This window comes from Proteus columbae (genome assembly GCF_009914335.1).
In the GTDB taxonomy this organism is placed as follows: domain Bacteria; phylum Pseudomonadota; class Gammaproteobacteria; order Enterobacterales; family Enterobacteriaceae; genus Proteus.
On sequence record NZ_CP043925.1, the window covers coordinates 1,384,115 to 1,496,426 of the forward strand.

Below are 112,312 nucleotides of genomic sequence, written 5' to 3' on the forward strand. Positions count from 1 at the left end.
CAATGGAATGCGCAAATACACGCAAACAATTCAATCAATTTATCTCTAATCACCTAATAGCTTCAGCATTGCAAGCATTGAGAAATAAAACTCAGTCTGCCGTGGCTAGAACGTTAGGTGTTCATGATTCAACAATCCTACGTCGAACTGAAAAATATCCTGAAATATGCGAAACGCTTGTCGCATCGGGAATTATTGATTTTGTGATGGAAGGAGAACGAAAAATCTCAGAAGAAGAGTACCGATTTTTGTGGAAACAAATGGGTGAACTTTCTCAAATGAAAATAAAAGAAAACGCCTCGATTGCGGCAACAAACGAGGCGTGTTGTTCAATGGAATTCACCATTTAACGTACAAATACACTGTATCAATATCCAGTTTTTATCACAAGGGGAAACTTCGGTTTCCCTTTTTTGATACAGCTTTGGAATGGAGAAATTATACCATGAGACAAAGAATAAATCATGAATTTAATGGCTGTGATGAGCATAAAAACATCATGAGAAATAGGCTATTACAAGAAATAACCCCACTGGGTTGTCAGCGTTTAAAGGAAGCATTGAAAGACGCAAAATTAAGGAAAGCACATCGGGATAAGTTATTAGGAGAGCGAAAATGAGTATGCTTCTAATGGCAAAAGCCATGCAATTACAGGTGGGGAGTACAGCACAAAAAATGGTGCTACTGAAACTTGCCGATAATGCCAATGATAAAGGCGAGTGCTTTCCTTCTTATGAAACTATTGCACGTCATTGCGAAATTAGCCGTCAAAGTGCGATAAACCACATTAAAAGTTTATGTAAAAAAGGGTTTGTTCGTAAAGTTACGCGAAAAACTGATAAGGGGCATACTTCCAATTTATATATTTTGGATTTGGAGGCTAAATCTCTTGATGAGGGTAGTCAAAATACAGTACCACCTAGTCAAAATTCTGTACCAGAGGTAGTCAAAGAATTTGACCACGGTAGTCAAACGGTTGGACTAGGGGGTAGTCAAAAATTTTTACCCAGAACCAGTCAGTCTTTTAACCAGTCAATTAACTCTAAAAAATTATCGTCTGACGACTCGAAACCTGCAAAGCAGATTTCAATTAATCGGCAAGCTAAAATTCCTTATCAGGAAATCATGCAAGCCTTCAACGAATCAGCAGGGGATAGATTACCCAATGCCGAATCACTGAATGACAAACGCAAACGAGCAATATCCAAATTCCTGAAAGAGCTTAAAGAGCCCACAGTCGAATCAGCTAAAAATTATTTTGATTATTTTATGGAAACGGCGAGTGCTTGGTATTTCGGCGAAAATAATCGGGGTTGGCGAGCGAATTTTGATTATTTACTCAGACCTGAAACGGTACTCAAAACAAGGGAAGGAGCACTGTGATGAACCAAGTTCCGAATAATTTAATGGCGGAACAAAATGTTATTGGAGGACTCCTGCTTGACCCGCAAAGTGATAATGCGCAATCAATTTTTTCACTGCTAAAACCTGAAGATTTTTATGCCCGACACCATCAAATTATTTATCTCACCCTGCGAGAAATGTATACCCAACGTATGCCAATAGACATCATGACGGTGACGGATTGTCTGGAGTCAAAAGGCCGAATTAATCAATCAGGTGGTTTTGCCTATCTTGCTGAGATGGCAAGAGAAACACCGAGTATTGCTAACATTATGGCTTATGCGAAAAAAATCCGAGAGTGTTCCGCACAGCGTTTTGTTATCGAAAAGACGGTTGAAATTCAAAAACTCATGATGGTGCCAAGTGAGTTAAGTTTTACGGATAAAATTGAACAAGCACAACGCTTGCTTGATGAAGCCACGTCGTTTGGAAAAATGGGGAGAAAAACAGGGCTACGCCGAATTGATGATGTGTTGGATGATGTTTTTACCGATATTTGTGACCGCCAAGATACCCCAGAGAAACATCGAGGATTAAAAACGGGATTTAAAGATTTTGACCGCCTATTAAGCCCAAAACAGATTGTCATCGGTTCTCTGTTCGTGATTGGTGCTCGTCCAAAGATGGGGAAAACAACCGTTCTCACTGAAATGGCAAAAAATGTCTCACAACAAGGTAAGCCTGTATTGTTGTTCAGCATGGAAATGACGGATAAACAGCTTGTTGAACGGACACTAGCCCAACAAACCCAGATTAATTCAGATAAATTTTACCAAAAGTTAGAGGAGTATGAATGGGATAGGCTTTGCAGTGCCATCGGTCGCCTTAAAGATGAGCCCAATATTTGGGTGGATGATACACCCGGCATGTCCTTACAACACATTCGTTCTGAAAGTCGGAGAATTAAGCGCAAAGTCGGTGATATTGGGTTTATTGGTGTCGATTACCTCACTCTGATGCAAGCGGGAAAAGCTGACCGTAATGATATTGCCTATGGTGAAATCACTAAGGGGCTAAAGATATTGGCAAAAGAGCTCAATACGGTGGTTGTGTTGCTTGTACAACTGAATCGGGGATTGGAAAACAGGGCAGATAAACGCCCCGTACCAAGTGATTCAAGAGATACAGGACAAATCGAGCAAGATTGTGATTATTGGTTAGGCATTTATCGTGATGCGGTGTACCACGATAATGCGGATGAAACACTGACCGAGATGATTTTAAGACTCAATCGACACGGTAAAACAGGTACTGTGTATGTTGACCAACAAGGATTGAGTATTACATCGGTTGATCAATATATGGCTGCTTATCGCGCTCAACCGAAACGAGAGCCTAAAAGGTATTGTGAAAAATCGTTTTAATTCGATAGAGGGATTTTAGATATGACAATAAAACAACTACAGAAAAAAATTCATCAACAAAACATTGAGGCTGGATGGTGGGATATCCCAAGGGAAAAAGGAACCTTACTTTGCTTGATCCATTCTGAAATTAGTGAAGCAATGGAGGGGGAGCGTAAAGATCTAATGGATTACCATTTACCACATAGAAAAATGGCAGAAGTTGAACTTGCTGATGCTGTTATTCGTATTTTGGATTATGCGGAAGAGTTCGGTTACGACATCGAAAGCGCTATTACAGAGAAACTCGAATACAACAAACATCGAGTAGATCATCAGCGAGAAAATAGAGTTAAAAAAGGAGGTAAACGATTTTAATTTAGCAATTTCCGAGATGAAACTAGGTGTTTGTATATTTAAAAAATAATGATGGAGAGGTTGTTTAGTGACAGATGATATCTGTCTCCATAAATCCAATCTCAACAGTATTTTCAAAGTGCTCTCCGAAATCGTGACAACAGGTAAACGCTATCGCATCAAAATCACCGAGTGGCGTGATTTAAGAACCATACCCATGAATAAAACATGGCGTATGTGGATGGAAAACACAGGCGAGTGGTTACGTGCACGTGGCGTTGTTATCGATATTAAAAATGGTGTCGGTGAAGTTGTTTTATCAAAGCCCATCACTAATGAGGAAACTCATGAATATTTCGTTGGACATTGGCTAGGACGCAATGAAAACGGTGAGCGTGAAAAAACCAGCAAGATGGATAAAGCAAGGATGCTTTACATGATGGAGAAACATGAACAATGGTGCATTGAGAAGGGAATTCCGATCATCATTCCTCGTAACTCTGAATATATGAGTTTGAAAAGAAAGCAAGAAGAATAGGAAATAGTGATGATTATTTCAGTTAATAACATGATCGTTTTTATTTTAGAGTGATAAAAAATAGTAATCAGGAGGCTCATGATGAATTTACGCAATGAGGCAAAAGGGCGTGAATGTCAGATTAGAATACCTTCAGTTTGTAATGGTAACTCTGAAACGGTTGTTTTAGCCCATTACAGAATGTCAGGTCTTTGTGGCGTCGGAATAAAATCGCATGACTTATTTGGCGCTTGGGCTTGTAGTGCATGTCACGATGAAGTTGATAGACGAACACGATTTACGGATATGGAGTATGCAAAACAATGTCACCTAGAAGGTGTTTTGAGAACGCAAGCCATATTGATCCAAGAAGGGAAGTTGAACGTGTGAAGGTCTTTAATATCGAACCAGTACCTAAACCAAGGATGACTCAGGCTGATAAATGGAAAAAACGTCCCCCAGTTTTAAAGTATTTTGCGTTTAAGGACGAAGTAAAGTTAAACAAAATCACCCTACCTGAATCACATTACCACATTACATTCATTCTACCCATGCCGAAGAGTTGGAGTAAAACTAAACGCTCCGAAATGAACGGTAAACCCCATCAACAAAAACCGGATAAAGATAATCTCGAAAAAGCATTACTTGATGCTATTTTTGACGATGATTCACGTGTATGGGATGGGCGGGTAACAAAAGTGTGGGGAAAAAGGGGGCAGATAATTATCCAAGAGGTGCGATAGTGAATATTGAGTGGATACGCGAGCGAGTAAGTACAGCGTTGATGAATGTTTGTATTATAGAAAATGGGCCGTTAAGTGCCATGGAGGAACAAGCAATACTTGTAACCGATAGGTTTAAAAGAAACCCAATACGCTATGCGGGTGAAATAAAGTCTCGATACAGACTCCCCTCACATCCACTCAAAATTAAGCAAAAACATGCCAAAGGAAAATCAAAACCATTAATTAATGAAGTTACTTATCGCACTTCATCATGGCGCAGAGGTATTCATCAATTGCCTAACGAAATGCGCTTATGGTTACTCTATTGCTATGGTGATTATCAATATTATCGTGAGCAAATACTCATTGTTCCCTATATTTGGCATGAGTTTCAGCGATTAAATAGTAAAAAAAGGATAACGAAAAAAGTTAAGCAACGACTTCAATCTCTTACCTTACTAGCCATTCAGACGGTAAAAGCAGAAATTAATCAAACAGCAAAAAAATATACGGATGTTAAGCTCGCTGAATTGTTGGGCGTCAGTGCTGATGCTTGGCGAAAGAGCTATAAACTGTATTGGATTTGTTTATTAGATTGTTGCTATCAATTAGATAGAGATTCGCTATTCAAAATTAGCGCTTTAAGCTGATTAAAAAGTTGCAAAACTCCGTTTTTTTCTATAAATTAAATGCAATATTTATATAATAGTATAAATGTAAGTATTTCAAACCTCGCTTCGGCGGGGTTTTTTGTTATCTACAATCCCATGTAGGTCAAAGATAAAAAATTTAGGATTTAGGGCTTGAAAAATGCTTGCTCGTTCATATTTATATTTTGGGCAAATAAGATACCGCCCATAATTCACTAAATACTGAAGGAGGAGTTATATGCCTAACATTAAACCTTTTTCATTATTCCCAACATTATCTGACAACCTACTTTCAAATCGTTTTGATCAGATAGATCGCCTGTTTAGTCAGTTAACAGGCAGTAAGCCCATTGCATCACCAATTCAGACCTATAACCTGAAACAGATTGATGATAACCACTATGAACTGACAGTGAGTGTGCCTGGATATCAAGAAAATGACTTATCGGTTTCATTGAAAGGAAGTCGTTTATTGATTGAGGGGAAAAAAGAAGAAAAATCAGAAGAAGACAATGATAAATGGATCCACCGAGGCATATCTCAAGGGCAATTTACGTTGCAATTTGACCTCGGTAAAAATGTTAAAATAGAAAAAGCCGATTTATCAAGTGGACTTCTGATCATTGCTATTGAGTATGAATTACCTGAAGAAGAAAAACGACAAACAATAGCGATAGAAAATAAAGATAAAAGTTAATTGAGTTAGATAACGTGAATAAGATTAAGGCTACGCATGATGTGTAGCCTTAATTGTTTTCAATACACAATAAAAAAATGCCGATACGCTAGGAGTCATATCGGCATATAAAATAAACGCAAGAAGCAATGTAAGTCATGTCGTACTAATTCGTATCAAACCTGTCAATTTGATACGAATGTAATGATAATTATTCTCACTAAGATATTCAACCCTAAATTAAATAAGGTTACTTTGTAGCCTTTCCGTCTATGCCGACCACAGAATCAATACCCACTTATACCGTTCACACAAGAGCTGTGAGTCGGCACCTTTTAATAGGGTTTCATTCTTGATAGCACACACAAGTGCTTTTATTGCAAAAATAAAGTTTGCTATCTGAATTTTTCTATGGCTTAATGACATCACTGGTTTGGAAGTACAGGCCTATTTATGTTAGTCAGTTTAAAGTTGTTCACCGTTTAGCGTTATCCTCGATACCACTTCATTGCGAATTCCTTCTAATTAATTCCCATAAGTAAAAATAAAAAACAAACCCTCATATGCCTTATGGCAAATTAAATAAATTAAAGGAAATTCTATGTCTAATACAATGACTGGTTCAGTAAAATGGTTTAACGATGATAAAGGTTTTGGTTTCATCACTCCTAAAGATGGAAGTAAAGATGTATTTGTACATTACTCTGCAATTCAGAGTGATGACTTCAAATCTCTGATGGAAGGCCAAGAAGTTTCATTTACCATTGAAAATGGTATGAAAGGTCCAGCAGCAGGCAACGTGGTGGCTCTCTAAAGGCGCTATTACTATTCGCCTCTATTTTAAATGCCCTTGTTGTAGCGGTTCACAATATAGAACATCACAATTTGATGTTACAGTGAACAATCCACACGGCGCAAAATGTATTTTTTGTAAGACTGTGATGGCTGCTCAAATGAGTTAAGCGTTAAATAGTTGAATATATAGAACCTCGCTTTGGCGGGGTTTTTTTGTTGCTTAAATTTAAATATGATCCCTTTATATTTTAAAACGTACATATTCATTAGTGTGTGGTAAACTTAGGAAAGTAAACATACCTCATTGCTATCAACAGCAAACCTTGCATTTGCAAGTTTTTATCGAAAATAGATGCGGTATCTAAAGGAATGATTTCCTAAGGAGATGCCTATGAATTGGTCTGCGCTATTACACCGAATCCCCGCTTTTTTACGGAATGTAATTATCATTGCTTTATTGCTCTTAGTTGCATTTGTGATAGTTCGTTGGTTCAGGTAAATTCATTCCGCCATTAGCTTAACTGGGAGAGTATTTAGTTTTATTTAAACTAAAAGTCGAGGTTCGATACCTTGATGGCGGTCCAATTAAATATAAAGCTTCTCATCTATTTTTTATTTTAATCTATAGAAAACTTGATATTAGGAGCATAAACTCTTAGGAGTTATTATGACAGGACTAAATCAAACAAAAGTAATTAGTCGAGTTTTACAATGGATTAGTAGTGTTGGCCTGATATTGCTTGCAATTATTTTAATAATTTTTTTAGTTAAAGAAACTATTATCCTTGCTAATTTATTATTTACAGTTAGTGATCCAGTTTCAATTTATTTATTAGTTGATGGACTTATCATTTACTTTCTTTATTTTGAATTTATTGCATTAATTATTAAATATTTTCAGTCGAATTATCACTTTCCATTGCAATATTTTATTTATATTGCAATAACTGCGGTAATTAGGTTAATTGTTGTTGAACATAAAAATCCTCAGTTACTTATTGTTTACTCAGGAACGATACTGCTACTTGTTATTGCATTATATATTTCTAGTGCTGAAAGATTGAAACCTAATTAAAATTATAAAAGTAGTAAAAAAAGCATAATCTTACTAATATGAATACAGTTATGATCTACTATAATCAGATTATATGAATGTTTCATATGAGGTAGTAAGAATGTTTAACTCTGTTACAGATATTCACAAAAATAATTTTGTTGGTAAAAAAATTATTGTAGGGATTAGCACTTGTTTATTAGGGAATAATGTTAGGTTTGATGGTGGTCATAAGCGCTTTCATCTTGCCGTAGATGAACTATCTGATTATTTTGAATATCAATCGGCTTGTCCTGAGATGGCTATTGGTTTACCTACACCAAGGCCCGCACTAAGATTAGTTAAATCAAATTCAGGAGAAATTGCATTAAAATTTAGTAACGGGAGTGAAGGTGATTTAACTGAAAAGATGAATCGGTATTCTGTTGAGTATTTAGAGAAATTTAATCAGTTTAGTGGGTATATTGTTTGTGCAAAATCACCAAGTTGTGGATTAGAGCGTGTTCGTGTATATGATCCTATTGGTAATGGTAATAGGAAGGCTGGGACGGGTATTTTTACAGAAAATCTGAAAAAAATGATGCCTTGGTTACCAATAGAGGAAGATGGACGATTGAATGATCCTCATATAAGAGAAAATTTTGTTATACGTGTATTTGCACTGGATGAGTTGAATGAATTGAGAATGAACGCATTTACTCGTCAGTCTTTAATCGATTTCCATACAAGATATAAACTGCTCTTATTGGCTCATTCACAACCTCTTTATAGAGAGTTAGGTCGCTTTGTTGCTAATAATAAAGAATGGCATTCATTGGAAGCTTTTTTTGATGAATATCGAAATAGATTTATGACATTATTACAGCACCAAGCAACACGACGTAATCATACCAATGTTCTTATGCATGTGCAGGGGTATTTTAAGCGCTATTTAACATCAAATCAGCGACAAGCATTAAGTCAATTGATTTTAGAATACCGTCAAGGAATACAGCCTTTATTAGCACCTTTAACATTAATTAATCATTATCTATCAGAGCATCCTGATAATTATTTGAGTAAACAGAGATATTTTCATCCTTATCCTCAATCCTTAAGATTACGTTATGGATTATAATAAACTTATTGATAGGAGGAAAATATGATACGTTCTTTTGTCACTTTTTTAAGTTCATTTATTCTTACTGGATGCAATGTTATTCCTCCGAGTGACATTAAGCCTGTTAATAATTTTGATCTATCACGTTATCTTGGGCAGTGGTATGAGGTAGCTAGAATAGATAATCGTTTTGAAAAAGGCTTAACGAAAGTTACCGCAAATTATTCATTACGAGATGATGGTGGTGTTAAGGTTATTAATCGAGGTTGGAGTCAAAATAAACATCGCTGGAAAGAAAGTATCGGTAAGGCTTATTTTGTTGATTTATCTAATAAAGGTGCATTAAAAGTATCATTTTTTGGTCCATTCTATGGTGGATATAATATCATCAAATTGGATAAGAATTATCAATATTCTTTGGTTGTAGGACCAGATAAAGATTATTTATGGATATTATCACGTACACCGACCATGCCATCAAATTTGTTGAATGAATATATTAATTTTGCAACATCATATGGATTTGATAGTAACAGGATCATAATATTTTAACAAAAGGTATATAGCTGAATTTAAATACTATCTAATTTGATGGTATTTAATTTAATTATAATTTGAAAACGCCTATTCATATTATCCATTATAATAACACTGGTAATGATTATTTACACCTAAGAGCATGGGGATTTATGAGTTAGTGTTATCCAGGCTAGTCGTTTTGTTTTTATTGGTGAATAAAATGTGCACTTTTCTGATTTTTTATTTATATCGTTCTCGATTTGAGTTGTTTGTTTAACTGACTGATTTTTATCATTATTAGTTATTATAATGAAAGTAATTATAAAAAATAAAGAAATAAGAAATAAAATAATATATCGCACTTGATTACTCCGTTTCATAAATATTATTTATTATTTTATGAATAAATTTATAAATATGTACAGTAATAAATAAGAATTACTATATTTTTATAAATCATCTCGAAAATCTCTTAATAATTTCTCTTTATATTAATCATTAATGGGCACTCCGTAGGGGTGTATATGTGTATGGATAAATTAACCAATGTAACCTATGGAACAGCAGGCCTAACGGCCTTTTTTGCCAGTCTCTCTTTATATGAATGGGGATTTGTTATCGGGATGGCGTTCAGCATGGTTCTAGGTTTAGCCACTTATTTTATGACTCGAAGAGAACAGCGAAAACGTACTCAATTATTTGAAGAGCTTGTTCGTCATGTTGACCCACAAAACCCGACCGAAACGTTAAAAAGACTTGCTGAATTAATGGTGAAAGCACCAAAGGATATTTAATGTCTCTCAAACAGAAAATAGCGGCGCTAACAACAGCAGGAGCCACAGCAATCGCATTAGTAGTGATAGCCCATTTTGAAGGTGTGCGTTATGAACCTTATCGTGATGTGGCAGGCGTTTTGACGGTTTGTTATGGGCATACAGGCAAAGACATTATTCAAGGTAAGACATATACACAACAAGAATGTGATGCGTTATTACAAAACGATTTTATTAAGACACAACAGAAAGTCGATGCATTAATCAAAGTACCACTCGATGACTACACCAAAGCCGCTTTATATTCCTTTGCTTTTAATGTAGGAATGACAGCATTTGCTCGCTCAACATTACTCAAGAAATTAAATGCGGATGATAGAGCGGGTGCCTGTGAAGAAATAAAACGTTGGGTATATGCGGGTGGAAAGGTTTGGCGAGGGCTTGTCAGTCGTCGAGAAGCGGAGTCAGCACTATGTCATGGAAACCTTTAATCATCATTATCAGCTTTATCCTTGCATTACTCATTACAGTCGCTGGTGGCATTTATCTCTTGATTGATAACTCATGTACTAAAGACCAAGTTAGTTTAGAAAAGCGCTGTCAGATAGCTCTCTCACATCATCGGTACTAATCATGAAATACGGGAAACTCTATGCCGTCATTGCGATGGTAGGCATCATTGTGGGTAGTTATTGGGTGATTAACTGGCAAGCTAACAGAATTAATCTATTAGTAGAAACAAACAAAGAACTAACGATTGCTCTCGAAGAACAGAGGTCTATTAATACTGATTATCAAGCACGCATAATGCGATTAAATCAGTTGGATATTCAATATATACAGGAGTTAGCGAATGCCAAGAATGAAATTAGTCGCTTGCGTGATATTAGTGAGCATCATCCTGAGCGGGTGTATATCAAAGCCGAGTGCCCAAAAAACAAAACCACTCCCGCCACCCGCTTGGCTTATGCAACCACCGCCCGACCTACTGACACCGCTATCCGAAATTATTGGTTACTCCGAGAACGAATTGCAGAGTCAGAACAGATGATTAAAGGGTTGCAGGATTACATTAGAGTGGAGTGTGTGAACTAAAAAAAGCCCAGCATGGGTGCATGGGCAAACTAACTAAACACCAATCAGTAAGAGTATAGCGAGGTTGATTTTAGTTAGTATAGCTTAAGTAAGTATATATACCAGATTGATAATTCTGATTAACTTATTTCTTACCTAAATAAAAACGCAAGATAAAAATAACCCTGTGAGTTTGGGCTCCCACAGGGCTTTCACTAGTATGTGTGAAAACAATAGATTACCAATATTCAGTAAGCCAATCTGTTAATAATCAACGTAAGTTTTTAGAAAACAATCGCCTCGCAATAGCGGGGCTTTTTAATGGAGAAATATCATGGCAGTAGAAGGTTCAGAGAATCCAGTTAAATTCCGTGAAGAATTGGATAAAAGCATTCCAAAAGAATAACCCCGACAAGGTTAGATAAATCGTTTATCCATTAAGGAGGTCGATCCCTATCTTGACTGCTAGGAATAGACTAGAAGTGACCAAAGTAACGTAGTGACACGTGATGATGGTTGCGAATGGTTACTTTTTGTCGTCTGTATATATAGGCTTGGTGCAGGTGGCTTCCATCACAGGCATCCCTGGGGATGATATGGATTCAATTATTACTTTTGTGTCATTTCCACGAAGTAATGTAAGCCTTGTATCGTGGCTCATCCAATAGAATTCTTTGTAATAAGGTACTCCGAATTGAGATGAGTATGCTCCTTTTACCTTCATAGCATAGGTCGGAGATGGCATATGACTACTCTTTTTAGCTGGCGCTATCTTGAGGATTTGTGTTGCATTTGATTTATAAACAGAAAATATCTGGCTATCCTCACTTTTTTTGGTGGTGCCGTCTTGGGAGTAATTAATCCAAGAGCACTCCATTTCAAATATCAGGGTTTCATCTGTTGCATTAGCGCACACAGTGAACGGTATAAGTAAAGCAAAAAGATACTGTCTCATGATCCCTCTATGTCAATGCAATATCGTCTTACGACAAGACTATCACAAGAAGAGCTAACTATGACTGAAAAATATCACGTAATAGCAACTAAGAAAGATGGCTCAACATACAAAGGCATAATGACCACTAAAGAGCCTCATGTGACCAATAGGATAATCGGTAGCGCAAAAATAGAAAACTAAATAAATTAGACCAAAAATAGCGTGTTTTGGGCATTCTTCAGGCCTGTGAGGATAAATAAAGGTGAGCAATTAAGCTCTATAAAAGACACCGGAGAATTCTAATGTCTAAAACAACCGATCAGCTGATCAACAATCTTAAGCATAACTTCAAGTTACTGGAAACCATTTATCAATCAGGCTTGTCAATTTACTACAATACTGACGTAATCCATGATGCTATTGATGCAATCATTGATGAGTTAAGGCGACGAGGAGTTGCTATCTAACAATAGCCCGCTCCGGCGGGTTTTTTATTGCAAATCACAAAGCTCACTACGGTGAGTTTTTTAATTTGTTATTGAGGATATGAATATGGCTAAAAGACCAGATTGGGAGGCCATCGAGTCGGTTTACCGAGCTGGCGTGATGTCACTCCGAGAAATAGCTTCACAGCATGGCATATCTGAAGGGGCTATACGCAAGAGAGCTAAGAAAGATGATTGGTCGAGAGATCTTAACGCAAAGATAAAATCTCGTGCTGATGATTTGGTACGCAAAGAAGAAGTACGCAAGCAGGTACGCACAGAAACAACATTATCTGAGCGCGTACTTATTGAGGCTACGGCTGAGGTTATTGCTAATGTTCGTATGGAACACAGGGGCGATATACGGCGAGCGCGAGAACTGGCTAACGTCTTGTTTGATGAGCTGAGTACAGAGTGCGCAGATGTGCCTGCCTTGAGTAAGTTGGGCGACCTGATGTTTAATCCTGGCGATAACGGTCGCGACAAACTCAATGAAATTTATCACTCAATTATCTCCCTGCCTGAGCGTGTTAAATCAGCAAAAGCACTTAGTGAAACACTTAAGAACTTAATTGGACTTGAGCGTCAGGCATATGGCCTTGATGACGTTCAGCCGAATAAGACGGCTAGCCAACTATCAGATTTAATGGACGACCTATCTAAGGAATAATCATGAAGCCAGAACATCTTGCATTATTAAGAGATAAGCTCTGGCGATTGAACCATCTCTACTGGATAACCAATAAAGAAGGTAAACCAGTTCGATTTAAAATGACGCCTGAGCAGCTTGAATACTTCGAAGGAATGCACACGCGAAACATTATCCTTAAAGCACGTCAGCTTGGCTTCACGACTGAGGTCTGCATTATCCAATTGGATGCAGCGCTATTTGAGGCGGCTAAATGTGCATTGATAGCCCACACGCTAAACGATGCTAAGCGACTATTCAGGGAAAAGATAAAATACGCTTACGAAAAACTACCTGATGAAATTAAGGCTGCAAATCCCGCGAGTAATGATGCGTCTGGTGAATTGGTGTTTAGCAAAGGCGGGTCACTTTATATCAGCACATCATTTCGTGGCGGCACACTCCGATATTTGCACGTTTCTGAGTTCGGCAAGATATGCGCTAAGTATCCAGAGAAAGCTCGTGAGATTGTCACTGGTGCATTTGAGGCGGTATCAAGCGATTGTTTCACGACAATTGAAAGTATAGCAGAAGGTCGAGCAGGTTATTTCTTCGATTATTGTCAGTCTGCTGAGAAAGCGCAAATTCAGAGCAAGGCTCTCTCTAACCTAGACTGGAAATTCTTTTTCTTCTCATGGTGGAAGAATCCTGAATACTCCATTGATCTTGTGGAACAATTACCGCAACGATTAGTTGACTACTTCGATGAAATATCAAGTAAACATGGCGTTCAATTAAACGAGCGTCAGAAAGCATGGTATTACGCCAAAGAGAAAACACTCGGCGACGATATGAAGCGGGAATATCCGTCAATACCGTCTGAAGCATTTCAGCAATCTGTTGAAGGCGCTTACTATGCCAAGCAATTCCGCTTCCTGTACGAAAATAAACGCATTGGCACACTTCCTGATAACTCGCATCTACCGGTTCATACGTACTGGGATATCGGTGTGGGGGACTCAACATCAATCTGGTTTATCCGTGAAGTAGGCGAAGAGTTTCATGTCATAGACCATTACTCAAATAGTGGTGAAGGCCTGCGACACTACATGAAAGTGCTGAAAGACAAAGGCTACACATATGCAAGTCACAATGGCCCTCATGATATCGATAACCGTGAGTTTGGTTCTGATGCGAAATCTCGGCGTGAATTAGCGCGTGAAGGGTACGAAATCGACGGACAAATTTACTCAATCCGATTTGACGTAGTGCCGAAACTTTCCATTGATGAGGGTATCGAGGCTGTGCGTGAAATCCTGCCACTTTGCGTGTTCGATGAGCACAAATGTAGTGAAGGTATTGCTCACCTTGAAGCGTACCGCAAAGAGTGGGATGACAAGCGAGGGTGCTGGAAAGATAAGCCACTTCATGATTACACATCTCATGATGCTGACGGATTTAGGTATTTTGCAGTGAGTCGAAGAAATACTAAACGGTTGACTAAGAAAATAGAATTTAACTGGAACTAACATGAATACAAACGTTGATTATAAGCATCCAGCTTACAATGAGTTTTTGCCTGAATGGGACATGATTGGCGATTGTGTTGATGGCGAACGAGTTGTTAAAAGTAAGAAAGAGAAATACCTCCCTCATCCGGCAGATAACAAAGATGAAGATGATAAGGGTAATGAGCGTTATAAGCGCTATTTAGCTAGAGCATCCTTTCTGAATGCCACGGGTAGGACACTTAGTGGTTTACTTGGTATTGCTTTCAGTAAGCCAGTAAAGATTAGTGTTAGCGGTGGTGTCGAGTATTTAGAAACTGACATAGACGGTCAAGGCCAGCCACTAACCCAAATGATAAGGGATGCGTTATCGCAAAACTTACAGCGTGGTCGAGCTGGTCTATTAAGTGATTTTAGCGGAGCAGGGATTCAGTCAGAAGCTAATAAGGGACGCCCTTATGTTCGATTGTTCACAGCAAAAGAAATCATCAACTGGCGTGTAACGAATGGGAAAACATCCCTCGTTGTCCTCAAATATCAAGAGCCAGTAGATACAGATGATTTTGAACTGCAAATGCAGAATAACTGGATTGAATTAAGGCTTATTAATGATGTCGCTCATTCTCGTCGTTGGTATGAAGATGGAGACATAAAGGTTACAGATTGGGTTGTATTGAGTGATGCGATTGGCAGTCCATTAAATGAGTTGCCATGGTCATGGATTGGCTCAATGAATAATGATCACACTCCTGATTCTCCACCTCTTGCTGATATAGCATACGTGAATATCAAACATTATCAGGCTGAGGCTGATATAGCAGAATCGGCACATACTGTCGGTCAACCAATGGTTGCATTAACAGGTCTTACAGATGACTGGGTTGAGAAACATATGTCTGATGGATTTACTGTTGGCTCCCGTAAAGGGGTATTGCTACCACAAGGTGGTGACATGAAGTTTGCACAGCCCGAAGATAGAAATATTCAAATCACTCTAGCTGAACGTAGAGAGAAGCAAATGGCAATGCTAGGCGCTAAGTTAGTTGAACGAGGAACGTCAGCAAGAACTGCTACACAGGCACAGGATGAGGCACAAACAGATAATTCAGTGCTGTCATTGTGTGCGGGTAATGTTGAGCAAGCATTTAACCGAGCACTTGATTTTTGTATCCAGTTTGCGGGTGGTGGCGAAGCGTCAATACAACTGAATAAAGTTTATGATATAGCTAAGCTAGATTCACCAACGATTACAGCGTTATTGGTTGCGTTGCAATCAGGATCTATGCGATTGATTGATTTTGTTAAGTACTTGCAAAGTATCAATATCATTTCTCAAGACGAGAGGGCTGAGGATGTTGTTGATGAACTGGAATTAACGAGAGGGGCAAATATGTTGGGAGTGTGACTATGCAACCGAGCATCATCCTTGACAACGCATTAATGATACAGGTCATGCTGGAAAGGTTGAAGTCATCAACAGCAGATACTCGTGATTTAGTGTTGGATATTCGTGCCACTGTGGCATCTGCGCTGTCTACCTTCTCAGGTGATATTTCCTCTATAAGTAAAGCAAAATCAATCGCGCTTGCATTAAAAAAATCACTAAAGCCAGTTCTCTCTAGTCATTCTGGAAAATTGCTTGATGAAGCCATCAGTGTTGCCATTGTTATGGCAGATGCCGAATATCGAGGTTTTAACTCACTTCTAGAAGGTATTAAACCTGCCAATTATGAGAAAGTGCGTAAAGATGTACAAAACATTCCCATGAACCTGACGGGATGGAGTGGTTCGTTATTCCTAGAAAAGTTTATTGAATCTTGGGCTGATACATCCATTCAACAGGTAGAAAATCAGGCACTGATATCACTATCATCTGGTGGTGATGTGTCTGATCTGCAATCAACGATTAACGGGACGTCAGTTGAACCTCTAATCATCGCATCGTCGGTAGTCGGTAGGATTGCTAGGGGCTTTCAGATGATATCCAGAACCTCTTTACAGCATGCGCACAGTATAGGGGCAATGGATTTTTACAAAGAGAATCCTGATCTGATTAAGTATGAAGAGTTCAGCGCAATACTGGACAATAAAACATCATCAGTATGTAGATCATTATCCGGTAATCGCTATCCATTAGGAGAAGGCCCCAAACCTCCTCTTCATCCTAATTGCCGTAGTCGATTACTTCCAGTTTTAGATGAGAAATACATAAACTTAATTACAACAGATTATGTCGGTAATTCTGAATGGGGTGAAGAGTCTTATTACGAGTGGCTTTATCGCCAACCAGCGAACAGGCAGGACATTGTATTAGGTAAGACTAGGGCACAGTTGTTTCGTGATGGTGGATTACCACCTGATAAATTCGCAAAGTTACAGCTCGATAAATACTTTAAGCCAATAACGCTTAAGGAACTTCAACGGATCATACCTGAAGCTTTTAATAAAGCAGGTATCGACCTCAAATGACCCACTTCGGTGGGTTTTTTATTATTCGCAGTTAGAGACTGCACCATCTAAACCAGAGGTTTTACGATGTTTAAATACCTATTAACAAAAGAAGAATTTGATGCATTAACTGATGATAAAAAGGTTTTGTATAAAGAAGTCGGTGGAAATTACCAACTTCAAATCGAAGGTATGCCAGAAATTCCAGATGTGTCAGGGCTTCAAAAGAAGGTTGATGAATTACTTTCTGAGAAAAAAGCAGAGCAAGAAAAGCGCCGACAAGCCGAAGATGCAGCGAAGAAAGCGGCTGAAGAGCAGGCTCGTAAAAATGGTGATATTGAATCACTAGAAAAAAGTTGGGCTGAAAAGTTAAAGGCGCGTGAAAGTGAGCTATTAGCACAGCTACAGGAAAAAGACGCGAGCCTACACACACTATTGGTTGATAACGTCGCACAAACGTTGGCTACAAAGCTTGCTGGTGATGCTGCACCGTTAATTATCCCGCACATTAAATCTCGATTATCAGTAGAGGACGGTAAAACGCGAGTAGTTGACGCTAATGGGCATCCTTCAGCATTCACTATTGATGATTTAGAAAAAGAATTTCGTAATAACCAGTTATTTGCTCCGGTAATTATCGGTAGCAAAGCCACCGGAACCGGAGGGGAAGGCGGCAAAGGGAAATCACCAGCCGGAGGCAGTGATAAACCCAAAAGCGCAAATCCATTAGTTGATAGCGCACGTGAAATCATTGCTAATATCCCAGAGGATTAATTTATATGTCTTTACATATTTTTCAAAAACAAGTATCGCTAGCAGCAACAGAATTAGTTGCTCAAGCTGTCCGTCAGTTTAACGAAGCATCTGGCGGCGCTTTAGTTATCGGTGATGGTGATCATATCGGTGACTACATTGAGCAAACATCATGGCAGTTACTTGGCGGGCTGGCTCAGCGACGTAACGCTTATGGCTCAGGCAATCTAACGCCGCAAGAATTGGGTCAAATCCTTGACCGTATGATTAAGGTTGATGGTCGTATTGGTCCTGTATCTGTTACCCCAACGATGATGAAGCGACTAGGTAAAGATGTGTCAGAAGCGGCCGCGGTAGTTGCTGCTCAATCAGCAGAAGCCATGTTGCAAGATTACCTTAATACTGCTGGTGCAGCATTGAAAGCAGCTATTTCTGGTAATACAACGGCAGTTACTGTTGGCGGAGAAACGCCATCATTAAGAGGTTTGAATAAGGCCACACGTCCATTCGGCGATGCTTATTCACGCATTGTCGCTTGGTTAATGGATGGTGCAACGTTCAACGACTTTATGGATGAGACACTAACCAACGCGAATAACCTGTTCCAAATTGGTAACGTCGCCATTAAACAAGATAACCTTGGTCGTCGTTTTGTTATCTCTGATATTCCCGCTTTGTCAGATGCAGACAAACAGCATTCGTTAGGTTTGGTTACTGGCGCCGCAGCGATTCAAACATCGCCATTGATCATGAAGGCTCAGGATGTGTTAGGTCAAGAAAATATTAAGGCACTAATGCAAGGTGAGTATGACTTTACTATTGGTCTGCGTGGTTATCAGTGGAGTAAAGATAGTATCAAATCACCCACTAACGCACAGATTGAAACGGTAGCTAATTGGAAGCAGATTGCTACTGATATTAAAGATACCGCTGGCGTTATGGTTTCATTTGGCAAGAATACTAGTGTTGGAGGGTAATGCGAGGGGGCAGTAGCCCCTTATTTATCCATGAGGAGTGATCATGTCTATTGTGATTACGGTTGAGCAAGTTAATGAGCAATTAGAGGTGATGGGGTTTGAGGCAACAAGCCTTGTTATAAGCTCTGCCATATCTATTGTGGATACTATTGATACTTGCCTTGATAACGCAGGATATTCAGATGCAGTTGTTACTTTAATTAAGCTGTATTCGGTTATCCTCATATTATCATCTGCTGATGTTAGAAAAATATCCTCAGAGCACGCACCTTCTGGCGCTTCTGTTTCATATCAGTATTTTGCTGATGGTAGAAAAACATTGTTAAAAACGCTGTCTTCTCTGGACCCCTCTGGATGTACCGATAGCTTACCTATTGAACGACCTGTTGGCATTGTTCAGTTTGATGTGGTTCGGGGGTGATATGGGGAAAATCCTGCGACGATTTTGCAAGGGGTGGGCAACCATTTGGAAAATTACAGGTAAAGATGGTTACGGTAAACCCATATTTTCAGAGCCAATTCATATCCGATGTGATTACGGAAGTAGTTTTAAAGATGGTAGAAAAACCATTGGCACTGAAATAATCATTAAGAATGTTATTTGGACTGAGTATAGCGAAGCAACTCAAGAAGACTATATCGCCATTGGCAAACATGAAGATAGAGATCCATTTTTGCATGGTGCTAGTAGGATTAAGTCTATCGATAGAGACCGAGATATTAATGGTGGTCTAGATGATTACACATTAACGACGGCGGTATAACTATGGGAGCAAAAGTAAAAGGAATAGGTAATGCGATATCTAACTTAAACTCTCTGGTTGGAAGTATAGCATCAAAAAAGATAGCTCGAGCCATGCATAGAGCGCTAGATATTGGTGGTAGGCAAGCTGCTATATACACACCCATTGACACTAAAACGCTCATTAACTCACAATTTAGAGATGTAAAAGTAAAAGGCACACTATTTACTAGTCGCGTTGGTTATTCTGCTTCGTATGCTGTTTTCGTTCATGATCCTAATGTTAATCAAAGTTTCCGTAGACCTACCGCTAAGAAAGAATTCCTCCTGAAAGGATTTGAGGAAACGAAACAAATGATTGATAAGGCTGTTGCTGAGGAGTTTAAGATATGACGACCTTTGAGCGACTGAAAAACTATTTTTCTGAATCAGGTTTATCAGATGGTCTCATTAAGCAGGATTATATTTGGAATGAAAAAGAAGGTAATGATTCGGACTCATACATCGTATTTCAGCAACAAAATGGAACTGGACGTATAGATGATCTAAGTGGTGATGATTTTTTTACCATCTCACTCATATCTGGTAAGGCGTGGATTGAGTTTATTGTTCAGCGAGCTAACGAAATACTGGAGTATGTAAGGTGTCACTCTAGAAGCCATGACATTGGTTTCATTATCAATACATCTGGTTTTGTTAATCCAATTCAAACAACAGAAGGCAGGTTTATCATCCCACTTTCTTTCCGCTGTACATCTTAAATTAAACACATCTCAACAGGTCGCTTATGCGGCCTTTTTTATTTGCAAATAAAGAGGTTATAACATGGCACAATGCCCTGAAGATAAAGGCCTAGTGATGGGTAACGCAGGTATTCTGCGCATTGCAAAAGGCTGTTCAAATCAATCACCATCTCAGATTCAATTTTTGCGACTAGGTGCATTAACAAGTAAATCGACAGACTTCGGTATGGAAACTGTCACGTCCAATGCCGATGATACAAAAGGCTTAGCAGAATCTATCGTCACTGGCGCTGACGTAACTATCAGTTTCGATGGTGAGCTCAAAAAAGCAGGTGTTGCAGGTTCAACTTCTGCTTTCGACATCGCTAAAGAGATTCTTGATGAAATTAAGGCTGGTCGTCAGCCTTCATATTGGGTTCAGCTCGACATGAAAGGCGACGGTAGTGATGTTATTCAGGGATACATGACCTTCACATCATGGTCAATGGAATTTCCAACAAAAGAAATCTCCACTTACTCAGGTGAACTGAAAGTTGCTGATGCAGAAACGGTTGAATGGCTACAAGAAGAAATCGTTGTTGAAAGTGTCGCAGTCGAACCAGCTACTCTGTCTGTAAAAGTGGGTGAAACTAAGACATTTACTGTCAAATTTACACCAACCGATGCAACTAACAAAAACTACACCGCTGTGAGCGATAAGACAAACTTTGCAACAGTTACCCAACTTGCGAATGTGGTTACTGTACGTGGTATTGCCGAAGGTACCGCAAACGTTACTGTCAAATCCGAAGATGGTAGTAAAACAGCCAAATGCGTGGTTACTGTTACCGCTGCTTAATATTACAAAGGGTGCTTTCAAGTGCCCTTGATAATATTCAGGAGGGGTTATGACGCCTATTTTAGACATCGGTGAGATGGTTATCTCTACTGATAAAAAGGATTACTTATTTAGACCATCGTTCATCAATATGACAAGAATTGGTGAGCCTAAACAGATTGTGAACGCATACGGTCAATTAAATGGCACAGAGGTGCAAGAGTTAATTACACGCGCCGTAATGAGTTACAGTGTTATCCCCGATTGGTTAATAAAAGCGATTAGCAAGCCAACATACGGGCGCAATATTTTGCAAACTGCAATGATAGTAATGCAGGCGTGCTGTGATAATGATTGCTCTGAAATTATTGGTGAATGGAAATCAGGTAAGCGCGGTATCGTCTATAAAAACGGCAAGATGCCAATCGCTGACATTATCGTCATTGCCAGAGAATTATTCACTCATGGAATTATTGGTAAAGCTAAGATCCGCAAACTGCAACGTAACGAAGGCAAAAGCGAATTCTCTGATAAGTTCATGGCAATTGATTACATCAGTTCTGCCCGTGCTCATTTTGGAATGAATCGTGATGAAGCCGAACAGTTAACCATGACTGAATTTCAGATGATGCTCAGGGCTAAATACCCTGATGAGAAAGGATTTACTAAAGAAGAATATGACAACATCATGAAGCAAGATGATAAGCGCAATGATGAGCTGATCAGTGGTAAGCGTAGATTGGTTAGTAGGAAGAGAGGATAACAAGGGCATCCGTGCCCTTTGTTATTTTAAGAAACTATAAATAACTAAAAAAAGCACAATATAAATAAAGAAGCTAATTAATCTTTCTAGCTTAGTTTTGGGTTTTCTATTCGTCTTTCCTGATAGTTTTGTCGAGTAGGATAATCCTGTCCCTGGTAAGCCAAATGTAGCCTTTGTTCCATTTTTACCAATATTAATTGTTGATCCTCTTTTCCCAATAGAAGTGCTAACTCCAGTCTTTCCTACATTAATGTGAATACCGGGAGCAATTTTAATTCTCTTTCTAAATTTAAATCCCATGATAGCCTCTTGTGGTTATTTCTTTTTGGAGATACCAGACACCCTAAAAGGTATTTGTTTAAGTATCTTATCTACTGATTCTTTAATTATGTTAGCTTGGGTTTCAATTTCTATGAATTTGTCAGATTCAGGTGTTGTTACGCTATTACTAAGTAAAGACAGTTGATGTTTCAGTCTTTCAACTTCTCCTGCAAGTAGAGAGGCTAATTTATATTCTTTTAATAGAGTCATTACTCTACTGTAACTATCACCCTTAAGTGAAGCGCTGTCTAGCACGGCATCCATTTCATTCCAGCGAGTACCTAATACCGCCATTAACGAAGTTGAAAACGTGCCTGCACGATTCTCACTTAAGTCTGAAATGCAGATTTATACTAATGCAGCTTAATCCATAAATACTCACAACAGCCCCGAAATAGGGGCTTTTTTAAGGACTGATAATGCCTAAATTTACCCTTGTTCCTAATCCAACCTTTAAAGCTAATGTTAAGATCCCAGTTACTGGAAAAGAAACGCCAGAAGTAGTGACATTCACCTTTAAACATCAACCAATGAGCCAGCTTGATGAGATGCGAGAAAAGCCAACTACTGATTTCTTTGAGCAAATTATTGAAGATTGAGCGATTGAAGAGTCGTATAACAAAGAAAACTTAAATCTACTGTTAGATAACTACCCATCAGCCTCTCGTGCTATTGCTTCCACGTATTACAATGAACTGCTAGATAATCGCGAAAAAAACTCTTAACGGTCGCTGAGGCAATGTATGGCGGAATGAGTTCAAAAGAATCAGTTGAGTTCGAGCGTGCTTTTGGCTTTCCGCCAGATATTGATGATGTTGAAATATAGCCTGATGTTTGGGATTCGTATCAAGTATTTTCAGCTATGAATACACAATGGCGTGTAGGTATGAATGGTATTACTGGGCTGGATTACACGCCGTTAAGCCAAGTGATGGACTTATTCGATATCAAAGACAGAGCGACCGTGTTTAGTGTTCTGCGGATTATGGAAGTTAAGGCGTTGGAGGTAATGCATAAGAGGTCAAAATAACGAGTTAAACACATGTTAAGGATAAAGAAAATTGCCTCACTTTAGTGTACAGTCTACTATTAGGTAATTTACTAAATAGCAGAAAAATATATGACTGTAGGTAATTTTTATTCAGAAGTAGCAAGGCTAATGAAGGATGCTGGGTGGAAAGCGCAATCAATATCTAGTACGCATGAGACTTGGCATCATATTGTGTCGGGAAGGAAAATTCAGGTTCCATTGATTATAAGAGTTTATACTGAAGCAAATAATATTTTAAGAGATGCAGGGGTAGTCGCTAGGTTTTAGTGTGATTTTCATACAGTAAGGTGCAGAGCGTGTGTTAAATTATCTATTAAGGATTTTTATATGATTGCTGATCATATTCCAGAAAAAGAAAAGATTGTGATGTTTGAATTCATGTATGCATATGCGAGATTAGAATATTGTCTAAAATTAAAAATAAAAGACCAGACAAGACAAACTGAAGGCAAGAACGCAAGAGCTGATTGGGGTAAGTTTATTAGTGATAATAAAAAAATAATAACATATAAAGATATTCCAGCAGGAAAAGAATTATTTGATTTAAAACCTAAAAAGCAGGTGTTTGGTAATGCAGGATGGGTAGACATTAATGATACAAAAAATGAATTAAATAATATTGTTACTGCTTTAAAAGCCGTAAGAAATAATTTATTTCATGGAGGAAAAGAATTGGAGCATGGGTTTGATTATTCTCCTAGAAATATGAAGCTAATCAGTACCAGCTTGAATGTCATACATCAAATTATTAAATTTTTAAAATGGGAAGAAGATTTCTTACCTATCCACTAATACCCGCTCCGGTGGGTTTTTTATTGCCTGAAATTTGCGATCATATCACAATTACATAAATGAAAACGAATTTACCTTGATTTACTTTAATAAGGATATAGCATAAGGAAAATTTAACTATTGCGTGGTTGGTATGTCAAAAAAAGAAGGTTTAAAACCGAGGGGATGTTGTTGGTTGGTAGGTGCTATCGTTATAGCTGTGTGGCTATCTATATCTATAGCCATTCTCGGGGAAAAGGTGTTCACTGCGGCTGGGCTTAGGAATGGTGTTAACTTGTTTGTACTCCTGTTAATTGCATTCGTTGTGTCTAATATTGCATCAATAGTATATGAAAAAAAATTCAAAAATGACGCTGTGTTACTTTTTGTTATGGCTGCGGATATGGTAACCCTATCCACATTAGGGTTAAATATTGCTGAAGATTATGTAAAAGCCAATCCAGTGACCTCTGGAGTTATGGTTTTTATTTCTTGTTGCATTTATTTGTTTTTTATACTTATTAAGTACATGACACCTAAGAAAGAATCAGAGGTAAGTAACGGTGGGAAAGATTGTACAGAGGCGCGATTTACCAAACTAGAAAAATAGAATAGAAAGTATTTATCTTGAAGTTTCTCATATTCAAAAAAGCGTTAATAATCAAACAATATGGTTAATGATTATTATACTCATAATAGCTTTAGGCTCAGCTTCTGTATTTGGTATTTTGTTTTTATATAGTTTATCATTCATTTCATAAACAAGGGCATCCGTGCCCTTTGTTTTATTTTGATGAGGTGATTAAGGTCGGTTGTAGTCAAAATCTGATAGTAGATAGTCAGCTTCTTTGTCAGTTATGTAATTGCCTACGATTGACATGAACTTTTCTTTATCTGGAATAGACCAAAAGCTACCGAATATTGAACGTACTTCTTTCAACTTTTCATCAGATATCTTATTGGTAATATTAAAGCTTTTAGTATATTGACTTAAACGCGCCAATCTTACAGGAGTGAATTTTGGTGGTTTAGTGGTATATGGTGTTATGTATTTTTTATACATGTTTTCAGCGAACTTCACCGCAACACCCTCATCAAGACGTTGAACATTTGGTAGATCTTCGTGCTCTGCCGGATTCAGTAAATGTACAGATTCATGGCATATTTCATAAAAAATCTGCTCCCAATCATCGTATTTGCAGCCAATGTATATCATCCATTCATCTGACCCATTTATGGGGTAAACACTAGAGTTCATCGGTAAATAATCTAACGGCTCTTCATGACCAAGCTGAACCTCGTACCTGATTTTTGTCTCACTGTACCCGTAAGTCTGCTTTGCTACATAAAAAGATGTGAATGATAATACTCGTAAAATGTATTCATCATCATGGTTGTCACGTGATGGATTTTTCAGTATATGACACTTGGTTATATCATTTATGGCATCTTGATGAACAGCCTTACCAATATCACAACACAGCCTTAAAATTGCTTCTTTAAACGACATCTCACATCCTTATTTACCATATTGTTAATTGTTTTTAGTTAGTAATTTTTCAAGCATGGACTCAATTTTATCTAGTCTTTTGAAAATATTTTTATTCTCACTAATTTTTTGATTTTTTAGTTGTTCTATTGGTAAGCCATCACTAGTGTCGTATAGTTTTTTATGGTTTGCGTATCCATTAGTAAATGAAAAATCTATTCTTGATTCAATGGCAACACCTATTATAAATCTACCTTTCTCAAGAGGTATTGTGGAATATTTATTGTTAAGTGATGCTAAATATTCATGACCTTGATCTACAATATACTGCTTGAATATTGCTGATTCGCTGTTAGGTAGCCTACATAGCACAAAATCACCATTAGTCGCCTCTATTAGCGGATCAAAAATAACAAGACTGCCAGTAGTAAAACTCATACCATTATCAGATTGCATTGATTCACCTTCAATTACTATGGCAAATGAATCACTAGATGCATTTTGAGGTGCTGCAATATAGTCATACCCAATGAGACTTTTTGAATCGTCATTATTTTCTTTAAACAAAGTTCCTGCTTGAACAAATGAAATTACAGGTATTAACGGCAAGGTAATAGTGGATCTAACGCGCCCAATCTCAGGGGATTCGCCAATACCTTGAGCTAACCATTCGGCGGTAGCTCCTAATGTTGCGGCAAGATTGTTTAGTACATTAATTCTTGGCTTTGAGTCACCAGCTTCATAGGCTGCTATTTGCCTACGGACTACTCCTACCTTATCAGCAAGATCACCTTGAGTAAGCCCTAAAGATTGCCTAACTAGCTGTATGCGATTTTTAAAATTATCATCTATATTCATATGTGAACTCTTTAAAATTCATATTGACACAAATTGGAGTCATGATATATAACTAATACTACATCATGAAGATGTGATATTGAAATACTTCATAGGAGATAAAATGGAAAAGAAAAATAGAATTATGCCGTACCCATTTCGGATGAAGCCAGAAATGAGGAAGTGGATTGACCATGTTGCGGAAAATAGACGCCGCTCTACTCAGGTTCAGCTTGAATATATTTTAGAGGTATTTAGAGAGAAGGTGGAAAATGGCGAACTTGAGATGCCGTAAAAAAGAAGAAACCCCAACTGTTCGAGCAATTGAGGTTTCATTATCAAATAAACTCTTGAGCGAGAATAAGTGACATGACTAATTTAGCAAATATTAATGATATGAGCAATTCAGTTAAATCCATCCCAGCAATTATGCATAACGGAATACCTGTTGTGACGACTGAACTATTAGCTGAGTTATATGATACTAAAAGTAACAACATAAAAGTAAACCACTCCCGTAATGCAGGTCGCTTTATTGAGGGTAAGCATTACTTCAAAGTCATTGGAAATGCTCTAAAAAATTTGCGAGTTACTTTAAGTAACCTACAAATTTCACCCAAAGCGAGAAGTTTAATTCTGTGGACAGAAAGAGGTGCGGCTCGTCACGCGAAAATGTTAGATACAGATAAGGCATGGGATGTGTTCGAGTTAATGGAAGATCACTATTTTAATAAAGTGAAAAATGAAGTTGTTGTTAGCACGCGTCCAATAACCCAAAGGGAAAAAGACGCTCACAACATTAATGCTCTATTTAATCATTACGATGTTTTTTATTCAGCATGGAAGTCAGAAATATATCCAATGCTAAGACAACTTGAATCACCACTTGCTGGAAAGTTGGTTGATCGATTTCAAGATGGTTATGCGTTTCTGATGAATTTAAGGAGAGATATTAACGGGAGATTACAAGAAGGTGAATTACCAAGAATATGCATATAAAAACAGAAAAGCCAACAGGTGCGAACTGCTGGCTAATCCCAAACAAAACCAAAAAGGAAATGTTTCATGAGTGAGATCACTTTAACAAATAGTTTTAACACTGTCACGAACAAAACTATTGATACTCAGAAGTTATTATCAATGATTAACGTGGCTCGTAAGTCATGTGGTGAAAATCAAATTCGTAATAACGTATTGATTGAAAGAGTAAAAGACGAATTAGATGGCGAGACCTACAAAATTTTTGTAGGTCATAAAAACGGCGCTCAAATTGAAATAATTGAAATGAATATCAAACAAGCGCTTCGTGTAGCCGCTAGAGAATCAAAAGCTGTTCGCCGTGTTCTGGTTGATAAGCTGGAATCAATGCATGTAGCTTCTCAAAAAAGTGGCAAAAGCCAATCTGGCTTACCTGAATACCGCCAAGCAAGAACGCTGAAAATGTCGGTTGATGCCATTACTAACTTGTTCGACTTAATGCCGAACTTGAGTGATGAAGCAAAGCAATGTGCGGCGGCTAATATCGTCAATCCGATTGTTGGGTTTGAAGCGGTTCCTTTGCCAGCGCTTGAGCAAAAGTATTATACCGCTGGTGAAGTTGGCGAAATGCTTGAAGTATCTGCCAATAAAATTGGTCGAATGGCTAATAAGCACGGATTAAAAACAGAGGAATATGGGAAGTATTTCTTAGATAAATCAGCTTATTCTTCAAAACAGGTTGAAGCATTCAGGTATAACGACAATGGAGTTAAAGCATTACAACACGCTATCCATGGTGTTGAAGTAGCTTAAACACCCAAGCCAAGGACGGCTTGCTTGAGATCACACACCACGCCTCTTGATTGAGGCTTTTTGCTTTGTTTTTGTATTACCTTCAAGCTATCATAAATAGAATTAATAAAAACTTAACCTGAGAAATGAGAGTAAAAATGCAAAATGTGGATTACAATCTTTTAACGGAAAAACAAAAAAAAGCATTTAAAGCTTATAAAAATTCATCTGACATCATTTTTAACATGTCTTTCGCATACCACATTAATGAGATTTTGTTACACAATTGGGTAGTTCCTGTGGAGTATGAGGATTACTTGATTGGTCTTGATGAGTTATTTAATTTACATCAATTGGAAAGTAATGAAATTTTGCATCGAGCTTGTTTTGAGGATGTAGTTAAAAATTTCTTGGATAAAGAAGAAGGTATAAGCGTTTATCCAGCATTTATGTCAACATCAATTAGTGACAATAATTTATCTGAACATTTTGCGGGAAGCAGACCTAATATAGGCTTACCTTGTTATTTGAGAATTAATTGTAAAGCTGGGGCAAGGGCTATTTTGCTTGAAGATAATCCATCAGTCGTAGGTGAGTCAGAGGTACTTTTGCCTAGAGGTAGTTGTTTTAAATTATTAAATACTACAAAAATAACAGATCAAAAAGCAATAGAAAAACTGGCGGGATATCATGCTAAAAAATTTAACACCATTGTTATGTATGAACTTGAATTATTGTCGTAGCATTACGCTATATATTTATTTTTAGTGTTTATCTCTTTAATTTTATAAGTTGCGTTGGCTTATTGATAATTTTGTTGCTCCCATTTGCACCACAAACAGCTAAATTAATAACAAATTAACTAACGAGGATGGTGTTGTGAATTTAAAGCATGTTGGCGGGATATTATTAATAATTGGTATCGTGTCTATATTTTTAGGGCTAATGTCTTTTGTTAACACATCGAATTATAAGATAGCTGAACAAATGCCAAATATAACACTGCTTGTGTTTGGCGGGTGCTTCTCATCATTAATAGGGGCTGTTTTCTTTGGTTGTGGATCAATTGTTGATGCGATTGAAGGAAAATCGATCTCATTAATAGAAAAAAGCAATATCTTAGATACACATTCTACTCAAGAAACAAATCACGAGAAAATAAAAGAAATCTTAAAAAGAAGGTAGTTTAAAAATAAACTAACCATAGAGGATGGTATTGTGAGAAAGATATTAGTTACACCACTCTGGGTATTATCTTCCTTATCTATTTTATTTAGCGCTGGTTCTATTGCTGCGGAAAATATAAAGATATCTGACATTGCAAAGGCTGCTTGTATTAACCATAAAGATAAAGAATCGTGCGAGGGTTTTGTTATCGCATCAATGGGGCATGCATTTGAACAGGGTAGAATTAGCATGGTTTGTGATTTGATGCGAGAGTCTGGAGAAAAAATATCAGAAGAACAAAAAGATAGATGCAGTGAAGCTAACGAGATGCTACGAGAAGTGCGAAGCTTTAAGTATTAACTTAATACAGTCATTAATCAAACTAACCCTGCCAATCGGCGGGGTTTTTCATTTTAAGGAGCCGGTAAATGGCAAATGTAGGCGAAATCGTTTATCAAGTTCAAATGGATGTTCAGCAATTACTCACATCTCAGCGTCAGTTAGAGCAACGCCTTAATCGTATGGATAGCAGTTTCAACCGAACGTCTCAGTCGATAAATAACACAGAGCGGTCAATACAGTCTCTATCCAAAGTTGCTGCGGCTCTTACTGGTTATTTATCGGCTTCAATGGTTGCTAGTTATTCTGAGGCATGGACTGAATTAAACAATAAGCTATCTAACTCAGTTCGTGCTAGCGAGTCACTCGTTGACGTGACTCAGCGAATCTTTGATATCTCACAAACAACGCGATCTAGTCTCGATGCCACAGCAACACTCTACGCACGATTAGAGCGAGGTACGAGAGAATACAATACATCGGCGGAGGATTTAGCAAAATTAACAACAATTATTAATCAGGGATTTATTGTCTCTGGTGCCACAGCGACAGAGGCTGAAAACGCCATCATTCAGTTATCACAGGGTATCGCCTCTGGTGTTCTCCGTGGTGAAGAATTTAACTCAGTAGCAGAACAGGGTAGTCGCTTAATGGTTGCATTGGCTGATTCACTAGGAGTAAGTATAGGTCAGCTTCGTAAAATGGCAGCAGAAGGTAAGTTAACCACTGACGTAGTTGTGAAAGGATTGCTTTCTCAAGGTGATGCTATCGCCAAAGAGTTCGCCAAAACCACTCGAACGATGTCACAGGCACTTCAAGAGGCTGGGAATAATGTCACTAAGTTTCTCGGTGAAAACACAACAGTAAAGGCGGGGCTTAGTGTATTTAGTGATGCCGTTACTACTGTTAGTAAAAATTTGGATGTAATGACGGATGTTCTTGCTTTGACTGCAATGACAATTGGTTCAAGGTTTGTTGGTGCATTATCTCTTGCTGGTGCTGCGCAATTAAAGAAAGCAAAAGATACAATAACAAGCACTATAGCAACAAGAAACTCGGCTAAAGCAGAGGTTCTTGCGGCAAAAGAGACCTTAACTAGAGTTCAGGCGGAAAAATCATTTGCTTTAACAACTCAACAATCATTATCGGCTCAGCTTTCAGCCACTCAAACAGAGCAACAACGTTCGAGGATAAGAAATGAATTATCGGCAAATTTAGCAAGAATAGCAGCATTAACTAGGCAGGAAACTCTGGAAACAAATAGGTTAGCGACGGCTCAAGCAAGAGTTGCGGCAACCAGTGTTACTATGGCTGGCGCAATGAGAGCGCTCAATATTGCCACTGCTCCTTTAGGTGGTCCAATGGGAGCGCTAATGCTTGCTGGTGCTGCGATGTATTATTTCTACCAAAAGACAGAGCAAGCCAAACAAGAAGCTCATGATTTTGCTGATAATGTAGAACAGTTAACGGATAAGTTAAAGGAGCTTTCATATCAAGAGATAGCGCGTGATGTTCAGGATGCATCTGATAAACAAAAAGTTCTAAATGCAGAAATGGAAGAGCAAGAAAAGCAACTCGCTAGGCTAGAGGCTAGATTAAGGATGCAGCAAGATGCTCTTGGTAATAATCCAGAGCTAATTGAAAGAAATACAATAAATATCCTAAGAGAAAAGATAGAGCTAGAAGGTGATTTAGCTGAAAATAGAAAAAAATCTGAAAATATCACTAGATATCTCGCAGATGCTCAGGATGAATATGATAAGAAACTAAAAGAAGCCATTGATTTGAGTGTTAAAAGTGCAACTACTCTTGATATTGAAAAATTTGCATTAGGTAGGCTTACTCAACAAATAAGGGAGGCAACAGGAGCGAAAGGTGAGTTTAATGCCACCCAGCTTGAAGTAAAATTGTCAGATAAAGCGTTAGATATGAGAAAGTCATTAGAGCGTGAGGCGAAATTAGCTAATGCTAAAAGTGAAGTTGATAAGAGATTACTGAAAGTTCAATTCTATGCGGAAGATAACAATTTATCAGAAAAAGAAGTTCTAATATTAAATCAGGCTGCAATTGCAGCTCAAAAAGCTCAAGATGCCGCCACCGAACGCAACAAAACAACCAAGGAATCAACCAAAGCCACAGATGCAGCATACGAAGCATTAAAACGCCAAAGAGAAGAAATTGAGCTTTTAAACAAAGGTTACAAAGAAGGCTCTCTTGAAATGGCTAAGTATGATGCGGTTAAGGCGTTGGGTGACAAAGCATCTCCCGAACAGATTAATTTAGCTGAGAAACTTGCAGAAGATAAATACAATATTGAACGTAATTTAGCTGATAAGAAAGCCGCACTTGAGCTTGATTTGGTCGCTAAGGCTAAAGAGTCTCACGATAAGAAATTGGCAGACTTAGAGCGGATAACAAAAGATGATGTGTCTCTCACTGAACAGGCTGCAAGGCGTAAAGCTGAAATTGAAGCAGAATATCAGCAAAAAATAGCCGAAATACGGGCTAATAACACTGTATCTCCCCAAGATAATTTAAAAGCACAAGTAGACCCTGTTCAGCAACTCAAAAACGAACACGAGCGTAAACTTGCGCTTATCCGCGAATTTGAGACTGAAAAAGGTGCTATCACTCAGCAAGGTTTGGCGTTAATGAATGCCGCTAATACTCAATATGAGCAAGACCGCATGAATGCTCAATGGGAGATATGGCGTAATCAGAGTCAAGCTAATCAATTCTTAGCTGATGGGTTGGACGCATTAGGGCAACGTTCCGCTAACGTAATTACAGGGCTATTAACAGGCACTCAATCCCTTAACGATGCTTTCCGCAATGTCGCATTAACCATTGTAGACCAAGCCGTTGGTGCTCTGGTTCAAATGGGTATGCAGCAAGTTAAGAATATGATTACTGAAAATGCTATGCGTAAAGCGTCAAATGCTCAAGCGGTTGCAGACGCAACGGCGACTGGAGGTGCAATCGCAACTGCAATGGCTCCAGCCGCAGCAACAACCAGTATTGCCACAATGGGTTCTGCTGCAACTTGGGGAATGGCTGCAATGGCGGCAGCAATACCCGCCATGATTGCGCTTGCTGGCGCTCGTAAAAATGGAGGACAGGTCGGTGCAGGTAAAATGTATCGGGTTGGAGAAGGTGGCAAGCCAGAGATATTCAAGGCATCGAATGGTAATCAATACATGATACCAAGCGATAGTGGGCGGGTTATCAGCAATCGACAAATGGGTAAAGGTGGTAACGGTGTCAGCATGGGGGATATGCACTTTACATTCCAAGTTCAGGCACCGAATGGTATCACTCAAAAGGAAGCGCAGCAGATACAGCAAATGGTGAGAGGTACGGTTTATGATGTGCTTGGCACCGAAATGCGTAGCGGTGGTGCTTTGGAAAAATCAAGAAGTTGGTAACGGCCACCCAAACAGGTGGCTTTTTTATTGGAGTAACCAATGGAAGAGTTTAAATGGCGACCAGAAACAGCTTATCAAGTGAGTCATGAGCCTAAGGTGAAGGTGGCTAAGTTTGGTAACGGTTATGAACAACGAGTTAAAGACGGGATCAACAACCAATTAAAGACTTATCAACTTTCATTTATTAAACATGCTGATATTGGGAAGCAGATTAATGAATTTCTTAAGGCTCGTGGTGCGGTTGAGTCATTCTTATGGCTAACCAGTGATGATAATTCTAAACGTAAGTTTGTCTGCCGAGGCTGGCAGGTAACACCACGTAAATCATCATGGCAGATAGACTGTACATTTGAGGAGGTTATCGCATGAGAGAGATACCTCAAGCGATGCGCATAGATGTTGCAGACTTACAACAAAATGCAATGTTAGATCTATATGAGGTCGATTTAAGCCGTTTTGGTGGTGATGTTTACCGGTTTCATGACGGCATGAATGGGTTATTAAAACCTATCATCTGGCAAGGTTTACGCTATGAGCCTTATCCTGTTCAAGTTACAGGATTTAGTGTAACTGCGCAGGGGGCATCAGATAGACCTAAAATGACATTCGCTAACTTTGACGGGATGTTAACTGCTATTAACAACGACTACGATGATGCGCTAGGCGCTATCGTTACTCGCAGGCAGGTTTTAGAGCAATATCTTGATGCTGTTAATTTTCCCAACGGAAACCTACAAGCAGATCCAACAAGAGAAGTTGTTCAGAAGTATGTTATCGAGCAACGGGAAAGCTCAGATTCTGATTTTGTGACTTACATATTAGCACTTCCAATGGAAACCGATAATGCGCTGATACCTAGACGGATGATTCAGGCTGATATTTGCTCATGGCGATACCGAAGCAATGACTGTGGGTATGACGGCTCGCCTGTTGCAGATGAAAAAGACCAGCCAACAACTGATCCCCTTAAAGATAAATGCTCTCATAAATACAGTGGGTGCAAACTCAGATTTAAATCTGTCATGCCATTCGGCGGGTTTTTAGGTTCAAATAAATTAGGTTAATCCATGATTGAGAAAGACATTATCGCTCACGCGAAAGCGGAAGGAGTGAGGGAGTCGTGCGGTTTAATTTCTGGCGACAAGTATTTCCCTTGCGGGAATATACACCCCGACCCACAAAACTATTTTGAAATAAACCCAAACGATTGGATGACGGCAGAGTGTTATTCAGACATCAAAGCTATTGTACATAGTCACCCAGACGGAAAGCCTTTCTTGAGTTCTGGCGATAGAGCAATGCAAAGGAAGACAAATCTACCGTGGTGGTTGGTATGTGATGGTGTGATCCACAAGTTCAGACCAATAGCACCACTATTAGGAAGAGAGTTTAAGCATGGTGAGCAGGACTGTTATTCCATTATACGCGACGCCTATCACCTTTCAGGCATTCAGTTAGATGATTTTATTCGCCCTGATGAATGGTGGTACACAGAGCAAAATCTCTATTTAGATAACACAGTTAAACAGGGTTTCTATCAAGTTGATGAAGCTCAAGAAGGCGACATGATATTGATTTGTTTAGGCACCTCAAAACCTTGCCATGCCGCTTTGTACTTAGGAAATCAAGAGATATTGCATCACAGGCCAGACAGATTGAGTAAGCGAGATACTTACGGTGGTTACTGGTTTAAATACACTCACAGCATCTGGAGACATAAACAATGGTCAAATTACAGTTTGCAGGCTATTTGCGCCGATTTGGACGCCGGTTCGAGCTTGAGGTAAGCAATGCCGGTGAAGCCTTGCGCTGTCTTTGCTATCAAATTGATGGGCTGAAAAAAGAGATTAATCAAGGGCAGTTTCGTGTTCGTATCGCAGGTAATGATATGACCAAGGAGAGCATTTCTGCGGGATTAAATACACCATTAAGTGAAGGTGATGTTATTACGATTGTTCCTGTCATTGGTGGTGCTAAATCTGGTGGTTGGCTAGGCATTATTGGTGGAGCGGCGTTAATTGGTGCATCTTTTTTAATACCGGGTGGATTTTTAGCAACAATGACATCGACGGCATTATTTGCTGCTGGTGTTGGAGTGGCCGCAGCGGGATTGGCAACGATGTTAACCAAAACACCTCCGGCACCGAGCATAGAGGGGCGAAACTCTGAAAGTAACCAGTATTTTAGTTCACTCTCAAATAGAGTCGGACAAGGCTATTCCGTTCCTATCTGTTATGGCGAGATGGTCGTGGGTTCCAATGTAATATCACAAGGTTTGGAGACTGTTTAATGGGGAAAGGTGGTGGCGGAGGAAGCACTCCGAGATTGCTTGATGACAACTTAAAAAATAAACAATTTCTTAATGTCATTGATTTGGTTTCCGAAGGGCCAATAGAAGGCCCTGTTGGTGGTATGTCAGGCTTTTTATTGAATGGTACGCCTGTTGTAGATGAAGATGGCAATCCGAATATTCATGGGGTTGAGGTTCAATGGCGTGCGGGAACACCGACACAAGCGCCTTTAGATGGTTTTCCTTTTGTAGAGAAAGAAATACCCGTTAATGTTGAGGTGAAAAAAAATACGCCAATCTTGCGCACTATTTCCGATCAGGAAACTGACCGCGTTAGATTTACTTTGGGTGTCTCTGCCCTTGTTGGTCAAGATGATAAGGGAAATCAGTACGATGCTACGGTGGAAATGCTTATTGAAGTTAATGAGGGATCTGGTTGGGTACATGCAGAAACAGCAAGAATAACCGGTAAAATTAGCGGTCAATATTTAGAATCATATATCATCGATGCGCCTAAGAAAAAACCATTTCAAATCAGGGTTTCTCGTACAACTGAAGACAGTAAGAGTGATTTGCTGAAGAATGGCACAGTATGGGCGAGTTACACAGAAATAACTGACGCTAAATTTTCTTATCCTAATTCTGCTGTTGTCGGGATGAAAATTGATAAATCCCAATACGGTGATACGCCCAATCGCACCTATCATATAAAAGGAATGATTATCCAAGTTCCTGATAACTATGATCCAGAAACGCGCACTTACACAGGGATTTGGACGGGCCGCTTCAAGCCTGCATGGACTAATAATCCCGCATGGATTTTTTACGATTTAGTCACCAATGAACGATACGGTATAGGAGAGATGATCGGTTCGTTTGACGTTGATAAATTCGCGCTATATGCCATTGCTCGTTACTGTGATGAATTGGTTGATGATGGATTTGGCAACAAAGAGCCGCGTTTTACTTTCAATGCCTATATAACCTCTCAACGAAAAGCCAAAGAAGTGCTTGATGACTTGGCGTCTGTATTTCGCGGTATGCCTTTATGGGATGGACAACAATTAACGTGTTTTCAAGACAGGCCATCCGATCCAGTATGGACGTATACAAATTCAAACGTTATTGATGGCAAATTTAAATATACATCAACAGCGAAATCAGCACGACACAATGCTATTGAAGTGTCATGGGTAAATCCGAGTAATGGATGGAGTGAAGAAAGAGAATTTATCCAAGATGATGACCTTATTCAGCGATTCGGCGGTGTAAATGTCAAAAAAGTCACCGCTTTTGGCTGTACTAGTCGTGGGCAGGCTTACAGAGTGGGTAAATGGATATTACAAACAGAAAAGTTGGAGAAAGATAGCGTTACCTTCACAACTGGACGCGAGGGGATCAACTGTATCTCTGGCGATATTATTGAAGTTGCAGATGACAGTTTTGCAGGGGTGAAGGTAGGAGGACGAGTTTTATCAGTTAATGCTCGTACTATTATTATCGATGCGCCTATTGAGTGGAAATATGATGATAAAGGCACTTTCTCATTTTTAGGGGCAACAGGTAAGTTCGTAAAAATAGAAATTCAATCTATCGATGGTGATATTGTTACTTTGCGTGAAAATCCACATGGATTGAAGCAGTATGGTGTATTTTCCATTTCAAAGAGCACGTTAACGACCAGATTATTTAGGGTAATTTCCATTTCGGAAGATAATGATGGAAATTACTTATACAACTGTATTCAGCATGAGCCTCAAAAGGAAAGCATTGTTGATAGCGGTGTTGATTTTACTGGAAATCCTCCAACACAGAATGTTGTTCGTATTCCTAACATAGAACGCCTTTCTATCGCTTATGTTAATGATAGCCCTCGAGTTCAGGCTAGAGCTATGTGGGCAACAACAACTATCAATAGGAATATCTCATTTAATGTTACTCTTTATAAAGGCAAGAAAGTTGTTTCCTCCGGAAGTACCACAGATCTTGAATACTACTTCAATGGCCTTGAATCTGGCGAATATCTTGTTGGTGTGCGAGGTAAAGATGCTAATGGAATGCTTGGTAACGAAACAAAAGTGCAGATGGTCATTGGCGCACCAAGCGCACCGAGTTCAATAACCGTTGAGTCTGGTTTTTTTGAAATAAAACTGATCCCTCACATCTCTGCACCACACACTCTAAATACTGAGTTTGAGTTCTGGTTTTCTGATGAAAACAAGATAGATAATATCAATGAGATAGAGTCAAAGGCTGATTTTTTAGGTAGAGCTAAATTCTGGACTAAAGGACAGCTAAAGGCAGGTCATGATTACTGGTTTTATGTGAGAAGTGTCAATGAGTACGGTAAATCTCATTTTGTGGAGATGAAAGGTCAGGCTGATGATAATACCGAAGCTATCCTCGATGAATTAGCGGGTCAAATTAGTCGAGATCAACTCGCGCAAGACCTATTGGGTGAAATTAACAGTAAAGCTAACCAAATCGATATTACTGAATTACATGAGTTAATGAGGATAAATCACGACAAGCTTTTAGAAGAGTCAATGAGGCAAGGCGCGACGATTGAAGAAAGTGAAAAAAAACGGGAGGAATCAGAAAAATTACTGGCTGAGCGGATGAACCAAGTTTCAACGGCAACAGAAGCACAGGCCGCAGCAATCAAACAAGAGCAACAAGCGCGTATTGATGCGGATAAAACTGAAGCGCAACAACGGCAATCTTTAGCGACACAACTTCGTGGTGATTATACTGGCAATGATTTATCGAAAGTCACCGCAGGACTTATCTCCGCGGAGAAGCAAGCGCGAGTTACAGGTGACCAAGCGGAAGCGAAAGCCAGACAGTCATTGGAAACACGGATGAATGGGAATGTTTCCGCGATTAATAAATCACTAGAAACCCTCACCTCGAAACAGCAAGCACAAACGCAAGAGATTTCAACGCTCAATTCAAATTTGAAAGGGAAAGCCGATAGCAGTGCGGTCAATGCGTTAAATATGCGAGTATCTAATATTGATGGCAAAGTGACGTCCGCAACCTCTCAGGTGCAAACGTTATCCAGCAAATTAGATAAAGTGAAAGCTGATTTAACGGGATCTGTGGTGGTGGATTTGGATTTATCAAAACTCAATGAAAACATCTATTATCCGGTTATTTTGCCTTTAGTGACCTCTCGTCGTTATGCCTTTAAGGTCTTTAGAACCTTAGGACAATATTCAGACAATAAACCTAGCTATGCGACGCACAGCACCAAAGGCTTTGCCATGATTGTGGAATGGCAAGTCAGTGGTTCTGGATGGGGAACACAGTCTGAAAACCGCATCATTGATAATTTTGATTGGCGATGGACAAATCAATCTCCTGTGATGGGACCCGCTCAATTAATAAATGGTTCTGTGGAATATATTTATTTGCGAGGAGGCGCTAAATACCAACTCACTAAGCATAAAAGTGTTAACCATCAAATCATTACCAGCACTTATACCAATAACAAACAATCAGTAGCACCAAAAGGGTTTGTGGCGAATGAAGTACCTAAGTCCAGCGAACAGAAAGCCAATGCAACGGCGAATGCGGTAAGCCAACTCGAAACCAAAGTGACCGAGGTTTCAGGAAAGGTGACCTCGACCGCCCAACAAGTGACTCGTTTAGAAAGCCAAGTGGGTGCAAGTTCAGCCAAAATCGAACAAACTTCGAAAGTGGTCACAGACATAAATGGCAAAATTTCGGCATCATGGACAATGAAAGTCCAGCAGGATAGCAAAGGGAATAAAGTCATTACTGGCATTGGCTTAGGGTTTAATGCACAAGGAAATAGCCAATTTCTGGTCAATGCCCAAAACTTTGCGGTGATATCGTCATTAAATGGCAAAGTGGTGACGCCTTTTGTTATTCAAAATGGACAAGCTTTTTTCAATGATGCGTTATTTAGCAAGGCAACCATTGATAAATTATCAGTAGGTAAAAAAATCACATCCACCAATTATTTAGCCGGCAAGAAAGGATTTAATATTGATGCCACAACAGGGAATGTGGAATTAAATGATGCGGTATTTCGTGGACGATTAGATATTAATTCAGGCAGTACGAAAGGGCGGTTAGTGATCACCAATAATACTATTTATGTTTATGATGAAAATAATAAGTTGGTTGTTAAATTGGGCTACTTGGGTTAGTCGAGTTATTTTTCATAAAAAGGTCAATAAAATGTCATGGGGATTAACAATTTATAATGATAAAGGTGCAGTGGAAAACATCACCAGTTCATCATTTGTGCTCGATTTTATTAAAATAACGGGAGATGGAAGTAAGCAATATACTGTTCCTAATGGGTTAACATTATATGCGACAGCTATTGGTCGGCATAGTATTCGCACCTCTGTTTCTGGTAATACGATTTATTGGAAATCCAATATAACCTCGCCATCGATGGATGGCATTATTATTGTGGGGCTAAAATAAATGAGTAAATATGGTTTGAAAGTATTTAATGGAAAAAATGCAGAGTATTTAAGTACATTAGAATCATTTGTTTTTTTTAAACGCATTAATAATATTAAAAAAGGAAATTATAATACAGGAATAAAAGAAACGGATGATCCACCAATGGTATTTTCAAGATGTACATCAATACAATCTGTTATTCCTGCTTCAATTTCGGTTATAAAAAAGGATGGATATTGGAACATTACTTGTCAACAAAACGGTGATGTTCTTTTTGAGTGTTATTTATTCGTCAGAGCCTCATATTATAATAAAGCCAAACCTCAAAAATGGGGTATTCAGATATTTAATAATAACCAGTTGCTTCAAGTCTCAGGAGCAAGACCATTAAGAATTCAGTCCATCACTGGGTTTTCTAATGGTAGACCTATTGGTAATGAATTATCAGTGGGTATCCAATGCGCTTCACTGTGTCGAGTTGTCGGATATTACTCCACACCAACCTCTCCTTATCAACATGCCGTTATTGAAGTGGGAAGCTGTGGTTCAGGTACTAAAATCACACCAATGCGATGGCAATTAACGGTATTACCGGGAGCTAGTGCAAATTCAAGTACGGATGATGTAGTGCAGTATATTGATATTAAGGATTATCAATAAAATGGTAAGGTAATGAAATTCATATTTGATAGAGAAAATTAAACAATTTCTCACCTTATGATTTATAGTATTATGAGGTTTTGATAATGGCTTGTTTTTTATGAAAATAGAGGGGTTGTTAATGAATATAAATTTTAGCAATGATTTTATTGATGAAGGGTTTTTTGGAAGTGTTTTTTGTATTAAAAATAATAGAGTAATCAAATTATTTAAATTACCAGAAACAAAAAAGGATGAAGAAAGATATGAAAAAGTATTTACTTCAGAGGTTGAGGCATACGAGGCTATACAATCTGATTCAGAATTGAAGGCAATTACACCAAAATTTTTTGGGACTGTAAAAGTATGTAATGTTTTAGATAATGAAAAAAATGATTTAACTAGTAAATATAAAACAAATTGTGCCTATATAATGAGTTATGAAAAGGGAAATTTCATAAAAATAAAATCGCCTTTAGTACCCAAGGAAGAATTTAATAGAATTAAAAAATTATTTGAAAAGTATGGGGTTGAATATATAGATGATGCATCAGTTATTTTAGATGAAAATAGAAAAATAAAAATGGTTATAGATTTCGCAATGAAATATTATGAAGCATGGTATTAATTTTTAGTAATCAAGGATCAACCTTGAAATATCTTTAGACCCTTCAACCTGTTTCTGATATAACAGGTTGATTTTTAAACTTTGTTATTATGTGCTAAGTTAAGACAGTTTATGTAAAACAAGATACTACAAGATGATTTATTCTTTTTTGTCGCTAAAATATATTGAATTTAAATAGAATCATATACATTATTAATAATGTAAATTATTCTAACTAAATTTTTATTTTCTATCATTTAACCTAAATAATAGGTCTGATTGTTTGATAAGTTATCAATCACTAAAATACCTTTCCCAAAAATATTTTAATATAGATTATTTAATAAATTACCTAATTATTATGGGTATAATGCTACACCACATAGGTTGGGGGGAGTATGGTGGGTAATGCAACTAATTGTCAGTATGATGTTTTATCAATAATTGTAAAAGAAAAAATCAGGACACCAATAAGACTCCCAAAAATTATAACTGATTAAATTTATTTAGTTCAAGTAGGAGTCAAATGCTAATGATAAGTATTCCGAATATAGCCGAAATAAGACGATTGTTTTACGATTATTATTGAATATACTGTGTTTATGTACAGCTTTATTCGTTTGGAAATTTTAACAAGGAGTTAGTTATGAGTATTAACATTGCCACATCCAACAGTAATCAAATTCCACCCAATTATGGTGTATCTCTTGGTGAGACTGTTGGCAATTCCACAGTTGTAAATCAAAAATATGAAAATGGTTGGGTAAATAGTTATGATCAAAATGGTTATTTAGTAGCTACAGCTAGACCTGTAAGTATCTCTAATATACCTGATTTAGTTTTTGACCCTGAGGATCTTAACGAAAAATTACAACAAGCAATGCAAAAGGCGATTGTACAACTAAAAAATCAGATAGCCGAGCTTGTAAAGCAAACCATAGCTGATGCAGAAAAAGCAGAATTAGAGTGGATAGAGTCACATCCGGTTGAGCATGCAGAATTAGTGTATAAACAATTAGTGGATTCAGTTTCTCAAACTAAATCTAAGCTCACTCACATGGAGAATGAACTCAAGATTCTAAAAGATTCTAGAGAATATAAAACATTGATCAATCCTAAAAAAGATCATTATAGTCAACCATATTTAGGTGTATTTGGGTCTAAAACTGTTGATATAGAAAATCAGGATGATTTGAATATTTTATTAGAAAAAGATGGAGATAAAACACTTGCGGTTTTAATTATGTCTAAAGAAGATTGGTTTTCTGGGTTAGCTGATGTAGCTTTGGCAAATAAAGTTCGTGAAAGCATGAATTCACTCTATAAAGCTACTGAAAAAGCTAGAAATAGTCTCATTAATAAACAAAAACAAGTAGCAGAGAAAACACAGGAAATAAATGATGCAAACAAAGAAATTGCGAATAAAGAAAATGAAAAACAAATTGCTGAAAAACGTTTAAATAATTTGAAAACTAGTATAAATAAGTTAAATAATGAAGTAGAAAAAGATGCAGTTAAATTTACAGCCGATTTCTACAAGGAAGTTTTTAATGCTTACGGGGATAAAGCAGAAAAATTAGCGAAGGATTTAGCTTCACAAGTAAAAGGAAAAACTATTCGTAATGTTGATGATGCGCTAAAAGCCTATAATAAGTATAAAGCGAATATTAATAAAAGAATTAATGCGAAAGATAGAGAGGCAATCGTTAAAGCTTTAGAATCAATTAAAGTGAGTGAGATTGCTAGCAACTTAAAAAAATTCAGTAATAGTATGTTGTATGTAAGTAGATTTATTGATGCGGCAGATTTATTTAACGAGTTATTAAAAGCTGTAAAAACTGATAATTGGCGTCCATTTTTTGTTAAAGTTGAAACGCTAGTTGCTGGAGCAGGAGCTACAGCAATTGTTGGATTTACATTTAGTGTACTATTTGGCGGGCCTATTGGCATATTAGGTTATGGTCTTATTATTGCAGGCGTAGGTGCTTTAATTGATGATAATTTAGTTGAAGACGCAAATAAATTAATTGGGATTTAATATATAATAAGAAGGTTGCTATTTAATTAACAGCCTTCTTATTAAAACTCCTAATATAAAAACAAGTGTAATAGGTATAGCCATTAAAAAAACAGCGCCACCATATATTGCTAATAAACCTGATTTACCCGCTGTATTCATAAATAACCCTTTATTCCAAAATTCTTTTGTGGTGAATTTTAAAAAGAACGTTTCAACAGCAAATTTAGCTACTGGGTAAAGTATAATTCCTATAAGACTGATAATAAATAATAATAACCATTTATATTCTTTTATATCGTAATCAAAAATGAAGTAAATACACAAAGCTCCATAAATCCATCCCCAGAACATATTATTAATATAATATTTTTTAGTCATATCTAGCTCCTAATGAATAATTAGCTCTATGTTATTTTAATGGTAATGCTTCTTATTTTCAATAATTGGGTTGTTTTTATTTTAGTCAATTTCGCTTGTTATACTGAGCGATTTTAATTTTAGTGCTACTTATTGTAAGTGAGATGGTAGAAGTGCAGAAAGAGGAAGAAGAAAATCAGGACACAAATAAGACTCCAAAAATTTATAACTGATTGATTATATAAATCAGTCGGTTCCATAGAGCATCGGCTCTACTCTGTTTTCAAATACTGCACCGAACTCCCATCAGGCAACTACTTGCCTCTCTCACGATAAAATGCCAATCGTTCGTTAAAATACTCGCGCAGATGTGCTGGTTGTTGTCGTTCAACTTCCACGGCAACAACGGGCATATTGCGTGGTGTTTATATTTTATTGAAATAAAACATGTAGCCACAATTAGGGCATAATAAGATTAGGTTTTTCTTAAGTTTGTGTTTGTTTTGTTTAGCTACGTAAGAACAGCTTGGGCAGGTAACTTCTACTAGTGCGTCTTGAAACATTCTTATCACATTAAAAGCTTTCATATCTTTCACCCATTATAGGGATATCGTGATTCAGTGTACGCTACTTTGTATTTAATTGCTCAATTTTTGTTCTTTTATTTGTGGTGACAATTTTTATTACACCACATGATAAAGCACAGCAAGTACGTTTGAGTATTTAAGGTGCCAGAAACTGCCTGTTGGTTAGCCAACTACCACACACTCACCTTCAATAAAATCCTCTCCGTCATCTTCGCATTTCACAAGACGACACTTTCCACATAAGCCATATCGACTAACGACACAACGAACACCAGGAGAGCTACTTGAGCCTTGGTGTTTGTTTTGTCGTCTCTCATAGCTGGATATTTTTTCTAACAAGCCATCTTTAACCATGCTATCTAATGTTCTGCGAGTAGATTCGAGAATACTTTTCTTGTTAAAAGAATCCTATCCTTTAAGCATTAAGCTACACCAGAAACCTCAAAAGGAGGGGCGCCTATTTCGCCAGCTACTCATGCAAAATTATCAGGCTTAAATAATTCCATTATCTTTTTTTCTTTCTGGATTAGCTTCATGAGGTTCATAACAGCTCCAGTTAGTTTTTGGATAGGTGGAATTAAAAATGAGGAGGTGGTATAAAAGTATCACCTTTCTTTTTTTTGCATTCATGTCTTATCTAAAAATAACCTCTAAAAATCCAAAAGGGGTATTTATGGGGGTATGAAAATTCATTTGTATGTTTATTTTTATATAAATCAGTGTGTTAACCTATTTATTTTGTTCTCTCCTCCTCCGCCATATCAACATCTCCTAGCGTCTCCTGAAGTCTCCCAAACCCAGTAAAATCAAACCTTCATACTAAATCATTATCTCCTGAAATCTCTTGAAAGAACCACCATCGTTGGTAAAACCAAAATGGGTAATAAGATGCTAAAAGCTTTAGAAGATCTAACTGAAATAGTCAGTTAAATTTCTGTGTGTATGATATATCATTCATCACTTGCTACCCTTATTATAATGTTCCGTGACCTTTGTTTTATAACAAACTTAGATGCCGCTCTATTAAGGCTAATTTATTTAATAGTCAGATAAAGATGATTTCTTGTTGATGATGTTAATGATAATTGTTAGCATTAACTCTCTATTATGGAGAGTATACTATGAAAAATAAATATCACCTGCTAGCAATATCTCTTTCAGCATTACTTCCTTTTACCGCATCAGCTACAACATATCCAGTTACTATTACTGATACAGATGGGCAAAAAATAACGTTAAAACATGAACCAAAACGCATTATATTACAAGATGGTAGAGATATTTTAACGCTGGCTTTGCTTGATAGAAATAATCCGTTTGAAAGGGTTGTAGCATGGAATAATAATCTAAAAAAATCGGATCCACAGACAGTTTCTTTATTAGAACAGAAATGGAAATCTAATATAAATGCAATCCCTGATATGGGATTTAATGACAAAGGTGAGGTTAATGCCGAGCAAGTTATTGCGCAACAGCCTGATGTTCTGATTGCTCAACTAAGAGCAAAACCCGCATTAGAAGGATCAGGTGTTGTCAGTATTTTAAAAGAGGCCAATATTCCTATTATTTATGTTGATACTTTCTTAGAGCCAGTCAAAAATACGAAAGAAAGTGTTGAACTTCTTGGTATCATTTTAAATAAAGAGAATGAAGCTAAAGAATATACAGATTTTTATCAACAACACCTAGATAATATTAAAAATAAAACTCAAGAAATTAAAAATAAACCAAGTGTATTTGTAGAAGCAAAGGCTGGAGCTAATGGTGATGGGTGCTGCTTTACACATAATAATGCGGGGTGGGGTGGTTTGATTCAAGCTATTGGTGGTGACAATATTGGTAGTCATTTCTTACCAGGAGCCTCGGGTGTTATTTCTTTAGAACAAGTTATTAGTACTAAACCTGATGTTTATATTGTAACGGGATCTCGCTGGATTAATAAAAATAATATTTCTGCACCATTTGGTTATGGGGTATCTAACAAAGAGGCTCAAGAAGGTTTCAAACGATTGAAGAGTCGAATTGGATTTAATCAAATCACTGCGGTTAAAAATGAACGATTATATGGTATATATCATAATTTCTATAATCATCCATATAACATCGTTGGCTTAGAGTATTTAGCAACCTTTATTTATCCTGAACAATTTGCTGAATTAAAGCCAGAAAATACCTATAAAGAGATAATAGAAAAATATACCACATTACCCAACGCTGAATTTCTTTGGGCAGCAAAAGCAGATAAATAAAAATTCAAGTTATAGCCCTTTTTTAAGGGCTTTCTATCTTCATTTACATTTCGAACAATCAGAGTATCTGGCTTAATAAAGTTAAAATAAGGCTAATAACTATAATAATGAGCAATACACCTAGAAACGTTCTTGCTAAAAGGCAAGAGAGTGTTGTAGGAGGTGCTTTAGGAAAAAGTGCAGATAAACACCAATAGGCTAATATAGTGGTTAAAAAAATAGAAAAAAGTATATAACTAATAAAAAAGATCATTTATTGATACTCTTTTGGTGTTAATAATAAATAACAGTTCAGTTATCACTTCATTTTTGAACATCTACAGTATTTATCGTTCTATACCGCTTTATTAATATTTTCCAATACGCATTAAAGCATCTTCAACATCTTCATCATGATCAATTGTAAAAGCAATAAAATCCTCATTTTTTGGAATTTTTTTGTAAGTCTCTGTTTGCTTAAACAGCGTTAGAGATTCTGAAAATATTTGAATAATTTTTGTTAAAATGTGAGAGTAAGAATCGTCTTCATAAGGCGTTTGATAAAGTTGTTCTAAGGTTCTTTCATCAATAGGGTAAATAGTACTAAAGCATTGGTATTCCCAATCACCTGTATTGTACTTTAAGCTTTTTATCTCGTTATTTGAATGGTAATTGTAGCTATTAGATTGATCTTGATAGTATTTTAATGTTTTTTGAAAATGTTCTTCAGTGTTAAAGCAAAGATTTATTTCTCCATACGCGGCATTTAAATCGAACGCAAAGGCGTAAAAGATTTCGCCACTTTTTTCCGTTAAAAATTTCTCTGTTTCTGTTATCGCAAAAGAAATAATATCATTTTTTATATTTTTAACTACTTCATCATTTAATATCATAGTTAAATCATAATCCAGTTAAATACAGTCACAATACTCTTTAATTAATACAGGAGTATTCAGAATATCGGTCATAAAAATTGCTCTATATGACGATAATTAGAATAGTATATTAATATTATGATTTAATGATATAAAATATTCAGTTTCTACTTTTGATTCGTGATAAAAAACACCTAATGATAGTTCAAAAGGTGTTTTCGAGTAATTATTGACGTGCAGTAATGCGTTTCTCTTTACGATTAAACCAATTTTCACGCAATTTATCGTAACTAAGATTAAATGCATATGTATAGAAAAGGAAAAAGGCAAAGAAGCCGACTTCCAATAAGAATGCATTCCACAGTGACATATTTAATAAAAATGCTAATATTGGTAAACCAATGATCACAAAGCTTAATTCAAATCCAATGGCATGCATGACTCGTATTTTTGTTGGTCTTGGACCTTTGATTAAAGGCCAATAGCGGTCAAAAATCATGTTATAAAATAAATTTAATAACATAGCTAATGTTGATAAAATAATAGCAACGGTTCCCATTTGAAAAATTGAGCGACCCAAAATCCATGCACTAAGTGGCGCTGTTATTGCGATAGCTATCACTTCAAATGAAACAGCGTGAAAAACGCGCTCAGTAAATGTTTTTTGATATTGGCTCATATCCCACCTCAAATTAATTATTTAGCAAAAAACAGATGCAATTATTGGTGATATTTTGTATATATACAAAATAGGAGCCATCGAAAAAAACGATACCATAATGAACTATTCCATAGAAACTCTGCGTACATTTGTTGAAGCCGCCTCACTAAAATCATTTTCTGCCGCTGCTCGAAAATTAAATAAAAGTCAGTCTACAGTGAGTAGCACAATTACAGGATTTGAAGATGATATGGGCTTTGAATTATTTGAACGAAAGGGGAGAGAATCAACGCTAACCTTTGCAGGGCAAAAGGTACTAAGCTTAGTTGAAGATATATTAGCGGCAGATGAACGATTACAGGCATTAAGAATAGAGCTATCACCAGAAATGGAGCCTCGTTTAAGTTGCGTTTTTTCTGATATGTATCAACCCCCTTATTCTGAGCAACTCTTAAAAATGCTAGATAAAGAATTTCCTCATATTGAGTTTGAGTTTCTTGTCGCTGAAAATGATGATGTCATTAATATGCTACAAAATAATCAGGCACATATCGGTATGATGGAATCACGAATAGAATATCCAGCCGATATTGCTTTTGCCCGTTTACCCGTAAGTGGTGAGTTAGGATTATATGCACATAAAACTCACCCACTTGCGAAAGAAAAGCAAATTAGCTATCAACATTTAACCATGCATCGTCAATTACGGCTAAGTAGTCGTGCTCAATTTGTCATCAATAGTGAAAAAAATTGGCTGGCACCTAACTATTTATTGATACTTGAAATGGCAGAGCAAGAAATGGGATGGGCAATATTACCCACTTGGTTAGTTGAGCAATTTGGACATGACTTACTCGTCAGTCTGAATTATGACCAGTTTCCGAAAAAAATAGATATCGATTTAGTTTGGTCGAGAAATAATCCACCAGGAAAAGCAGGATATTGGATGATTGATAAACTATTGAAAAATAATATTCAATCTTCTCGATAAAAATGAGGGAAGCAATCACCTTCATTAGCAATAGTGAAGGTGATATTAGTCCATTATTATCTTAATAATATTAACTCACCAACCACAGACATTTGTTTCTTCATCCATATCATAGCCACGTACAATATTGATAAGATCTTTTACCATTAGGCTCGACATCTCTGCATCTAATAAATTAGTCAAAAAGCTCTCTTTATTGACAGAAACACCATTATTTTTATTTGTTAATGCTAAGGTAAGTTCTTGCGAATCAATATTTACTTTGCTTTTTAGCTCATCAACTAAGAGTAAAATTTCTTGAGTTGCAACGTCTGGGATATACAGAATTTTAGGATTAAGAAAGATTTTTTGGGATTTATTTCGGCCATCAGCGCTAATCAATTCTAATAAATAGCCTTTATTTTCATTTTCCATAATCAACCTTTAACCTTCAGCAAGTATTTTAGGATCGACATAAAAATCGACGTTAAAAATAGTATCTTGAGTTTTCGCTTCTATTTTGTGCCACGTCTTTGGTGGAAATACACCAAATTCACCTGCATTAATCACTAGAGTTTCGGTTGGCTCAGGGCTGAATTCATCTGCATAGGCATAATAAATAATCGTACCTTGCATGACCGATAATTTAGGATAAACCCCTTGGCGAGTTCCTTTATCTAAATGTCTTTCCCAAATTGATTTAGGGGCAGTGTCTTTCGTCCAAAGTGGCGTAGCACGTACATGAATATAGTGAGTAGGGATAATAATTCTTTCCATTTTACCGCCCTAGAAAACGTGAATAGATTGATTTTTATACTTTTTATCTTGATTAAAAAGAAAAATCGTAGTTGATAACGTAGTAAATTATTATGCGCTAAATAAAATCTACCTCTTATAATGAAGCATTTCAAATGCAATTTAATAAAAATATACAACGATATTATTCATTTTTTGTCTAATATATTGTTTTATATCACTTTATTATTTTGAATTAATTTTTAATATTTAAAATATTTTTTAGTTAAAGACTGTTTTTTTAGGCTGCAAGCACGCTTTTCGTGGGAATTTACTCATCAACATAGTTTCTTTGTTCTATAATTGATCAAGTATTGGGCATTAATATTTAATTCATTATTTAACATAATTGAGATATCACTATGGAATTAAAGGATTATTACGCCATTATGGGTGTTAAATCTACGGATGATATTAAAACGATTAAGACAGCTTATCGTCGTTTAGCAAAAAAATATCATCCTGACGTGAGTAAAGAGCCTGATGCAGAAGAGCGTTTTAAAGAAATTGCTCAAGCATGGGAAATATTAGGTGATGAGCAACGTAGAGCTGAATACGATGAACTTTGGGCACATCGCAACGATCCTAAATTTAGACAATTTACGCAACAGCAATCAAATACAAATCAAGAACGTTTTAACCAAGAAGATTTTGACGATTTTTATGCTTCATTTTTTGGTCAACATTCTCCCTTTGAAGGGCGTCGAGCTCAACAGGCGCCTAAACAGCGTGGGCATGATTTAGAAATAGAATTAGCTGTTTTTCTGGAAGAATCACAGGAAGAGCATAAACGCACAATAAGTTACCACTTACCTGTTTATAATGTCTTCGGTATTTTGGAAAAAGAAATTCCTAAAACACTGAATGTTAAAATTCCCGCAGGTGTTATTGATGGGCAACGTATACGCTTAAAAGGGCAAGGTACTTCGGGTGAAAATGGAGGCGAAAATGGTGATTTATGGTTAACTATTCGTATTGCACCTCATCCTCTATTTGATATTAAAGGCCATGATTTAGAAATAGTTGTTCCTGTAGCTCCTTGGGAAGCTGCATTAGGTGCAAAAATTCCTATACCTACAATAAAAGAAAAAATCTTGTTAACTATTCCGGCGGGAAGTCAGGCAGGACAAAAGCTACGTATTAAGGGAAAAGGGTTAGTTAGCAAAAAGGTCAGCGGTGATTTATATGCAATTTTAAAAATTGTGATGCCACCTAAACCCGATGAAAAGATACGCGAATTATGGCAACAAATTGCAGATAGTCAGACCGATTATAATCCACGTAAAGACTGGGAGAATAAATAATGGGTCAATTAACAACAACAGTATTTACTGTCACTGAGTTTTGTCATCATACGGGAATATCAAATGATGAGCTCAAAGAGTTTGTAGCTCTTGGGGTGATCGAACCGCTAGAAATTGAAACTGAGGAGTGGTTTTTCGATGATAATGCTATTGTGGTGACACATCGTGCATTAAAACTTCATAAAGAACTCGCATTAGATTGGCATGGTATCGCCATAGCACTGACTTTATTAGATGAAAATGAACAGTTAAAACAAGAAAATAAGCAATTACGTCAGCAGTTAATGCGTTTTATAAATGAATAAAGATCAATAAAATAGCCACTAAATGAGTTAAAGATTTTTAGTGGCTATTTTTATGCCACAGTTTTATTGTTAACTCACTACTTTAAAACACTTTATTTATTGATTTTAATAATTATTTCCCTCCGTAGCCTTCTCTAATTTCTAAAACTACCATGCTATATAAATGAACAAAATAGCGATGTGATCACATATATACCCATAACCATTGGGTTATTATTCTCATAATAAAAAAATTATTTAATGCTGCTTTTTTCATAAGATATTTATCTTTCGTAAGGGAAAAATAATGAAGTCGATCCAAACCAATAAATTAATAGAATGGCGTAGAACGTTTCACCAGTTTCCAGAAATTGGCTGGACTGAATTTGTAACGACAGGCACGATCATCAGCATATTGAGAGAGATGAATATTGAGGTAAAAGCGGGGCCTCATATTATTTGTCGAGAAAGCATTTTAGGTAGAGATGAAAAATTAGTTAATGAAGCTATCAAAATAGCTGAAGAAGAAGGGATCAGCACCGAGTTATTAGTTGAAATGGATGGTTTAACAGGGTGTATGGCAATTATTGATACAGAAATTCCGGGGCCTACATTTACTTTTCGTTTCGATATTGATTGTGTTTATGTCCAAGAGTCAAATGATGATACACATCTACCTAATAAGCAGGGATTTGCTTCATGTCGTTCTGGATTAATGCATGCATGTGGTCATGATGGGCACACTGCAGTAGGACTTGGCTTAGCACATTGGTTAAAACAGAATATTCACGCTTTACGTGGGAAATATAAATTAATATTCCAACCCGCAGAAGAAGGAGTGAGAGGTGCAAGAGCAATCAGTGATAGTGGAATATTAGATGATACCGATTATTTTATGGGTATGCATATTGGATGTAATTTGAAAAAAGGTGAAATAGCACTCGATCCTTTTGATTTCCTTTGTACTACTAAATTAGATATTTCTTTAAAAGGTAAAGTCTCTGATGCCACGGATGAGCCTGAAAAAGGAAATAATGCTTTAGCTGGGGCATGTTTTTTAGTTAATGAAATATTAGCCATACCAAGACATGGTAAAGGTATGACAAGAGTGAATGTTGGCACTTTAATTGCGGGTGAAAATCGTAGCCTTATTCCTAGTTCCGCGAAAATGCAATTAGAAGTTCGAGGACAAGATGCCGAAATAACGCAATATTTGTTTGATAATATAAAAAGATATGTCGATGCTGCCGCAGTTGCTTATCAATTAGACACAAAAATAGAAATTACTGGTGAAGCAACAAACTTCAGAAATGATCCTGAAATGATAAACATCATGCAAGGTGCTATTAATTCACACCCAGAATTAGTCAATATCACATTACCTTTAGGGGGAAGTGAGGATGTTTCATTAATGGTAAGAAGAGTACAAGAGAAAGGGGGAAAAGCGATATTCTTTTTGGTGGGTGCCGACCAAAGTGATGGGCATCATAAAGAAAAATTTGATATCGATGAAGAAGCACTTTCCATCGGCTTAACACTTTTTACTGAAGGTATCCTCTCTATCCTTAATATGTAAAAATAATAAGAAGGTCTATTCTATTTATCTATATTACATAGAATAAGACCTTAGTGTTTATTTAATTGGAATTGAAAATAAAGAGGCTTCTGGTTGATGCTCTTTAATAAACTCAATATAGAGCTGTGTCTCATGCTCGGTCTTTTTCGAGGTGAAAAAAAAGATATTACTCGTAATAGTGGGTGTGAATTCTCGATAAACAATATCTTCTGTTTCAATAATAGGAAATGAATTAATTAAACTCACTCCTAACCCATTTTTTACAAATGTCATTGCTGTGTTTTGATCAGAAACTTCAGCAATAATATTGGGCTTAGATTTTGATTTATTGAGTGCTCGATCAATAACTGTACGACCAATATTATTTTTAACTAAAGCAATAAAAGATTGTTCATGTAAATCATCAGGTGTAATGATATTTTTTGTACATAGCTCATGTGTTTTAGGGATTGCACAAATAATTTGAGTTTCTCTCATCGGAATTTGAGTCAAATTATAATTGCTATTAATGGTCATATTATCAGTAATAACAATATCAGCTTGTTCTTTTGCAATTAAAGAAAGTAGTTGCTCACTTCTAGATATTTCTAAGTGGACATTAATTTGATATGTTTTGATAAACAGAGCAGTGACCTGATTGATAAAACCATAGGCTAATGTTGGTGGAACTAGAATTCTTAGACTCCGTTTTTTTTCTTGATGATGAAAATGGCTTAATCGGCTGAAAGATTCAGCGATATTGGCGATTTCTTCATAAAGCAATAAGGCATCAGAGTTTGGTATTAATTTATTATTTTCACGAGTGAATAACTTTTTACCACAACGTTTCTCGATCTGATTTAATGTCTGGCTTACCGCTGGTTGAGAAATACCTAGCTGCTCAGCTGCATTAGTGACACTTCCCTGATCAATCACGGTTTGTATAATTTCAAGGTCACGTAAAGTTGCCCATCCTACTGACCAAGAAGTTCTTTTTATATTAATTGCCATTGTGTTTTTTGTTTTAGTCAGTTTATCTTGTGTTAGATTATACAGTTAATAAGTTGATTATTAAATAATAGCGATGATAGAAAATTTATAGAGCAAAAAGATAAGGATAACTCATATAAAACCTCTTGTTAGGGTATTACAGATGCTTTTATTTATCGCAATATAAAACAATTAACAAAGGTTGTTATGGTATGTAATATATCGTTATTATCTTTAATATCAAAAACTGTTTTTATAAATAACGTAATTTTTAATCACATAATAAAAGGTTGTTAATAACAAATTATTTTTCCTTTTATTTGTATTTTAAATGAATCTTTTAATAAATCTTATTAATATTAATATGATGCATATAATTAATGTTTTTATTTTAAAATATAATGGTCATTGAGATATAAATCACGGAAACCCACGCTTTTTCATTGTTAATATTTTGCATCAAATTATCTATCTGGTTTTTTATTTTGACTCTAAAAAGATACTTAATTGATCTACAAATTATAAATAACAAGCAAATGGGGAGTTTTATGTCTTTATTCAAAAAGGGTATTATTGCCTTATCCGTTAATATTGCATTAGTTTCTTCAGCTTTAGCCTGTACAACGTTGTTAGCAGGAAGTGAAGCAACAAATGATGGTTCGTTGATTATTGCTCGTAGCGCAGATAGTGATGCATTAAAAGCACAACATTTTGTTATTCATCCTGCTAAATCGAATCAAACGGGTATTTACAGTACCAAAGAACATAACGGTGCTAATAATTTTACATATCCATTACCTAAGAATTCATTACGCTATACCACTGTACCGAATTGGAAAACACAACTTCACGGTGCAACGGGATTTAATGAACTGGGTGTGGGTGTCAGTGGTACTGAATCTATTTTTTCTTCACCTAAAGCACTCTCTTTTGATCCCTATGTTGAAGAAACTGGGATAACTGAAGATGATATTCCAGATGTCCTGCTTTCAAGAGCAAAAACAGCTCGTGAAGCCGTGGAATTATTAGGTAGTATTATTGAAAAGCAAGGTGCTGGTGAAGGATTTGGTGTTGCTGTTGTTGATAAAAATGAGCTTTGGTATTTAGAAACTGGAACTGGACATCATTGGATCGCACAAAAATTACCTAAAGATAAATACTTTGCAACAGGAAACCAAGGTCGATTACAACACTATGATATTAATAGTAATGATGTTTTAGGCTCTAAAAATCTCGTGGAATTTGCTGTTGAAAAAGGGCTTTATAATCCTGAAAAAGAAGGGGCATTTAATTTTTCAAAGGTTTATACACGAGATGACGAACGAGATCGTACTTATAATGATCCGCGAGTATGGATTATCCAGCAACAATTTAATCCATCATTAAAACAAGCTGTGGATGATGGTCGTAATTTCGCACCTTTATTAACGCCAGAGAAAAAAGTATCTGTTGAAGAAGCTAAAGCGATGTTACGTAATCACTTTGAAGGAACAGAGCACGACCCATATACCAATGGATTAAATGGTAAAGAGCCATGGCGCCCAATTAGTGTATTTAGAACTTATGAAGCGCATGTCATGCAAGTCCGTCCAGAACTTCCTCAAGAAATAGGAGAAGTCACTTATGTAGGATTAGGTATGGCGGATTTAACTGCATTTGTTCCGTATTACAGTGGATTAAAAGCTTATCCGCAACATTATGGAATAGGAAGCAATCAAGCAGATAATGATTCTATTTACTGGAAATATCGTAAGTTACAAACATTAGTAATGACAGATTATCCAAAACTCGCACCAATAGTGAAAAAAGCTTATCAAGAGTGGGAAGCAAAAACTGCATTAGAGCAAAAAGAAATGGAAGCTAAATATCTCACTATGGTGAAAACAGATAAAACTGGTGCAGATAAAATGCTTAATGAATTTAATCTACGAGTCATGACAGATGCTGAAAAATTAACTGAAAACTTAATGAATGAATTGTTTACAGTAAGAACAAAAGATATTCAAGACGATATTTTCTTTGCTAATAAGTCTAAGAAAGATTGATAGAAGAGAAGTATTTTAGATATCTATTTTAATAGAAAGATCCCAATTCTATTGGGATCTTTTTTGTAGATAAAACTTATTAAAGAACAGGAATATAGTAGCTAATTTTTTGTAAGTATTGTTCACTTTGTTCAAGTAATTTATCGTAACTCATAGATTTTTTCAGCGTATATTGTTCAATATCAGGGCCAGGCCTACGTAATAAATTCATTTTTGGTAATACTTTAGTATATACCGTGTAAATAATATCATCGTAACCTGTTAATGAGTCTAAAATTTCATCCATATCAAAAGTAATTGCTAAGTAATTACCACTAGGTAATTCTAATTGTGACATTGACGATAGATTAGATGTTGTTGATAATTTTTCTTTATCAACGGCGGTACTATAAATGTACATCGTATCTTCTAATGTACTCGCAGATGCTCGATGCATTGCATATAGCTCTGTGGGTATTGTATGTAGGTCCTTTAAAAATTTACGCCAAAATTCCTTTCTAAATTTTTTCTTGTCTGAATTCCACGTTGAAACAGGTTTGTTGTATTGGTGAGACATACCCGCTAATTTTAAGGAAGGAAAGGTAACGACTTCATATTTAGCACTAAGTTCAACAGTTTCTAGTGCAGGGAAAATCAGCTCACTAATATCCCAACCCGGCTTTTTTCTGTATTCGGAAGGCGTAATATTAAACTGTTTTTTAAATGCGCGACAAAATGTTTGTTGAGAGTCAAACCGATATTTCAATGAAATATCAAGCAGGCTACAACGCGTTATGCGTAAAGCATAAGCACCGCAAGATAAACGGCGGGCGAGTATGTATTTTCCTAAAGATATTCCTGTATATGCTTTAAATAAACGCTGAAAATGCCATTTTGTATAACCTGATTTTTCAGCAACAATATCCAGTGATAAGCTTGAATCAAGATTTTGCTCAATCCAAACAATAATATCTTTAACAACATTCTCTTGAAGCATGAATATTCCTATTCTTTTTCTCTATCGATATTTTTCAATAAGATCGACTTAATTTATTGAACTACAATAAATTTATATGTTCTAGGATAGTAGCATATCGTATAGTGATAATTACACTGAATAAAGTAAAATAGACAGATATTAATGTAAAGTTATGTATTGTAATTTGTTTTAATTTAAATTAATTTTAATTAAAAGGTTGCATTTTAACTCACTCATCAATGATTGATGACTTTTTATTAAAATTAATCTTAAATTAAAATATTCATATATATTTTTAGTCTTAAAAAATGCGGAGATATCCTATTTTATATTTAAAAGATAAAGCCTAGCCTAAATTAATTAGTAAAATCTTACTTGGTTATTTTAGGAGATGTAAATGAATAAGTTTTTTTCTATTTCTGCTATTGCATTAGTTTCTTCATTAATAACAGCTCCTGCTTTGGCAGCTAAAACGGATACTTATAACTGTGAAGGCCAAAAAATCAGGGTTTCTTTCCCTACTGAACAGCTAGCTGTTATGTATTACAGCGATGAAATTATTGTTTTAAAAGAAGCTATTGCGGCTAGTGGTGCTCGTTATGTTGGTGAGAATTTCCAAATTTGGGGTAAAGGCAAAGGTGAGTTTAATTTAGCAACGATTTCAGAAGATGATGCAGTAAATGGACGTGTTGCTGAAGATAAAGGACGTACTTGTAAATTAGTAAAATAACGTAGAAGTGAGTCATAAATAAAAAAATTAAATAAATATAGTAAAAATTGAAAATAAAAACGATTAGTATCGATAAAATAATAACGCATTTTTTATCACACAAATAAATTGGGCATAGGAAATAAATCATTTATAAAGACAGTGTTATTGTGATTTTCACTGTGGTGATCAATGGTAGGACTCTTACCTATTACGGCTAATTTGATTATACTAATAGAGATTAGTATGAAATCTACTTATTTTTATTTTTTTAAAACAAAAAATAAATTTAGGTTTATCCACTTATCTGCAACGAAACAAAATTTATTGCGAGTTTATATGAAATCTTACCCTTAGCTAGTCTCAACATTAATTTTTAAAAGCAAAACTTAAAAATAGACATTGCTGTGCAAATTGGCAGGTAATGTGTTATCAAAAATTAATAAAAGACAAAATTTAATGAAAATTAAAAACTCAAGAAAATATAATGTATCATTACCAGATAATAGAATTTTAACGTGGTATGAATCAGGTCCAGAGCAAGGTAAGCCAGTATTATTTTGTACTGGTGCAGGTATGAGTGGTTTATTAGGAGTCGAAGTTGACCTTTTAAATAAGCTTAATATTCGGTTGATTACACCCACTCGCCCTGGATTAGGCGATTCCACCTTTGATCCTCAAAAGTCGTTAAAATCTTTTTCTAAAGATATTTTATTTTTATTAGATCATCTTCGTATTAAAAATATTAATGTAATGGGGTTTTCACAAGGTGCTGTTTTTGCTATGGCTCTTTGTGTTTATTGTCATGTTGATAAATTACTTATTGTCGCAGGACAAGATCAATTTGACTATCCAGATACACAAAATAAGCTAACAGATGATGTTGTTAATATGCAACGTCAAGCTGTTGGATCACCAGATTCGTTAACCAGTTGGATTAAGCAAAATATAACAGCCAAGTGGTTAATGGATTTTATTCTAAATTATAGTGCCGATGTTGATTTGGCTATTTATAAATCAATTGATTTTCTCCCAGTTTATCAAGAATGTATGGTAAAAGCCTTTAAACAAGGCAATGATGGATATACTCAAGATTTGCTGATTACTATGCAACCTTGGGGATTTTCACCTGAAGAAATAAAGACACCAACAACCTTATGGTATGGTATGAAAGATACTAGTACAGTTCATTCTCCAGACTTTGGGGATTTATTATTTCAACGTTTTCCTAATGCTGAGCGGCATTTATGGCCTGAAGAAGGCGGTTCACTTCTATGGACGAAAACAGAAGAAATTTTATTAGAACTAGCTGATTAAGGTGATGTAGTACATTAATGATAGAGTAGATACTGGTTATCTTAAAAAAATAACAGTATCTACTTTTTTATTCATGTTCTTAAATTAAAATAATGAGATAGGTAAAATAGATAATTATTTTTATCTTATAATTATTTTCTAATTTGACGGGTGAAAAGTTTTTTTAAAATAAAGATGAAAATAATTTGCTATAAAATGAATTATATGACTTAATAGCGCCACTGGTTTGGAAGTACAGACCTATTTATGTTAGTGCAGTTTTAAGTAGTTCACCGTTTAGCGTTATCCATGATACCTCTTCGTTGCGAATTCCTTCAAATAGTGACCATAAGTAAAAATCCGAAATCAAACCGCAAACAATGCCTTATGGCAAAATAATTAATTAAAGGAAATCTTATGTCTAATACAATGACTGGTACAGTAAAATGGTTTAACGATGATAAAGGTTTTGGCTTTATCACTCCTAAAGACGGTAGCAAAGACGTATTCGTACACTTTTCAGCGATCCAAAGCGATAGCTTCAAATCTCTGAAAGAAGGCCAAGAAGTTTCATTTTCTATCGAAAATGGCGCTAAAGGACCAGCAGCAGCGAACGTAATCGCTCTGTAATTTACTGTATATATTGCTTAATGCAATATGGATACAAGTAAGATCTAAAAAACCTCACTTCGGTGGGGTTTTTTTATATCAATTTCTAGTATTATTTAAATTTGAAGTATATTTATTAAAGCGTATAAAAAATAGTTTTATTAAAGTTATGTAAGTATTTAATGTAAATTATTTAAAATTCTATAAAGTTATTTACTTTAATGCCTAATAATTTTTACAGATAAATAAATTAATGGATAAATTAATTCTTATAATGGCAAAATAAAGGCATTAAGACATTGCCTTTTCAATCAAAAGAAAGAAAAAAACTTTATTAGAATAAAAAATATCAGATAAATCATAAAAATAATTTAAGATAAAAATTAAATTAATATTTAGTGACTTATCTTAAACAATTGCTGTCTAATTTAATGTGGCTTAAATGCTTTTTAGTTCCTAAAGGACAAACTTGTGTACGCTAAAAATGTTTTCTCATTGCATCTATTACATCCAAAATATATCTTAACTTGGTTTGGTGTCTTTATTCTTTTTTTATTAGTACAACTTCCTTATGCTTGGTTACTTTTTTTAGGTAAATATCTTGGGTTGTTATCTCGTTTCTTTGTCAAAAGAAGAGTCTCGATCATAAAGAAAAATTTAGAATTATGTTTCCCTAATAAAGATGAAAATGAAATTAACAAGCTTGTTATGGATAATTTATCGTCACTAGGTGTCGCATTATTTGAAACGGGCATGGCGTGGTTTTGGAGTGACCGCCGATTAAAAAATCTCTTTGAAGTACAAGGGATCTCCAATTTTACTGATGCAAATGATAAAAAAGCTGGAATTTTATTAATTGGTATCCACTCTATGTCTCTAGAGCTGGGTGGGCGCATTATGGGGCTCTGTTTTCCTGTGAATGCGATGTATAGACCACATAATAATAAAGCGATGGAGTTTATCCAAACTAAAGCAAGATGCCGTTCAGATAAGGGCATGATAGATAGACGCAACTTAAAGTTTATGGTTATGGAGTTAAAAAAAGGGAAGGCAATTTGGTTTGCTCCTGACCAAGATTTTGGTTTAAAAGGTACAACATTTTCTCCATTCTTTTCTGTTGAAAAAACATCAACTTCAAAAGGAGTTGCTATATTAGCAAAACTATCAGGGGCACCTTCTTTAACTGTTACTTTGGTCAGAAATGAAAATCAGAAAGGTAAAAAATACAGTTTAATCATTGGTAAAGAATTGATTAATTATCCTTCTGAAGATATTCAAAATGACACAGATAGAATGAATAAGTTGATTGAAACCGAAATTATGCGAGCACCAGATCAATATTTATGGGCTCACCGCCGTTTTAAAACTCGACCAGCAGGTGAAGCCAGTTTTTATAATTAATTATGAATATATTATATAAAAAAAGACCAACACATGATGTGTTGGTCACAGTAAATACTGGAAGCAATGTGAGCAATGTCGTTGTGAAAAACCAAGTAAAACACTCAACTATTCACAAGGTAAAAGATAATCATTATCATTTGAATTGTCAACCCTAATATTTGTATGGATTTGGAAGATAAAGATAGGGGATACAAAGCAAAGATAAGAAGATAAAAAATTTTATAAATAAGTTAAAACAGAGTTAGCAGATATAGAAATAAACTATATCTGCCTAATATATTATAACCATAATAGAGAATACCATTTATATAATAATGAATTCTAACTCTTGGAAAATATATACTCGTTATTTAATAATAAATATTATTTCTATTTGATAGAATTTAATGTTTATTAAAAATATAGGATTTTAAACTTACTATATTAATTGTATACAATATCCATTATTCCTACATTTTCTTTGATCCAATTTATGCTCATTGAACCTTTATTTTCACCTAATTGAGCATTAAACATTTTATTGGGTTCGATTTTATGTAAAGTTTCTTCCATTTCAGTTCCATTCCAACAATTTGCTTTAAAAGTATTTCCTACTGAGTCGGTCATACAATTCCCCTCTACAATTGAACCTGTAAATGTAATTGTTCCTGAACCGATTACTTTATTATTATTTGCCATAGTTGGAGTTGATAATAAAAGTGCTAAACAAGTTCCGATAATAAAATTCTTTTTCATTTTATATTTCTCAAATATTCTTTCTTTGGTTAATTTCTTGATTTTTTTTCTGTGTACGATGAATAAATATCTTTTCGTACCGAGTTGATGGAAGAAATATTAGAGGAAAAAAATATATCAATCTGTAAAAAATCTTGATAGTTAATGACAGATAGATAAAGATTTATGAATGAATTTATGATTTTTGCAGTACACAACTATTAATATAAATTGATTGTTATTTATATAATTACTTGAAACTTAAGTATTAAATTTATTTTTGATTATTTTTGTTAATAAGTTAACTTTTTTTGATATTAGTTAAGTTACTTAATTTTTTAGTGATACATTTTGTCGTTAAAATAGAAAACTTATAAAATGAGTAATTTCAGAGTTCAAAAAAATTTGTCAAAGTATTACAAAGAAATGGTTATTAAGAATAAAAAAACCATCTTTATTCGATGGCTTTTAAATAGATAAGATAGAACTTGATATTGAAGGGAAGTAAATTATAGGTAATTGTCCATTGCAAAAGATATAACAAGCATAATATGTTTGTGCTATGGAAAAAAACAGGAAAGCACGTTTAGTTTGAAAATAGTGAGAGTTTAGCGATTGAGCATCTTAAGAGGATAATTGAGATAAAAATATCCCCGCACGAGGCGGGGGAAAAATTAAATATCTATCAGTGATGAAATACTGAAACCAATAGTAAGGGAAAAAGATATCAATCTGTAACAAACTTTAAAAAGAAATAATAAGAATAAAGTGAAGAGTTGGAATAATTTTCTGAAAAAATTAAATTTTGTTTGATTTTTTCTATTTAATTATTTGATTTTATTTGATTTTAATTTTCACTTAACAGTGAGGCTAAATGATATAAACTGAAATCATCTTGGTTTAACTATAAAGTTTGCATACATTTAGTTGAAAATTTTGATAATTTACTTCGTTGGTTAGAATAACAATATGCTTATTTATAATGAGATTGGAATTAAAAATAGACAATAATAAGATCTTATTATTGTCTATTTAAAAAAAATTAAAGAAAAATGTATATTTATCTGTTAGTTACCATTTTGTTACATCAATTTCATTGTTCTGATATGCCTTCGCAATATAAGAAAAGATATTGTTGCGTATATAAGGATTTATTTCTTTGGGATACATTTTCCAAGCTTGTTGTAAATAAGGTAACAACTCACTATCGATGTAATTTGAGCTCGATAATGCCTGAATTGCACCTAAGCAGATCTCTTCATTTTCGGAGATTGCGAGTTCATAAAATGCTGATGTTTTATCTTTTAAATTAAGATCATGAGAAGCTGCATAAATTGCACTTCTTATTATTTCTACGTTTGAGTGAATAAAGAAGGGTTGGAAATCTTCAACTAAAACAGCTTTTAATTCGGCCAAAGAGTAACCGATAAAACGCAATGTATCTTCGCTATTCGTTACTTTAAGAATTGGGAAAAGGTTATCTTTGAAAAGAGAACATTGATCTCTATATTTAAAGTAAATAATAGGAATAACAATGTCTGTTTTTTCATCAAATGGAGCAACTAAAGCTTGCTGAATATAAGGCAATGCTTGTTCTTTAAAATAAGAGGCTAAAACATTTAACGAAACTTTATATAACTCAATATCTTCAGTTTGCAGTTGTTGTTCTAGAAAATATAAACTGCTGTTGGATAATTCAGGTAACTTAGTTAATGAGTTGATAGCACTAATTTTTTTTGTAATATCTTTATTATTTTTGGCAAAATGAAGTAACGTTTCTTCATTACCTCCCATTCGATGACCAAACCAGCTTGTATCATAGCCTAAAATCACTTCATCTAACCAACGTTCGTACCACTGTGTAAATGAAGTTTCATAGGAAAATATGTAAGGAGTATCTGAATTAACCCAATCAGATGTATATAAAATATGACCTTTATATTTACCATTGACCACTAATAAAAGATCGTATTCACATCCACAAGTACCTAAATAAAGCGTACCTTGATGAATTCTATCGCAAATAATATCAAAGTCTTCATCACTACAGTCTTCGGGGACATGACAAAGTGCTTTCCACTCATCAATATTCATTTTAGGTTTAAGTAAGCAGGGTAATGCACAATTTTGTACACCATTTCTATCTATTGCGTCATCAAAAGCATATAGGCCATAGTAAGGGCCTGCACCACCATAAGAGCCTGTACCACCATTGCCAATTTGAGTTACAAAGGCGATATAATCTTCGGGAAATTCACATCCAGCCTTTGCTTGTAGCTGGTTAACTTTCTCTATTGAGAGTGGAGAGCTTAGTTGATATTTATGATTGTCAGCACCAAACTCCTTATATTCATGATCAATACTAGTTGCTAGTACTAATTTCTTACGGATACGCTCGATAGGATTATCTGCATATTTTTTATTAAGTTGTTCCCATTGCTGCTTTGGTGTTAGCTCTTTATTTTTTCCAATGATGGTGGAAATAAAACCCATGATTTAAAATCCCTATTGATGATATGGTTTAATTATAACGTATTGATTTTATGATCCTTTTTATATATTGATAACCAAATACAATATTACTATCTTACGTTAGATTCACTATAAACTATTTTAGCTTTAACAAGATAATAGTATTTTGAAGGAAAGTATGTCCTCCATTTAGGGTTAAGTGGGTTATGGAATAATACAGATAAAAAAAAGACCAACGCTAGGAGAGTTGGTCAATAAATACTAGAAGCAATGTGAGCAATGTCGTTGTGAGAAACTGAGTAAAATACTCAACTATTCACGAGATAAAAGATAATCATTATCATTTGATGTGTCAACCCTAAGAAAGTTGCGGTTATTATTTATTCACACTAAAAGTCAATAAATTATCTTACTTTATAGAAACTAAAGTTGGAATTTTATTATTAATAACAACAAGATCACTACTTTCTGATTTAGTGTTTATCGTATTCTTAACAGCATTCATTTTTTTCATTTTATTGACTAAATCTTTAAAATGCTGAGAGCGTAAATGTATCGTTTTCTTAACCATGAATTTTCTCCTTATGAATTGTAGTCATAACAATAATAAGGATATTATTTAAATGCAAATGATAATCAATATTATTTAAAGTGTGTGATTTGATGGTAAAGTGCTTATGTTTAGGTAAATACTACGATTTTATCTGCTTTTTTGCATAAGTTTTCTTATCTTCGCTCTCTTAAAAGAGTGATATTATGAATAATAAAAGGAACTAATAGAGGATTTTGGCGATGGCATATGATTTAACGAAGAGATTAGTCATAGGGCTTTCCTCTAGTGCATTATTTGATTTAAAAGAATCAGATAATATTTTTCGCACACAAGGAGAGGAAGCTTATCGAAAATATCAACATAAAATGCAGGATGTATCTCTAAATAGAGGTGTTGCATTTCCTTTTATTAGTCGGCTTTTGAAGCTAAATAATATTAGACCTGACGATCCACTCGTTGAAGTTATTTTGTTATCTAGAAATGATCCCGATACTGGATTAAGAGTGATGAATTCTATTGAACATTATAAGCTAGGGATCACCCGAGCCGTATTTCTTCAAGGAAAATCACCTCATATTTATATTCCAGCATTTGATATTGAGTTATTTTTATCTGCTGATCATGACGATGTTTTACAAGCAATTAATGCAAATTATCCAGCAGGACAGATATTAGAAGGCCATGTTAATGATGATGATGCCGATGAATTAAGAATTGCGTTCGACTTTGATGGTGTGATCGCTGATGATGAAGCAGAAGTTATTTATAAAACTTCAGGGGAGTTGTCTCAATTTCACATGCATGAAGCTAAAATGGTTGATGTTCCTCATAATACTGGGCCATTAAAAAAATTTTTACTGCGTATTTCTGATATTCAAAAATTAGAATTAGAAAAAGTAAAACAAGATCCTACATATATTCCATTGCTTAAGATCTCTATTGTTACTGCGCGTAATGCACCATCTCATAAACGTGTTATTAATACGATGAGAACATGGGGAATTTCTGTTAATGAAGCCTTTTTTATGGGGGGAGTAGAGAAAGCCAATGTTTTGAGAATTCTAAAACCTCATATATTCTTTGATGATCAAAAGCTGCATTTAAAATCATCATCTGAATTACCTTCTGTCCATATTCCTTTTGGAATAGCAAATAGAAAAATAGATAATAAATAATAAGTATTTAATTATTGAGTGTCTGATATATAGCATACACTCAATTTTTATTTTGTCTAATTATGTTTTTCCTTTAATTTAAATAATAACTTTATTAGAAACTGGATCTATTTTATAAAAGTAGTATGGTAGGTATTAAATAACTACTAAAAATTATAAATGATAAATATTTATAATTAATTTCAAGAGGTCTTAAATTTAATTTAAAGAAGGAAAATTGAAGTGGATAATAATCATAGATTTTTTTCTGACGAAGTGTGCCCTAAAACTGCATTATATGGTCAATTTTATGGTGATAATCACTATGCTGGCCGAGATTATGAGCGAAAAATATATTATGGAAATAAATTCCCAAAAACTAAAAAAGGTTTTTATTTTAAGAAATTAATGAATTTTAAATAATAGCAATACTAAGCAAGTAATATGGGATCATTTTAAATGTAGATATCAATATTTTTTAAATTGATACATATTTAAAAACAAGTTGATGATTGCGTAACTTATGAAATTTACTACGCTGAAAAATAACAGCGCAGTAAAAATTATTATTGAGTCTTTTCAATACCAATAGGTTGATAACCTTGCCATAAAGGTTTGAAATGTTCACCCGAATTATTTGGTATTAAATGAATGTAAAAATTACCGATTTTGCTTAATAAAATGCAATCATCAACATCTTTTAAATTGTCTTTATGTTGTTGCAGACTATTTACTAAAAGGGTCGCAATGGCCTTCTCTTTAGCTTCATTCGCTGATTTAGCAACAAATAAATCAAATTCATGCAATTCAGCGAGATTTGATGGATGATAGCCTCCCACATTAACAAAATATAAATTATCGTTACTATCGCTAGGTTTATCACTAAGAGTGATATTAAATCCATCAACCCAAGTGATTTCTGCATAACCATCAATATGTACTTTGTCTTTATCTCCAAACCATGCTTCTCTTAACGCAGCCCAAGCATCTGTAGGTTTTTCTGCCACAACAAATTGGATATCGTGAACTTCAATATTTGACTTACCGGCATTACCACCAATGTAGAACATAAATAACTTCATTGCTTTTCCAACTTTTTATTTTGTTATCGATATGTAATTTATTATATAGCCATTTTAGGAGCAAGTGTAAAATGAAACAATAGATAAGATCATGAGCGTGAATGTTGAGTATTAGTGCTTGATCATAATTAGAAAAACCTTCCTTATAGTTATAAGGGCAATCTGTTTTTAAATACTGCGTGTAATTTTGACGCTAATACTTACTTTAAATTGATATTATTATTTCTTGCCCACTTTTTTAATCTCCCATTAGCGTTGGCATAAGGTGAAGATGTGTTAAATGAGATCATTCGACCCATCGTCCATTTTTTGTACCATGGTTTACCATACAAAACATCATCAGTTCGCTCATCAATAAGCGCCACAATTTCATTTTTTACAGCCCGAAGTTCAGCTATTAACGAGTCATAATTTAACTCACTGTAATCTGAGTAAAATTTTTGAGCAAGAAGACCAAGTTGGTTCCATTTATAACTAGTGTCTGGAAAATCGATAGGTAAACCTTTGGCATCAGATGTGATCCATTTTACAACAAGAGAATTCCATCCGAGCAAATACGAAACAAGATCACGAACACTCATTTTGGTTCCTTTGGCGTGCCCATCCATTGAGCGTTCCGAAGTAGTTTCTATCGGGATTACATCAAGATAACTAATTAATTTATTGAAATTTTTATCAATAGCTAAAAGTAGTTCAACTTTTGTTTGTGGTACACTCATAAGAACTTCCATCTAATTAAAATAGCTGTGAGCCATTCGAGCTCGTGGATCAAAGCCTCGTTGTTTAAACATAAAGGTTGCTAATGCTCTTATTTCATGAAAGGTTGGTCTTTCATCTAAAGGTAAATGACTGGGAACACCCACTTGACCACGTAACGCTGAAAATGCACGGCTAAGGTAATCAGGTGCAACTTGTGTTCGATGATTAACTTCTTTACTCACCTTATTTGGAATACGAGTAGGTAGTCTATGCACAATATAAGGGCTTGCCACATTGTCACGGCTATTATCGATGATTTCCTTAAGTGCTTTGCCTATGGGGATCGCAATATGAGATGCCTCTTTATGTTGCACTTTTTGCCTGTGAATATAAATCATCCCGTATATTCCATTTAAAGGTTCTTCATACCATAAACACCCACATATGCCTTCTTTTGGGGCTTTGATATTATATTTTATGCGTGATACTTCAAGCCTTGCTTGTGTCGTCTGCAATGCCAGATCCATTGCTGTTCTTAACCAAGGTTCCGCGGACGCCCTAATTTTAGGAAAATCATCATAAGATAATCTTCTACGTTTTTTCCCATCGACTCTTTTCATTTTCTTACGTTCAGCTGGGTTATCGAACATAAGAGATTCACCCATTGCATAACTAAAAATTTTCTTTAGAAAGCTTACCTTACGATTTTGTACATTAGCAGAAGCATCGGCATGATATTCATTAATATAGCCATTTACATGTTCCAGTGAGATTTCATTTGTGGGGATATCTTTAAAAAAGATCTTAATTCTTTCTAAGTCATTAACCCAGTTACTAAGTGTACTGTCTGATGGTTTCTCATCATTCGTGATCCGCAAAAATAACTTATTTAAATGTTCTGAGAGAGGGAGAGCCTCCCCATATTGTCCTCCCGAGTCAATAATTAATGAGTTAACAGAAACACATTTTTCTGGTCGCATAATATTGTTGTATTCTCTGGCTATTGCGATAGCTTTTGCTTTATCAGCACCAATGCATATTCTTAAACCATTAGTTAATGTAAGGCGATATTGTTTGACTGATTTATCAAAATAAAGGAAGTCAGGTAAATGCCTAAACTCCTTTCTTCTAGGTCTACTGGGCATATCACGAAGCCCTTATTAACTCATTGACACATGAAGAAATAACGGACTCGATACCCTAACGTTCTGATGAATATACCCAAACAGAACAATCAACGATTTTGCCTTTTAATAAGCCAGTTTCTACCCATTTTTTTATGGTTCTATTATCCGGAATAGAACCGACTTCAAATTATCGTTACAAAAAAGCTGAGAGTGATATCGATATATACCTAAAAATTGGGTTGGTGAGATTTATAATGGTACTTTGAATGACGGAAATTCAGTTAAGGTCAATTATGATATTCGAGGCCGTTCTTTATATATGTTATCGGATAGGAATGAAATTGGATTAACAGAGATCCGTATACCTGCGGATAATCTTCTTGTCACTATAAATAATGGTGATAAATGGACTAGAATGAAAACAACAAAGAATGGAACAAGAATATATATTGTTGCAACCACAATGACGATTAAGAAACTATATTTGATTTAATTAAAACCAAATTTATTTAATTTAGAAAGATGATGCTTTTTTATGGAGTATCATCTTTCTTATAATAAGTTATGCGTTATTGATAATTAGTATGTTTTCTTTTTTTGTATAACAAGTGCAATTATCTGGAATATCTTTGTTTATAAAAGACATCGCACCTATGATAACGTTGTTACCAATGGTAAGTGTATTACCAATAATGCATGAATGGGCACCGATTTCAACGTTATCACCAATAATAATGAATCTCTTATCTTTGATTTCAGAATATCGAGAACCACCAACACCTATTGTTGTGTTTTGTCTAATGTGGCAATTTTCACCAATTGTAGCTAGACCTGTGATAATGACGCCAGATAAATGGGCAAATGATATCCCTGGTTTTATTTTTGCATTTAAATTAATTTCAGCTCCATATTTTAAAGATATCTTTCGATTTATATAATTTGCGAGTTTTGAATGAGTTTTATGATGTAAGAAACTGGCAATCCTCCACCAAAAAATAAAACGCCTATCATGGCACTTATAACTTCTTAACATAGCTCTACGCCATGAAAACTTTTTATCATTGGATTTAATCACTTCGACAGATAAACATTGCTTTAAAAATCTGTAACTAGTGTAGTCATAACTATCCATTGCTGTATTCCAAAATAAATTTTTATATAAATTAATTGTATTTATGTTCTTAAGAGTTATGTACAGTATTTTTACTATATAAAAATCGCTCCAATTGCTCAAGCAAATCACTAGCCACATCCTCCGTCATATAGGTTCTCATCGGTTCTCGCTTAACATTCTTCATTTCAAATGTATTTTCATCAAACCTTGGATCAGAAAAGATAATGTCCATAAACAGATAACCATAAGGGTTGTCTGCTGATAAACGAGCCTCTTCTAACTGAGCAATATATTCCGCATTATTGATTTCGAGTTTAATCATGGTATCGCCTATTTAACTGTGTTTTTATACAGTATTTTATATAAGGTAACGAACAGAATAGCAAGGAGAAAAGGGCAATTTTATGAGCTAAAGAAAGGGGGATTTTGAGAGGTGATTTGTCGTCGTTTTACCAGAGTTTTACCAGAGTTTTACCAGTGACAAATTTCAGACATAAAAAAACCAACCATAAGCGGTTGGTTTTTCTAAGGAATTTTGGTCGGCATGATAGGATTTGAACCTACGACCCCTGACACCCCATGAAACCGATTTTAAATTATCTAACACTTTGATTATAAATATAAATAATGCATTTGCATGTAATTACATACAGTGCCTGATATACAAAATATGCATTATAAGAATCAATGAGTTAAGGGGAGTTTTACCACTATACTTATACCTGTTAGCTCAGGTTTGAACTAACAGGTTTCGTAGGTAGAATATAACCAAATATGATCGTCTGCTTTGAGCGAGGAGCGGACGTTGGCACGATGGTGATGCGTTAACCAGTAAAGGCTTCTTCAATGGTGAAGTGGCCGACAGAATTTAGACGGATGTAACTACAGCGCTAAGTATTATGGCGATGATATGTTTACTATTTTGACACTACACTTGCGAATACAGGCGTCCAAGTTAAGTCTTTTTTCTGGTTGTTTATTTGCTTTTAAATGGTATTTACATGAGTAAAGATGACTATATTCTTCGGGCACTATCAAAAATCTCTCACAAGCGCTGGGAACACTACATTATCAACCGAATTTTTCACAGATTGAATGACCCTGAGCTTGAATTCGTTTGCCAGCAGTGTATTCGAAAGGAAGGGCACTCTGGAAAAATTTATCTTGCAGACCTGCTTTTTCCGCAGCTGAAGCTGTATCTTGAAATAGATGAGGCGCACCATGATAGTGATGAAGCTAAAATGGCTGACAGAATCCGTTGTTTGGACATCATGGAAGCGACAGGATTTATTGAAAAACGAATTCCAGCCAATAACACGACACTGGACAAGATTAATCATCTTGTTGATGAGTTCATCCTTCTTGTTAGGGACAGAAAAGCCCAACAGGAAGCTCAAGGCTTATTCCGTCCTTGGGACTATAACAGCCGTTATACCGCTCAAATACACATTAACGCAGGATTTCTTGAAGCTGGTGCTTACGCTGCATTCCGATATCACAGAGATGCTTTGCAGTGCTTTGGTTATGGAGATAAAGGACACCATCAATCAGGTAGCTGGCGGGTACCTGAGACTGTTGTAAAGGCGATTGGTTTGAGCGGAGATGTGATGGTTTGGTTTCCGCGTTTATATAAGGCGGGGGAGTGGGACAACTCACTTTCCATTGATGGTGATCTGATAACGGAAAAAAGCCTCAATTCAACACGCAACTATAGGGAAACATGGTGTTATCGTATCGTAATGGCTCATTCTCGTGATGAGCTGAATCGGACACTATATCGATTTCTTGGTGTATTCACTCAAGATGAGCAACTATCATCTGAAGGGGTTAACGTTTTCAAGCGAGTAGATACACGCATCAAGGTTTATACAGCACAAAAGTAGCTCTGCATTTTGTAGCTTAGCCATAATTAAATCTCCTGTAATGTAGAAATTTAATTATGGCTATAATCTTGAAAGAGCGAAAAGTGGAAGTTCACAGTTGTTCTCAAAATTGATGGAGGTATTGCTAACATTACAGCATATTATCAATTGTGAGCATGTCAATTACACACCTTATGGATCGTCGCAACAAGGAGAATTTATGGATAATCTAACGAGGAATCAGCATTTTATATCTCAGACAGAGCAGCGCAGTAACTGCATTGATGAGAGCAAACCAAAAGATAAGCAGCGAATCTACAAATTTGAAATTGCAGATCGAGAAAATACGGTTGTTCGCTTGACAAATACTGAAGGCGTCAAGATAAAGAAGAACCTTTCTTTTAATGATCTCTTTAGTTTCGATGTGAAAAGCTCAAAGTTAAGAAAGAATTTAGAGGATTTCTTTCATAAATTTGAAATGGACTTAGCACCAGCAACTGATCTCCTTATCTCCGAGTCCAAGTTAAATTCTGGAAGCGATGTTTTGAAGGGTGCCACTGAACGAGTGCTCAAATCAAAATTCATGGGGTGGATTAGAAACCCTTATTTGATTGTTCAAACAATTAATATGTATAAGGGATTGGTGGGGATGCATCCAACTGATCCTCTTTTGCTAGCACACTTCTCCGAGATTCGCACAGGAAAAAAACCTCACTTGGCCGAGGTTTGCACCGAGTTTAGGGTGACGAGTGAGCTATATTTCCAGTGGTTGGAGATTCTTTTTCTGGCGTTAATGATTCCACCTGGAGCAACAAAAAGTATCCTAGAGTCGACTGTTGAGAAGATTGTTGAGTCAAAGGGAAATATGGGTTATTTGATAATAGCGACCTTTGACGACATTCCGGGCTGTAGAGTCGCATTGCCAGATACAGGCTACCTTCAAGGAACTAATGATCCCCATCATAATATGTTTCTTTTTAATTTGAGTCGTAGTGCGTTTGCTTCATTCAATGTGGTGGACTTGTCAAAGCAGAACCTTGTAAATATTCCGCCACAAATAAGGGGGAAAGTAGAGTCGTTCAACATAAAATTCTCAGCACAGCATCATCACAATGATATGAGGTTACTAGAATTTTTTAACGGGCTGTCCACCTATCAAGCCAATTCTCATATTTTTTGTGCTGACCCTAAGATTTTCGGAGTTACCACTATTTTATGAGTACAATTGTTTTAGGTTGAGTAGTAGTAAAGCCCGCTATTGGCACAGAACAGTCTGTCAAATTAGAATCAACTCTATATCATACCTGTATTAGCTCAAATCTGAGCTAATCCGACTTATGCAATCTCACAATGTGGCACTTCAACCCATTGTACATGGTTTTCTGTATAAATCTTGGTTGACTCTGCATCACTGTGAGCCATTCGAGCTTGAGGATCAAAACCGCGTTGTTTAAACATAAAGGCTGCCAATGCTCTTATTTCATGAAAGGTAGGCCTTTCATCTAAAGGCAAATGACTGGCAACACCTACTTGATCACGCAACGCTGAAAATGCACGGCTAAGGTAATCTGGTGCAACTTGTGTTGGATGATTCACTTCTTTACACACCTTATTTGGGATACGAGTAGGTAGTCTATGCACAATATAAGGGCTTGCTACATTGTCACGGCTATTATCGATGATTTCCTTAAGTGCTTTGCCTATTGGGATCGCAATGTGAGATGCCTCTTTATGTTGCACTTTTTGTCTGTGAATATAAATCATCCCGTATATTCCATTTAAGGGTTCCTCATACCATAAACATCCACATATGCCTTCTTTGGGGGCTTTGATATTGTATTTTATTCGTGATACTTCTAGCCTTGCTTGTGTTGTTTGTAACGCGAGATCCATTGCTGTTCTTAACCAAGGTTCTGCAGATGCTCGAATTTTAAGAAAATCATCATAAGATAATCTTCTACGTTTTTTCCCATCGACTCTTTTCATTTTCTTACGTTCAGCAGGGTTATCGAACATAAGAGATTCATCCATTGCGTAACTAAAAATTTTCTTTAGAAAACTGACCTTACGATTTTGTACATTAGCAGAGGCATCGGCATGATATTCATTAATATAGCCATTTACATGTTCCAGTGAGATTTCATTCGCGGGGATATCTTTAAAAAAGATCTTAATTCTTTCTAAGTCATTAACCCAGTTACTAAGTGTACTGTCTGATGGTTTCTCATCATTAGTGATCCGCAAAAATAACTTATCTAAATGTTCTGAAAGAGGGAGAGACTCTCCATATTGTCCTCCCGAGTCAATAATTAATGAGTTAACAGAAACAGATTTTTCTGGTCGCATAATATTGTTGTATTCTCTGGCTATTGCGATAGCCTTTGCTTTATCAGCACCAATGCATTTTCGAATACCATTAGTCAGTGTTAAGCGATACTGTTTTTTGGATGAATCGTAATACAGAAAGTCAGGTAGATGCCTAAATTCCTTTTTTCTTGGTCTACTGGCCATATCACGAAGCCCTTATTAACTCATCGACACATGAAGAAATAACGGACTCGATACCCCAACGTTCGGATGAATATATCCAAACAGAACAATCAACGATTTTGCCTTTTAATAAGCCAGCTTCTACCCATTTTTTTATGGTTCTATTATCTGGAATAGAACCTATTTCAAATTCTCGTTTAGCCCACGCACTAGCTTTCATCAGTTTTCCGCTCATTTTGGTCTTGCCTCATCATTAATAAAATAAGTCGGTCTGCTGTATCACAGGAGTGTTTGATTTCAGCGTCAGTGCATGGTCTATTTCTTACACTGAACGCTAACCGACCTAATTTAATATCAAAACTTGTTAATAATTGGTTCCCTGGTTTCCAAGGTGTTAATAATTTCATGATGGTTACCCATTGGTATTGAATAAACCACCATGCTAATAACAACGAAAAGTAAAAACTGATTATGCTTAATCAACTTTTTACCCGAATAATTCCCTCCACTGGATAGCACTCTGCAATTTTCCCTTTGATCGCGAGTAATTCCTTATCAATTAAACAATTTTGTTCATTGGGATAAATATAACCGTAGGGTTCAAACTGACAATTTACCGAACTACATATCAAAAGGAATAAACCAAACATTATTGTTCACTCCTTTGTTGCTCAGCGGGAGTAGGCTGAAGTTCAATTTTGACGTGCGCTGGAAAATCGTATGAAACATGGCAACGTCTATCTGTTGAAACAAAGCCATGTGTACCATCAGGTAATGTGATCTTTACGGCTTGGTCTTTTTGTTGAGAGTGTCTAAGCATTGGTCTTGCCTCTTTGTGACATGTCACTTAATGAATAATAGCTGTATTTATAGGGTGCCCCAGTTGTAGCAATAACGCTTTTTGCATCGATGAAAGGGCTTGCTGTTCTTGCTCTGCGACATTTTTTGTTGATGCCGTAGACCATTCGATACTGCATTTATTTGTTGTTTCATCATGAGTGATGACAACTTCTAACTTCATGGCCATAACGTTTATCTCCTGATAATGCGCCCGATAAAGGGCGCTATTATGAATTAACGAACCATTAATGAACGTTCACCAACTTCAAGATGTGCTCCGGGAATTTCAAGGCCATTTTCAATAGCTTCTTTAATGCTTTTTTTATCTGGCGCGGTGATGGTTTGAACATCAACCAACTCATCTGGCAACAAAGCTTCATTGTCGATAATGACTCGAACAACACCAGCTCTAGCTGTGAATGTATTTTTTGTTGTTTTTAATTTATCTAATCCTGAAGCCAATAAGCAGTTAAGAGCATATTTCTTTAGGTTTTTAGCTTGGTTTTCGAATGATTTTTTACGATCAGATAAACGTTTAGATTCCTCATCCAGTGTTTTAGCTTGACCTTCGATATTGCGAACGTGGTGCATAATTGCATCCAATTTATCACCTAACTCGCCCTCGATACCTTCCAACGTATCTGCGATATCTTCAGGAGAGAATTCTCCTGTTTCAACGAGTTGTTGTAATTTTTCGTAATTGGTCGCCAGTGCGATAGCAGTAGTATTGGTCATTAGATTGCCTCTTCTTTATGTTTCAGTTGGTCTAAACACTCTTTTTCGATTTGGTTTAATCGACGTAAACGGCCGGACAAATATTTCTCATAATCGTTGTCACGACGCTCTTGAGCTGATTTGATATGCGCAGAAATTTCGCGCGTTAATGTGGATGCAATGCCTCGCAATTCATTCTCAGTAACAGCACTACGCATAACTTCCGTATGTTTAGTAAATTTCTCGTCTAATTCTTTGCGAATACGTGTGATATCTTCCGCTTTTTCACTCGCGTTTTTGATTTCAAACTCAAGCTTATTACTCGCTAAGTATTCAGGGTTATCATGCATACCCATAAAGACATCAGAGCTAAAGCCAAGCATTGATAGGGCTTTTTTGATTGCATCAGTTAGTGATTTTTTAATAGCTTCACCGTCAACCTTAATGCCATAGTTAGTTTGATAGCGGTATGGTGTTGCACCATAACTTTCAAACTCACCGCGGGTTTCACATTCGATGATGTACCAAAAACGGATCTTAATTGAGTGGTTTTGTTCGCAGAATAACGCTCCATCACCATCACGTAAAAAACGGGTTGCAACTTGTTTATTACGCTCATCAAGAACTGGTTCTACAAGAGGCTTTCCATCAATAAATTTTTCTTCAAGGACTTCATAACCCCAGCCTTCACCAATAGGGCCGAATATTTCAGTCGCACGCATAAACATGTAGGTGCTGTTTATGCTAGTCCCTATAAATCCCATGCCTTCTAATGGCTTAGTAAAACGAGGGTCTGTACGTTGTACTCTTTTCCAAATACTTAGGTTATTAGCATCACTCGCGTTAAGAACTTCATCAATAACACTGGCACGTTGCTCAAAATTATCGTGTGGTACTGATGGTGTTTCTGGTTCTTTAGTTTTTTCAGTTTGCTCAATCACTTGAGCTGTTTCTGCCTTAGGCGCTACTTCTTGCTTTTTACGCGAACGTTTAGGCTTAGTTTCTTTCTCAACTGTATTTTCTTTGGATACTAAAGAGGCATTATCTGTTTGAGTTAACTTAGTAGTAATTTCTTCTTTTTTAGTGTTGTTAGATTTGCTAATGCCCAAATGCAGATCAATCAACTCTTTTCGTGCATTAGGATTATCTAATAACTCAGGCTGTTTTTTACTTTCAGCTATTAATGCAAAAATCTTTTCACGAGGTATATCTAAGATGCCAGCTGTTGTGCGTAAATCCATTGACCAGCGTTTCCATGCTGTGTTGTCATCATCTATCAGCTCTTTGGCTTTCTTTACTTGAGAGGGTAGAACATTATTAGGATCAAAATCATCTAACAGTGCTAAGGCGATTTCAGTATCTATAGTTGTGTAGTTACGCTTGATAGAAGATATTTCTTCTTGTGGTTGCTCAGGTTCTTCTGTCAGCCAGCTTTCACCTAGTGATTTAGCTTCTTCAACGGTGACATCTTCATTAGCAAACTCATAGATAGCCTGTGCTATTTCCATCGTTTGTTCAGCATCCATCAAAGATAATTTTGTTATTTCAGCAAGGCCTGTGGCGATATTACGAATTTTTGGATCTTCTGTACCCGCAAGATATTTCAATGTAAAAGAGAACTCTTTGTTTGTTATTTGAGTCTTTCCAAATAACAGCAGGCTGGCGATACGAGGTTTTGTGGCTAGTTTTTTGAACTCTCTATATTCGATAGGTTTCCATTGAGTACCGTCATACTCATTTTCAACAGCAAATTTTTCATCGAAAGCATCTAAAGTAGGGCATGCAGAACCGTCAAGATATTCGCTAATTAACGGCTCATCAGTATTAAAGTTATCCATAGCTTCTGGATATGCTTCAGACAATTTCACTACTGCAGTTGCTGTTGCCAGCTTTGCATTAGCAGTGCTTAACGCTATGGCTAAAGGTACAGCACCGTTGGTACGAGCCTCGGTCGTAGGCTCAAATACACAGATAAAAGTTTTCATTGGTCTTGCCTCTTAATAAGGGATTTCTTCGTCAGTTTTCGAAATGGGTTTGCCTTCCAAGCAAAGTAACATTTGGATTTGATCTTCTAACAAGCTTGATTTCACTTGGGCATCAGAAAGAATTTTTTCTTGCTCATGGCGTAGAAAATCAATTTCAGCGTGAACGAGATCAGTTTGAGTTGGCTCTTTAAAAGGAACATCAACAGTGTGTTCTGCAATAACGAAACCTAGTCCATCATTAGGATCTGCTTTAAATGCGTAGGCGTTATATTGGTAAGAACCATCGAACTGTTTTTGAGCGTGAATATAGAGTGTGACGGTTAGGCTTTCAGGTTGTGCTTTCATAGCAACTCCTTTAAAATAACTGCGATCAGTGATTTATCATTGGTCTTGCCTCTTCTAGCGTTTGGTCGCGCTAGTAGAACTCTCGGTTAGCTTTGGTCGGCGACCCGAGGTAAAGGAACCCACTTCGGTGGGTTTTTTTACATCTGTAACTTATTGCTCGTCTTTCCGAGCTGTCATGGTCATGTCTTTGTAGCTTTGGTCTGAAATATTCCCTAGTGCTGAATAAGAAGGTCTGAACACTTACCTAAACACTTGCTGTGTTGTTTTTGTTGTTAGTAAATCTACAAGTTAAAATTGAATATTGCAAGTTTATTTTACAAATAATTCTTGTAATTATGTGTGTAAAAAATTACAAGAGCTATTAAGCTCCTGTAATTTAATTTGAATTTTATGAAAGGATTTTAAGCGTAACGCTTGTATGTTCTAGATTGACTGAGGAGGACTTTACCAAAAATGAAGAATTGGTCTTCATCTTCTTTACCAATATCCCAATCTCGGTAATTGGGATTATCAGAGATAACGGTTAATTTATTCTTTATCATTTGAAGTCTTTTAATGTGCAATGTTTGACCAAAAATGAAAACGTAAATGCCATCACCATCAAAATAATCTATGTGAACATCTATGAAAACTTGGTCTCCTGGTTCAATAGTATTTTGCATACTATCACCAACCACAGTGATCATTTTTATATTAGCACTAGGTCTGTTGCCAAATAAACGGAGTGCTTCATCAGATGTATATTCAATAGCTCTAATTGTTTCAATAAATTCATTTTTATTAATAATGCCAGGGCCTGCGCTTGCTTCTATATCAAGTAGTTCAACAAGATAAGAATCACTCTTACGGACAACTGGCTTATTCATTACTTCAGTTGAAACATCACTCATAAAAAACCAATGTTCTGGATATCCTGAGATACTAGACAATGCTGTTAAATTATTACCCCTGGGTGCTGTTTTACCGCTCACCCAAAATTGCACTGATTGAGGGCTAACACCGAGCCTACGAGCTAATTCTGATTGAGACCAGTTTCGCTCGGTTAGTATTTGGCTAATACGTGTAGCTGATACTTCATTCGGATTCTTTTTCATAAAATTATATTACAAGCTTTCCTTGTAGGGATCACTTCAAGAAAAACTTGATATTGTTGCGTGTTTGACTGTAAGATTAACTTGTAATTCAAAAAGGAGAAAACAATGACACCTTGTATAAAAAACAAAATTATCAATCTAGCGAGCCAATCAGAGATTGCTCGACGATTAAATACGAAGCCTCAAACAGTGCATTTATGGTTCAAAAATGGTGTTCCTGCTCCAAAGGTTTTAAGCCTATGTGAATGCTTAAATTGGCAAGTGACACCTCATGAGATTGCGCCAGAAATTTATCCAAATCAGTTTGATGGGCTTCCTAAATCATCATCAGTATTACAGGTATCAAATTAAAAAACTGATTATGCGTAATCAATTTTTTAGCGACAGGAGACGCAAAAATGAATTTTGATATCAACATTATCAGAGCTGAAATTGAAGATTGGGCGGTAGAACAAGGGCAAGAACATGTTGCCATTGAGATTAGTCGAGCTTACTTACGATTAGTGGTTAATCAAGAACATGGTCGATTATATGCCATTGAGGATCAAACGGGTAAGGCCGACTGGAAAGCAATCAATAATAACCGGCAACAGATATTTCGCTGGTTAAGAGGTGATTCTCGCGCATCTCAAAGAAAGATTGCGGAGTTAATGCCAGCGATAGAAATGGCACTACCGGCTTCGAGGTTAGCTCGAGTACGTGGAGATACGAAAAACTATTTAGCAACCGTGGCTATTCAGCGTTTTGCTGATGCTATGACTGAAATCTTATTAGAAGGTCGTGACATGTCACACCAAATAAACAATGTAGTACGTGCATTAAATGAGATATCACGCCCGACCAGCGTGCATTAATTCAAGAGGCAAGACCAATGATTAGATCAACTGAAAAAATTACATACCGTAATGGGTTTATGCTGAATGATAAACCTGCCCATATATCAGAAATTAGGGATATCTTTGAGGGTAGACGTGTTATTGCGTTGTTAGTTTGGGAACAGTATGAAAAGCAAAAACAAAAATTACTGTCGAAGAATTTAACCCCTGAGCAGTACCAAAATGCTTGCCGTAATATTGCTAAAGCACTGGGGGTGTAAAGTGAGAGCATCTGATTTGTTATTAGACTTTGGACGTCCAGTTGCTTATTTCCCTGGGTTAGTAAAACGTTTGGGCAGTGTAAATGCAGTAATATTTTTTAGCCAAATATTTTATTGGCAGGATAAAGCTGACTCTAAATTAGGTGTTTATAAAACATCAGAAGAAATTGAATCTGAGACGGGTTTAAGCTACCGAGAACAGCTTACGGCTAGAAAGCATTTAGTTAGCAGAGGTATTCTGGTTGAGACTAATAAACGCTTAGAGCATAAGATTTATTATCTAATTGACTGTGAAAAATTAGATTATGTCATGTCACAACCTATTGAAAATGCCCCAAATGCGCAAAGCGCAACTGGGGAAAGTCACAATAGTGATTTCGCGGAACAACAAAATGAACGACCGCGACAAGACAAAACTGACGGTGGCGATGAAACAAATCCGCAGTTCGATCCTACAGAGATTACTACATATATTACTACAGATATTACTGATGGTACGTCAGGAGAACCTGACGACAAAAAATCGTCATCAAAAATTAAATTGAATTATGAAAATATTATTAATTCATATCACGATATTTTGTCTGATATGCCAGCTATTAAAGTGATGACTGATGAGCGTAAACGGAAGCTAAGAAATTTCTGGATAAAATTTAAATTCAATCAAGAGCGCTGGGAAAATTATTTATCGTATATTGCCAGTAATTGTCGATGGATGATGAAGGATCGAGATAATGGGCGAGGGGGTACATGGCGACGTAAAAATTTAGATTATTTAATTACGGAACGTTGTTATGTTGCGGTCAAGGAGGAACGTGCTAATGACAAATGATTATTTCACCCCTCCATACAATCTTGAAGCAGAGCAGGCTGTACTAGGTGGCTTGATGATCAGCACTGACGAAGATAAGCGTCAACATGTGATATCACTAGTTAAATCAGGATCATTTTATTCAAGACCTCACAGTCGAATTTTTACAGAGATTGTTAAGTTAATAAAATCTGACTACCCAACAGATGTTATTACAGTTAGTGATTCTTTAACTCGTAGTGGTGATTTAGAAAAAGTTGGGGGATTTGCCTACATAGCGGAACTTTGTAGATTACCCTCAGTTGCTAACATTGTGAACTACGCTCGGATTGTACGAGACAAGGCGATACAGCGTTATGCTATCAACAACCTGAATACCTGCGTTGAAATGCTAATGGCGAATGATGGTCTTGATATCAACAATAAACTATCAAATGTTCAGCAGGTTGTATCAAGCATTGTAGAACATGCGAAAACAGGAAAAAGCAAAGGTTTAAGGCCTGCTCTAGATGTTGTTGGAGATTGGCTTGATGATGTTGATAGGCGCTTTAGTGATCCTAAAAATGCGGTGGGTTTTACTTTGGGTATAGAGTCACTGGATGAGTTAATGGCTCCTAAGCAGGCATTAAGAGGATCATTAATTGTTGTTGGTGCAAGACCCAAAATGGGTAAAACCGCATTTTATAATCGTGTTGCAACTCACTTTGCATTAAACCACCAGTTACCCACATTGCTTTTCAGCCTTGAAATGACAGACCGTGGGATCATTGAACGAATGATCTCTCAAGAAGGCGATGTATCTGCAGATATTTTTTATACAGGTACACATGATGATATGGAAATGGCTAGGGCATTAGCCAGAGCAAAAGAGATTGCAGAATCGAATATGTATATCGATAGCACTCCTGGTATTGATCTTAACCATATCATCGCTGAATGTCGCAAGGTTAAACGAGCTAAAGGGCAAATAGGCTTAATAGCGATTGATTACCTGACTCTTATCAAAGCTGGGCAGGCTGAACGTCGTGATATTGCATATGGTGATATTACTACGGGGTTAAAAAATCTAGCAAAAGAAATGGATTGCGTTGTCCTGTTATTAACCCAACTTAACCGTAAATTGGAAGATAGGGCAGATAAACGACCAACACCCGCTGATAGCCGTGATACAGGGCAAATTGAGCAAGATTGTGATGTATGGATTGGTTTATATCGTGATGCTGTTTACAACGATAATGCTGATAAATCGCTAATGGAAATTCTTCTCAGATTAAATCGTGATGGAAATACTGGTACCGCTTATGCTCAGTTGGTGAGTTCTTATATTAAAAATATTAGTAAGGGGGAGGCGGAAAGGTTGTCATTTAAAGGAAATGACAATAGAAAAAGCTATGCACGAAAAGGACAACAAGCTACAGAAGCATTTTAGATAAGTTAATTAGGGCTCGACCAAGTTATTAAATAAAACATTATAGGCAAGACCATGACAATTAAAGACTCTCTTACTCACGAATCTCTCGTTCGTGATAATCACCTCATATTACCCGACGATGGGTTAGACCATACACAGTGTCATATTGATCGCCTCCATGCATCAGCAAGAGCGAGAATAAAAGCACCTTATCAACCTAAGGTTAAGCCACAAAAATTGACGAGGTAATTATGTTTAGGCGTTCTTATTTGCCTGATGACTAACCTCACAATCGAGCTTTGTGGTCAGAAGAATATCACGAGTGCTGGTGGAAATTGAAAAGTTACCAGAGGTACATCGGGAGTTTTTTAGAGATAGATTGAATTATTGGCATGGGGCGTTGTAAGAAGTGTAATGAATAACTATTAGTATAGTAGCTGAATGTTGTCTCAGTGGCAGAGCTGAATGTTGGATTACACAAGGAGAGCGTGAGTTAAAATTAGAAATCATAATAAATTAGCTTTTATTAATTACTATGAATCATTAGAATACATTCAAATTTTATCTTAATAGATTGTATGGAGTTAGTGTGTTTAATAAAAAAGAACTAAAGGATATTTTATTAAAAAAAATAATTTTCCCTGATTTTTCAAATAAAATAACTCGATTGGTTATTGGTGTAGGTATTACTATCATATTAGCGCCTATGCCACTAAAAGTGGTTTTTTATAATTGGCTTATTAATACTTTTAATCTAAATAGTGGAGAGTTGTTAAAATTATCAGACTTTCAATCTGGTTCCGCCGATTATATTTGGGGATTTTCTTTAATAACAGTAGCTTTACTACATAATGTAGTATACAAAATATACTGTTATAAAATAGATAAACCTAAGCGAGAGAAGCAAAACGAAGTTGATCAAAAACTTTTTTCTAAATTTATAACAATGCTACCAGCTAATAGTTCTTCAATAGACCTATTACAGTCTCATGATTTTGGTAATAGTTTTTATGGAGATATAATAAAGAATTTAGAAGATGTAATAATTGTATTTGATAATGTAGAACATAAATTCTTAGATGAAGAATTAGAAACTGCAAAAAATAGTTTTATACAAAAATTAAAGGATTTTAGTAATAAAATTGGAATCTATACTGGTGTGGCTGGGGGAAATGTTAAATTTTTATCATGCATCCCAGATCGCTATAAAGGAGAGTACCATCTCCCTGAGTATATTATTAAACAGATAAAAGAATTAAATTCAACCAGTTCATCTTGTTATTATTTGTATGAAAAATTTGTCAATCAAGCTAGAAATAAATTAAATGTTTAAGTTTTTAATATTAATCATTAGTGATGAGTAAATTAAAATTACGTGATATAATTTAATTCATTGGCCTGAACACCCAATCCTAAATATTTGCTGTGTCAACTGAGAGTCAAGTATGGCACAGCATAGCTTTATCAAAATGCCTAACGATACTCTTGTACCGGCTAACCCTGTTACGAGAGATTTTCTGCATTCAAAAATCAAGTGTGGTGATGTGCTTTCAGCTAATTTTAAGAAAGCTCGTAACCCTCGATTTCATCGTAAATACTTCGCATTACTCAACTTAGGCTATGAATATTGGGAACCAGTTGGCGGTACCATTTCACCAGAAGAAAAAGAGCTCGTGCGTGGTTATATCACATTCCTTTCATGTTACACGGATAATGCTGACGCGCTCTTATCAGCATCCGATATCTATCTAGAAGAAGTCGCACAAAATCGTGCACAAAATATCTCAGCAACAAAATCATTTGATGCTTTTCGCTATTGGGTTGTAGAACAAGCCGGTTATTACGATACGTTTGAAATGCCTGACGGTAGTTTACGTCGTGTCGCTAAATCAATCAGCTTTGCAAATATGGATGACTTAGCATTTAGCGAACTCTACAAAGCCACACTCGATGTGCTTTGGAATTTTATCCTTCGTCAGCAATTCCCCACTCAAAAAGCTGTAGAAAATACAGTATCTCAATTATTAAGTTTCACATAGAGGTAAGACCAATGATCAAATCAAAGACCAAAGAAGAAAGACAGTGGCTATCAGATGTAGCGGAACTGGGTTGTATTTGTTGCCGCAATATGGGGCTTGGGGCAAGTAGAGCGGAAATACACCATGTTAGAACAGGGCAGGGAATGGCACAGCGAGCTAGTCATACAGAGGTTTTACCGCTATGCCCACCTCATCATAGAGCATGTTATGAAACCGGTTTTCATGCTTCACCTAAATCATGGCAAGAAATTCATGGTAGTGAGATTGAGTTATTAGAACAGACTAAGCAAGAAGTAATGGAGTTACGAGCATGTCGAGTATAAAGAGTATATCTGATGGGTTAAGGCTTGATGATGTTCAGGTCGCATGGATTCAGCCGTGGTTGTCAAAATTTGGAGCATGGGTATATTCAGGGAGAATAGAAAAAAGGCAAAGTAGCATTATTGCTGAATTTATGGCGACAGTAGAAAAGCGTGATTACCCTGAGCGAGAAATGTGTAATGACGACGATGGTATGTTGATCGCTAAAGTGGTCGATAAAATTTATCACATAGACAGAATAGCGTTTACGCTCTTATTACTGCGTTATGCCTTTGGTAGCTCAGATCGCGCTATTGCTCGTTATTATCACCATATCGTGAAACCGCGCCAAATGATTAGACGCAATAGAACGGTAGAATATAGAAAACCTTCTATGTCTACATGCAGAAGAGAAATTGAGGACATAATTAGTTCAGCAGAATATTTAATTTACCCATATTTAAAAGATGCATTTAAAAAACGAGAAAAAGAGTGGAAAAGTAAAAATAATAGTAAGAACGTGTTGACTTCTTTGAGCCAATGATCCACTATTTAAGTATAAGTTGCCGTTTTTATACAGTGACCAACTAACCCAGCCTAAGCGCTGGGTTTTTCGTTTATATCAAATAGTAAATATCATGTATTAGTTTTTTATTGATTTAACTTGGTTTCCCAGAAATTTACTGCAGATGTTACTATTGTTGGTAAGTGGTAATAGTGGATATTTTCGTTCGTTTTATCTAGAACAATAAATACTTCACTAGCTTCTGAGAATCCTCCCTCACCAAATGGAACTTCAAATAAACTAGGAATATTAGTTTGAGAAACTTGCTCAGATGATTTTATAACGGATCTTTTATTGCTTAGTACATGGTGTTTAGCAGCATTACAAATATCGCTAATAGTGTTTAAATGTGGGCATTCAGCATATAAGCTTGCATTTATTTTAGTTTTAATGTCTTTTTTGCCGTAATTATCATATAGATAGTCTTTTATGTGATTAATGACAATTGCTGCAAGAAACCCTTTTCTTATGCTTGTTCTTTCATGTAGAAAATCATCGACAGTTGGTTTCACTATTTCATTATAAAATTTTATTGCGGAAGTTTTATTTTCAGTCATGTTCGCCCCATTATTTGTTATATTGTAAGTTAATATTATGAATCATCATACATATGTCATTCTAACTTCCATATATCTAAAATCACATATCATTAAATAAATTTAATAATTCTTCCAATAAAATGAATACTTTTATTTAGTATTTATTCAACGAGTTAGATTAAAAAATATTAATTAAAAAACTGGACACTCCGTAGGGGGTGTATATGCGCATGGACAAATTAACCAATGCTACCTACGGAACGGCTGGCTTAACTGCCTTTTTTGCAAGTCTCTCATTGTATGAATGGGGATTTGTAATAGGGATGGGATTTAGCATGCTTCTTGGATTAGCAACTTATTTGATGACACGACGAGAACAGCGAAAACGAACAGCATTATTTGCTGAATTGGTTCATCGAAATTGTTCTAGTGATCCGCGAGAAATCGAAAAAATAGTCGGTGAGATGCTGACTAAAGCTAAAAAGGACATCTAATGAACCTAAAACAAAAAGTGACTGCTGTTGCGAGTGCTGGCGCTGTAAGTATTGCACTAACAGTGATTGGTTATTTTGAGGGCGTGCGTTATGAACCTTACCGCGATGTTGCTGGAATTCTGACGGTTTGTTATGGCCATACTGGAAACGACATTATTCAAGGAAAGACCTATACACAACAAGAGTGTGACGAATTACTACAGAAAGACTTTATCAGAACGCAACAGCAAGTTGATATCCTGGTTAAAGTGCCGGTCGATGATAAAACAAAAGCTTCTCTATATTCCTTTGCTTTTAATGTGGGTACCACGGCTTTTGCACGCTCTACATTGCTTAAGAAATTAAATGCTGGTGATCAGAATGGCGCTTGTGAAGAAATGAAACGCTGGGTTTATGCTGGTGGAAAGGTGTGGCGAGGGTTGGTCAGTCGTAGAGAGGCGGAGTCAGCATTATGCAATGGAAGTCTTTAATCATCATCGTCGGTTTTATTCTTACATTACTCATCTCGGTTGCTGGTGGCATTTATCTCTCAATTGATAATTCATGTGTTAACGATAAAGCCAGTTTAGAAAAACGCTGTCAGGTAGCTCTCTCACATCATCGGTACTAATTATGAAGTATTGGAAATTTTACATTGTTGTTGTGATAGTGGGGATTGTTGCTGGTGGGTGTGTGCTGATTAATACACAAGCTAAAAAAATTAACATACTGGTAGAAAATAACAAAGAACTGACTACCACACTCGAAGAGCAAAAGGCTATCAATGTTTATTATCAAGCCCGTGTAGAGCGACTAAATCAACTTGATACAAGACACACACAGGAGCTAGTTAATGCAAAGAATGAAATTAATCGCTTGCGTGATCTTAGTGAGCGTAATCCTGAGCGGGTGTACATCAAAGCCGAATGTCCAAAATCCGAAGGTGCTACCACCTCCGGCATGGATGATGCAACCACCGCCCGACCTACTGACACCGCTATCCGAAATTATTGGTTACTCCGAGAACGAATTGCAGAGTCAGAGCAAGTGATTAAAGGGTTGCAGGAGTACGTGAGAACAGAGTGTAACGTTGATTATTAATTTATGATGTGCATTCAAAAATACTATCAGGCATTGAGATTAATGGCTGATAAATAGAAGCAACATATAACCATGTGATAAGCATTGAACCTAGAGCAAAACATATATATATATGAAAACTAATTTTAAAGTGAATTTCTCATTTTTTTGGGGTTTTATCGGAAAGTGATTAGTAAAGACATCATTGATAAAGAAAAAAAATAGCATAGCGATAAGAATAGCACTTACATCATATGGGTTAACTTGTAGCTTAGGATATTTACATGATGCCCTGATTGTTATAAGGAGAATTAAACCATTTACTACTGTATAAGCTGCCAAGTTTGATACTATGATACTAATTCTTTTACTAATTGATGGTACTTCATCAAAAAAATCATTTAATTTTTCGGCATATCTATTTATTGGTTCAATTATTTTACTAATCTTCATTAATACATTCCTTAAATTAACGTTTAGCAAGTCAATATAACTCATTACAAAGCTTATTTTAACGAATGGGCTTTTTAATAGGCTAAGGAGATAAACACAATGGCAAAACCGGATTGGGGGATGCTACAACAACAGTTCCTCGCCGAACATGCTATAACAGGAATATCCCCTAAAGAGTGGTGTGAACTAAAGGAACTAAACTACGCAACAGCTCGACGATATATCAAAATATCCAGTGTGCAGAATGCGCAAAAAACTGCGCACAAGAAATTGCGCACTGCGCAGAAAAAAGAATGCGCAAAAGAGTCAATGCGCAATAGTGATATACCAGATGCGCAGAGTAATGAATCAAGTAATGCGCACGATGATGAAAACACCTTTAGTCTGCGCAATTACGGGCTAACAGAACAACAGAGTAAATTTGTTAGTGAATACCTTATCGACTTAAATCGAACAGGAGCATATAAGCGAGCCGGTTATAAAGGCGAAGGAAATACAGCTTATGTAAATGCTACTCGCATGCTAAGAAATGCTAAGGTTTCACGAGCAATCACAGACGCATTAGCAGAACGGGAACGCAGAACAGAGATAACCCAAGATGCTGTATTAAAAATATGGTGGGATATCGCAACGGCAGATGTTAACGAGTTGACCGAATACCGACGATTATGTTGCCGTCATTGCTGGGGCTTTGGTTTCAATTACCAGTGGCGTGATTCAATAGAGTTTGAAGATGCTATTAAAAAAGCAGTCGTAGCAAAGAAACCGCCTCCACAAGATGAGGGCGGTTACGGTTACGATGAAACATTAGATCCAAATCCTGATTGCCCTCGTTGTAACGGTGCTGGTATTGGCCGTGCGTACTTTCATGATACGCGTGATTTAACAGGGCCAGCGCGTCGAGTATTTGCTGGCGTGAAAGAAGGTAAGTTTGGTGTTGAGGTTATTACTCGTAATCAAGATGAAGCGCTTAAGATGGTTGCACAGCATTTAGGTATGCTAAAGAACAAGACGGAATTAACGGGTGCAGATGGTGGGCCTGTTCAAACAACAGGCATTGACCTTAGCCATTTGAGCTTAGAGCAACTCATGCAGTTGAGGCAAAAATAAAGTATTAAATGAATTACTTATATTATAGAAAGTACATTATATTAATGAATAATATATTTAGTATTATTTATGATAAGTGATAAGGTTAGCATTTATTATTAAAATAATTTTACTTGCATATTGACTGGATGATTTTTTAATGAATAGAAATCCACCAAAAAGTGTAATTCAAATACTCAAACAAGAAGTAGGATTTGGATGTCCAGTACCTGGATGTGGTAATCCTTATCTTGAATGGCACCATTTTGATCCTCCATGGTGTGTTGAAAATCACCATAGGGCAGAAGGAATGATAGCTTTATGCACTCATCATCATAAAAAAGCTGATAGTGGTGCTTATACAAATGAACAATTAATTGAATTTAAAAGTAATAAGGCTAACTCGGAAATAGTAAAAGGTAACTTTGAGTGGCGACGAAATAAAATATTAACATTGATTGGTGGAAATTTTTTTTATGAAACACCTCGCCCTTTAGTGATAGATAACCATGATGTTGTTTCTTTGATTCGAGATGACAATGGTTATTTATTATTAAATATAGAAATGCTTAGTGTTTTGAAAGAAGAACGTTTGATAATGAAGGAGAATTGCTGGGAAAATATAGGAAAGCCTGTAGATATTAAATGTCCACCTAGTGGTAAAAAACTTGAAATTAAATATGAAAATGGTGATTACCTTTCAATAGAATTTTATGTTGTTAATAATGAAGATTTATTCTTTGAAAAATTTAATTGTAAAGCTCCTGATCTTTTAGAATTTCCGTTAACTATTTCTGAAATTAATTTCAATGTGGGGGGGCTGGATCTAAAAGCATCTCCTATTGGTACAAACATTCAGAACAATCAGTTTACTGGGTGTTTCAGTATCCATTGTAGTGTAGGGATGATGCTGAATTTAGGAATTAAGTGGAGGCAAAATTGGAATCTTGTGCCAGTTCCTGAATCTAGATTATCCCCATGTCCTTGCAACAGTGGCTATAAATATAAGCACTGCCATGGGCAACTAACGTAAACAGCTATTATTTTTTTATATATATTCTATTTAACATAATGATGCTTAAGCGTCCCTTCACTTTTTAACTCAATTAAAAAAGAAAGCCAAACCGATAAAAGCCTAAATCTTCTTCCTGAATTTAGGCTTTTTATTTGTTGCTAATTTGTTATCAGAAACTCACTTTCCATTTCACTGTTATTTTGAGGTGAAAGGGCTATTTATTACATTTTAGGTGTGACTATGGATATCGATTTCAGTTTGTTTGATGAAGAGATCGAAAGGGAGATAGCACGCCGTAGTTTGCATGAATTTATTCAGTATATAAACCCTGAATACATTACAAGCCACTTTTCAGAAACGGTATGTAATGCGCTAGATATATTTATTGAAAATATGATGAAGGGTGAGCGCCCTAAGTTAATTTTAAGTGCGCCCCCTCAGCATGGTAAGTCTGATATTGTTTCTCGCTATTTGCCAGCCTATTTCTTTGGTAAATACCCAAATATGCGCGTTGGTGCATTATCGTACTCCTCAGATTTAGCGGGTGATATGAATACCGATGTTCAGCGCATTATGATGTCCGATGAATATCGTGTGCTATTTCCTAAAACTTGGTTAGGCAACAGGCCTGAGAACGGCATTGCAGTTAAACGTAATTCTGATGAGTTTGGTCTTGCCAACCACAAAGGAGGCTATGTTTGTGCGGGGGTAGGTGGCCCATTAACGGGTAAGAAAGTTGACCTCGGTATTATTGATGACCCGATAAAGAACTCAAAAGAAGCGCTTAGCCAGACTGTTAAAAAATCAATTTGGAACTGGTACGTTTCGACTTTTAAGACCCGTTTATCAAAAAATAGCGGTGAAATTATCATGGCCACTCGGTGGGCAACTGATGATTTGTCTGGCCAATTAAAAGAAAAAGCGCCTGAAACCAAGGTGCTTGCATTCCCTGCAATCAATGAGCGAGGGGAAGCACTGGTACCAGAGTTACACCCAATTGACAAACTCCTTGAGACAAAAGCAATCATTGGTGATTACTTCTGGTCTGCAATGTACCAACAATCACCTAAGCCGGGTGATGGTCAAATTTTCCACGAAGAATTTGCTCAGTATTACTTACCGAAAGACCTGCCTGAAAAATTCGATAAGGTTATCCATAGTTGGGATATGACCTTTAAAGATAGTGACGGTACTGACTATGTGGTAGGGCAAGTATGGGGCAAGAAAGACGCAAATGCTTATTTACTGTATCAAATTCGAAAACGCATGAGCTTTACTGAAACCTTAAAGTCAGTGAAATGGTTGGCTGAAAAATTCCCTGAAGGGCGACGTAAGCTGGTGGAAGACAAAGCTAATGGCCCTGCTGTAATCGACTCTCTCAAATCAACCGTCTCAGGGTTAATTCCCGTCGAGCCAGATGGTAGCAAGGTTGCTCGTGCTCATGCGTGTACTGCTGAGTGGGAGGCTGGAAATGTGTGGCTCCCCCACAAAGACATTGCGCCGTGGATTGTAGAAACCGTAGAAGAGATCATTACATTCCCGTTCTCTAGCAATGACGACACAGTGGATGCGATGACGCAAGCATTACGTGATTTATATCAGAAGAAAAAAGGCGGTTTCTTCTCTCGTAAGAGGACTTAGTATGTGGCCATTTAGTAAGAAAAAAATTGAAATAAAAAAAGTAACCAAACGGTCTGCGTTCTCAACGCATTTATATTCTTCACTGGTTCCTAATAATGACTTTAAAGGATTGGACTTACCCCAGCCTATAATTAATGGCGTCGCAATGGATAGCATTGATAGCTATGTCCCTTCATTTAAAGGCGAGCAAGTTTACGGTGTACCTGAGGCTCAAGCTTCTTGGTATGCCTCACAAATGTTTATCGGCAACAATATGTGTGCGGTTATCGCTAAACATTGGCTTGTTGATAAAGCTTGTAATATGCCCGCGCGTGATGCGATACGTCAGGGTTACGATATTGATTGTGATAATGACGATGATAGAACTATCAGTAAAAAACTCCGTAAACGCGATAAAAAATACCGTATTACACACCAACTGAAAGAGTTGGTTCATTTTGGGAGAGTATATGGCGGTCGTTTAGCATTATTTGTTGTTGAGACATCTAACCCGAAAGAGTGGTACGAAAACCCGTTTAATATCGATGGCGTGACAAAAGGCATGTACAAAGGGATCAAACAGATTGATCCTCAATGGGTAACACCTGATTTAACGGATGCCAATGTTCAAGATCCTGCCAGCATGGATTTCTACGAGCCGACCTATTATGTAATTGGTGGGCGTAAGTATCACAAGTCTCACTTTATTAAGTTTGTACCGTTTCCTGTTCCTAACGTGCTTAAGCCAATGTACAACTACTTTGGTGTATCAGTGCCAGAACGCATTTATGAGCGTGTCTATGCATCAGAGCGTACCGCTAATGAAGCGCCACAACTGGCAATGACTAAGCGCTTACTGACTATTGGTATGGCAGATGTTGAGGGAATGGATGAATTGACTATTCGTCAAAATATCCTTGAGTTCATTGAGATGAGAGATAATTACGGTGTTCAGACAGTAGGTAAAGAAGATGTAGTTCAACAGTTCGATACGTCATTAGCGGATTTAGACGCCACCATTATGACGCAATATCAGCTGGTGGCATCAGCTTCCAATGTACCCGCGACAAAGCTATTAGGCACAACACCGAAAGGCTTTAACTCAACGGGGGAATACGAAGAGGCTAATTATCGCGAAGAGCTTGAGAGCATTCAATCAAACGACCTTGAAGAGCTATTACAGCGCCATTACGACATGCTAATGCGTAGCGATGGTTTACCTGTGACAGAAATCTCTATCACATGGGCACCGCTTGATAGCCCAACGGCTGTTGAGAGTGCGGATATTGAGCTTAAGCAAGCACAAGCCGATTCAGCCTATGCAACAACAGGGGCTATTGATGGGTTAGATATCCGCAAGAAACTGGCCAGTGATAAAGCATCTAGCTATTATGGTATTGAAGTGAACGAGGCAGATTATGTCGAGGCGAATACGAGTACGAACGAAGCGAGCGCAATGGGCAACCTCTCGCCAAGCAGTAATGAAAGGGAAGCCCCTGCAGTATTCAGTAGCGCCCTCTAGTCGTTATCAAGGTGACATGTCACGCCTCATTAATTCAATGATTAAAGACTATGAAAAAGTGTTTAGTGAATTAAATGACGACTTTGATGGCTTTACGATGGATGCCTGCTTTGCCAGTCAAACACGCATCTGGCTTAACCGACTAAAACGTAAATGGGATAAGATTTTCAAACAAAAATCCACAGAGATTGCAGATAAATTTGTTTCCCAAGTCGATATAGGCGCAAAACGTAATTTAGATGATTCTCTCAAACAGTTGTCAGGGGGGATCACCATTAAAACCCCTGATATGCCCGAAGCCTTGAAAGATAAAATCATTGCCTCTACAGCTGAAAACGTATCGTTAATTAAATCCATTCCTCTGCAATTTCATCAACGTATTGAAAGTGTTGCTTTACGCTCTATTAGCCAAGGTGGTGAGGGCGCAAAGACACTATTAGAGGAAATTCGGCATACTGGCAGTGTGACAGAGAAAAGGGCGAACTTTATCGCTGTTGACCAAACGCGAAAGATTACTACGGCGGTTAACTATGAACGTATGAAATCTGCTGGTATTCGTAAGGCGGTTTGGCATCACTCTGGTGGGAGTGCAGAACCTCGTGAATGGCATATTAAATTGGACGGTGAAGTGTTTGATTTAGATAACCCACCGATTATTGATCCTAAAACGGGAGAACGAGGATTGCCCGGACAATTACCAAACTGTAAGTGCTTCTGGACACCGGTTATTGATTTTGGTGACGAGACATGACAAAGCGACAATATGATTTAAATGGCTGGCTAGAAGTGAAAGATAACCCCATCTCTAAAGTTGGGGTTTTTGATTATTTAGGGTTTGAAATTGGCGCACCGATACCTGAAAAGATTTACAAGGTGTATCGCCCACAAGAAGAACTGGCCAGCACAGAGACAATTAACTCCTTCAAATTAATGCCCTTTGTTGATGAGCATGAAATGTTAGGGAAAGACGGCACACCCGCAGAGGCAAAGGGGATACAAGGGGTAATCGGGGAGCGGGTTTATTTTGAATATCCCTACCTCAGAGGCAATATCAAAATCCTGTCTAATTCAGCGCTTAATCAAATTGATGGGGGAAAAATTGAATTATCTCCGGGTTATCGCTGTATTTACGATTTCACACCAGGCGAATTTAACGGTGAACGTTATGACGCCATACAACGGCATATTAGAGCCAACCATCTTGCGTTAGTCGATGAAGGGCGCACTGGCGCTGATGTTGCTGTGCAAGACCACTCCGTTATTACCATAGACACAAAGGAACTTATTCGCATGAATCCTGAAGATGAAAATAAAGACAAACCAACCACTGATGAAGGTGCCTTTACGCCCGAGCAATTGGAAGCGTTAAAAGCGATTATCAAAGAAGCAATCACCAGTGCTAAACCTGCAACAGATGATGAGCCAGACGATCAAGATAAGTCTTCAACTGATTCAGACCCTGACGAAGAGCAGAAAGCAGAAGAAGCAGTGGAAAAAGCTGAAATTGCCACAGAAGAGGCTGAATCTGGCGAACCTGAAGCAGTAGAAAAAGCCGAGGTCGCGATTGAAACTGCAGTCGAAGCGATTGAAGAAGCTAAAGAGCATCTTGACCAAGCAACTACCGATGGTCTTAATCGTCGTTTAAAGCGCCTAAATCGTAGCATGACTGCAATGGATGAAATGGCATCTCTGAAACGTAAAATTAAGCGATTAGAGAAAGCAAAACCGGCAATGGATACGGGTGAATTACTCAAACAAATCGGTGCGCGTGATGCGTTAGCGCATAAATTAACGCCGTTTATTGGTGTGTTTGACCACTCTGCTATGACTCAACAACAAGTCGCGGAGTACGGTGTTAAAGAACTGGGTATTCAATGCAGTAAGGGAACCGAAGCGATTGCTCTTGATGCATGGATGCAGGGACGTGTACCTGATTCTCAAAAGCCCAGCTCAACAATGGACTCTGCAGTGAGCAATAAAACAATTATGGATAAATGGGGAGCTAAATAATGGCAATTCCTAAATCAGTAGCAGATGGTTTAATTTCTGGTGTTGTCGGTGAAATTAGTCATGCAGGCCCTATTCGCGCTGTTTCAGCCATTCTTAGTTCAACGGATGAAAAGCTGAATATTTTCGGTCGCGCCTATACCTACAAAGATGATTCAGTGGAATCCGTTCAAGTCGGTGGTAAAGGGGCATTTGCGGGGATCATGATTAATCCTAAAGCCTATCGTATCGAAGAACAATTTGCTCGTAATGGCACACAGGGCGAATTCCTGACAATGGGGGAAGTTTTCGTTGAGCTAAAAGAAGTGGCAGGAAAAATCAACGCACCGGTTGTGTTCGATGAAGCTGACGGCTCGCTATCTTCTAAAGCCAGCATTAGTGCCGGTGATCGTGTCATTGGTTTTATCAGCCGACACCTGGAATCCACAGAAAGTGCTCACTTGGGCATTATTCGTTTAACAGAAATCCCATATCCAGCATCTCCAAAGGAAGGTGAATAATGCCAGTCAGTAAAATTAAGTTTCACATGTCTGGCCGTGATGTCAAAAAACATGGCCAACTGAATATTAACCCTGACCAGAAATGGACATACGGAGAATTAGCGCAAATCGGCTTTGGTGGTTTTTCTGCGATGGACTCCGCAATTAGCGGTGGTGCAATGCAGGGGGGCTTAATTCAACGCGAAATGTTGCAACACGTTTTGCACGGTGTTATTCGTACCGCTACGCGTGTTCGTGTGTTGGATGAAATCACCGGTATCGTCAATGCGGGCGAATGGCATGATGAAGAGATCATTCTGAATGTGGCGACACCAACCGGTAAAGCCGAGCTTTATGGTGATCATACCAATGTGCCATTAGCGTCTTATGCGCAAGACCAAGAGCGCCGTGGTCTTGTCCGTTTCGAATTAGGTTTCCAAGTCGGTAAATTAGAAGAAGCGCGCCAATCGTCAGCAGGCTTTGTTGCGATGGAAGAAAAGCGCAATTCAGTGACTGAATCATTAGAGCAAGGGCGTGAGCGAGTGGGTTACTACGGGTTTAATAGCCCTGAAACGCGCGTCTTTGGTTTGATGAATGAGCCTAACTTGCCTGCCTATGAAACCGCAAAGAGTAAATGGAAAGGAGGAACATTTGCGGATATTACTGCTGATATTACCGATATGTTCTCGCGTATTGAAACGAGTTCTGGCGGTATTATCAAAGATGATACGCCAATCACCTTAACATTACCGTTGGGCTTTCGTTCTACACTGAATGTGGCTAATCCGGTGGCACGTGGTGAAACAGTCAAACAATGGATAAATGAAAACTATCCCAATATGCGTCTGATTTTCTCTCCTGAATTTGTTGGCGCAAATGGTGGGGCTGATGTGGCCTATATGTTCGCAGATAGCATTGATGATGGCTCAACGGCAACCAGTGCGGTGATCCTTCAAGTCGTTCCTGCGAAATACCAGTTATTAGGCTCACTCAACCAAATTAAAGGGTATATGGAAGATGCAACCAATGCGACTGCAGGTGTATTTGTGACCCGTCCGTGGGCGGTGACACGCTTAACAGGAATTTAATCTTACCACTTCTCTTTTTGCGCCCTCATTTGAGGGCTTTTTTATATCCAAACAACAGGAGAGTACTCCATGCCTCTTTACGCATATTGCACCTTATCAAATGACCAGAACTACACCGTGAGAGACGGGAAAGTATTTATTGCTGGTCAAGCGAACGTGATGACTAAACACATGTACACACCACGTGGCCGTGTGACAGAAATTACTGATGAACAATATAAACAGCTCAAAGAAAATCACGTTTTCAACCTTCATTGTGACAATGGGTATATTGCCGTTGAAGAACGCAAAGAAGATCCCGAAAAAGTTGCCACCAATATGGAAGCTAGCGACCAATCAGCACCTGACACCCCTGAATCATTAGAGGCTGAAAAGTTAGACATTCCTAAAAACAACAAAAAAGGTAAGTGATCATGGAGACGAGCACATTTCCTTTAACGTCATTCCGTGTGCTCTATCCGCAGTTTAACGGTGTGGGTAATGATGAAATAGATATCATTGCTCAATCCGCGTTGAACTATTTCTCTGCCTGTAAGGGTGTTTGCACTAACGAGCTGTGGATGCTCGTTGTTGCACACATGCTAACACTCAGAAAAATGATTGCTGATGATGAGTCGCCCACCGGTGTGGTGACGAGTGTGACTATTGATAAGGTGAGCGTGTCATTTACGGCACCGCCTGCCGGCTCGGATTGGTCACATTGGTTTAAAATGACCACCTTTGGTCAGCAGTTTCTTGCACTGATCAAGCGTTGTAGTGTACCTCAATACTTCGGTGGTGGTGGTGAGCGTTCTGCTTTTCGTGGTGTGGGTGGACGATTTACGCGAGGAGGGCGGTTACGTTAATGACTAAATTAGCGCAATTAAAAGCGGTTTATGATGAATTGGCTAAAAAGCGATTAAGTGTTGGCTTCTTTGAGCACGCAAAATATCCCAATGGAACACCTATTGCTTATGTTGCAGCTATTCAAGAGTTGGGCTATTCGGCTGGTGGTATTCCTCCTAGGCCGTTCTTACGTCCGATCATGAATGACAAAAAGCAGGATTATAGTCAGTTAATTTTTCGTGCGGTGAAAGCCTCTATTAAGGGCAATATCACGTTAGATAATGGGTTGACACAAATTGGTGCAACGGTGGCGGGTGATGTGAAAATGGCAATAAAAGCAGTCACAACACCAGCGCTGGAGGAGTCAACGGTCAAAGCAAGAGCGCGTCGCCATAGCAAAGGAAAAGCCACCGATAAGCCGTTAGTCGATACCGGTCAAATGCTTCAAGCCGTGTCAATTGTCGTGGAGGATAAATAATGTTTGGTAACTTAAATCGTATTGCTTCACGTTATATTCCCCAGCAAAAGGTGCTTTGGTTTCGATTTAAAGAACGGGCACCCGATAAACGAGGAAATGACCAAAATTATTATTATGATCCCGTAGAAGTTCGTGGCAGTTGGCAAGCGGTTGATACCCAAGATGTTCAATCAATGGGATTAGATACGAGCCAAGTGTACCGACGCTTATATACCTCTCATGATATTAAAGCTGTGCAACGTGGCACATCCCCTGATTTTCTTGTATTCAATGGTAAGAAGTACGATGTTGTGGGTGATGCAGACTGGTACGAACAAGATGGTTGGAAATCGGTGATCTGTATCGAGGCGGGTGCTTATGACGGATTATGAGGTTGATGTTGCTATTCGCAAACAACTCTTGTTGCAGTTAAAAGCAGTCGATATTGAGATCCCTGTTAAAGCCGGTTTCCAATCTACAAAGCAAGGCCGTGAAGATAACATGGTGATGTTTTTCCCCATCAATGAAAACGGTCACGGTTGGCAGAGCCGAAAATATAATATTCAAGGCAATAAAGCCAATCACCAAGAAAATCAGTTATCCGAAAATACGTACCAAGTTCAAGTGTTCGTGACGCAATTAGGCAATTATACAGCTAAGGATATTACCGCGATTGTCAGAATGATCGCCAATTCATTGCCCTTTGTTGAAGCTCTCCGCAAACAAGGCATTGGCGTTCAGCGGGCAAGCGGTATTCGAACACCTTATTTTCTGAATGACCAGGGCAACTACGAACAAAACCCCTCATTTGATTTCAATGTGACATTTAATCGCACACTTCATCCTGATACAGACGCCGTGAGTGCGTTGTATCCCGATATCTATCGTATTTAAGGAACGTTATGTCTATCAAACAAACTCGCTATGTCGATATCGCGAGTGCGGTGATTGGCGCGTCTGCTGTACCGATGCGTAAGCTCACGGCTCGTATTTTTTCAACTAACCCTAAAATCCCTGCCGGTAAAGTGCTTGAATTTGCCAGTGGCCAAGTGGATGACTTATTGGGTACTGACTCCCCCGAGGCACATTTTGCTCGTCAGTATTTCAGCTATGTCAGTCCTGCACCAGCAAGTAAGCCGAAAGAACTGCAAATTGCCTCTTATGAGCCTGTTGGTCGAGCGCCTACTTTGTTTGGCGAAAAGACAGGAGATTTAGCTGATTTAAAATTAATTAATGACGGTGAACTTAATATCACTATCGGAAAAGTGACAAAAACAATCACAGGAATTGATCTTACTGAAAGTACGTCATACGCGGACGTTGCAACAGCTGTGCAAGCGAAATTAAACGCAGAAAGTGAGCCTCAATTTGCTAGCGCTTATGTCACATTTAATTCACTGGATAGTGCCTTTGTCATTAGCGGTGGCGTACAAGAGCGTGCAGATATTAGTGTGCGTCAATCGGTACTTGCTGATGCAATGAATATTAGCCACAGCACATCATCAGCTGGTAATCCAGCGCAAACCCCGTTACAAGCCTTTATTGCTTCTGAGGCTGTTTCTGACTCTTTTGGTAGTGCAACGTTTTTAACGGAACTCTCATTAGAGCATGCCGTAGAGTTGGCGCAGTACGTGGCAGGTGAAAACGTGAAGTATCAATTGTACTTGTCTGTGACCAATCAAAATGCAGAAGATTTTAGCGGGGCGCTGGTGGGTACGGCTTCAACGGGCTTAAACCTGAAAACAGCGGATAACTTCTTTGTTCAAGCGTTACCTATGGCCATTATGTCCGCCACGGATTATGACCGCACCAATGCGACAACAAACTATATGTATCGTCAATTTGGTGTCACGTTCCCATCGCAAATTACGACCGATATCGATGCCGATCGCTTAGATAAATTACGGGTGAATTATTACGGAGAAACGGCCGTATCGGGTTCGCATATCAGTTTCTATCAACGTGGCTTCTTATGTGGTGGTGTTGCTAACCCATTAGATATGAGCGTCCATGCTAATGAGCAATGGTTAAAAGCCTATATCGCGCAACAGTGGTTCAGTTTGTTGATGTCCACTCGTGGAGTACCAGCTAATAAAGACGGTGAAGCAAGAGCAATGATGGTGATTGCGGGGGCGGTAACCAAGGCGATTAATAACGGCACTATTCTAGCGGGAAAAGCCTTAACTGATGTGCAGAAAATCGCGGTGACAGATGCTTCTGGTGATGATTTAGCATGGCACGATGTACAAAACAAAGGTTATTGGTACAACGCTCAAATTGTCGAAAACACAGGACCCTCTGATTTACCCGAGTACGTGATGAAATACGTATTAATTTACGGTAAGGGCGACTGGGTTCGTAAAGTCGAAGGCTCTCACAACTTAGTGTAAGGAACACAATATGCATGATGTATCAGCAACCGGCTTGAGTATTGTTATTCAAGCACACAAGACCTTTCCCGCCGGTATTCAAATTACCACCTTCGCCGATGATGCCGATCCATTAGATTTACCCGCAGTGGATATCGCGCAAACAGGAATGGATATCAATGGTAATTTGGTTACATGGTCAACGCCAACACCTCAAACGGTCACCATTAACGTCTTAGCGGGCAGTGAAGAAGATGAAAACCTCGCCATCTTACTGGAATCGAATACCGCACGACGTGGACAACGGCATGCGGGGGATATTATCACTCTGGTCGCTTCGTATGGTGATGGCTCAACAACCACGGCACGCAACGGCAAAATCACCAATGGTAGTCGTGGTAGCTCTGTTGCCAGTGCAGGACGACACAAATCCAAAGCGTATACCTTCGTATTTCAAGACTTCGATCGCACTCGCGCACGTTAATTCTAGGCGGTTATTCCGCCTTTTTTATGGATATCAATCATGTTAATTAAACCGAAAGAAATCACGATCACCGATGCTGATCGTGAAGAGCACACCTTTATTATTAGCCGATTACCAGCAACGATTGGACGTGAAATTCTGGCAAAATACCCTTTATCGAATGCGCCTAAAATTGGCGACTATGAAGTCAGCAAAGAAGCTATGTTAAAGATGATGGCGTATGTTGCTGTCGAAAAAGAGGGGCAAGAGATTTATCTGAAGACCAGCACATTAATTGATAACCATGTGCCCGATGGTGAAGCCCTTATTCGTCTAGAACTGGAAATGTTGAAGTATAACACCAGTTTTTTCGGCAAAGACGGGAGCCAAGGTTTCCTCCAATTCCTGCTCAACAAAATCACCGGTTCACTCCCGTCGATTATAAAAACGCTGATGGCTTCTTTGCCGTCATTATCTCAGCCGGTTTTGCCACACTCACCGAACTCAAAACGTCAATAGATTTAGAAGAGGCGTTTGACCTGTGGGAAATTGCTATTACTAATCGTTATAACGAAGCGCTGGCTTCATCGAAAGGATAAATCATATGGCCTTGCTAGATACATTTGTTCAGGTATTTGAATTTGATACCCGCCAAGCCGATGATGCGTTTAATCGAGTGAGCAAATCGACTGATGACATTATCGCTGAGATGAAAAAGGCGCAACAATCGGCAACTATCGGTGCGGATGGATTTACGCAATTTATTCAAAATCTATCCACACAATTGACAGCGCTATCATCAAATTCAGTTGATATTCATGTTAATGGTGATGCATCCAATGCCTCTGATGCCATCATTTCAGAAATTAAACGGATCACTGAAGAAGCGGAGGGGAATTCTGAAGACATTGATAATATTGTTCAAAATATTATTGATAGTTTAGGTAATGTATCCAACGAACATACTGAGATAAATATTGATAGTGATACTGCTCAAGCTGAGTTAAGCGCATACATAGAGAAAATGAAAGATTATCTTGAGTATGCGAAGTTACTTTTACAGTCTAATGCTCTCTCATCAGAAAGTAATAAAAAATTATCGGAAGGCATTGTATTACTCGAACGTAATATTCAGAGAGCTGAACAGTCAATCAATGATCAAATTGCCACGAATAATTCGGCATCTAGAGAAACAGAACGACTGACGAGGCGAAATAATGAATTAGCTGAGTCTGCCGATGAGGTTGCGGATAATTATGGTAAGGCCACCTCGTCGTTAGCTGGTTTTCTCGGTCGAATGGCAGGGATGGTTGGGATTGGTTTAACGGTAGGGGGTATTGCGTCATTTATTCAAACAACAGCAGAAGAAGTGAATACGCTTTCTCAATCCGCAGAAGCCTTAGAACTTCCTGTTGAAGATGTTGATGCTTTTGGCAAAGTCATAACCTCAATGGGAGGAGATGCTCAAGGCGCCCGTGATTCATTGATGGATATGTCTGAAAGTATCGGTGAAGCATTACAAGATACTTCATCAGGGAAAGCAGATGTTTTCAAAAGTTTAAATATCTCATTAAAAGATATGAAAGGCGAATCTATTGGCGCAATGGAGGGCATATATCGCTTGTCTGATGCTGTACAAGGGATGAGTAAAGAAGAAGCTATATTTCGAATTAAAGAAGTGGGAATAACAGACAATAAAATTGTTGAATCCATTCTTAAAGGGCGAAAAGAACTCGAGGAGTTGACTAAAAAGCAAAAGGAGAATGGCGTTGTTACAAAGGAACTTGCATTACAATCCCAAAAATATAAGGAAGTGACTGGAGGATTAAAAACCGTATTCAGTAGTGTCATGATGAGTATTATGAATAGTGCGTTACCAGCGTTAACTAAAGTCCTTTCTTGGGTGCAAACCTTTGTCAAATTTTGCCAAGAAAACAAAAACATTGTAGTAGGCTTCTTTACTGCTGTTGCAACTATTTTGATGGGGAAATACATACATGCCATGAAGTTGGCCAGTATTAGCACATGGACAACACTTTTCCCTATTATTGCCATCATCGCCGTTATTGCACTATTAGCGGCAGCTTTTGCAATTGTTTATGACGACATTATGAATTTCATTGACGGCAATGATTCAATGATAGGTCGTATTCTTGAAAAATATCCACGATTAAAAATAGTTATTCTTGCATTATGGGAAACATTCAAAAAACTGTTTGAATATCTAAAGGTTATCGTTGGGGTTGTGGCGGATATTGTTGTCGCTGGTTGGAATTTAATGGCATCAGGCTTAAAAGCTTATGTTAAGTTTCTTATCAATTGTATTTCAGTCATTGCAGGATGGGGGAAGTCATTTGCAGGTGTTTTTACTACGGTGACTGATGCAATAGTCGATGCATTCAATTGGATGTGGAAGCAGGTTGAAAAAATATTAGGTTGGGTAACTAAGGGGATTGATAGCGTAAAAGGTGTTTGGGAATCGGCTAAAAACTTGTTTAGCAGTGACGATGATGACGAAGTCACTGTAACTCAAAAAGTAGAAAGAAAGCTAACTGATGATGGAAAACTGGAATATACCATTCCTGAAGATAATCAGGGGTCAGAACAATTTTCAACGAGACAATCTATTGCTCAAGCCAATGCACAGTTAGATGCGATTGCCAATAATGCGATGAACCCTATAACGAGCCAAGCCATCAGTAATCGAACCAGTGTGAAGAATGAAAGTAACGTAAGCATTGGAGAAATTAAGGTTGAAACTCAAGCCACAGATGCGCAGGGTATGGCATCGGGCGTAAAGGATGCATTGCAAGATCAACTAGCCGATTTCAATCAGCAAAACTCAACGGGAGTAGCAAAATGATAACAGAGGTCAAAATATTTGATTTAGAGTCGTTTTCTACACTGTTTGATAGTGTGAGTCCTATTCAAATTAATGTGAGAGATGAGCATAAAGCGACACAATTTCAAGTTGAAAGTGGTGAAACACGTAGTGATCATGTGATTATTAATCCCATCGAAATTGGCATGGATTTAGTGCTAACAGGGGAAATAAAAAATATTTTCTCATCGATGCAACAAGTTTTTGATGAACACAAACTTGTTGGTATTCAAACCCGAGTAAAAACCTATCAGCCGATGTTATTGACGGGTTTTAATCATGATGAAATCCCCGACATGATAGATGCGATAAAACTATCGCTACGGTTTATTGAGTGGCAAACTGTTGAGCCTGAATACGGAGATTTACCGCCTCGATCTACACAAAAGCCTGCTCAGTCATCAACCGTAAATCGGGGAAATGTGCAAACAAAAGAAGCCGATACTGAGACTAAAAAGAAAGGTTCAGTCGCAACACGTATCGCAGATGGTGATTGGAGCTTCTAATGAAAGTCATACCCTTAAAAGCCATTCCTAATCAACGCTTATCTGTCAATTTAGACGGTGCTAATTGGACGCTAACAATAAAAGCCGGTCGCCATGCGATGTATCTCGACATCGAGCGTGAAAGTGAGGTTATCGCAGTAGGTATGCGTGCGGTGGCAAACACACCTATTATTCCTTATCGCTATCTGACTGATGGCACGAATTTAGCATTTATAACAGAAAATGATGATCTGCCCTGGTATGAATCATTTGATAGAACTCAATCATTAATTATTTGGAGTGATGATGGACTTACGACGAATACGGGTGGGGATTGAAGTTGCAGAACGACTGCAGTGGTATGAAGGATTACGAATTAAAGCTAACGGCACCAAGTACGCAAACCCCTTACAAAATGAATGCACAATTAGTATTGATGGATTAAACGTCCACACTAGAGATTACCTTCTCACTGAAACCAGCCCTTATCATAAAAGTAAACAAACTCGTCGTCTTTACCTTGAGGTAGGGCGCATTAATACGGGATTATTTCGTATCTTTACCGGTGATATTGTCAGTGCAGAAATTGCCTCACCTCCCGATGTAACGCTAACCATTAAGGCTAAAACTAATAACGCCAGCTCAGGTGATATTGTTTCTTCCAGTGGTGGCGTTATGCAGAAAATGAGCGAGATCGCTTCGGCTGTGGCGAAGGATTGCAAGGTTAGATTGGACTTTCAAGCTACCGATAAAAATATTGCCAATTGGTATTTTTGCGGTTCAGCATTACAGCAAGTACAACGACTGCAGGAAGCAGGAAACGTTAAAGCCTTTATTGATGATGATACGTTGTTTGTAAAAGATGATAACCAAGCCTTAAAAGGTCGTCTGCGCATTCTCAGCATGAAATCAGGCATGGTGGGTATACCTAAAGCCACCGAAAAAGGATTATCTGTCACTTATTTGATTGATGGTGCCTCAGAACTAGGAGGGATGCTACGGCTCGATAGTAAATTTAATTCTGCACTTAATGGCGACTATATCATTGAACAACTGAAATTTGATGTTGCGTCACATGATGATCCTTTCTTTTATCAGGCTACCTGTAAACGAGCATAACCATGAATAAACCCAATACTGATATTGCCAGTGATGGTTCGCTGGCTGGTGCGCTCTCGTCTGCATTTCGTAACTTGATGATGAATACAGAGGACATGCTCCCTGCAACAGTGGTCAGTTATGACGATAAAACCAATCGTGCTGTTATCAAACCACTGGTGATGATGGTAACAACGGAAGGGGGAACGGTCGGGCGTGCACCATTGGCCAACATTCCCGTTTTTAGATTTGGGGGTGGCGGTTTCTTTATTCGCGCACCGATTAAACCGGGTGATTTTGGTTGGATAAAAGCCAACGACAGAGATATTAGCCTGATATTTCAGCGTGGAGGATTGGAGGATCAACCTAATACCGCACGCCTCCATTCATTTAGTGACGCAATGTTTTTCCCTGACACTATCAAAGGATGGGCGATTGATGGAAAGAACATTGATGCCTTGGTGATCCAATCAATGGATGGTTCAGTTTGTTTCTCTCTGCATAACGATAAAGTGGTGCTGGAAACCCCTAAGTATGAAGTCAATGCCCCTGAAACGATATTTACTGGCAACGTCACAGTGAACGGTAATTACGCGGTAAATGGTAATAGTGATTCTCAAGGGGGAACCATGCGACATAACGGAAAAGATATCGGTTCTACGCATCAACATAGCGGTGTTGAGACCGGTCATGGAAATACAGGAGCGCCTTTGTGAGAACATTTTCAATTGATAAAAATAATGATCTTTTTATTGGCCCTGATGGAAATCTACAATTCAGCGAAAAAGATGAAGCGGTTAAAAACCTTTGTCAGCATTTTGCAAAAGCGGTTCGTGGTGAAATGTTACATAAAAAAGATAAAGGTATTCCGTTCTGGCCAACAACCTTTGGTCGCCAAACTGATATCCCGATGTTTGAAACTGCGTTTAGACAACGTATGAGCGAAATTGCAGAGGTGGTTGAAGTGACTCATTTTAGCGCCATAGTGGAAAACGGTGAATTGAAGTACCAAGCGACAATTCGCACGATATACGGAGGGTTTACATTGAATGGCTGATTATCGTTATATTAATAATAAAGGCGTTATTCTTCCCGACACGGTCACAATACGTGATGAAGTTGAAAGTGAGTTTCGTGCGGTGTTTGGTCAATCGATTAATCTTGCCCCTGAAACACCACAAGGGGCATTGGCTACGATGGAAGTTGAAAATCGTGATGCAATGGTGAGAAACAATGCCGAGTTAGCAAATCAAATCAATCCCGATATTGCTGGTGGTGTTTTTCTTGATGCAATATGGGCGCTAATGGGTGGCCAACGCATTAATGCCACTCACTCTTATCTTTCCAGCGTTGAATTTAGTGGCGTACCCGGCACCATTATTCCTAAAGGCTCATTAGCGTCTAGTGTTGCTGGTGCCATGTTCGAAACAGTTTCTACCTTGATTATTAATAATACTGGCAAAGCAACAGGGGATATGAGGGCGGTTGAATATGGTCCTGTTGAATGCGGTGCCGGCCAACTTAATTCTGTGGCTAGCTCGGTATTAGGTTGGGAGAAAGTCAATAATCCCACTCATGCGGTTGTTGGCCGTTATGCTGAATCTGATATCAAAGCAAGGCGACGACGTAAGCAAACACTGGCTAAAAATACCGTCAGTGTCGCGGAAGCGATCACGTCTTCATTGTATGAATTAGAGGGCGTTAACTCACTTTCTTTTCGAGAGAACTACACCGATGCGGTGCTCACTATTGATGGAATTTCTCTGTTGCCTCACAGCATTTACGTTTGTGTTGAAGGGGGCGACAGTAATGAAATTGCTAAATCATTGCTGAGAACAAAAACTATTGGATCGGCTTTTAATGGTGAGATTGAAATTGGTGTTGTAGAGCCGGTGAGTGAACAAGAATACAAAGTGAAATTTTCACGGCCTAAAGAGGTCACCATTTTTTGTCGAGTGACAGTTAAAAAATCAGCCGTTGATGCGCAAACTATCATCCCTAGTGCTATTGAACAATGGACGCGTGGAGAGCTGGACGGCGATAACGGTTTGATTGTTGGACGTGAAGTATCGCCTTTTGAGATAGCTTCAGCAGTAAATACTGTTGAGCCTCGCTTATTTGTCACTAAAGTTGAATTGTCATTGGACGGGAAAGTATGGAATGTAGCGTTAATTCCGATTGCCATTAATCAAATAGCACGCTTGCAACGGGGTGCTGTGCAAGTGGTGATTGTATGAACGTTCAACAATTTGAGTTTCATTCAGACCTATTAAAAGCGATCCTCTGGCAGTATGAAGATGCCGAGAATTTAAAGAAACTCGCCCATTTTAAAGCCTCTCATTTTGAAAAGTCGATGGTGTTATTTTGGCAAAATTGGTACCGAGATGTGTTTAATATCGATACAGCAAATGACTTCGGGTTGTCGATTTGGTCACGTATTCTGGATATACCGTTAGGTATTGATATTCCACCGAGCGACAAAAATAAAGTCGGGTTTGGTTTTGGCAAAAAGAAAGCCAATTTTAAATCTAACTTCCGACGTAATGCGGATTACACCTTGTCACTGACTGTTGATCAAAAACGCATGTTAGTACGAATGCGCTATTTTAATCTGACACAAAGCCCCACGGTCACCAATATTAATGAATTTTTAAAACGTTTCTTTTGGCGTGATGACAGCAAAGTTTTTGTCCTTGATCCGCTGGACATGACTTATATGTATTACGTCTTTAACTTCAACCCTGACGAACGTCTACGTGTTCTTCTCGAAAACTTCGACTTAATGCCACGCCCTTCGGGTGTTGGCGTCAAATATCGCATTGTGACCAAAAAAGCGTTTGGCGTTGGTCAGCATCGTAAAAACTTCTTAGGCAGTAACTTCGGAGCATAATTTCTATGACAACTATTTTTAAAACTCCCTTTGCAACACAAGGGGATAAGGCTTCTATACCCGTAGAAATCCAACCAGACGGCTCAGTGTCTTATACGCAAGGCTATGGTTACGACTATGAACGTGACCAGGTGACAGATCCTGCTGCGAAAGATATTGAACGTGAAAAAATGAACGGGATATTTCACGATATCACGGAAGCGATTGGCGAAATTCAATCTTTTGGTTTTCCAAAATGGGATGAAGCTGGTAAGCCGTATGCGATACGCGCTATTGTGTACCATAAAAATAAAGTCTGGCAGTCTAAAGTTGAGAATAACAATATTGAGCCGGTTGCCGGTAATGCATGGGCAGAGTTGAAAGCTGATGCCACAGCAGGTGATGTAGGCGCTTATTCTAAAACAGAATCAGATCAACGTTTTCAACCGTTAGGTAACTACGCGCCATCCGGTTACAGCTACTCAAAGGCAGAAACTGACACCAAGTATCAGCCAAAAGGGAATTATGCTCCTGCGGGGAATTATGCCAATAAAGGGGATAGTTACACAAAAGCTGAAAGTGATGGACGATATCAAGCGAAAGGTAGTTACCAACCATCAGGCGATTACGCGACAAATTCAGCGTTAAATAGTGGGCTTAATAATAAGTTTGATAAGAGTAATGTAGCTCAAGGTACGGGAACATCAACGGTTCATGTGATGAGCCAGAAAGCCTCTACGGATGCTTTTCAGCCTAAAGGAAGTTATCAACCTTCAGGCAATTATGCATTAGCTGGTACTTCATATACGAAGACCGAATCGGATGGTCGATATCAAGCTAAAGGGAGCTATGCGACAGCTGGAAGTAGCTATACAAAAGCAGAAAGTGATGGACGTTATCAAAGCAAAGGGAATTACCAACCAGCGGGTAATTATGCATTAGTAGGAGCATCTTATACTAAGGCGGAGTCTGACAGTAAATATCAACCAAAAGGGAGCTATCAAGCATCCGGTTACAGTTATTCAAAAGCAGAAACTGATAATAAATATCAGCCAAAAGGAAGCTATGCAACAGCTGGAAGTAGCTACACAAAAGCTGAGAGCGATAGTCGGTATTCTAAGCCTACTCGCAATAGCATGCAAAAATTTAGCTGGTCTAATAATGGTGCATCACCAATCAATTTCGGACGTAATTGCTCAGGTAAATTATGTATTGTTGAGTTTAATGATGGAGGGAATATGGTTAAAGCAACACCTTTTATTATACCTCAAGATACAATAAGTTGGATGCATGTAGTGGTTGGTGGAGCAGGTGAATTAAGATTTAATATTAGCCCAACAAAGATAGAAAAAGTTCAAACTTGGTATCATGATGTTGTAGCTGTTTATGTAGAACAGTGATTAACATAGACACCATTATTTGTAATATGATGGTGTCTACAGTGTTATTTTATATTTGATATTATTATTTTATTTTCTTTCTTTGTATAACAAACACAATTATCTGGAATATCTTTATTAATAAAAGACATGGCACCAATAATAACGTTATTTCCAATAGTTAAATTATCTCCAATAATGCAAGAGTTAGCACCAATTTCAACATTATCACCAATTTTTATAAATTGTTTTTCTGATGTTTTATTATGAATTCTAGAGCCAGATGTTCCTATGGTTGTGTTTTGGCGTATGTGAAAATTAGCGCCAATAATGGATATCCTATTTATAACAATACCAATGAGGTGAGGGCTGGTAAATCCGGGTGCAATCTTTGTGCCTAATTCAATATCTGCTCCATATTTACTGGTTAGCTTATGGTTTATATATTCGGAGAAACGTTTCATTCTTAGGTTTTTTTTATGGTAAAAATAATTGGCTATTCTCCACCAAAAAATGAAGCGACGATCAGGGTAGCTATAAGCTCTTAGTAAAGTTCTTCTCCATGAAAATTTTTTATTATTAGAGTTTATTACTTCAACATATAAACAGTGTTTTAAATATTCATAACTAGCGTAATCGTAACTATCCATTGCTGTATTCCAAAATAAATCTTTATATAAATTAATTGTATTTAACTGAGTATTTATGTTTTTAAGAGTTATGTACAGTATTTTTACTATATAAAAATCGCTCCAATTGCTCAAGCAAATCCCTTGCCACATCCTTTGTCATATAGGTTCTCATTGGCTCCCGTCTAACGTTCTTCATTTCAAACGTATTCTCATCAAACCTTGGATCAGAAAAGATAATGTCCATAAACAGATAACCATAAGGGGTGTCTGCAGATAAGCGAGCTTCTTCTAATTGAGCAATATATTCAGCATTATTGATTTCGAGTTTAATCATGGTATCACCTATTTTACTGTATTTTTATACAGTAATTTATATAAGGTAACGAATAGAATAGCAAGGAGAAAAGGGCAATTTTATGAGCTAAAGAAAGGGGGATTTTGAGAGATGATTTGTCGTCGTTTTACCCCAGTTTTACCCCTATTTTACCCCGCACAAATTTCAGACATAAAAAAACCAACCATAAGCGGTTGGTTTTTCTAAGGAATTTTGGTCGGCATGATAGGATTTGAACCTACGACCCCTGACACCCCATGACAGTGCGCTACCAGGCTGCGCTACATGCCGTTTGTGCTCTGTATATTACTGTTTTTGACTGCTAAAGCAACCCTTTGCTAATTAAGTGACGTAATTTTATACGTCACTTAATAGTGCTAGCGTTCAATAAAACGCTTCTGCTCAGCCAGAACTTGCAGTAATAATTTTAAATCAGGTTTTGCAGAGCTGATCTCTTGTCCTGATTTATCAAATAAAGCATACCGGCCATTCTTATCTATCAACAAAGTATTATCTTGTAAAAAGACGACAAATGCTTCTTCATCACCTGTAAAAATCCATGGATGATTACGGGTGCTTGCGAATAAATCTTCACCTTGTGAATAGTTATCAGCTGGACTTATGACATGTAAAACATGCTGCATCAAGGTTGTCATAATATCTTGATGGCTTGTCATTCGATCAATAACCTGTGGCGTCATATTTGGCCAATGTATCATCAATGGCACTTGTGACTGGCTTAAATTAAAGGTGGTCTTATTTGAAAGCCATTGATTAATCTGCTTATTATTGTTGTCTTGATGATAGCTAGAAGTGACAACTACAACAGTATTATCTAGCACTTTGGTTTCTTGTAATGTCTTAAATATTGTCTCAAGTTGATCATTTAATGTGGTGCGTTGAGACGCATTATTGGTGTGACCATTAATTTGTAAGAAAGAGAACCAAGGGGTTGTTTGGCTGTTTTTGATCAGCCAATTGCTCCAACTATCAATTGTGGCATTGTTATCACCACTGCGTGATATTGGGAGGGAGAAATCTGATAGTACAGCTTGTTTAAACAGTGGTGTTTGGAAACCATTAGTTGAAAACATTGCTAATTGGTAGTTTCGATAACTTAGTGCATTGAAAAGTGCAGAGTTTTTTCTGCTACTTAATACACTGTCTAAATAAGAAGGTGAAATACCATAAAATAGGCCAAATAATGCAGTATCATTATTAATGCCTGATGAATAATGCTTTGAAAAATAAAGATTATTCTGTGCAAACTGTTGCAGGCTTGGTAATTCTGGCACTTCTTCGTTACCTAAACCATCGATGACAACCACCAGCAAGTTATAAGAATAGGTATCCTTGGCATAGATTAATGGAGCAAGAGGATAGGTGATCCCTTGTGCTGCTGGGTTACCTTCACTGATAACACGTTGCTCATATTCTGATTGATTAATAAAACCATGACGTTCAAGGAATTTACGCGCCGTCATTGGATACGATAGCGGTAAATTAGCTCGTTGCATGGTGATTGGGCGATAGAAGTTAGCATCAGCCCAAATTGACATAGAGTGAGATAATATAAAGCAAGTAATAAAGACACCAGCTAATGGTTTACCCCAACGTTGGCGATTTAAGCTACGTAATTTTTGCCAACTCCATGTTGCAAAAAGCATTTCAATAAGAAAAATGATGGGAATGCCAATAAAGATAAGTTGCCATTCACGCGCCATTTCACCTTCATCTGGATTAATTACAAGATCCCAAACAAGTTGAGTCAAATGGAGTTGAAATTGCTGGTAAACGGCGATATCAAAAATAAGGATAGTTAATCCAGCACTGGCAAGGGCACAGGAAATAACTCTAAGTAGCCGTTGAGAAACCACTACGAAGGTGAGAGGGAAAAGGATGAGTATATAGATAGCAAAGACAATAAAACTAAAATGTCCCATCCAACTCACAATAGCGTAAAAACGACCAGCAAAAGTTGCAGGCCAATCAGAAATAAACAGGTAACGGCTCCCAAGCAGTAAGCTTAGAATAATATTAAATAGCGCAAACCAGTGACCCCAACTGATCATTTGGGATACTTTTTCACGATAGGACTGAGG

Annotated in this window: 141 protein-coding genes, 2 tRNA genes and 1 pseudogene (1 of these 144 only partly in view); 107 read left to right on the forward strand and 37 right to left on the reverse strand. The window is 37.2% G+C overall.

Annotated elements, in window-relative coordinates; all coding sequences use genetic code 11:
- The first annotated feature begins 2 nt into the window (after positions 1-2).
- From F1325_RS06370 to F1325_RS06450, 20 genes are all read left to right on the forward strand, one after another.
- The gene (locus F1325_RS06370) at positions 3-350 is read left to right on the forward strand and encodes a hypothetical protein (RefSeq protein WP_004247478.1); all 348 of its coding nucleotides are present in this window, start codon (positions 3-5) and stop codon (positions 348-350) included.
- A gap of 95 nt (positions 351-445) precedes the next feature.
- On the forward strand, positions 446-619 hold the full coding sequence (locus tag F1325_RS19125) for a hypothetical protein (RefSeq protein ID WP_004251793.1): 174 nt from the start codon (positions 446-448) through the stop codon (positions 617-619).
- On the forward strand, positions 616-1,383 hold the full coding sequence (locus F1325_RS06375; protein ID WP_109374413.1) for a helix-turn-helix domain-containing protein: 768 nt from the start codon (positions 616-618) through the stop codon (positions 1,381-1,383). The genes F1325_RS19125 and F1325_RS06375 overlap by 4 nt, the downstream gene beginning before the upstream one ends.
- Positions 1,383-2,768, forward strand: a complete 1,386-nt coding sequence (locus F1325_RS06380) for a replicative DNA helicase (protein ID WP_160230131.1) — start codon at positions 1,383-1,385, stop codon at positions 2,766-2,768. The genes F1325_RS06375 and F1325_RS06380 overlap by 1 nt, the downstream gene beginning before the upstream one ends.
- A 21-nt stretch (positions 2,769-2,789) precedes the next feature.
- Positions 2,790-3,125: a hypothetical protein gene (locus F1325_RS06385; protein WP_017628812.1), complete on the forward strand. Its 336-nt coding sequence runs from the start codon at positions 2,790-2,792 to the stop codon at positions 3,123-3,125.
- A 67-nt stretch (positions 3,126-3,192) separates the two neighbouring features.
- A complete protein-coding gene (locus tag F1325_RS06390; protein ID WP_160230132.1) occupies positions 3,193-3,642 on the forward strand; it encodes a YbcN family protein in 450 nt (149 codons plus the stop codon).
- Positions 3,643-3,720: 78 nt separating this feature from the next.
- Positions 3,721-4,011, forward strand: a complete 291-nt coding sequence (locus F1325_RS06395; protein WP_004245984.1) for a DUF1364 domain-containing protein — start codon at positions 3,721-3,723, stop codon at positions 4,009-4,011.
- Positions 4,008-4,364: a RusA family crossover junction endodeoxyribonuclease gene (locus F1325_RS06400; protein WP_004245983.1), complete on the forward strand. Its 357-nt coding sequence runs from the start codon at positions 4,008-4,010 to the stop codon at positions 4,362-4,364. Before F1325_RS06395 ends, F1325_RS06400 begins: the two co-directional genes overlap by 4 nt.
- A complete protein-coding gene (locus F1325_RS06405) occupies positions 4,364-4,996 on the forward strand; it encodes a bacteriophage antitermination protein Q (RefSeq protein ID WP_098943672.1) in 633 nt (210 codons plus the stop codon). Before F1325_RS06400 ends, F1325_RS06405 begins: the two co-directional genes overlap by 1 nt.
- A gap of 238 nt (positions 4,997-5,234) precedes the next feature.
- The gene (locus F1325_RS06410; RefSeq protein ID WP_160230133.1) at positions 5,235-5,693 is read left to right on the forward strand and encodes an Hsp20 family protein; all 459 of its coding nucleotides are present in this window, start codon (positions 5,235-5,237) and stop codon (positions 5,691-5,693) included.
- Positions 5,694-6,273: 580 nt separating this feature from the next.
- Positions 6,274-6,486 carry a transcription antiterminator/RNA stability regulator CspE gene (gene cspE, locus F1325_RS06415; RefSeq protein WP_041701226.1) on the forward strand — a complete coding sequence of 71 codons (213 nt, stop codon included), beginning with the start codon at positions 6,274-6,276 and terminating at the stop codon, positions 6,484-6,486.
- 7 nt (positions 6,487-6,493) lie between these two features.
- Positions 6,494-6,634: a hypothetical protein gene (locus tag F1325_RS19530; protein ID WP_419775829.1), complete on the forward strand. Its 141-nt coding sequence runs from the start codon at positions 6,494-6,496 to the stop codon at positions 6,632-6,634.
- A gap of 339 nt (positions 6,635-6,973) precedes the next feature.
- A tRNA-OTHER gene (locus F1325_RS06420) sits at positions 6,974-7,051 on the forward strand.
- An 83-nt stretch (positions 7,052-7,134) separates the two neighbouring features.
- On the forward strand, positions 7,135-7,542 hold the full coding sequence (gene psiE / locus F1325_RS06425) for a phosphate-starvation-inducible protein PsiE (protein ID WP_098943670.1): 408 nt from the start codon (positions 7,135-7,137) through the stop codon (positions 7,540-7,542).
- Positions 7,543-7,642: 100 nt separating this feature from the next.
- A complete protein-coding gene (locus F1325_RS06430) occupies positions 7,643-8,638 on the forward strand; it encodes a YbgA family protein (RefSeq protein ID WP_109372766.1) in 996 nt (331 codons plus the stop codon).
- Between the two features lie 24 nt (positions 8,639-8,662).
- Positions 8,663-9,172 carry a lipocalin family protein gene (locus F1325_RS06435; protein ID WP_098943667.1) on the forward strand — a complete coding sequence of 170 codons (510 nt, stop codon included), beginning with the start codon at positions 8,663-8,665 and terminating at the stop codon, positions 9,170-9,172.
- Positions 9,173-9,663: 491 nt separating this feature from the next.
- Positions 9,664-9,933 (forward strand): hypothetical protein, encoded by a 270-nt coding sequence (locus tag F1325_RS06440; RefSeq protein ID WP_098943665.1) that lies wholly within the window; start codon positions 9,664-9,666, stop codon positions 9,931-9,933.
- Positions 9,933-10,403 carry a lysozyme gene (locus tag F1325_RS06445; RefSeq protein WP_109850508.1) on the forward strand — a complete coding sequence of 157 codons (471 nt, stop codon included), beginning with the start codon at positions 9,933-9,935 and terminating at the stop codon, positions 10,401-10,403. Before F1325_RS06440 ends, F1325_RS06445 begins: the two co-directional genes overlap by 1 nt.
- Positions 10,385-10,543 (forward strand): hypothetical protein, encoded by a 159-nt coding sequence (locus F1325_RS19130; RefSeq protein ID WP_004244729.1) that lies wholly within the window; start codon positions 10,385-10,387, stop codon positions 10,541-10,543. Before F1325_RS06445 ends, F1325_RS19130 begins: the two co-directional genes overlap by 19 nt.
- Positions 10,544-10,545: 2 nt before the next feature.
- Complete coding sequence (locus F1325_RS06450) at positions 10,546-11,007, forward strand: lysis protein (protein WP_109850507.1); 462 nt, start codon at positions 10,546-10,548, stop codon at positions 11,005-11,007.
- Between the two features lie 505 nt (positions 11,008-11,512).
- Here F1325_RS06450 and F1325_RS06455 read toward each other — a convergent pair.
- Positions 11,513-11,941 (reverse strand): hypothetical protein, encoded by a 429-nt coding sequence (locus tag F1325_RS06455; RefSeq protein ID WP_036976683.1) that lies wholly within the window; start codon positions 11,939-11,941, stop codon positions 11,513-11,515.
- Between the two features lie 15 nt (positions 11,942-11,956).
- Here F1325_RS06455 and F1325_RS06460 point away from each other — a divergent pair, with 15 nt between their 5' ends.
- The 14 genes from F1325_RS06460 (at position 11,957) to F1325_RS06520 (ending at position 21,787) form a co-directional block, all read left to right on the forward strand.
- Positions 11,957-12,124 (forward strand): hypothetical protein, encoded by a 168-nt coding sequence (locus tag F1325_RS06460; protein ID WP_160230134.1) that lies wholly within the window; start codon positions 11,957-11,959, stop codon positions 12,122-12,124.
- 101 nt (positions 12,125-12,225) lie between these two features.
- Positions 12,226-12,390 carry a hypothetical protein gene (locus F1325_RS19135; RefSeq protein WP_164530411.1) on the forward strand — a complete coding sequence of 55 codons (165 nt, stop codon included), beginning with the start codon at positions 12,226-12,228 and terminating at the stop codon, positions 12,388-12,390.
- Positions 12,391-12,475: 85 nt separating this feature from the next.
- Entirely contained in the window at positions 12,476-13,078 is a 603-nt protein-coding gene (locus F1325_RS06465) for a hypothetical protein (protein ID WP_208797908.1), read from the forward strand.
- Between the two features lie 2 nt (positions 13,079-13,080).
- A complete protein-coding gene (locus F1325_RS06470) occupies positions 13,081-14,565 on the forward strand; it encodes a terminase (RefSeq protein ID WP_160230136.1) in 1,485 nt (494 codons plus the stop codon).
- A gap of 1 nt (position 14,566) precedes the next feature.
- Positions 14,567-15,949, forward strand: a complete 1,383-nt coding sequence (locus F1325_RS06475; RefSeq protein WP_160230137.1) for a DUF4055 domain-containing protein — start codon at positions 14,567-14,569, stop codon at positions 15,947-15,949.
- 2 nt (positions 15,950-15,951) lie between these two features.
- Entirely contained in the window at positions 15,952-17,013 is a 1,062-nt protein-coding gene (locus F1325_RS06480) for a phage minor head protein (protein ID WP_109850503.1), read from the forward strand.
- Positions 17,014-17,079: 66 nt separating this feature from the next.
- Positions 17,080-17,766, forward strand: a complete 687-nt coding sequence (locus F1325_RS06485; RefSeq protein WP_089503223.1) for a hypothetical protein — start codon at positions 17,080-17,082, stop codon at positions 17,764-17,766.
- A 5-nt stretch (positions 17,767-17,771) separates the two neighbouring features.
- Positions 17,772-18,722 (forward strand): major capsid protein, encoded by a 951-nt coding sequence (locus F1325_RS06490; RefSeq protein WP_109850502.1) that lies wholly within the window; start codon positions 17,772-17,774, stop codon positions 18,720-18,722.
- A 43-nt stretch (positions 18,723-18,765) separates the two neighbouring features.
- Positions 18,766-19,143: a DUF7370 family protein gene (locus F1325_RS06495; RefSeq protein WP_098943655.1), complete on the forward strand. Its 378-nt coding sequence runs from the start codon at positions 18,766-18,768 to the stop codon at positions 19,141-19,143.
- Position 19,144: 1 nt separating this feature from the next.
- Positions 19,145-19,486: a hypothetical protein gene (locus F1325_RS06500; protein ID WP_052038475.1), complete on the forward strand. Its 342-nt coding sequence runs from the start codon at positions 19,145-19,147 to the stop codon at positions 19,484-19,486.
- Between the two features lie 2 nt (positions 19,487-19,488).
- On the forward strand, positions 19,489-19,857 hold the full coding sequence (locus tag F1325_RS06505; RefSeq protein ID WP_160230138.1) for an HK97 gp10 family phage protein: 369 nt from the start codon (positions 19,489-19,491) through the stop codon (positions 19,855-19,857).
- Complete coding sequence (locus tag F1325_RS06510; RefSeq protein ID WP_098943652.1) at positions 19,854-20,225, forward strand: phage tail termination protein; 372 nt, start codon at positions 19,854-19,856, stop codon at positions 20,223-20,225. The genes F1325_RS06505 and F1325_RS06510 overlap by 4 nt, the downstream gene beginning before the upstream one ends.
- A gap of 64 nt (positions 20,226-20,289) precedes the next feature.
- Positions 20,290-21,045 (forward strand): Ig-like domain-containing protein, encoded by a 756-nt coding sequence (locus F1325_RS06515; protein ID WP_160230139.1) that lies wholly within the window; start codon positions 20,290-20,292, stop codon positions 21,043-21,045.
- Positions 21,046-21,094: 49 nt separating this feature from the next.
- The gene (locus F1325_RS06520; protein ID WP_160230140.1) at positions 21,095-21,787 is read left to right on the forward strand and encodes a DUF6246 family protein; all 693 of its coding nucleotides are present in this window, start codon (positions 21,095-21,097) and stop codon (positions 21,785-21,787) included.
- Positions 21,788-21,808: 21 nt separating this feature from the next.
- Here F1325_RS06520 and F1325_RS06525 read toward each other — a convergent pair whose 3' ends face one another.
- Complete coding sequence (locus tag F1325_RS06525; RefSeq protein ID WP_098943649.1) at positions 21,809-22,087, reverse strand: DUF4236 domain-containing protein; 279 nt, start codon at positions 22,085-22,087, stop codon at positions 21,809-21,811.
- A gap of 15 nt (positions 22,088-22,102) precedes the next feature.
- Positions 22,103-22,402 carry a hypothetical protein gene (locus F1325_RS06530; RefSeq protein ID WP_098943648.1) on the reverse strand — a complete coding sequence of 100 codons (300 nt, stop codon included), beginning with the start codon at positions 22,400-22,402 and terminating at the stop codon, positions 22,103-22,105.
- 125 nt (positions 22,403-22,527) lie between these two features.
- Here F1325_RS06530 and F1325_RS06540 point away from each other — a divergent pair.
- The 4 genes and pseudogenes from F1325_RS06540 (at position 22,528) to F1325_RS06555 (ending at position 24,540) form a co-directional block, all read left to right on the forward strand.
- Positions 22,528-22,833: pseudogene (locus F1325_RS06540) on the forward strand (phage tail assembly chaperone).
- A 137-nt stretch (positions 22,834-22,970) separates the two neighbouring features.
- Positions 22,971-23,138, forward strand: coding sequence for a DUF1799 domain-containing protein (locus tag F1325_RS19280; protein ID WP_226892317.1), 168 nt, complete (start codon positions 22,971-22,973; stop codon positions 23,136-23,138).
- Between the two features lie 348 nt (positions 23,139-23,486).
- The gene (locus F1325_RS06550) at positions 23,487-23,951 is read left to right on the forward strand and encodes a hypothetical protein (protein WP_098943644.1); all 465 of its coding nucleotides are present in this window, start codon (positions 23,487-23,489) and stop codon (positions 23,949-23,951) included.
- A 133-nt stretch (positions 23,952-24,084) separates the two neighbouring features.
- Positions 24,085-24,540, forward strand: coding sequence for a hypothetical protein (locus F1325_RS06555; RefSeq protein ID WP_160230141.1), 456 nt, complete (start codon positions 24,085-24,087; stop codon positions 24,538-24,540).
- 192 nt (positions 24,541-24,732) lie between these two features.
- Here the strand turns inward: F1325_RS06555 and F1325_RS06560 are convergent, their stop codons facing one another.
- Positions 24,733-25,440, reverse strand: a complete 708-nt coding sequence (locus tag F1325_RS06560) for a hypothetical protein (RefSeq protein WP_098943640.1) — start codon at positions 25,438-25,440, stop codon at positions 24,733-24,735.
- 24 nt (positions 25,441-25,464) lie between these two features.
- Positions 25,465-26,277: a LexA family protein gene (locus F1325_RS06565; protein WP_098943638.1), complete on the reverse strand. Its 813-nt coding sequence runs from the start codon at positions 26,275-26,277 to the stop codon at positions 25,465-25,467.
- A 103-nt stretch (positions 26,278-26,380) separates the two neighbouring features.
- On the opposite strand from F1325_RS06565, the gene F1325_RS06570 reads away from it, so the two are divergent.
- The 16 genes from F1325_RS06570 (at position 26,381) to F1325_RS06645 (ending at position 42,977) form a co-directional block, all read left to right on the forward strand.
- Entirely contained in the window at positions 26,381-26,551 is a 171-nt protein-coding gene (locus tag F1325_RS06570) for a hypothetical protein (RefSeq protein WP_160230142.1), read from the forward strand.
- Positions 26,552-26,625: 74 nt separating this feature from the next.
- Positions 26,626-27,255 carry an ORF6N domain-containing protein gene (locus F1325_RS19285; protein ID WP_432277993.1) on the forward strand — a complete coding sequence of 210 codons (630 nt, stop codon included), beginning with the start codon at positions 26,626-26,628 and terminating at the stop codon, positions 27,253-27,255.
- A gap of 66 nt (positions 27,256-27,321) precedes the next feature.
- Positions 27,322-28,047: a hypothetical protein gene (locus F1325_RS06580; protein WP_098943636.1), complete on the forward strand. Its 726-nt coding sequence runs from the start codon at positions 27,322-27,324 to the stop codon at positions 28,045-28,047.
- A gap of 137 nt (positions 28,048-28,184) precedes the next feature.
- On the forward strand, positions 28,185-28,769 hold the full coding sequence (locus F1325_RS06585; protein ID WP_160230143.1) for an ADP-ribosyltransferase: 585 nt from the start codon (positions 28,185-28,187) through the stop codon (positions 28,767-28,769).
- Between the two features lie 136 nt (positions 28,770-28,905).
- Positions 28,906-29,211, forward strand: a complete 306-nt coding sequence (locus F1325_RS06590) for a hypothetical protein (protein WP_098943632.1) — start codon at positions 28,906-28,908, stop codon at positions 29,209-29,211.
- Positions 29,212-29,244: 33 nt separating this feature from the next.
- Entirely contained in the window at positions 29,245-29,553 is a 309-nt protein-coding gene (locus tag F1325_RS06595) for a hypothetical protein (RefSeq protein ID WP_098943630.1), read from the forward strand.
- A gap of 68 nt (positions 29,554-29,621) precedes the next feature.
- Positions 29,622-32,957, forward strand: a complete 3,336-nt coding sequence (locus tag F1325_RS06600; protein ID WP_160230144.1) for a tape measure protein — start codon at positions 29,622-29,624, stop codon at positions 32,955-32,957.
- A 39-nt stretch (positions 32,958-32,996) separates the two neighbouring features.
- On the forward strand, positions 32,997-33,326 hold the full coding sequence (locus F1325_RS06605) for a phage tail protein (protein WP_089503235.1): 330 nt from the start codon (positions 32,997-32,999) through the stop codon (positions 33,324-33,326).
- Positions 33,323-34,021 carry a phage minor tail protein L gene (locus F1325_RS06610; protein WP_098943626.1) on the forward strand — a complete coding sequence of 233 codons (699 nt, stop codon included), beginning with the start codon at positions 33,323-33,325 and terminating at the stop codon, positions 34,019-34,021. The genes F1325_RS06605 and F1325_RS06610 overlap by 4 nt, the downstream gene beginning before the upstream one ends.
- 3 nt (positions 34,022-34,024) lie before the next feature.
- The gene (locus F1325_RS06615) at positions 34,025-34,744 is read left to right on the forward strand and encodes a C40 family peptidase (RefSeq protein WP_098943624.1); all 720 of its coding nucleotides are present in this window, start codon (positions 34,025-34,027) and stop codon (positions 34,742-34,744) included.
- Positions 34,681-35,247, forward strand: a complete 567-nt coding sequence (locus F1325_RS06620; RefSeq protein WP_098943622.1) for a tail assembly protein — start codon at positions 34,681-34,683, stop codon at positions 35,245-35,247. The genes F1325_RS06615 and F1325_RS06620 overlap by 64 nt, the downstream gene beginning before the upstream one ends.
- A complete protein-coding gene (gpJ, locus tag F1325_RS06625; RefSeq protein ID WP_160230145.1) occupies positions 35,247-39,425 on the forward strand; it encodes a TipJ family phage tail tip protein in 4,179 nt (1,392 codons plus the stop codon). The genes F1325_RS06620 and gpJ overlap by 1 nt, the downstream gene beginning before the upstream one ends.
- Before the next feature lie 31 nt (positions 39,426-39,456).
- The gene (locus tag F1325_RS06630; protein WP_160230146.1) at positions 39,457-39,711 is read left to right on the forward strand and encodes a hypothetical protein; all 255 of its coding nucleotides are present in this window, start codon (positions 39,457-39,459) and stop codon (positions 39,709-39,711) included.
- Positions 39,712-40,353 (forward strand): hypothetical protein, encoded by a 642-nt coding sequence (locus F1325_RS06635; RefSeq protein ID WP_160230147.1) that lies wholly within the window; start codon positions 39,712-39,714, stop codon positions 40,351-40,353. It begins immediately after the preceding gene.
- 121 nt (positions 40,354-40,474) lie between these two features.
- The gene (locus F1325_RS06640) at positions 40,475-40,960 is read left to right on the forward strand and encodes a hypothetical protein (RefSeq protein WP_160230148.1); all 486 of its coding nucleotides are present in this window, start codon (positions 40,475-40,477) and stop codon (positions 40,958-40,960) included.
- Positions 40,961-41,585: 625 nt separating this feature from the next.
- Positions 41,586-42,977 carry a colicin-like pore-forming protein gene (locus F1325_RS06645; protein ID WP_231039519.1) on the forward strand — a complete coding sequence of 464 codons (1,392 nt, stop codon included), beginning with the start codon at positions 41,586-41,588 and terminating at the stop codon, positions 42,975-42,977.
- An 18-nt stretch (positions 42,978-42,995) separates the two neighbouring features.
- Here F1325_RS06645 and F1325_RS06650 read toward each other — a convergent pair whose 3' ends face one another.
- The 4 genes from F1325_RS06650 to F1325_RS19290 all read right to left on the reverse strand — a co-directional run bounded on the left by F1325_RS06650 (position 42,996) and on the right by F1325_RS19290 (position 44,257).
- A complete protein-coding gene (locus tag F1325_RS06650; RefSeq protein WP_160230149.1) occupies positions 42,996-43,337 on the reverse strand; it encodes a colicin E1 family microcin immunity protein in 342 nt (113 codons plus the stop codon).
- Positions 43,338-43,630: 293 nt separating this feature from the next.
- Positions 43,631-43,729, reverse strand: a complete 99-nt coding sequence (locus F1325_RS19495) for a DNA polymerase III subunit theta (RefSeq protein ID WP_226892316.1) — start codon at positions 43,727-43,729, stop codon at positions 43,631-43,633.
- Between the two features lie 12 nt (positions 43,730-43,741).
- On the reverse strand, positions 43,742-43,903 hold the full coding sequence (locus tag F1325_RS19535; protein ID WP_215534280.1) for a YnfU family zinc-binding protein: 162 nt from the start codon (positions 43,901-43,903) through the stop codon (positions 43,742-43,744).
- A gap of 162 nt (positions 43,904-44,065) precedes the next feature.
- Entirely contained in the window at positions 44,066-44,257 is a 192-nt protein-coding gene (locus tag F1325_RS19290; protein ID WP_004247006.1) for a hypothetical protein, read from the reverse strand.
- Positions 44,258-45,024: 767 nt separating this feature from the next.
- Here F1325_RS19290 and F1325_RS06665 point away from each other — a divergent pair.
- Entirely contained in the window at positions 45,025-46,152 is a 1,128-nt protein-coding gene (locus tag F1325_RS06665; RefSeq protein ID WP_160230150.1) for an ABC transporter substrate-binding protein, read from the forward strand.
- Positions 46,153-46,499: 347 nt separating this feature from the next.
- Here the strand turns inward: F1325_RS06665 and F1325_RS06670 are convergent, their stop codons facing one another.
- Together F1325_RS06670 and F1325_RS06675 are read right to left on the reverse strand one after the other, a co-directional pair.
- Positions 46,500-47,024 carry a DUF4303 domain-containing protein gene (locus tag F1325_RS06670; RefSeq protein WP_160230151.1) on the reverse strand — a complete coding sequence of 175 codons (525 nt, stop codon included), beginning with the start codon at positions 47,022-47,024 and terminating at the stop codon, positions 46,500-46,502.
- A 208-nt stretch (positions 47,025-47,232) separates the two neighbouring features.
- Positions 47,233-47,685, reverse strand: a complete 453-nt coding sequence (locus F1325_RS06675; protein ID WP_109372793.1) for a multidrug/biocide efflux PACE transporter — start codon at positions 47,683-47,685, stop codon at positions 47,233-47,235.
- Between the two features lie 100 nt (positions 47,686-47,785).
- On the opposite strand from F1325_RS06675, the gene F1325_RS06680 reads away from it, so the two are divergent.
- On the forward strand, positions 47,786-48,658 hold the full coding sequence (locus F1325_RS06680) for a LysR family transcriptional regulator (protein ID WP_109372794.1): 873 nt from the start codon (positions 47,786-47,788) through the stop codon (positions 48,656-48,658).
- Positions 48,659-48,733: 75 nt separating this feature from the next.
- Here F1325_RS06680 and F1325_RS06685 read toward each other — a convergent pair whose 3' ends face one another.
- Both F1325_RS06685 and F1325_RS06690 read right to left on the reverse strand, forming a co-directional pair.
- Complete coding sequence (locus tag F1325_RS06685) at positions 48,734-49,072, reverse strand: DUF1869 domain-containing protein (RefSeq protein ID WP_167392490.1); 339 nt, start codon at positions 49,070-49,072, stop codon at positions 48,734-48,736.
- A gap of 9 nt (positions 49,073-49,081) precedes the next feature.
- Positions 49,082-49,414 (reverse strand): DUF1971 domain-containing protein, encoded by a 333-nt coding sequence (locus F1325_RS06690; RefSeq protein ID WP_160230152.1) that lies wholly within the window; start codon positions 49,412-49,414, stop codon positions 49,082-49,084.
- Between the two features lie 380 nt (positions 49,415-49,794).
- Between F1325_RS06690 and cbpA the strand changes: the two genes are divergently transcribed.
- From cbpA to F1325_RS06705, 3 genes are all read left to right on the forward strand, one after another.
- A complete protein-coding gene (cbpA, locus tag F1325_RS06695; protein ID WP_109372797.1) occupies positions 49,795-50,736 on the forward strand; it encodes a curved DNA-binding protein in 942 nt (313 codons plus the stop codon).
- On the forward strand, positions 50,736-51,041 hold the full coding sequence (cbpM, locus tag F1325_RS06700) for a chaperone modulator CbpM (protein ID WP_109372798.1): 306 nt from the start codon (positions 50,736-50,738) through the stop codon (positions 51,039-51,041). Before cbpA ends, cbpM begins: the two co-directional genes overlap by 1 nt.
- A 286-nt stretch (positions 51,042-51,327) precedes the next feature.
- Positions 51,328-52,596, forward strand: coding sequence for an amidohydrolase (locus F1325_RS06705; protein WP_109372799.1), 1,269 nt, complete (start codon positions 51,328-51,330; stop codon positions 52,594-52,596).
- A gap of 57 nt (positions 52,597-52,653) precedes the next feature.
- Here the strand turns inward: F1325_RS06705 and F1325_RS06710 are convergent, their stop codons facing one another.
- Complete coding sequence (locus F1325_RS06710) at positions 52,654-53,586, reverse strand: LysR family transcriptional regulator (protein ID WP_109372800.1); 933 nt, start codon at positions 53,584-53,586, stop codon at positions 52,654-52,656.
- Between the two features lie 527 nt (positions 53,587-54,113).
- On the opposite strand from F1325_RS06710, the gene F1325_RS06715 reads away from it, so the two are divergent.
- Positions 54,114-55,610, forward strand: a complete 1,497-nt coding sequence (locus F1325_RS06715) for a C69 family dipeptidase (protein WP_160230153.1) — start codon at positions 54,114-54,116, stop codon at positions 55,608-55,610.
- Between the two features lie 79 nt (positions 55,611-55,689).
- Here the strand turns inward: F1325_RS06715 and F1325_RS06720 are convergent, their stop codons facing one another.
- Positions 55,690-56,586 (reverse strand): AraC family transcriptional regulator, encoded by an 897-nt coding sequence (locus F1325_RS06720; protein ID WP_109372802.1) that lies wholly within the window; start codon positions 56,584-56,586, stop codon positions 55,690-55,692.
- Between the two features lie 379 nt (positions 56,587-56,965).
- Here F1325_RS06720 and F1325_RS06725 point away from each other — a divergent pair, with 379 nt between their 5' ends.
- From F1325_RS06725 to lpxL, 4 genes are all read left to right on the forward strand, one after another.
- Positions 56,966-57,298: an MliC family protein gene (locus tag F1325_RS06725; RefSeq protein WP_109372803.1), complete on the forward strand. Its 333-nt coding sequence runs from the start codon at positions 56,966-56,968 to the stop codon at positions 57,296-57,298.
- A gap of 438 nt (positions 57,299-57,736) precedes the next feature.
- Positions 57,737-58,594 (forward strand): alpha/beta fold hydrolase, encoded by an 858-nt coding sequence (locus F1325_RS06730; RefSeq protein WP_109372958.1) that lies wholly within the window; start codon positions 57,737-57,739, stop codon positions 58,592-58,594.
- Between the two features lie 396 nt (positions 58,595-58,990).
- Positions 58,991-59,203 (forward strand): transcription antiterminator/RNA stability regulator CspE, encoded by a 213-nt coding sequence (cspE, locus tag F1325_RS06735; RefSeq protein ID WP_006537332.1) that lies wholly within the window; start codon positions 58,991-58,993, stop codon positions 59,201-59,203.
- A 450-nt stretch (positions 59,204-59,653) separates the two neighbouring features.
- The gene (lpxL, locus tag F1325_RS06740) at positions 59,654-60,583 is read left to right on the forward strand and encodes an LpxL/LpxP family Kdo(2)-lipid IV(A) lauroyl/palmitoleoyl acyltransferase (protein WP_109372804.1); all 930 of its coding nucleotides are present in this window, start codon (positions 59,654-59,656) and stop codon (positions 60,581-60,583) included.
- Positions 60,584-61,009: 426 nt separating this feature from the next.
- On the opposite strand, the gene F1325_RS06745 is transcribed toward lpxL, so the two are convergent.
- From F1325_RS06745 to F1325_RS19145, 3 genes are all read right to left on the reverse strand, one after another.
- Complete coding sequence (locus F1325_RS06745) at positions 61,010-61,321, reverse strand: hypothetical protein (protein WP_109372805.1); 312 nt, start codon at positions 61,319-61,321, stop codon at positions 61,010-61,012.
- A gap of 1,050 nt (positions 61,322-62,371) precedes the next feature.
- The gene (locus F1325_RS06750) at positions 62,372-63,793 is read right to left on the reverse strand and encodes an SMI1/KNR4 family protein (protein WP_160230154.1); all 1,422 of its coding nucleotides are present in this window, start codon (positions 63,791-63,793) and stop codon (positions 62,372-62,374) included.
- Positions 63,794-64,181: 388 nt separating this feature from the next.
- A complete protein-coding gene (locus F1325_RS19145) occupies positions 64,182-64,343 on the reverse strand; it encodes a hypothetical protein (protein WP_167392491.1) in 162 nt (53 codons plus the stop codon).
- A 221-nt stretch (positions 64,344-64,564) separates the two neighbouring features.
- On the opposite strand from F1325_RS19145, the gene F1325_RS06755 reads away from it, so the two are divergent.
- Both F1325_RS06755 and F1325_RS06760 read left to right on the forward strand, forming a co-directional pair.
- Complete coding sequence (locus F1325_RS06755; protein WP_160230155.1) at positions 64,565-65,500, forward strand: 5'-nucleotidase; 936 nt, start codon at positions 64,565-64,567, stop codon at positions 65,498-65,500.
- Between the two features lie 222 nt (positions 65,501-65,722).
- Positions 65,723-65,902, forward strand: a complete 180-nt coding sequence (locus tag F1325_RS06760) for a hypothetical protein (RefSeq protein ID WP_088493237.1) — start codon at positions 65,723-65,725, stop codon at positions 65,900-65,902.
- A 143-nt stretch (positions 65,903-66,045) separates the two neighbouring features.
- On the opposite strand, the gene F1325_RS06765 is transcribed toward F1325_RS06760, so the two are convergent.
- The 5 genes from F1325_RS06765 to F1325_RS06785 form a co-directional block, all read right to left on the reverse strand.
- Positions 66,046-66,561 carry a DUF1543 domain-containing protein gene (locus F1325_RS06765; protein WP_109372808.1) on the reverse strand — a complete coding sequence of 172 codons (516 nt, stop codon included), beginning with the start codon at positions 66,559-66,561 and terminating at the stop codon, positions 66,046-66,048.
- A 200-nt stretch (positions 66,562-66,761) separates the two neighbouring features.
- The gene (locus F1325_RS06770) at positions 66,762-67,280 is read right to left on the reverse strand and encodes a ClbS/DfsB family four-helix bundle protein (protein ID WP_109372809.1); all 519 of its coding nucleotides are present in this window, start codon (positions 67,278-67,280) and stop codon (positions 66,762-66,764) included.
- A gap of 12 nt (positions 67,281-67,292) precedes the next feature.
- Positions 67,293-68,405, reverse strand: coding sequence for a site-specific integrase (locus F1325_RS06775; protein ID WP_160230156.1), 1,113 nt, complete (start codon positions 68,403-68,405; stop codon positions 67,293-67,295).
- 544 nt (positions 68,406-68,949) lie between these two features.
- Positions 68,950-69,519, reverse strand: a complete 570-nt coding sequence (locus F1325_RS06780) for a serine acetyltransferase (protein WP_109372812.1) — start codon at positions 69,517-69,519, stop codon at positions 68,950-68,952.
- A gap of 49 nt (positions 69,520-69,568) precedes the next feature.
- Entirely contained in the window at positions 69,569-69,823 is a 255-nt protein-coding gene (locus F1325_RS06785; RefSeq protein WP_160230157.1) for a hypothetical protein, read from the reverse strand.
- A 679-nt stretch (positions 69,824-70,502) separates the two neighbouring features.
- On the opposite strand from F1325_RS06785, the gene F1325_RS06790 reads away from it, so the two are divergent.
- Both F1325_RS06790 and F1325_RS19240 read left to right on the forward strand, forming a co-directional pair.
- Positions 70,503-71,384: an AbaSI family restriction endonuclease gene (locus F1325_RS06790; protein WP_160230158.1), complete on the forward strand. Its 882-nt coding sequence runs from the start codon at positions 70,503-70,505 to the stop codon at positions 71,382-71,384.
- Between the two features lie 199 nt (positions 71,385-71,583).
- Positions 71,584-72,582: a hypothetical protein gene (locus tag F1325_RS19240; RefSeq protein WP_208797909.1), complete on the forward strand. Its 999-nt coding sequence runs from the start codon at positions 71,584-71,586 to the stop codon at positions 72,580-72,582.
- A 116-nt stretch (positions 72,583-72,698) separates the two neighbouring features.
- On the opposite strand, the gene F1325_RS06800 is transcribed toward F1325_RS19240, so the two are convergent.
- The 8 genes from F1325_RS06800 to F1325_RS06830 all read right to left on the reverse strand — a co-directional run bounded on the left by F1325_RS06800 (position 72,699) and on the right by F1325_RS06830 (position 78,831).
- The gene (locus F1325_RS06800; RefSeq protein ID WP_160230159.1) at positions 72,699-73,874 is read right to left on the reverse strand and encodes a tyrosine-type recombinase/integrase; all 1,176 of its coding nucleotides are present in this window, start codon (positions 73,872-73,874) and stop codon (positions 72,699-72,701) included.
- 1 nt (position 73,875) lies between these two features.
- Positions 73,876-74,088, reverse strand: a complete 213-nt coding sequence (locus tag F1325_RS06805) for a hypothetical protein (RefSeq protein WP_060555085.1) — start codon at positions 74,086-74,088, stop codon at positions 73,876-73,878.
- A 414-nt stretch (positions 74,089-74,502) separates the two neighbouring features.
- A complete protein-coding gene (locus F1325_RS19150; protein ID WP_020945461.1) occupies positions 74,503-74,673 on the reverse strand; it encodes a hypothetical protein in 171 nt (56 codons plus the stop codon).
- Positions 74,674-74,700: 27 nt separating this feature from the next.
- Entirely contained in the window at positions 74,701-74,880 is a 180-nt protein-coding gene (locus F1325_RS06810) for a hypothetical protein (protein ID WP_160230160.1), read from the reverse strand.
- A 47-nt stretch (positions 74,881-74,927) separates the two neighbouring features.
- Entirely contained in the window at positions 74,928-75,428 is a 501-nt protein-coding gene (locus F1325_RS06815) for a siphovirus Gp157 family protein (protein ID WP_160230161.1), read from the reverse strand.
- The gene (locus F1325_RS06820) at positions 75,428-77,392 is read right to left on the reverse strand and encodes a hypothetical protein (RefSeq protein WP_160230162.1); all 1,965 of its coding nucleotides are present in this window, start codon (positions 77,390-77,392) and stop codon (positions 75,428-75,430) included. Before F1325_RS06820 ends, F1325_RS06815 begins: the two co-directional genes overlap by 1 nt.
- Before the next feature lie 12 nt (positions 77,393-77,404).
- On the reverse strand, positions 77,405-77,737 hold the full coding sequence (locus F1325_RS06825) for a hypothetical protein (protein ID WP_160230163.1): 333 nt from the start codon (positions 77,735-77,737) through the stop codon (positions 77,405-77,407).
- A 401-nt stretch (positions 77,738-78,138) separates the two neighbouring features.
- A complete protein-coding gene (locus F1325_RS06830) occupies positions 78,139-78,831 on the reverse strand; it encodes a S24 family peptidase (protein WP_160230164.1) in 693 nt (230 codons plus the stop codon).
- 105 nt (positions 78,832-78,936) lie between these two features.
- Here F1325_RS06830 and F1325_RS06835 point away from each other — a divergent pair, with 105 nt between their 5' ends.
- The 10 genes from F1325_RS06835 (at position 78,937) to F1325_RS06880 (ending at position 85,032) form a co-directional block, all read left to right on the forward strand.
- Positions 78,937-79,182, forward strand: coding sequence for a transcriptional regulator (locus tag F1325_RS06835; protein ID WP_098943545.1), 246 nt, complete (start codon positions 78,937-78,939; stop codon positions 79,180-79,182).
- A gap of 47 nt (positions 79,183-79,229) precedes the next feature.
- On the forward strand, positions 79,230-79,685 hold the full coding sequence (locus F1325_RS06840) for a toxin YdaT family protein (protein WP_049257326.1): 456 nt from the start codon (positions 79,230-79,232) through the stop codon (positions 79,683-79,685).
- Between the two features lie 17 nt (positions 79,686-79,702).
- On the forward strand, positions 79,703-79,927 hold the full coding sequence (locus tag F1325_RS06845; RefSeq protein WP_103004846.1) for a hypothetical protein: 225 nt from the start codon (positions 79,703-79,705) through the stop codon (positions 79,925-79,927).
- A 1-nt stretch (position 79,928) separates the two neighbouring features.
- Positions 79,929-80,759: a replication protein gene (locus F1325_RS06850; RefSeq protein WP_160230165.1), complete on the forward strand. Its 831-nt coding sequence runs from the start codon at positions 79,929-79,931 to the stop codon at positions 80,757-80,759.
- Positions 80,749-82,167 carry a replicative DNA helicase gene (locus F1325_RS06855; protein ID WP_160230166.1) on the forward strand — a complete coding sequence of 473 codons (1,419 nt, stop codon included), beginning with the start codon at positions 80,749-80,751 and terminating at the stop codon, positions 82,165-82,167. The genes F1325_RS06850 and F1325_RS06855 overlap by 11 nt, the downstream gene beginning before the upstream one ends.
- A gap of 54 nt (positions 82,168-82,221) precedes the next feature.
- Complete coding sequence (locus F1325_RS06860) at positions 82,222-82,398, forward strand: palmdelphin (RefSeq protein WP_160230167.1); 177 nt, start codon at positions 82,222-82,224, stop codon at positions 82,396-82,398.
- 340 nt (positions 82,399-82,738) lie between these two features.
- Complete coding sequence (locus F1325_RS06865) at positions 82,739-83,482, forward strand: hypothetical protein (protein ID WP_160230168.1); 744 nt, start codon at positions 82,739-82,741, stop codon at positions 83,480-83,482.
- A 112-nt stretch (positions 83,483-83,594) separates the two neighbouring features.
- On the forward strand, positions 83,595-84,188 hold the full coding sequence (locus tag F1325_RS06870) for a DUF1367 family protein (protein WP_160230169.1): 594 nt from the start codon (positions 83,595-83,597) through the stop codon (positions 84,186-84,188).
- Between the two features lie 11 nt (positions 84,189-84,199).
- Positions 84,200-84,511, forward strand: a complete 312-nt coding sequence (locus F1325_RS06875) for a Ref family recombination enhancement nuclease (RefSeq protein WP_160230170.1) — start codon at positions 84,200-84,202, stop codon at positions 84,509-84,511.
- Positions 84,499-85,032, forward strand: coding sequence for an antiterminator Q family protein (locus F1325_RS06880; protein WP_160230171.1), 534 nt, complete (start codon positions 84,499-84,501; stop codon positions 85,030-85,032). Before F1325_RS06875 ends, F1325_RS06880 begins: the two co-directional genes overlap by 13 nt.
- A gap of 107 nt (positions 85,033-85,139) precedes the next feature.
- Here F1325_RS06880 and F1325_RS06885 read toward each other — a convergent pair whose 3' ends face one another.
- Positions 85,140-85,610 (reverse strand): hypothetical protein, encoded by a 471-nt coding sequence (locus tag F1325_RS06885; RefSeq protein ID WP_160230172.1) that lies wholly within the window; start codon positions 85,608-85,610, stop codon positions 85,140-85,142.
- A gap of 206 nt (positions 85,611-85,816) precedes the next feature.
- Here F1325_RS06885 and F1325_RS06890 point away from each other — a divergent pair, with 206 nt between their 5' ends.
- The 4 genes from F1325_RS06890 to F1325_RS06900 are packed head-to-tail and all read left to right on the forward strand — an operon-like array spanning position 85,817 to position 87,166.
- Positions 85,817-86,086 carry a hypothetical protein gene (locus tag F1325_RS06890; RefSeq protein ID WP_004250558.1) on the forward strand — a complete coding sequence of 90 codons (270 nt, stop codon included), beginning with the start codon at positions 85,817-85,819 and terminating at the stop codon, positions 86,084-86,086.
- Positions 86,086-86,556: a lysozyme gene (locus tag F1325_RS06895; protein WP_104836572.1), complete on the forward strand. Its 471-nt coding sequence runs from the start codon at positions 86,086-86,088 to the stop codon at positions 86,554-86,556. Before F1325_RS06890 ends, F1325_RS06895 begins: the two co-directional genes overlap by 1 nt.
- The gene (locus F1325_RS19155) at positions 86,538-86,696 is read left to right on the forward strand and encodes a hypothetical protein (RefSeq protein WP_167514938.1); all 159 of its coding nucleotides are present in this window, start codon (positions 86,538-86,540) and stop codon (positions 86,694-86,696) included. Before F1325_RS06895 ends, F1325_RS19155 begins: the two co-directional genes overlap by 19 nt.
- A gap of 2 nt (positions 86,697-86,698) precedes the next feature.
- Positions 86,699-87,166, forward strand: a complete 468-nt coding sequence (locus tag F1325_RS06900; protein ID WP_160230173.1) for a lysis protein — start codon at positions 86,699-86,701, stop codon at positions 87,164-87,166.
- A 90-nt stretch (positions 87,167-87,256) separates the two neighbouring features.
- Here F1325_RS06900 and F1325_RS06905 read toward each other — a convergent pair whose 3' ends face one another.
- Positions 87,257-87,598, reverse strand: a complete 342-nt coding sequence (locus F1325_RS06905; protein WP_160230174.1) for a hypothetical protein — start codon at positions 87,596-87,598, stop codon at positions 87,257-87,259.
- A 99-nt stretch (positions 87,599-87,697) separates the two neighbouring features.
- Here F1325_RS06905 and F1325_RS06910 point away from each other — a divergent pair, with 99 nt between their 5' ends.
- From F1325_RS06910 to F1325_RS07030, 25 genes are all read left to right on the forward strand, one after another.
- A complete protein-coding gene (locus F1325_RS06910) occupies positions 87,698-88,708 on the forward strand; it encodes a terminase small subunit (protein ID WP_160230175.1) in 1,011 nt (336 codons plus the stop codon).
- Positions 88,709-88,847: 139 nt separating this feature from the next.
- Entirely contained in the window at positions 88,848-89,720 is an 873-nt protein-coding gene (locus F1325_RS06915; protein WP_160230176.1) for an SEC-C metal-binding domain-containing protein, read from the forward strand.
- Positions 89,721-89,942: 222 nt separating this feature from the next.
- On the forward strand, positions 89,943-91,343 hold the full coding sequence (gene terL, locus F1325_RS06920; protein ID WP_160230177.1) for a phage terminase large subunit: 1,401 nt from the start codon (positions 89,943-89,945) through the stop codon (positions 91,341-91,343).
- Between the two features lies 1 nt (position 91,344).
- Complete coding sequence (locus F1325_RS06925) at positions 91,345-92,844, forward strand: phage portal protein (RefSeq protein ID WP_160230178.1); 1,500 nt, start codon at positions 91,345-91,347, stop codon at positions 92,842-92,844.
- Between the two features lie 37 nt (positions 92,845-92,881).
- Complete coding sequence (locus tag F1325_RS06930) at positions 92,882-93,595, forward strand: phage head morphogenesis protein (RefSeq protein WP_160230865.1); 714 nt, start codon at positions 92,882-92,884, stop codon at positions 93,593-93,595.
- On the forward strand, positions 93,592-94,854 hold the full coding sequence (locus tag F1325_RS06935; protein ID WP_160230179.1) for a DUF2213 domain-containing protein: 1,263 nt from the start codon (positions 93,592-93,594) through the stop codon (positions 94,852-94,854). The genes F1325_RS06930 and F1325_RS06935 overlap by 4 nt, the downstream gene beginning before the upstream one ends.
- Positions 94,854-95,351 (forward strand): structural cement protein Gp24, encoded by a 498-nt coding sequence (locus tag F1325_RS06940; RefSeq protein ID WP_160230180.1) that lies wholly within the window; start codon positions 94,854-94,856, stop codon positions 95,349-95,351. Before F1325_RS06935 ends, F1325_RS06940 begins: the two co-directional genes overlap by 1 nt.
- Entirely contained in the window at positions 95,351-96,418 is a 1,068-nt protein-coding gene (locus F1325_RS06945; RefSeq protein ID WP_160230181.1) for a major capsid family protein, read from the forward strand. The genes F1325_RS06940 and F1325_RS06945 overlap by 1 nt, the downstream gene beginning before the upstream one ends.
- A gap of 69 nt (positions 96,419-96,487) precedes the next feature.
- Entirely contained in the window at positions 96,488-96,829 is a 342-nt protein-coding gene (locus tag F1325_RS06950) for a hypothetical protein (protein WP_160230182.1), read from the forward strand.
- Between the two features lie 2 nt (positions 96,830-96,831).
- A complete protein-coding gene (locus tag F1325_RS06955) occupies positions 96,832-97,263 on the forward strand; it encodes a DUF4054 domain-containing protein (RefSeq protein WP_160230183.1) in 432 nt (143 codons plus the stop codon).
- Entirely contained in the window at positions 97,263-97,721 is a 459-nt protein-coding gene (locus F1325_RS06960) for a hypothetical protein (protein WP_160230184.1), read from the forward strand. Before F1325_RS06955 ends, F1325_RS06960 begins: the two co-directional genes overlap by 1 nt.
- The gene (locus tag F1325_RS06965) at positions 97,721-98,092 is read left to right on the forward strand and encodes a phage collar protein (protein WP_072069958.1); all 372 of its coding nucleotides are present in this window, start codon (positions 97,721-97,723) and stop codon (positions 98,090-98,092) included. Before F1325_RS06960 ends, F1325_RS06965 begins: the two co-directional genes overlap by 1 nt.
- Positions 98,079-98,594, forward strand: coding sequence for a phage gateway protein (locus F1325_RS06970; protein ID WP_160230185.1), 516 nt, complete (start codon positions 98,079-98,081; stop codon positions 98,592-98,594). The genes F1325_RS06965 and F1325_RS06970 overlap by 14 nt, the downstream gene beginning before the upstream one ends.
- Positions 98,595-98,602: 8 nt before the next feature.
- Positions 98,603-100,090, forward strand: coding sequence for a DUF3383 domain-containing protein (locus F1325_RS06975; RefSeq protein ID WP_160230186.1), 1,488 nt, complete (start codon positions 98,603-98,605; stop codon positions 100,088-100,090).
- A 10-nt stretch (positions 100,091-100,100) separates the two neighbouring features.
- On the forward strand, positions 100,101-100,553 hold the full coding sequence (locus F1325_RS06980; RefSeq protein ID WP_100157941.1) for a phage tail fiber protein: 453 nt from the start codon (positions 100,101-100,103) through the stop codon (positions 100,551-100,553).
- Positions 100,554-100,592: 39 nt separating this feature from the next.
- Positions 100,593-101,051, forward strand: coding sequence for a hypothetical protein (locus tag F1325_RS06985; RefSeq protein WP_160230187.1), 459 nt, complete (start codon positions 100,593-100,595; stop codon positions 101,049-101,051).
- Between the two features lie 85 nt (positions 101,052-101,136).
- Positions 101,137-103,395 (forward strand): hypothetical protein, encoded by a 2,259-nt coding sequence (locus F1325_RS06990; protein WP_160230188.1) that lies wholly within the window; start codon positions 101,137-101,139, stop codon positions 103,393-103,395.
- Positions 103,392-103,919, forward strand: a complete 528-nt coding sequence (locus tag F1325_RS06995; protein WP_109372844.1) for a phage baseplate protein — start codon at positions 103,392-103,394, stop codon at positions 103,917-103,919. Before F1325_RS06990 ends, F1325_RS06995 begins: the two co-directional genes overlap by 4 nt.
- A complete protein-coding gene (locus tag F1325_RS07000; protein ID WP_160230189.1) occupies positions 103,919-104,236 on the forward strand; it encodes a phage baseplate plug family protein in 318 nt (105 codons plus the stop codon). The genes F1325_RS06995 and F1325_RS07000 overlap by 1 nt, the downstream gene beginning before the upstream one ends.
- Positions 104,202-105,017: a baseplate hub protein gene (locus F1325_RS07005; protein ID WP_160230190.1), complete on the forward strand. Its 816-nt coding sequence runs from the start codon at positions 104,202-104,204 to the stop codon at positions 105,015-105,017. The genes F1325_RS07000 and F1325_RS07005 overlap by 35 nt, the downstream gene beginning before the upstream one ends.
- A 2-nt stretch (positions 105,018-105,019) precedes the next feature.
- Entirely contained in the window at positions 105,020-105,712 is a 693-nt protein-coding gene (locus F1325_RS07010; protein WP_109372847.1) for a Gp138 family membrane-puncturing spike protein, read from the forward strand.
- The gene (locus tag F1325_RS07015; protein WP_109372848.1) at positions 105,709-106,053 is read left to right on the forward strand and encodes a hypothetical protein; all 345 of its coding nucleotides are present in this window, start codon (positions 105,709-105,711) and stop codon (positions 106,051-106,053) included. The genes F1325_RS07010 and F1325_RS07015 overlap by 4 nt, the downstream gene beginning before the upstream one ends.
- Complete coding sequence (locus F1325_RS07020; RefSeq protein ID WP_160230191.1) at positions 106,046-107,233, forward strand: baseplate J/gp47 family protein; 1,188 nt, start codon at positions 106,046-106,048, stop codon at positions 107,231-107,233. The genes F1325_RS07015 and F1325_RS07020 overlap by 8 nt, the downstream gene beginning before the upstream one ends.
- Entirely contained in the window at positions 107,230-107,886 is a 657-nt protein-coding gene (locus F1325_RS07025; protein ID WP_160230192.1) for a DUF2612 domain-containing protein, read from the forward strand. Before F1325_RS07020 ends, F1325_RS07025 begins: the two co-directional genes overlap by 4 nt.
- A gap of 5 nt (positions 107,887-107,891) precedes the next feature.
- The gene (locus F1325_RS07030; protein ID WP_244313546.1) at positions 107,892-109,265 is read left to right on the forward strand and encodes a hypothetical protein; all 1,374 of its coding nucleotides are present in this window, start codon (positions 107,892-107,894) and stop codon (positions 109,263-109,265) included.
- A 44-nt stretch (positions 109,266-109,309) separates the two neighbouring features.
- Here F1325_RS07030 and F1325_RS07035 read toward each other — a convergent pair whose 3' ends face one another.
- The 4 genes from F1325_RS07035 to yejM all read right to left on the reverse strand — a co-directional run.
- Positions 109,310-109,894 (reverse strand): serine acetyltransferase, encoded by a 585-nt coding sequence (locus F1325_RS07035; protein WP_160230193.1) that lies wholly within the window; start codon positions 109,892-109,894, stop codon positions 109,310-109,312.
- Positions 109,895-109,955: 61 nt separating this feature from the next.
- Positions 109,956-110,210 (reverse strand): hypothetical protein, encoded by a 255-nt coding sequence (locus F1325_RS07040; protein WP_160230194.1) that lies wholly within the window; start codon positions 110,208-110,210, stop codon positions 109,956-109,958.
- A 214-nt stretch (positions 110,211-110,424) separates the two neighbouring features.
- Positions 110,425-110,501: transfer RNA gene (locus F1325_RS07045), tRNA-Pro, on the reverse strand.
- Between the two features lie 86 nt (positions 110,502-110,587).
- Positions 110,588-112,312: the 3' portion of an LPS biosynthesis-modulating metalloenzyme YejM gene (yejM, locus tag F1325_RS07050; protein ID WP_160230195.1), read on the reverse strand. It continues 12 nt past the right edge of the window; the window shows 1,725 of its 1,737 coding nt (coding positions 13-1,737); the start codon falls outside the window, past its right edge — the gene reads right to left on this strand; its stop codon occupies positions 110,588-110,590.

Excerpts from the sequence above, each read along its gene's own strand:
- F1325_RS06995 (WP_109372844.1), top strand. The coding sequence starts at position 103,392 with ATGATAACAGAGGTCAAAATATTTGATTTAGAGTCGTTTTCTACACTG.
- F1325_RS06650 (WP_160230149.1), bottom strand. The coding sequence starts at position 43,337 with ATGACTAAAAAATATTATATTAATAATATGTTCTGGGGATGGATTTAT.
- F1325_RS06475 (WP_160230137.1), top strand. The coding sequence starts at position 14,567 with ATGAATACAAACGTTGATTATAAGCATCCAGCTTACAATGAGTTTTTG.
- F1325_RS06780 (WP_109372812.1), bottom strand. The coding sequence starts at position 69,519 with ATGGATAGTTATGACTACACTAGTTACAGATTTTTAAAGCAATGTTTA.
- F1325_RS07010 (WP_109372847.1), top strand. The coding sequence starts at position 105,020 with ATGAATAAACCCAATACTGATATTGCCAGTGATGGTTCGCTGGCTGGT.
- F1325_RS06550 (WP_098943644.1), top strand. The coding sequence starts at position 23,487 with ATGATTGCTGATCATATTCCAGAAAAAGAAAAGATTGTGATGTTTGAA.
- F1325_RS19155 (WP_167514938.1), top strand. The coding sequence starts at position 86,538 with ATGCAATGGAAGTCTTTAATCATCATCGTCGGTTTTATTCTTACATTA.
- F1325_RS06790 (WP_160230158.1), top strand. The coding sequence starts at position 70,503 with ATGAGTAAAGATGACTATATTCTTCGGGCACTATCAAAAATCTCTCAC.
- F1325_RS06810 (WP_160230160.1), bottom strand. The coding sequence starts at position 74,880 with ATGGCCATGAAGTTAGAAGTTGTCATCACTCATGATGAAACAACAAAT.
- F1325_RS19495 (WP_226892316.1), bottom strand. The coding sequence starts at position 43,729 with ATGCCCGTTGTTGCCGTGGAAGTTGAACGACAACAACCAGCACATCTG.
- F1325_RS06985 (WP_160230187.1), top strand. The coding sequence starts at position 100,593 with ATGTTAATTAAACCGAAAGAAATCACGATCACCGATGCTGATCGTGAA.
- F1325_RS19285 (WP_432277993.1), top strand. The coding sequence starts at position 26,626 with ATGACTAATTTAGCAAATATTAATGATATGAGCAATTCAGTTAAATCC.
- F1325_RS06460 (WP_160230134.1), top strand. The coding sequence starts at position 11,957 with ATGCAATATCGTCTTACGACAAGACTATCACAAGAAGAGCTAACTATG.
- F1325_RS06965 (WP_072069958.1), top strand. The coding sequence starts at position 97,721 with ATGTTTGGTAACTTAAATCGTATTGCTTCACGTTATATTCCCCAGCAA.
- F1325_RS07025 (WP_160230192.1), top strand. The coding sequence starts at position 107,230 with ATGAACGTTCAACAATTTGAGTTTCATTCAGACCTATTAAAAGCGATC.
- F1325_RS06730 (WP_109372958.1), top strand. The coding sequence starts at position 57,737 with ATGAAAATTAAAAACTCAAGAAAATATAATGTATCATTACCAGATAAT.
- F1325_RS19280 (WP_226892317.1), top strand. The coding sequence starts at position 22,971 with ATGAATACACAATGGCGTGTAGGTATGAATGGTATTACTGGGCTGGAT.
- F1325_RS06835 (WP_098943545.1), top strand. The coding sequence starts at position 78,937 with ATGACACCTTGTATAAAAAACAAAATTATCAATCTAGCGAGCCAATCA.
- F1325_RS07030 (WP_244313546.1), top strand. The coding sequence starts at position 107,892 with ATGACAACTATTTTTAAAACTCCCTTTGCAACACAAGGGGATAAGGCT.
- F1325_RS06915 (WP_160230176.1), top strand. The coding sequence starts at position 88,848 with ATGAATAGAAATCCACCAAAAAGTGTAATTCAAATACTCAAACAAGAA.
- F1325_RS06665 (WP_160230150.1), top strand. The coding sequence starts at position 45,025 with ATGAAAAATAAATATCACCTGCTAGCAATATCTCTTTCAGCATTACTT.
- F1325_RS06570 (WP_160230142.1), top strand. The coding sequence starts at position 26,381 with ATGGAAAAGAAAAATAGAATTATGCCGTACCCATTTCGGATGAAGCCA.
- cbpA (WP_109372797.1), top strand. The coding sequence starts at position 49,795 with ATGGAATTAAAGGATTATTACGCCATTATGGGTGTTAAATCTACGGAT.
- F1325_RS06840 (WP_049257326.1), top strand. The coding sequence starts at position 79,230 with ATGAATTTTGATATCAACATTATCAGAGCTGAAATTGAAGATTGGGCG.
- F1325_RS06470 (WP_160230136.1), top strand. The coding sequence starts at position 13,081 with ATGAAGCCAGAACATCTTGCATTATTAAGAGATAAGCTCTGGCGATTG.
- F1325_RS06515 (WP_160230139.1), top strand. The coding sequence starts at position 20,290 with ATGGCACAATGCCCTGAAGATAAAGGCCTAGTGATGGGTAACGCAGGT.
- F1325_RS06775 (WP_160230156.1), bottom strand. The coding sequence starts at position 68,405 with ATGCCCAGTAGACCTAGAAGAAAGGAGTTTAGGCATTTACCTGACTTC.
- F1325_RS19135 (WP_164530411.1), top strand. The coding sequence starts at position 12,226 with ATGTCTAAAACAACCGATCAGCTGATCAACAATCTTAAGCATAACTTC.
- F1325_RS06430 (WP_109372766.1), top strand. The coding sequence starts at position 7,643 with ATGTTTAACTCTGTTACAGATATTCACAAAAATAATTTTGTTGGTAAA.
- F1325_RS06970 (WP_160230185.1), top strand. The coding sequence starts at position 98,079 with ATGACGGATTATGAGGTTGATGTTGCTATTCGCAAACAACTCTTGTTG.
- F1325_RS06670 (WP_160230151.1), bottom strand. The coding sequence starts at position 47,024 with ATGATATTAAATGATGAAGTAGTTAAAAATATAAAAAATGATATTATT.
- F1325_RS06755 (WP_160230155.1), top strand. The coding sequence starts at position 64,565 with ATGGCATATGATTTAACGAAGAGATTAGTCATAGGGCTTTCCTCTAGT.
- F1325_RS06935 (WP_160230179.1), top strand. The coding sequence starts at position 93,592 with ATGACAAAGCGACAATATGATTTAAATGGCTGGCTAGAAGTGAAAGAT.
- F1325_RS07005 (WP_160230190.1), top strand. The coding sequence starts at position 104,202 with ATGATGGACTTACGACGAATACGGGTGGGGATTGAAGTTGCAGAACGA.
- F1325_RS06875 (WP_160230170.1), top strand. The coding sequence starts at position 84,200 with ATGATCAAATCAAAGACCAAAGAAGAAAGACAGTGGCTATCAGATGTA.
- F1325_RS06720 (WP_109372802.1), bottom strand. The coding sequence starts at position 56,586 with ATGCTTCAAGAGAATGTTGTTAAAGATATTATTGTTTGGATTGAGCAA.
- F1325_RS06510 (WP_098943652.1), top strand. The coding sequence starts at position 19,854 with ATGACGACCTTTGAGCGACTGAAAAACTATTTTTCTGAATCAGGTTTA.
- F1325_RS06750 (WP_160230154.1), bottom strand. The coding sequence starts at position 63,793 with ATGGGTTTTATTTCCACCATCATTGGAAAAAATAAAGAGCTAACACCA.
- F1325_RS06715 (WP_160230153.1), top strand. The coding sequence starts at position 54,114 with ATGTCTTTATTCAAAAAGGGTATTATTGCCTTATCCGTTAATATTGCA.
- terL (WP_160230177.1), top strand. The coding sequence starts at position 89,943 with ATGGATATCGATTTCAGTTTGTTTGATGAAGAGATCGAAAGGGAGATA.
- F1325_RS06490 (WP_109850502.1), top strand. The coding sequence starts at position 17,772 with ATGTCTTTACATATTTTTCAAAAACAAGTATCGCTAGCAGCAACAGAA.
- F1325_RS06645 (WP_231039519.1), top strand. The coding sequence starts at position 41,586 with ATGAGTATTAACATTGCCACATCCAACAGTAATCAAATTCCACCCAAT.
- F1325_RS06555 (WP_160230141.1), top strand. The coding sequence starts at position 24,085 with ATGTCAAAAAAAGAAGGTTTAAAACCGAGGGGATGTTGTTGGTTGGTA.
- cbpM (WP_109372798.1), top strand. The coding sequence starts at position 50,736 with ATGGGTCAATTAACAACAACAGTATTTACTGTCACTGAGTTTTGTCAT.
- F1325_RS06880 (WP_160230171.1), top strand. The coding sequence starts at position 84,499 with ATGTCGAGTATAAAGAGTATATCTGATGGGTTAAGGCTTGATGATGTT.
- F1325_RS06370 (WP_004247478.1), top strand. The coding sequence starts at position 3 with ATGGAATGCGCAAATACACGCAAACAATTCAATCAATTTATCTCTAAT.
- F1325_RS19145 (WP_167392491.1), bottom strand. The coding sequence starts at position 64,343 with ATGGTTAAGAAAACGATACATTTACGCTCTCAGCATTTTAAAGATTTA.
- F1325_RS06890 (WP_004250558.1), top strand. The coding sequence starts at position 85,817 with ATGCGCATGGACAAATTAACCAATGCTACCTACGGAACGGCTGGCTTA.
- F1325_RS06975 (WP_160230186.1), top strand. The coding sequence starts at position 98,603 with ATGTCTATCAAACAAACTCGCTATGTCGATATCGCGAGTGCGGTGATT.
- F1325_RS06710 (WP_109372800.1), bottom strand. The coding sequence starts at position 53,586 with ATGGCAATTAATATAAAAAGAACTTCTTGGTCAGTAGGATGGGCAACT.
- F1325_RS06925 (WP_160230178.1), top strand. The coding sequence starts at position 91,345 with ATGTGGCCATTTAGTAAGAAAAAAATTGAAATAAAAAAAGTAACCAAA.
- F1325_RS06870 (WP_160230169.1), top strand. The coding sequence starts at position 83,595 with ATGGCACAGCATAGCTTTATCAAAATGCCTAACGATACTCTTGTACCG.
- F1325_RS06805 (WP_060555085.1), bottom strand. The coding sequence starts at position 74,088 with ATGAGCGGAAAACTGATGAAAGCTAGTGCGTGGGCTAAACGAGAATTT.
- F1325_RS06455 (WP_036976683.1), bottom strand. The coding sequence starts at position 11,941 with ATGAGACAGTATCTTTTTGCTTTACTTATACCGTTCACTGTGTGCGCT.
- F1325_RS06620 (WP_098943622.1), top strand. The coding sequence starts at position 34,681 with ATGGTCAAATTACAGTTTGCAGGCTATTTGCGCCGATTTGGACGCCGG.
- F1325_RS19125 (WP_004251793.1), top strand. The coding sequence starts at position 446 with ATGAGACAAAGAATAAATCATGAATTTAATGGCTGTGATGAGCATAAA.
- F1325_RS07040 (WP_160230194.1), bottom strand. The coding sequence starts at position 110,210 with ATGATTAAACTCGAAATCAATAATGCTGAATATATTGCTCAATTAGAA.
- F1325_RS06385 (WP_017628812.1), top strand. The coding sequence starts at position 2,790 with ATGACAATAAAACAACTACAGAAAAAAATTCATCAACAAAACATTGAG.
- F1325_RS06505 (WP_160230138.1), top strand. The coding sequence starts at position 19,489 with ATGGGAGCAAAAGTAAAAGGAATAGGTAATGCGATATCTAACTTAAAC.
- F1325_RS19535 (WP_215534280.1), bottom strand. The coding sequence starts at position 43,903 with ATGAAAGCTTTTAATGTGATAAGAATGTTTCAAGACGCACTAGTAGAA.
- F1325_RS06585 (WP_160230143.1), top strand. The coding sequence starts at position 28,185 with ATGCAAAATGTGGATTACAATCTTTTAACGGAAAAACAAAAAAAAGCA.
- F1325_RS06830 (WP_160230164.1), bottom strand. The coding sequence starts at position 78,831 with ATGAAAAAGAATCCGAATGAAGTATCAGCTACACGTATTAGCCAAATA.
- F1325_RS06955 (WP_160230183.1), top strand. The coding sequence starts at position 96,832 with ATGGAGACGAGCACATTTCCTTTAACGTCATTCCGTGTGCTCTATCCG.
- F1325_RS06860 (WP_160230167.1), top strand. The coding sequence starts at position 82,222 with ATGACAATTAAAGACTCTCTTACTCACGAATCTCTCGTTCGTGATAAT.
- F1325_RS06465 (WP_208797908.1), top strand. The coding sequence starts at position 12,476 with ATGGCTAAAAGACCAGATTGGGAGGCCATCGAGTCGGTTTACCGAGCT.
- F1325_RS06605 (WP_089503235.1), top strand. The coding sequence starts at position 32,997 with ATGGAAGAGTTTAAATGGCGACCAGAAACAGCTTATCAAGTGAGTCAT.
- F1325_RS06885 (WP_160230172.1), bottom strand. The coding sequence starts at position 85,610 with ATGACTGAAAATAAAACTTCCGCAATAAAATTTTATAATGAAATAGTG.
- F1325_RS06640 (WP_160230148.1), top strand. The coding sequence starts at position 40,475 with ATGAATATAAATTTTAGCAATGATTTTATTGATGAAGGGTTTTTTGGA.
- F1325_RS19130 (WP_004244729.1), top strand. The coding sequence starts at position 10,385 with ATGTCATGGAAACCTTTAATCATCATTATCAGCTTTATCCTTGCATTA.
- F1325_RS06600 (WP_160230144.1), top strand. The coding sequence starts at position 29,622 with ATGGCAAATGTAGGCGAAATCGTTTATCAAGTTCAAATGGATGTTCAG.
- F1325_RS06480 (WP_109850503.1), top strand. The coding sequence starts at position 15,952 with ATGCAACCGAGCATCATCCTTGACAACGCATTAATGATACAGGTCATG.
- F1325_RS06940 (WP_160230180.1), top strand. The coding sequence starts at position 94,854 with ATGGCAATTCCTAAATCAGTAGCAGATGGTTTAATTTCTGGTGTTGTC.
- F1325_RS06930 (WP_160230865.1), top strand. The coding sequence starts at position 92,882 with ATGATTAAAGACTATGAAAAAGTGTTTAGTGAATTAAATGACGACTTT.
- F1325_RS06980 (WP_100157941.1), top strand. The coding sequence starts at position 100,101 with ATGCATGATGTATCAGCAACCGGCTTGAGTATTGTTATTCAAGCACAC.
- F1325_RS06525 (WP_098943649.1), bottom strand. The coding sequence starts at position 22,087 with ATGGGATTTAAATTTAGAAAGAGAATTAAAATTGCTCCCGGTATTCAC.
- F1325_RS06820 (WP_160230162.1), bottom strand. The coding sequence starts at position 77,392 with ATGAAAACTTTTATCTGTGTATTTGAGCCTACGACCGAGGCTCGTACC.
- F1325_RS06495 (WP_098943655.1), top strand. The coding sequence starts at position 18,766 with ATGTCTATTGTGATTACGGTTGAGCAAGTTAATGAGCAATTAGAGGTG.
- F1325_RS06685 (WP_167392490.1), bottom strand. The coding sequence starts at position 49,072 with ATGGAAAATGAAAATAAAGGCTATTTATTAGAATTGATTAGCGCTGAT.
- F1325_RS06690 (WP_160230152.1), bottom strand. The coding sequence starts at position 49,414 with ATGGAAAGAATTATTATCCCTACTCACTATATTCATGTACGTGCTACG.
- F1325_RS06910 (WP_160230175.1), top strand. The coding sequence starts at position 87,698 with ATGGCAAAACCGGATTGGGGGATGCTACAACAACAGTTCCTCGCCGAA.
- F1325_RS06825 (WP_160230163.1), bottom strand. The coding sequence starts at position 77,737 with ATGAAAGCACAACCTGAAAGCCTAACCGTCACACTCTATATTCACGCT.
- F1325_RS06580 (WP_098943636.1), top strand. The coding sequence starts at position 27,322 with ATGAGTGAGATCACTTTAACAAATAGTTTTAACACTGTCACGAACAAA.
- F1325_RS19290 (WP_004247006.1), bottom strand. The coding sequence starts at position 44,257 with ATGGTTAAAGATGGCTTGTTAGAAAAAATATCCAGCTATGAGAGACGA.
- F1325_RS06770 (WP_109372809.1), bottom strand. The coding sequence starts at position 67,280 with ATGAGTGTACCACAAACAAAAGTTGAACTACTTTTAGCTATTGATAAA.
- F1325_RS06960 (WP_160230184.1), top strand. The coding sequence starts at position 97,263 with ATGACTAAATTAGCGCAATTAAAAGCGGTTTATGATGAATTGGCTAAA.
- F1325_RS06445 (WP_109850508.1), top strand. The coding sequence starts at position 9,933 with ATGTCTCTCAAACAGAAAATAGCGGCGCTAACAACAGCAGGAGCCACA.
- F1325_RS06615 (WP_098943624.1), top strand. The coding sequence starts at position 34,025 with ATGATTGAGAAAGACATTATCGCTCACGCGAAAGCGGAAGGAGTGAGG.
- F1325_RS06485 (WP_089503223.1), top strand. The coding sequence starts at position 17,080 with ATGTTTAAATACCTATTAACAAAAGAAGAATTTGATGCATTAACTGAT.
- F1325_RS06745 (WP_109372805.1), bottom strand. The coding sequence starts at position 61,321 with ATGAAAAAGAATTTTATTATCGGAACTTGTTTAGCACTTTTATTATCA.
- F1325_RS19240 (WP_208797909.1), top strand. The coding sequence starts at position 71,584 with ATGGATAATCTAACGAGGAATCAGCATTTTATATCTCAGACAGAGCAG.
- F1325_RS06635 (WP_160230147.1), top strand. The coding sequence starts at position 39,712 with ATGAGTAAATATGGTTTGAAAGTATTTAATGGAAAAAATGCAGAGTAT.
- F1325_RS06520 (WP_160230140.1), top strand. The coding sequence starts at position 21,095 with ATGACGCCTATTTTAGACATCGGTGAGATGGTTATCTCTACTGATAAA.
- F1325_RS06705 (WP_109372799.1), top strand. The coding sequence starts at position 51,328 with ATGAAGTCGATCCAAACCAATAAATTAATAGAATGGCGTAGAACGTTT.
- F1325_RS07020 (WP_160230191.1), top strand. The coding sequence starts at position 106,046 with ATGGCTGATTATCGTTATATTAATAATAAAGGCGTTATTCTTCCCGAC.
- F1325_RS06785 (WP_160230157.1), bottom strand. The coding sequence starts at position 69,823 with ATGATTAAACTCGAAATCAATAATGCGGAATATATTGCTCAGTTAGAA.
- F1325_RS06450 (WP_109850507.1), top strand. The coding sequence starts at position 10,546 with ATGAAATACGGGAAACTCTATGCCGTCATTGCGATGGTAGGCATCATT.
- F1325_RS06435 (WP_098943667.1), top strand. The coding sequence starts at position 8,663 with ATGATACGTTCTTTTGTCACTTTTTTAAGTTCATTTATTCTTACTGGA.
- F1325_RS06630 (WP_160230146.1), top strand. The coding sequence starts at position 39,457 with ATGTCATGGGGATTAACAATTTATAATGATAAAGGTGCAGTGGAAAAC.
- cspE (WP_006537332.1), top strand. The coding sequence starts at position 58,991 with ATGTCTAATACAATGACTGGTACAGTAAAATGGTTTAACGATGATAAA.
- gpJ (WP_160230145.1), top strand. The coding sequence starts at position 35,247 with ATGGGGAAAGGTGGTGGCGGAGGAAGCACTCCGAGATTGCTTGATGAC.
- F1325_RS06725 (WP_109372803.1), top strand. The coding sequence starts at position 56,966 with ATGAATAAGTTTTTTTCTATTTCTGCTATTGCATTAGTTTCTTCATTA.
- F1325_RS06410 (WP_160230133.1), top strand. The coding sequence starts at position 5,235 with ATGCCTAACATTAAACCTTTTTCATTATTCCCAACATTATCTGACAAC.
- F1325_RS06990 (WP_160230188.1), top strand. The coding sequence starts at position 101,137 with ATGGCCTTGCTAGATACATTTGTTCAGGTATTTGAATTTGATACCCGC.
- F1325_RS06905 (WP_160230174.1), bottom strand. The coding sequence starts at position 87,598 with ATGAAGATTAGTAAAATAATTGAACCAATAAATAGATATGCCGAAAAA.
- F1325_RS06900 (WP_160230173.1), top strand. The coding sequence starts at position 86,699 with ATGAAGTATTGGAAATTTTACATTGTTGTTGTGATAGTGGGGATTGTT.
- F1325_RS06800 (WP_160230159.1), bottom strand. The coding sequence starts at position 73,874 with ATGGCCAGTAGACCAAGAAAAAAGGAATTTAGGCATCTACCTGACTTT.
- F1325_RS06530 (WP_098943648.1), bottom strand. The coding sequence starts at position 22,402 with ATGGCGGTATTAGGTACTCGCTGGAATGAAATGGATGCCGTGCTAGAC.
- F1325_RS07035 (WP_160230193.1), bottom strand. The coding sequence starts at position 109,894 with ATGGATAGTTACGATTACGCTAGTTATGAATATTTAAAACACTGTTTA.
- F1325_RS06565 (WP_098943638.1), bottom strand. The coding sequence starts at position 26,277 with ATGAATATAGATGATAATTTTAAAAATCGCATACAGCTAGTTAGGCAA.
- F1325_RS06500 (WP_052038475.1), top strand. The coding sequence starts at position 19,145 with ATGGGGAAAATCCTGCGACGATTTTGCAAGGGGTGGGCAACCATTTGG.
- F1325_RS06765 (WP_109372808.1), bottom strand. The coding sequence starts at position 66,561 with ATGAAGTTATTTATGTTCTACATTGGTGGTAATGCCGGTAAGTCAAAT.
- F1325_RS06395 (WP_004245984.1), top strand. The coding sequence starts at position 3,721 with ATGATGAATTTACGCAATGAGGCAAAAGGGCGTGAATGTCAGATTAGA.
- cspE (WP_041701226.1), top strand. The coding sequence starts at position 6,274 with ATGTCTAATACAATGACTGGTTCAGTAAAATGGTTTAACGATGATAAA.
- F1325_RS19150 (WP_020945461.1), bottom strand. The coding sequence starts at position 74,673 with ATGCTTAGACACTCTCAACAAAAAGACCAAGCCGTAAAGATCACATTA.
- F1325_RS06440 (WP_098943665.1), top strand. The coding sequence starts at position 9,664 with ATGTGTATGGATAAATTAACCAATGTAACCTATGGAACAGCAGGCCTA.
- F1325_RS06815 (WP_160230161.1), bottom strand. The coding sequence starts at position 75,428 with ATGACCAATACTACTGCTATCGCACTGGCGACCAATTACGAAAAATTA.
- F1325_RS06945 (WP_160230181.1), top strand. The coding sequence starts at position 95,351 with ATGCCAGTCAGTAAAATTAAGTTTCACATGTCTGGCCGTGATGTCAAA.
- psiE (WP_098943670.1), top strand. The coding sequence starts at position 7,135 with ATGACAGGACTAAATCAAACAAAAGTAATTAGTCGAGTTTTACAATGG.
- F1325_RS07000 (WP_160230189.1), top strand. The coding sequence starts at position 103,919 with ATGAAAGTCATACCCTTAAAAGCCATTCCTAATCAACGCTTATCTGTC.
- F1325_RS06675 (WP_109372793.1), bottom strand. The coding sequence starts at position 47,685 with ATGAGCCAATATCAAAAAACATTTACTGAGCGCGTTTTTCACGCTGTT.
- F1325_RS06845 (WP_103004846.1), top strand. The coding sequence starts at position 79,703 with ATGATTAGATCAACTGAAAAAATTACATACCGTAATGGGTTTATGCTG.
- F1325_RS06895 (WP_104836572.1), top strand. The coding sequence starts at position 86,086 with ATGAACCTAAAACAAAAAGTGACTGCTGTTGCGAGTGCTGGCGCTGTA.
- F1325_RS06610 (WP_098943626.1), top strand. The coding sequence starts at position 33,323 with ATGAGAGAGATACCTCAAGCGATGCGCATAGATGTTGCAGACTTACAA.
- F1325_RS06950 (WP_160230182.1), top strand. The coding sequence starts at position 96,488 with ATGCCTCTTTACGCATATTGCACCTTATCAAATGACCAGAACTACACC.
- F1325_RS06375 (WP_109374413.1), top strand. The coding sequence starts at position 616 with ATGAGTATGCTTCTAATGGCAAAAGCCATGCAATTACAGGTGGGGAGT.
- F1325_RS06560 (WP_098943640.1), bottom strand. The coding sequence starts at position 25,440 with ATGTCGTTTAAAGAAGCAATTTTAAGGCTGTGTTGTGATATTGGTAAG.
- F1325_RS06855 (WP_160230166.1), top strand. The coding sequence starts at position 80,749 with ATGACAAATGATTATTTCACCCCTCCATACAATCTTGAAGCAGAGCAG.
- F1325_RS06380 (WP_160230131.1), top strand. The coding sequence starts at position 1,383 with ATGAACCAAGTTCCGAATAATTTAATGGCGGAACAAAATGTTATTGGA.
- F1325_RS06680 (WP_109372794.1), top strand. The coding sequence starts at position 47,786 with ATGAACTATTCCATAGAAACTCTGCGTACATTTGTTGAAGCCGCCTCA.